Below are 111205 nucleotides of genomic sequence, written 5' to 3'. Positions count from 1 at the left end.
CCGTTCACGGGGAGCGCACGCTCACCGAACTCGATTACGTCCGCCTCAGCAAATTCGCGGCCGCCCCTCTTCCCGCGGCCCTGGTCGATCTGCTCGACACGGCCGACATCCTTCCCTCGCGGGAAATGCCCTCGGACATCGTCACGATGTACACGCAGGTGGAAATCGAAGACCTGCCCGGCGGGCAGCGACAAAAGATCGTGATCTGCTATCCCGCCGACGCGGAACCGACCACGGGGTTCATTTCGGTGCTGTCGCCCGTCGGCATCGGCCTGCTCGGCCAGAAGACAGGCGCGGTCGCGCGCTGGAAGACGCCCGACGGCGGGGAACACAGCGCGCGCGTGATCGCCGTGCTGTTCCAGCCGGAAGCCAGCGGCGACTACACGACCTGAAAGTGCGCCGGTTCAGGCCGGCCGCGCCGGCCGTTCACGCAGTCAGTGCTGCATGACGCCGACAACGCCGCGGCCCCGGTCCTTCGCACTGTCGATGGTCGCGCTGACGGCGCTCGTGTTGACCGCCAGCGCCACCAGCACCGCGCCGACGAACGACGGGTCGGCATTGCCGCTGTAGCCCGACGCCCCGGCAATGGCCAGGGCCTGCGCGACCTGCTGCGTCGTCAGCTCGACGGCGGCTTCTCCCACGACATTCCTCTTCTTTGTGGCCATCTGAAAACTCCTGCGAATGGAGTTCGGACTGTAACCATGCCCCAACAAGCGTCACAAATGTTCCTGACTGTGTGACTTTCGACACTGGCCGCCGCGTCGGGCGGCCCGTATCGTCGCGCGGGCGCGGCGCCCGCCCCTGCGCGGGCGCCACATCGTTTTCATTTGACGGACAGGGACATGCCTTTTTCCAAACTCTCTCTCGCCAGCGCACTCGTGGGCCTGCTGGCGCTTTCCGGTTGCCAGACCATGGACATGCAGATGGGCGCCCCGGCGGCCAAGACCACGGCCACGGGCAGCGCCGCCGGCGGCGCCACCTCGGGCGAGAGCAGCCAGCTCGAGCGCTGCGAATCGCCGCTCGGCACGGTCTCGCTGATCGAGAACGTCAATGCCGGCTGGTACACGATCCTCACCGGTGAATACCGCCTGCCGCCCACGGCCAACCTGCTGCGCCTGCTGGTGCAGCAGTCGAACTGCTTCGTGGTGGTGGAGCGCGGCGCGGCCGGCATGAACGCCATGACGCGCGAGCGCGCGCTGATGCAATCGGGCGAGATGCGCGGCGGCAGCAACTTCGGCCGTGGCCAGATGGTGGCCTCCGACTACGGCCTGTCGCCCGAGATCGTGTTCAGCAACAACGACGCCGGCGGCATCGGCGGCGCGCTCGGTGGCCTCGTGGGCGGCGGCCGTGGCCGCGCCATCGCGGCCGTAGGCGCCAGCCTGCAGACCAAGGAAGCCAGCGCGCTGCTGACGCTCATCGACAACCGCTCGGGCGTGCAGGTGGCTGCTGCCGAAGGCAGTGCCTCCAAGACCGACTTCGCAGGCTTCGGCGGACTTGGTGGCCGCGGCGGTGCCGGCGGCATCGGCGGCTACACCAACACCGCGCAGGGCAAGGTGATCGCCGCGGCCTTCATGGACGCCTTCAACCAGATGGTCCGTTCGCTGCGCAACTACAAGGCGCAGACGGTGCGCGGCCAGGGCCTGGGCGGCGGCGGCCGGCTGGGCGTAGACGGCGGCGCTGCCCCGTCGCAAACCTCGGCGCCGGGCGCCGCCCGCCCGCGCCGCAAGTAAGCGCAGCCGTCCATCGTCTTCGATGTGACCCGGGCCGAATGCCGGTCGGGTTCACAATTCATCCCTCTGGAGGTGAAACACGATGGATGGTTTGGAAGAGTCGGCGGAAGCAGCCAAGGGCAAGCTTGTTTATCCCTTTGCGGAACTTCCGCCACGCGGCAAGTCGATCGAGGTCGCCGACGGGGTCCACTGGATCCGCATGCCGCTGCCCTACTCGCTCGACCACATCAACCTGTGGGCGCTGGACGACGGCGACGGGTGGGCCGTGGTCGACACCGGCGTGCGCACCGAGGAAACGGTGGCGGTCTGGCGCGAGCTGTTCGCCAATTCGCCGGACACGCGCGGCCTCACCCGCGTCTTCGTGACGCACATGCACCCCGACCACGTCGGCATGGCCGGCTGGCTCACGCGCAAGTTCGGCGTGCGGCTGTGGATGACCCGCTCCGAATACCTGATGTGCCGCGTGATGGTGTCCGACACCGGCCGCGAGGCACCCGACGATGCCATCGCCTTCTACCGCCGCGCCGGCTGGGGTGAGGCGGCCATCGAGACCTACCGCACGCGCTTCGGCAATTTCGGCAAGCACATCCATCCGCTGCCCGACAGCTTCCGGCGCCTGCGCGACGGCGAGGTGCTGCGCATCGGCGCGCACGACTGGCGCGTCGTCACCGGCAACGGCCACTCGCCCGAGCATGCGTGCCTGTACTGCCCCGACCTGAAGGTGCTGATCTCGGGCGACCAGATCCTGCCGCGCATCTCGTCCAACGTGTCGGTATCGCCCGTCGAACCCGACGCCGACCCGATGGCCGACTGGCTGGCGTCGCTCGCCAAGCTCAAGCGCGAAGTGCCCGACGACGTGCTGGTGCTGCCGTCGCACAACGAGTGCTTCCGCGGCCTGCATGCGCGCATCGACCGGCTGCAGCACGGGCAGGAGCGCTCGCTCGACCGCTTGCGCAATGCATTGAAGACGCCGAAGCGCGCCGTCGATGTGTTCACGAGTTTGTTCGCGCGCAGCATCGCCGAGTCCGACGTGCAACTGCTCGGCATGGCGACCGGTGAAAGCCTGGCCTGCCTCAACTACCTGCGGCACCGCGGCGAGATCGCGTGCGACATCGCCGACGACGGGGTGGCCTGGTACCGGCTGACCTCCGCCGCCTGAGCGCCGCTCAGACCTCGAGCACGACCTTGCCGATGTGCCCGGCGCGCTCGAGGTAGCGATGGGCCTGCACCACGTCGTCGAGCGCGAAGCTCCGGTCGATGCGCACATGCAGCGAGCCATCGGCAAGGCCCGCATCGATGAAAGCCAGCGCGCGACCCAATGCGCCTTCGTCGCGCGGCAACCCCATGGTGGCGGCCCCCGTGTGCTCCAGCACCTTGTAGACGTGGAAGCGCCAGCTCTTGCGGAACTGCGCAATCACTGGAAACCTGAATTCGGCGCCACCCGACAAGCCATACAGCACATACCAGCCGCCTTGCGCGACCACGTCGCCGAGCCGCTCGACCTGCGCGCCACCCACGCCGTCGTACACCAAGTCGACACCGCGGCCCTCGGTGAGGGTCAACACACGCTCAACCACGTCTTCATCGTCCGTCACGACCACATGCGTCGCGCCCGCTTCCCGCAGCGCGTCGCGCTTGGCGGCCGTGCGCGTGACCGCGATGGCGACGATGCCCGCCACGCGCGCCATCTGCAGCGCCGCGATGCCGGTGCCCGATGACGCCCCGGTGACCAGCATCACCTGGCCGCGCTGCAGCCGTGCGATCTCGAACATCGGGAAGTAGCCCGTGAGGTAGGCCATGTAGGCGCCCGCAGCCTGCGCGGCCGACAGGTTGGCGGGATACCGCACCACGTGCGCGGCCGGAAAGAGAATGCGGTCGCCGTAGGTCGGATACAGCCCCTGGCTCGCTCCCGGCAACACCGCGACCCTGTCGCCCACGCCCAGCCCTTCGACGCCCTCGCCCACCGCGTCGATGACGCCAGCGGCTTCGTTGCCCAGCCCTGCCGGCAACGTCGCGTCTTCGATGTACAGCTTCTCGCGCCACAGCGCGTCGGCCCGGTTCAGGCCGATGGCCTGCACCGCGATGCGCACTTCGCCAATGCCCGGCGCGGGCACTGCGACCTCTTCGAGCTTCAGCACCTCGGCACCGCCGAATGCGTGGAAACGAACCATCCTGCTCATGACAACTCTCCTTCTTTTCTTGAATGACCGATGGCTTCAATCTAGAGGCCGCGGCGTCATCAAGGAAATCGATTCGCGGGATAGTCGCTATGCGCACCATCGATAACGCCCCGACCCCGATGAAACCCATCGAACTCAACCGCATCGACCTGAACCTGCTCACCGTGCTGGCCGCGCTCATGCGCGAGCGCCACGTCAGCCGCGCTGCCGAGCGGCTGAACCTCGGCCAGCCCGCGGTGAGCCATGCGCTGGCGCGACTGCGCGAGCTCACGGGCGATCCGCTGCTGGTGCGCCAGGGCCGCGTGATGGAACCCACCGCACGGGCGCTCGCCCTGATGCAGGGCCTGGGCCCCGCGCTCGCGCAGATCGAGGCCACGTTCCGCGCGCAGGCCGACTTCGAACCGGCGCGCGCCGCGCCGGTGTTCCGCATCGGCCTGACCGACGACCTGCAGATCGCGATGCTGCCCCGCCTGCTGCGCGCCCTGAGCACCGAAGTGCCCGGCGCCAAGCTGGTGACGCTCACCGTCTGCTACCGCAACGCCATGCGCACCCTCGACCAGGGCCGTGTCAGCGCGGTGATGTCCTTCCTGAAAGACCTGCCCGCCGATGCGAAGGTGCGCAAGGTCCGCACCGCGCGCTTTGCCGTGCTCCGCGCCGACACCGCGCCCGGCAGGCTGACGCTCGACGACTACTGCCGCCGGCGCCACCTGCTCGTGACCTATGCCGGCGACCTGTGCGGCACCGTCGACGACACGCTGGGCGAACTCGGACGCCAGCGCGACGTGCTCTTCTCGGTGCCGCAGTTCGGCAGCCTGCCCGCCGTGCTCGCCGGCACCGACCTGCTGGCCACGGTGCCCGAACACGTGGCGCTGGCGCTGTCGGCGCAAAGCGGCCTGCGCTGCGAGCCCCTGCCCTTCGACAGCCCGAGCTACCAGTTGCGGATGGCCTGGCGCGCGGTGACCGACAAGGACCCGGCGCAGGTGTGGCTGCGCAAGGCCATGCTGCGGGCCGCCAACGATTAGGATGCAGATCCACTTCCCTGGAGGACCCCGCATGCCGAGCACCGAGACCCACTTCGAACTGACCGCCAACGACGGCCATCCGGTGGAGGCCCACCGCTGGCAGGGCACCGCGCCGCGCGCCATCGTGCAACTGGCGCATGGCATGGGCGAGCATTCGCTGCGCTACCGGCCACTGGCCGACGCGCTCACGCAGGCGGGCTACGTCGTCTACGCGAACGAGCACCGCGGCCACGGCCCGGGCGCCGCCGCGCGCGACGAACTCGGCGAGTTCGGCCCGCGCGGATTCGCCGGTCTCGTGGACGACATGGCGCTGCTCAGCCGCCACGCACGCGCCGAGCACCCCGGGCTGCCGCTGGTCCTCGTCGGCCACAGCATGGGCTCGTTCGCCACGCAGTACTACCTGGTGCGGCACAGCGAACTGCTGTCGGGTGCGGTGCTGTCGGGCACCACGGCGCTCGACCTGTTGGGCGGTGCGCTGCAAAGCGGCTTCCGACTCGAAGACATGAACGCCGCGCTGCCCGACGTGCGCACGCCCTTCGACTGGCTCAGCCGCGATCCGGCCCAGGTCGATGCCTACATCGCCGACCCGCTGTGCGGCTTCACCGTGTCGGCCGAAGGCATGGGCTCCATGTTCGCGAACCTGAACGAACTCACGCCCGCCGCGATGCAGACGCGCATCCGGCCCGAGCTGCCGCTGTACCTGTTCACCGGCGACCAGGACCCGGTCAGCAACAAGGCCGAGTGGTTCTATCCGCTGGTGCAGCGCTACCGCGAGGCCGGCCTGCGCGACGTGTCGTGCCATGTGTTCGGCGGTGCACGTCACGAGACGCTCAACGAGACCAACCGCGACGAAGTCGTGGCCGTGCTGCTGGCCTGGCTGGCGCGCATCGTGCGATGAAACTCCTCGCCTTCGACGAGAGCCTGGACCAGCGCCACATCCTGCCTTACGACCCGGCGTACGCCGAGGTGTTCGCGCAGGTGCAGGGTTACGTGCAGGCGCAGCTCGAAGGCGTGGAACTCGTGCACATCGGGAGCACGGCCATCGTCGGTTTGCGGGGCAAGCCGATGGTCGACATCGCGGCAGTCACGCGGCGCGAGAACCTGCGCAGGGCCCAGGCGGAATTCGAAGCCCTCGGGTTTCACCGCCGCCCCGTGTGGGTCGACACGGACGAGAAGCCCTACGTCTGCGCGTCCGTGCTGCACGACGGGCGCAGGTTCAACCTCAACCTGCACATCTGCCATCGCGGCGACCCGGTGCATGCCGACTCGCTGGCGTTCATGGAAGTGCTCGACCGGCGCCCCGACCTGCGCAGGAAGTACGAAGAAGCCAAGGACCGCGCCCACGCCATCGACCCGGCCAACCCGCAGGTCTACAACCAGGAAAAAGAGGCGGTGATCCGGGAGATACAGGCCCAGGTCGGGCAGGCGTAGCTTTAGAGGCTCGCCAGTATTCCGGTCGACGTGGCCTCGGCGGCCAGCTTCCCATCGGGGTTGTAGAGCGCCGCTTCGAGGAACGCCACGCGCTTGCCGCGGCGGATCACACGCCCCTCGACCCGGCCTTCGCCGGGGCCGACCTTCTCGTAGAAGCTCACCTTGATCTCCAGGCTGAAGACCGTCTGCGCCTGCTCGGTGTCGTGCATGACCGCATGGGCCATGGCGGCGTCGAGCCAGGCGGTGATGAAGCCGCCCTGGGCGATCGTGCCGTTCGTGTGGCAGTACTCGCGCCGCACGGTGAAGGCAGCCTTCAGCGTCTTGCGCTCGGCGTCCCAGCCGGTCACGTGGAAGTTGCCCATCGATTCGGACAGCGCCTGGCCCGAGCGGATGCGGGCTTCGAGTTCGTCGTTCATTGGTTTCGTTCGCAGCAGGTGAAGCAACGGGCATTCTCAGCCGAAAGCGTGGGGCCATCGGTCATCTCAGAGATAGCGCACCTCCGCCGGCACCTCGAACCAGTTGTTGTGGCGACCGTCCATGTAGCGCACCGGCGCGGTGGACAGCTCTTCGAGCGTCGCGTCGTCCAGGCAGGCGACGTTCACGCTGACGTACGCCCCGCCGATCTCCGGCACGTTGCCGCGCCCGAAGGACTTGACGCCGCAATGGCGGCAGAACAGGTGCTCGGCGCTGAACGAGCCGAACTGGTAGCTCGACAGGTCTTCTTCGCCCGACAGCAGCGTGAAGTCGGCCGGCTTGACGATGGCGCCCCAGCCGCGCGACTTCATGCAGATCGAGCAGTTGCACTTGCCGGTGCCCGCGGCGAGGTCTATGAGCGCCTGGAAGCGCACCTTGCCGCAGTGGCAGCTGCCGTGATAGGTCTTCTTCATGGTCGGTGTCCGTGGAAACGAGTGGAGGAACCCCAAGGCTACGACCCATTGCGGACAGATTCTGTCCTCGATCGCAGGCATGATGCGGCCCATGCTGTCCGCTTCCGCCCGCCTGCTTCGCCTGCTCGCGCTGTTCCAGGCCCAGCGCGCCTGGACCGGCGGCGCCCTGGCCGAGCGCCTGGAGATCACCGAGCGCACGCTGCGCCGCGACGTCGACCGGCTGCGCAGCCTTGGCTACACGGTCGACTCCACCTCGGGCGTGGCCGGCGGCTACCGGCTGGGCGCGGGCAGCGCCCTGCCGCCGCTGCTGCTGGAAGACGAAGAAGCCATTGCGGTGGCGCTGGCGCTCGGCCATGCCGGCACGGGCGAAGGCGACATCGGCAACGCCTCGATGCGCGCCCTTGCCAAGCTCGACCAGCTGATGCCGCCGCGCCTGCAGCGCCGCCTGGGCAGCGTGCGCGCCTCGGTGGTGCCGGTGATGCGCAGCAAGTCGGGCGTGCGCGTGAAGGCGGTATCGATGTTCGCCGAGGCCTGCACCGAGCGGCGCGCCCTGCGCTTCGGCTACCAGGACCACCACGACACGGTCACGCTGCGCACCGTGGAGCCGCACCGCGTGGTGCAGACCGGCCAGCGCTGGTACCTGCTGGCCTGGGACACGGCGCGCCAGGACTGGCGCACCTTCCGCCTCGACCGCATCGTCGACGCCGAACCGACGGGCACGCGCTTCACCGCGCGCCGCCTGCCGCTGGGCGACGTCGAGGCCTACATGGAACACGCGCTCAAGGTTTCGCCCTACCTGCACCACGCGCGCGTGATCGTGCATGCCCCGCTCGCGGCGCTGGAACCGCACCTGGGCTGGGTGGGCGGCGTGCCCGAAACCCTCGATGCGGGCCGCACGCGCGTCGTGACCGGCGCCAGTTCGCTCGATGCGCTGGCCGTGTGGCTGGGCTGCCTGGGCCACGCCATCGAGATCGAGTCGCCTCCCGAACTGGTGCAGCACGTGGCGCAGGTCGCCGTACGGCTGGACACCATCGCGCGCCGGCAGGGTACCCCCATCCCCCGTCTATAGGATGGGCTCGCCCGATACCGGTCGATAGGCTTGCGGCACCTGCAACCTCCGAACGGAAACGGATCTGCCCATGCGCCTCGGCCCCGGTCTCGCCTGCGGAAGCCCGCCATGCCCCTGACCGCCACCCAGGTCGCCGTGGTCGAGGACGACAGCGGCATGCGCGAGCGCATCGCCCGCGTGATCGGCGCAGACCCGGCGCTGGCGCTGGCCTTCAGCGCCTCGAACGCGGTCGACATCCTGAACTGGCTTACGGACAACCCGGTCGATGTGCTGCTGGTCGACCTCGGCCTGCCCGACCACCCCGGCCTGCAGGTGATCCGCCAGTGCCGCCGCATGCAGCCGGCCTGCGCAGTGATGGTGCTGACGATCTTCGGCGACGAGACCCACATGGTGCAGGCCTTCGAGGCCGGCGCGCGCGGCTACCTGCTCAAGGACGGCACTGAGGCCGACCTGGCGGCGCACCTGCGCCACCTGGGCACCGGTGGCTCCCCGCTGCCGCCGGGCATCGCGCGGCAGTTGCTGCGCCGCTGGCAGGCCTCCGACGGCGCACCCGGGCACCTCTCGTCGCGCGAGGCCGAAGTGCTCGACCGGGTCTCTCGTGGTTTCACCTATGCCGAAATCGGCGCACAGATGGGAGTCTCCGCATCGACGGTTCAAACCCATATCAGAAACATCTACGGCAAGCTGGATGCGCCCCCACCTTCGGAAGCCGTGTTGGCGACCCGTCCTCCAGGCCGGCTTTCCTAGCCGCGTGAACCGCACCGCCTTTTTCCTTTCCCCCCTGCGGGCCGTGCTGCTGCTACTGCTGCTGTGGCTGGCTCTCGCAGTGCCCTTCGCCCAAGCCGCCAACCCGCCGGGCACCACCGACGTGGACTGGGCCGAAGCCAGCCTCGAACCCGACGGCCTGCCGCTGCAGGTGCGCCAGGTGGCACTGCCCTTTCGCTGGGACCACGAGTTTCCGGGGCGTGGCGGCAAGGCCAGCTACCGCATCGCACTGCCCCCGGACGCCGCCCGCGCGGGCGACGCCCAGGCGCTGCTGATGTCGGGCCTGGGCAACCAGGCCGCCGTGTGGTTCAACGGCGCGCTGGTCGCCAACTACGGCGTACTCGGCGACCCGGCCTACGACGCCGGCAAGGGCAACCTGCTGATCCCGCTGGCCGCCGCCCTGCGGCGCGGCGACGGCCAGCCGCAGGAGCTGCTCATCCAGGCCACCATCCAGCGCCAGCGCGGCGGCGGGCTGGCCAGCGTGCTCTACGGCCCCGAAGCCTCCCTGGCCCCGCTGCACCGCTCGCAGCAGAACTGGCGCAACACCTCGGCCATCGTCTACGCCGTGAGCCTGCTGCTGATGGGCGGCCTGGCCGCCGGGCTGTGGCTGCGCCAGCGCGATGCGCTCTACGGCTGCTTTGCGCTGGCCGCGCTCTCGGGCGTGGCGCGCAACCTCGACCGCGTGCTGACCGAAGGGCCCGTGCCCTGGCCGCTGTGGGGCGCGGTGGTGGCGGTCTGCTATGCCTGCCACATCGGGCTGATCGCGCGCTTCGTGCTGCTGGTGCTCGACCGCAACCCGCCCTGGCTGGTGCGCTCCATCTACGGCGCGCTGGCGCTGTCGGTGGTGCTGGCCTGCGCCTCCTTCGCCTTCGCGCTGCCGGCGCTGTGGACCACGGGGCTGGCGATCCTGCAGGTCACGAGCACCATCTGCCTGCCCTACGTGGTGCACGGCGCGCTGGTGGCGCGGCGGCGCATCGCGGGCGTGCTGATGGCGGCGGGCACGCTGGCCATCCTGGCGGGCGCGCACGACCTGCTGCTGGTGCGCATGGGCCTGTTCGGCGGCGCCTACTACACGCTCACCTCGCACGCGATCTTCTTCTTCGTGATGATCCTGGCCGGCCTGGTGGTGGAGCGCTACAGCCGCACCGTGGCCGACTACCGCTCGCTCAACGCCAACCTCGCCGCGCGCGTGGCCGAGCGCGAAGAGCAGCTGCGCGGCGCCTTCGAAACCGTGCGCAAGCAGCAGGAAGAACAGGCCGTGCTGCTGGAGCGCCAGCGGATCATGCGAGAGATCCACGATGGCGTCGGCTCACAGCTCGTGGGCCTGCTCAACGTGGTGAACCAGCCCGCGCCCGACCGCGACGTGGTCGAGGAGCACGTGAAGCTGGCACTCGACGAGATGCGCATGGCCGTCGATTCGCTGCAGCCCATGCACGACGACCTGACGACCGTGCTCGCCACGCTGCGCTACCGCCTGCAGCCCCGGCTGGACGCCGCCGGCATCGAGCTGGTGTGGGACGTGGCGCTCATCCCCACGCTCGCGCCCTTTGCAGCGCAGGCCGCGCTGCAGCTGCAGCGCATCCTGCTGGAGGCCTTCACCAACGTGCTGAAGCATGCGGGCGCCACGCGCATCGTGATGCATGTGGGCTGGCACGGCGAGCAGACGCCGCCGCTGGTGCGCATCGTGCTCACCGACAACGGCCGCGGGTTGCCGGCGAACGAACGCCCCGGTGGCCACGGCCTCGCGAACATGCGTTCGCGGGCGCAGGCCATCGGGGCACGGCTGCAGATCGAGCGGGCCGACGCGCAGGCCGGCGGCACGCGCGTGTCGCTCGACTGGCCCTGCGCGCTGCCTTGAACCCGGCCGGGCCGGTCAGCCCAGTCGCACCGGCACGAAGATCTTGTCCTCGCCGCGCTGGATCAACAGCGCCACCGACTTGTCGGCCTTGGCCACCGCCTGGCGCACCTGCTCCAGGCTCTTGGCCGGCGTGCCGTTGATGGCCAGCAGCACGTCGCCGGCCTGCACCCCGGCCATCGCCGACGGGCCGGCCACGTCCTCGATCAGCAGGCCACCGTCGACCGAGGCCGCGCGCTGTTCCTGCGGCTGCAGCGGGCGCAGCGCCAGGCCGAGCTTGCCCTGCCCTGCGGTGTTGTCGGCCTTGGCGACCTGCGCCGGCTTGTCGCTGGCATCGCCGAGCTTGGCCTGCAGCTCCTGGCGCTCGCCCTGGCGCCACACCTCGAGCGTGACCTTCTTGCCCGGCGCCTGCTGGCCGATGACCGCCGGCAGGTCGCCCGACGACACGATGGCCTGGCCGTCGACCTTGCGGATCACGTCGCCCGCCTTCAGGCCTGCATGGTCGCCGGGGCCACCCTTCTCGATGTTCGAGACGAGCGCGCCTTCGGGCTTGTCGAGCTTGAATGAATCGGCGAAGGCCTGGTTCACCTCCTGCACCGCCACGCCCAGGCGCGCATGCGTGGCTTTGCCGGTGGCGACGATCTGGTCCTTCACCTGCACGGCCACGTCGATCGGGATGGCGAACGACACGCCCTGGTAGCCGCCGCTGCGGCTGTAGATCTGCGAGTTGATGCCGACCACCTCGCCGCGCGCATTGAGCAGCGGCCCGCCCGAGTTGCCGGGGTTCACGGCCACGTCGGTCTGGATGAAGGGCACGTAGCTGTCGTCGGGCAGCGAGCGGCCCTTGGCGCTCACCACGCCGGCCGTCACGGTGTTCTCGAAGCCGAAGGGCGAACCGATGGCCAGCACCCATTCGCCGACCTTCAGGTCCTTGGTGTTGCCCAGCGCGAGCACGGGCAGGTTCTTGGCGTCGATCTTGAGCACCGCGATGTCGGTCTTGGCATCGGCGCCCAGCACCTTGGCGCGGTACTCGCGGCGGTCGGTCAGCTTGACGGTGACTTCCTTCGCGTCCTTCACGACGTGGGCATTGGTCATGATGATTCCGCTCGGGTCCACGATGAAGCCCGAGCCCTGCGAGCGCACCGGCACGGCGCGCTGCTGTTGTTGGCCGCGCGGTCCCATCTGGCCCTGGAAGTGACGGAAGAACTGGAACATCGGATCGTCGGGGTCGATGCCCTGCAGCTGCGCCATGGTGTCGTCGTCCGGGGCCTTCTCGGTGCCGGTCACGCTGATGTTGACCACGGCCGGGCCGTCGCGCGAGGTGATGGTCGAGAAGTCGGGCAAGGTGACCATCGCGGCCGGCGCGGCCACGGCGGCGGTGGTGGCCGGGGCGTTCACGGCGCGGGCGCTGGTGTAGGCCCCGGCGCCGACGGCACCGATCACGCCGGCGCTGGCCAGCGCGATCACGAGGGCACGGGGGGAAGTCAAGGCGGTTTTCATTCTTCGATTCCTTTCAATCCTGCGCCGAAGCGCAAACACGATGAAGGGAATGTCGCGGCCTTGACTTAGGCGTCGCTTAAACGGAATCCACTTTCTCTGGGGCAGCGAACGTCACTCGCACGCACAGCCCGCCGAGGCTCGCGGACTTATCCAGCGCCACGGTAGCACCGTGCAGATCGGCGATCGATTTCACGATGGCCAGCCCCAGCCCGCTGCCCGGCGCCTGCGGCTCGCCCGAGCGGTAGAAGCGGTCGAGCACGCGCGCGCGCTCGGCCTCGGGCAAGCCGGGGCCGCTGTCCTCCACGCGCAGCTCCACCGCATCGGCGCGCTTCACGAGGCCGACGTCGACCCGCCCGCCTTCGGGCGTGTACTTCACGGCGTTGTCGATCAGGTTGCGCAGCAGCATGCGCAGCGCCTCGGGCTGGCCGCTCACGGTCGCGCCCGCGTCGGCCTGCGCCACACCGATGTCGATGCGGCGCGCCTGCGCGGCGGCCACCGCATCGGAGATCGCCAGACGCGCCACCTCGGCCAGGTCGACCGCTTCAGGCTTCGCGCCCGCGGCCACGCTGGCCTCGTGACGGGCCAGCGCCAGCATCTGCTCGACCAGGCGCGTGGCGCGGTCGATGCCGGCCGACAGCCGGCTCACGGCCAGCGTGCGCGCCGCGTCGTCGGGCGCGCGCTGCAGGCCCTGCACCTGCAGCTTGAGCGCGGCCAGCGGCGAACGCAGCTCGTGCGCGGCATCGGCCACGAAGTGCTTCTGCGCATCGAAGGCATGGCGCACGCGGCCGAACAGCAGGTTGAGCTCCTGCACCAGCGGGCGCACTTCTTCGGGCAGGTTCTCCTCGCTCACGGGCGAGAGGTCGTCGGCCTGCCGCGAGGCCACCTGCCGGCGCACGCGCGCCACGGGCGCCAGCGACAGGCTCACCACCCACCACACGACCAGCATCAGAAGCGGCGCCATCAGCGCCACGGGCACGATGGTGCGCAGCGCGAGCGAGCCCGCCATGTGGCGGCGCGCCGCCATGTCCTGCGCCACCTGGATCACCAGCCCGCGCGTCTGCATCGAGAACACACGGTAGGTCGTGCCGCGTGCGCGCACGTCGGCAAAGCCCAGCACCGCGAGCTGCGGCAGCGCAGCCTCTTCCGCCGACTCGAAGATGCGCACGCCGTCGACCGTCCACACCTGCACCACGAAATCGAAGTTCTGCTCCGCGCCGCCGAGCCCGCCCACGGCCGCGCTCGGCGGCAGGCCCGCACGCAGCGACAGCGCCATCTGCTGCATGTGGTAGTCGAAGATGTCGTCGGCCTCTTTCAGCACCGTGCGGTAGGCCACCAGCGCCTGCGCGCCGGCCGCGAGCACGATGGCCGCGAGCAGGAACACCAGCAGCCGAGCGCGCAGCGATCCGGTCCATCGCATCACGCGGCGCATCATGCCTTGGGCACCATGTAGCCGACGCCGCGGACATTCCTGATCAGCTCCGCGCCCAGCTTCTTGCGCAGGCCGTGCACGTAGACCTCGACCGCGTTGCTGCTGATCTCGTCCTTCCAGCCGTAGAGCTTTTCTTCGAGCTGGGCACGCGAGAGCACCATGCCCGGGCGGGCCAGCAGCGGTTCGAGCACGGCCCACTCGCGTGCCGAGAGCACCACCGGCTCGCCGTTCACCGCGACCTCGCGCGTGGCGGGGTTGATGCTCACGCCCATGTGCTCGTAGACCGGCTCGGCGCGCCCCGATGCGCGCCGCAGCAAGGCGCGGATGCGGGCCAGCAGTTCGTCGAGGTCGTAGGGCTTGAGCACGTAGTCGTCGGCGCCGGCGTCGAGGCCTTCGATGCGCTGCTGCACCGAGTCGCGCGCGGTGGCGATCAGCACCGGCATGCGCTGCTTGCGCGCACGCAGGGCGCGCAGCACTTCCAGGCCGTCGCGGCGCGGCACGCCCAGGTCGAGCAGCACGAGGTCGTACTGCTGGGTGCGCAATGCGGATTCGGCGGCATCGCCGTCCTTCACCCAATCGACGGCGTACTGCTCGGCCCGCAACAGGTCGAGCACGGCCTCGCCGATCATCACGTCGTCTTCGAGAAGCAGGAGTCGCATGGTGGTGTCCGTTTCGGGGGTTCGAGGCCGTGCCGGCGCCGAAAGTTCAGCGCGCCTCAATTCACAGGAGAGAACGCACCTCGCGCGCCGCTTCGAACAGCAGCGGCAGCATCTCGCGCTGCAAGGTCTCTTCCTGGTAGCGCGTGCCCGACAGCACCACGTTGAGCGCGGCCACCGTGTGGCCCTGCATGTCGCGCAGCGGCACCGCCAGCGCCTGCACGCCGAGTTCGTGCTCCTCGCTGGCGAAGCAGTAGTCGTCCTTGCGCACCTGCGCGATGCGCTGGCGCAGCGCGCGCGCCTGGGTGAGGGTGTGCGGCGTGAGCCGCGCCAGGTGCCGGCCCTTGAGCCACTGCGTGAGCTGCGTGGCGGCCATGGCGGCCAGCAGCACGCGCCCGGTCGAGGTGGCATGGGCCGGCAGGCGCGCCCCCAGGTGCAGGCCGTAGGCCAGCACGCGCGTCGGCGTGCCGTAGCTGCCGCTGCGCGCGACGATGACCACCTCCTCGCCGTCGAGCACCACGGCCGAGAACGACTCGCCCGTCTGCGCCGCGAGCCGGTTCAGCGTGGGCTGCAGCGCGCGCGGCAGGCGCGACGAGGCCAGGTAGCTGCCCGAGAAGCGCAGCACCTTCGGCGCCATCCAGAAGTAGCTGCCGTCGGTTTCCAGGTAGCCCAGGTGGGCCAGCGTGAGCAGGTGGCGCCGGGCGGCGGCGCGCGTGAGGCCGGCGCGCTCGGCCGCCAGCGTGGCGTTCAGGCGCTGGCGCTCGGTGTCGAAGCTTTCGAGCACCGCCATCCCCTTGGCGATGCCCTCGATGAAGTCGGCGCGGGCGATGGTCATTCGTCGTCGGGAGTTCGTCGTGGATCGGTCGGCTGAAGAAGTGTTGCGCGATGATCGCGCACGCGTTCGCATGATCGCACAGAGCCTCGCCGGCCGCCGCCCCAACCGGCCGGCCGCGCCCTACGCTTGCCAAAACCCTTTCGGAGACACGAACATGCGCACCCAGGTCGCCATCATCGGCGCAGGCCCCGCCGGCCTTCTGCTCGGCCAGCTGCTGCACAAGGCAGGCATCGACAACGTCATCGTGGAGCGCCAGAGCGGCGACTACGTGCTGGGCCGCATCCGCGCCGGCGTGCTCGAACAGGTCACGATGGACCTGCTGGCGCGCGCAGGCGTCGACGTTCGCGCCAAGGCCGAGGGCCTGCCGCACGACGGCATCGAGCTGCTGTTCAAGGGCGCGCGCCACCGCATCGACATGCACGGCCTCACGGGCGGCAAGCAGGTCACGGTGTACGGCCAGACCGAGGTGACGCGCGACCTGATGGAAGCGCGCACGGCCGAAGGCCTCACGACGATCTACAGCGCAGCCAACGTCAGCCTGCACGACTTCGATTCGGCCAAGCCGCGCGTTCGCTACGAAAAAGACGGCCAGACGCACGAGATCGAGTGCGACTTCATCGCCGGCTGCGACGGCTACCACGGCGTGAGCCGCGCCAGCGTGCCGGCCGACGCGATCCAGACCTACGAGAAGGTCTACCCCTTCGGCTGGCTCGGCGTGCTGGCCGACGTGCCGCCGGTGTCGCACGAACTCATCTACGCCAACACCGAACGCGGCTTTGCGCTGTGCAGCATGCGCAGCGCCACGCGCTCGCGCTACTACGTGCAGGTGCCGACCGAAGAGAAAGTGGAGAACTGGAGCGACGAGGCCTTCTGGAACGAGCTGCGCGCGCGCTTGGACCCCGAGGCACGCGAACGTCTGGTGACGGGCCCGTCGCTCGAAAAGAGCATTGCGCCGCTGCGCAGCTTCGTGGCCGAGCCGATGCGCTTCGGCTCGCTGTTCCTGGCCGGCGACGCCGCGCACATCGTGCCGCCGACCGGCGCCAAGGGGCTCAACCTTGCGACGGCCGACGTGGGGTACCTCTCGCGCGCGCTGGAGATCTTCTACAACGAGAAATCGGCCTCGGCGCTGGACCGTTATTCCGACCTGTGCCTGCGCCGGGTCTGGAAGGCCGAGCGCTTCTCGTGGTGGTTCACCTCGCTGATGCATCGCTTTCCCGAGACAGGCGCCTTCGGCCAGAAGATCCAGGAAGCCGAACTCGACTACCTTGTGCATTCGCGCGCGGCGTCCACCGCGCTGGCGGAAAACTACGTGGGGCTGCCGCTCGAAGACTTCTGAGCGGCGGGCGACGACAGCACCTCGTCGACCCAGCGCTGGTCTTCGTCGTAGATCCAGCATTCGCTGAGCCTGCCGTCCTTCACGGCATAGCGCAGCTGGCGCTCCAGTTCGACCGGGCGTCCCTGGTGCTCGAACTGCTCGACGGCGACGATCAGCCCGAAATGCTCGCCGGCCAGCACGTCGCGGATCGCGACCAGCCGGCGGTTCGTGCGCGCCTTCACCTGCTGGAGCACCGCGAGGCAGGCCGCCTTGCCCCGGTGCGTGCCCGCGAGCGGGCTGCGGCCGAAGTAGTGAAAGACGACCTCGTCGTGGTAGCAGTCGACGATGGCCTTGAGGTCGTTGGCGGCCCAGGTCTGCGCGTAGCGCTGCACGACCGCCAGGATCTCGCTCGCAGCAGGGGTCATCGGCGTGCTCATCGTTCGTTGGCTTTCTCCAGCGTCTTTTTCATGGCCGCGCCGCCCTGGGCCATCATGGGTTCGATGTACGCCGCGAGCCCGTCGGGCAGCACGTCGGTGATCCAGACGAAGCGCGACCGGCCTTCGCCCTGCGCGAACACCTGGGCCGATGCGTGGTGGTGCGTGGCCTTGCCGTCGGTCACGGTGTAGGCCAGCCGGCGGTTCTCGTCGTCGAGGGCCACGAGCAGCTCGCGCGCTACGAGGCCGTTGGCAAAGTGGACGATGCGGGCACCCTGCCCGTCGAGTTCGCAGCCGGTGAGAAAACCCGGCGCGAGGCGCGTGTGCACGGCGCCGAAGTCGCGCAGCGCGTCCCACACCTGCGCGGCATCGGCCTCGACGATGAATTCCTTGTAGACGGTGGCCATGGGGTCGGTGCCTTTCGTGTCAGGGACAGACGGCCTCGACGTTGTTGCCGTCGGGGTCGATGAGGAAGGCCGCGTAGTAGGTCGGGCTGTAGTCGGCGCGCGGCCCCGCGCCGCCGTTGTCGGTGCCACCGGCCTTCAGGCCGGCCTTGTGGAAGGCGGCGACGGCGGTGTGGTCGGGCGCGCGGAACGCGATGTGCGTGCCCGGGCCCTTGGCGCCTTTCGCGGCGTAGAGCCACAGCGCCGGTTCGCCGGCCGGGCCGATGCCGGCATAGCTGTCGTCGTGGGAGCCCAGCACGTGGCCGAGCGGCGCGAGCGCGGCTTCGTAGAAGCGCCGGCTCGCGGCGAGGTCTTTGACTTTCAGTCCGATGTGGTCGTACATGGCGATGACTTCCTGCTTGAAGGGTGGATCAAGCGGTCATCGTGAAGCAGCGCGGCCAGGCGGTCTTGGAAAATCTTGCGGTCGCCCTTGGCGGCGAGCCGGAAACCGCGCGGCGACACGCCGGCCGCGCGGTGGAAGGTGCGCACGAAGTTGCTCAGGTCGGCAAAACCGGCTTCGAGGGCGACGTCGGTCACGGCAAGGTCGCCGTCCGCCAGCAGCCGCGCCGCGCGGCGCAGCCGGGAGCGCACGAGGTACTGGTGCGGCGTGACGCCCAGCACCTGGGAGAACAGGCGCAGGAAATGAAAGGCGCTCAGGCCCGCCTGGGCGGCCGCGTCTTCCAGGCCGATCTCGCCTGCGGCGTGGGCCTCGATCCAGGTCGCGGCTTCGACCGCGCGGCGACGGTCGCGCGGCGTGGCCGACGGCGGCGCTGCCGGCTTGCCACGCCCTTTCACCACGTCGAGGAAACGGCTGGCGAAGCCCATGCCCAGCTCGTCCAGGCCCACGTCGCTGCCGCCTTCGACCGCGACCTGCGCGAGTTCGCCCAGCACCATGAGTTCGGGCAGCGGCGGCAATGCTGAGGCATGCCAGCTGCGCCGGTCGGCGCCGATCAGGTCGACGAAGCCCGGCGAGAAGTGGAACGACAGGCACTCGTCGCCACAGGCGAAGTGCTCGTGGGTGCAGACGTAGTCGTCGCCCGGCGCGCCGACCAGCACCGCGCCGGCCACCAGCTCGTAGTCGCGGCCGAGCGCGCGGCAGCCGAAGCTGCCCTTGCGCACGTACGAGACCGAGTGCGTCTCGTGCATCTCGGTGAACGGCGCCGCGCCGACGCCCGCGTCGCAGCGGTAGGTCGAGACGCGGATCGCGTCGGTCTGCAGTTCGGTGGTGACGCGCATGATGACTTTCGTCGCCCTTCGATCACCGGCCGGCGGCGCTCAGTCGATCGTCTGCATGGCCTGCCAGACCCGGGACGGGCTCAGCGGCATGTGCAGGCGGGGCGCGCGGGCCCCGAGGCCGTTGCGTGCGAAGGCGTCGGCCACCGCGTTGACGATGGCCGGCGTGGCGCCGATGGTGCCCAGCTCGCCCACGCCCTTCACGCCCAGCGGGTTGTTCTTGCAGGGCGTCGATTCGTCCATTTCCATCTGGAACATGGTGTCGACGATGTCGGCGCGCGGCGCGGCGTAGTCCATGAGGCTGCCGGTGACGGGCTGGCCGGTTTCGCTGTCGTACACCACCTGCTCGTACAGCGCCTGGCCGATGCCCTGCACCGCGCCGCCTTCGAGCTGGCCGCGCACGATCATCGGGTTGACCACGCGGCCCACGTCGTTGACCGAGCTGTAGGCCACGACGCTGATCTCGCCGGTGGGCGGGTCGAGTTCGATCTCGCAGATGTGGCAGCCGTTGGGCCAGCTCGGGCCGGCCACGGTGCTGGTGGAGTCGACGAAGATCTCGCGCCCCGGCTGCTTGGCGGCCAGGGTGAACAGGTCGAGCTCGAGGTCGGTGCCGGCCACGATGAAGGTGCCGCGGCTGTAGACGATGTCGTCGATGGAGGCCTCGAACTCCTGCGCCGCGAGTTCGCGCGCCTTGTCGATGGTGCGCTCGGCGCCGATGCGCACGGCCGAGCCGCCGGTGAAGAGCGAACGCGAGCCGGCGCTGCCGAAGCCGTCGCCGCGGTCGGTGTCGCCGAGCACGACGCGCACCTTCTCGATGGGCACGCCGAAGGCATCGACGGCCAGCTGCGCGAGCGAGGTCGCAATGCCCTGCCCCATGGCGTTGACGGCCGAGAACACCTCGATCACGCCATCGGCCTGCACCGAGACGGTGACGCGCTCTTCGAACACGTTGCCGCCGGTCCATTCGAGAAAGGTGGCAATGCCCAGGCCGCGTTGCTTGCCACGCGCCGCCGACTCGGCCGCGCGGGCCTCGAAGCCCTGCCAGTCGGCCAGCTGCAGCGCCTGGTCCATCACCGACTCGAACTGGCCGGTGTCGTAGGTCTGCGCCATCGGGTTCTTGTAGGGCATCTGCTCGGGGCGGATGAAGTTGCGCCGGCGCAGCGCGATGCGGTCGATGCCGGTCTGGCGCGCGGCCTCGTCCATCAGGCGCTCGATGGTGAAGATGGCCTCGGGCCGGCCCGCGCCGCGGTAGGCGCCGGTGGGCGCGGTGTTGGTGAGCACCGCCTTGAAATGGAAGTCGATGGTCTGGATGTCGTAGACGCTGGTCTGCACCCAGGGGCCGATCAGCAGCTGGATCGCGACGCCGGTGCCGGTGGCGTAGGCACCCACGTTGGCGAGCGTCTTGATGCGCAGGGCCAGGATCTTGCCGTCGGCGTCGAGCGCCATTTCGGCGCGCGCCTCGATGTCGCGGCCGTGCGCGCTCGAGAGGAACTCTTCGCTGCGGTCGGCCACCCACTTCACGGGCCGGCCCACCTGTAGCGCGGCGTAGGCCACCGCGATGTCCTCGGGGTAGGCGCCGGTCTTCATGCCGAAACCGCCGCCGACGTCGCCCACGACCACGCGCACTTTTTCCTTGGCCAGGCCGATGGCCGCGCAGACGGAATCGCGCACGCCGGACGGCATCTGGGTGCTCATGCGGATCGTGAGGCGGTCGGTCTTGCTGTCGTGCGTGGCGAGCACGGCGCGCGGCTCGATGGTGAGCGCGACCACGCGCTGGTTGTTCACGTCGAGCGCGATCACGTGGGCGGCGCGCTCGAACGCGGCGGTGGCGGCTTCGCTGCTGCCGTGGCGCATCTCGGCGGCGATGTTGCCCGTGGCCTCTTCGCACAGGAGCGGCGCGCCTTCGGCGGTTGCGCCCGGCAGGTCGACCACCATCGGCAGCTCTTCGTAGTCGACCATGACGGCTTCGGCCGCATCGCGCGCCTGCTGCACGGTGTCGGCAATGACGGCCGCCACCGGTTCGCCGACGAAGCGCGCGCGCTCGTGCGCCAGGGCGCGGCGCGGCGGGCTGGCGCTGTCGCTGCCGTCCGCGCGCTTGAAGCCGGCGGCGCCGGGCATCGGCTTGACGCCGGCCTCGGCCAGGTCGGCCCCGGTGATCACGCGCAGCACGCCGGGCATGCCGACGGCCGCGGACGTGTCGATGGACACGATGCGCGCATGCGGATAGGGGGAGCGGAGAAAAACGAGATGCGCCTGCTCGGCGAGCGTGACGTCGTCGGTGTAACGGCCGGCGCCTGCGAGCAGGCTTTCGTCCTCGAGGCGGCGCACCGCCTGGCCGCTGCCGAAGCGCGTGGGGTTGGGTTCAGTGGTCAACGTGGTCCTCTTGTGCTGATCCCCGGCGCCCTGCACATGCCTGCCGGATCCGCTGTGGTACTGCGAAAGCAAGCTGTGCACTATAGGTTTTTCGACGGGTCTTGTGGGGTTGTCTCGCGTGCCATCGGCGGTGGCACCAGGGCCGCAGCCTTGTGGACTGTTCCCGTGTGAGCGGGATTTTCCCTCAACTGGCTTGCGTTTTCGAGAAGCCGTGTATACCTGCATCCATGCGACAACTGCCTTGGCTCGAACCCGGAGACACACTGCCCGACCCCGCATCGGCATGGGACGAAAGAGACCCCGTGCCCGGCCTGCTGGCGGCCGGCGGATCGCTCGATGTCGATACTTTGATGCAGGCCTACGGCCGATGCGTTTTCCCCTGGTTCAGCGACGACCAGCCCATCCTGTGGTGGAGCCCCGACCCGCGCATGGTGCTGCGGGTGAACGACTTCCGGCTGCATCGCTCGCTGCGCAAGACCCTGAGCCGCTTTGCCGCGACGCCCGGCTGCGAGCTGCGCATCGATCACGATTTTGGAACGGTGATCCAGGCGTGTTCGCAGTCGGCGCGGGCCGGCCAGTCGGGCACCTGGATCGTGCCGGACATGGTCAAGGCCTATACGCAATTGCACCGCGCGGGGCACGCACACAGCGTCGAAACCTGGATCGACGGCGAGCTGGCGGGCGGGCTCTACTGCGTGGCGCTGGGCCGGGCCGTGTTCGGCGAGTCGATGTTCACGCGCCGCCCCGACGCCTCGAAGATCGCGCTGGCCAGCCTGGTCGCGCTGTGCCGCCGCGCCGGCGTCGAAATGATCGACTGCCAGCAGAACACCGCGCACCTGGCCAGCCTCGGCGCCCGTGAAATGCCGCGCGCGCGCTTCGTCGCGCACGTGGCCCAGGCTCGAAAACAGGAGGGCCCGCAGTGGCAATTCGACCCCGTATACTGGTCTGAACTCCTTTCCGAGCGACCTCCTCTTTCGACGTGACGTGACGTGACGCACCTCAAGGATCTTCCGCTTCACACGCTGCAGTTCTACGCGACGGCGCCCTATCCCTGCAGCTACCTGCCGGATCGCCAGGCCCGCTCGCAGGTGGCCACGCCCAGCCACCTGATCCACAACGACGCGTACTCCGACCTGGTGCTCAGCGGCTTCCGGCGCAGTGGCATGTTCACCTACCGGCCGTATTGCGACGGCTGCCGCGCCTGCATCCCGCTGCGCGTGCTGGCGCACAGCTTCCAGCCGAACCGCAGCCAGCGCCGCACCGCCAAACAGCACGCCAACCTGCAGGCGCGCGTGCTCAAGCTGTGCTTCGTGCCCGAGCACTACCAGCTCTACCTGCGCTACCAGACCGGCCGCCATTCGGGCGGCGGCATGGACCACGACAGCATCGACCAGTACACGCAGTTCCTGCTGCAAAGCCGCGTCAACTCGCGGCTGGTCGAGTTCCGCGAAACCCTGCCCGACGGCAGCCCGGGCGCGCTGAAGATGGTGTCGATCCTCGATGTGCTGAGCGACGGCATCTCCGCCGTCTACACCTTCTACGAGCCCGAGGACGGCGCCGGCTACGGCACCTACAGCGTGCTGTGGCAGATCGAGCAGGCCCGCAAGCTGGGGCTGCCGCACGTCTACCTGGGCTACTGGATCGAGCGCAGCCCCAAGATGCACTACAAGGCCCGCTTTTCCCCGCACGAAGTGTTGGTGGACGGCCACTGGCAGGCACCGAGCGATTTCACAAGGTAAAATGGCGCACGGTCATCACCGCATTGCGCCATGAGAAAAAACCTATCCGACGTTCCCGCCACTCCCGTCATCCAGGTCATCGAGCGCATGTTCTCGCTGATCGATGTCCTGGCCTCGCGCGAAGAAGCGATCTCGCTGAAGGAAATCAGCGAAAAGACGGGGCTGCACCCGTCGACCACGCACCGCATCCTCAATGACCTCGCGGTCGGTCGTTTCGTCGACCGACCGGAGGCCGGCAGCTATCGCCTCGGCATGCGCCTGCTGGAGCTGGGCAACCTGGTCAAGGGCCGCCTGAACGTGCGCGACGCGGCCTTGGGCCCGATGCGCGAGCTGCACAAGCTCACGCAGCAGCCGGTCAACCTCAGCATGCGCCAGGGCGACGAGATCGTGTACATCGAGCGCGCCTACAGCGAGCGTTCGGGCATGCAGGTGGTGCGTGCCATCGGTGGCCGTGCCGCCCTGCACCTGACCTCGACCGGCAAGCTGTTCCTGGCCGCCGACGACCCGCAGCGCGTGCGCAGCTACGCCACGCGCACCGGCCTGGCCGGCCATACCCGCAACAGCATCACCCAGCTGCCCGCGCTCGAGCGCGAGCTGTCGAAGGCGCGCCAGTACGGCATTGCCCGAGACAACGAAGAACTGGAGCTGGGCGTGCGCTGCATGGCCGCCGGCATCTACGACGACCAGGGCAAGCTGGTGGCGGGCCTGTCGATCTCGGCCCCGGCGGATCGCCTCGACGAAGGCTGGCTGCCCAAGCTGCAGGCGACCGCCAACGAGATCTCGGGCGCGCTGGGCTTCAAGGACGGCATGGCCGCAACGCCTGCGTCGGGTGCGAACGTGACAACGGGCGCCTGAGCGCCCGTTTGCCTTCGACTCTTTTCCTCTCCATCCCGGCGAGTTAGCCGGTTGCCCCTCCACGAGGGCTGCAGGCAGGCCGCTAAACGGCCTCCCTGCTCGATCAATCTCAGCCGGCGACCTGGAAGCCGCGCGGTCCCGACACAGCGTGCGTGGCCTCGACCCAGCGGCGAACCCGCTCGGCGTCGGCGATGCGGCTGAACTTGCCGGCCGAATCCAGGAACACCATGATCAGCTTGCGCCCGGCCACCTTGGCCTGCATCACGAGGCACTGGCCGGCTTCGGAGATGTAACCCGTCTTCTGCAGGCCGATGTCCCATTCCGGGCTCTTCACGAGGCGGTTGGTGGTGTTGAACTGCAGCACGCGGTTGCCCACCTCGACCTGGTATTCCGGCGACGTGGACAGCGAACGCACCGTGGCGTCGGAATAGGCCGCATTGACCAGCAGCGCCAGGTCTTGCGCGCTCGACTGGTTGCGGCTGGACAGGCCCGTGGGCTCCACGTAGCGCGTGTCCTTCATGCCGAGCATGCGGGCCTTGGCATTCATGATGCTCACGAAGGTCGTGAGGCCGCCCGGGTAGGTACGGCCCAGTGCGTGCGCCGCGCGGTTTTCGCTGGACATCAGCGCCAGGTGCAGCAGCTCGCCGCGCGACAGCGTGGTGCCGACGGTCAGGCGCGAACGGCTGCCCTTTTCGGTGTCGACGTCGTCCTGTGTGATAGTGATGAGCTCGTCGTTCGGCAGATGGGCCTCGCTGATCAGCAGGCCGGTCATGAGCTTGGTGAGCGAAGCGATCGGCAGCACGGCGTGATCGTTCTTGCTGAACAGTACTTCGTGGGTGTCCTGGTCGATCACCAGAGCGACGCTCGACTTCAGGTCGAGCGCGTCGTCGGTGCTGTGCAGGCCGGCCATCTGGCCGAAGGACTGGCGGGCGGGCGTTTCGACGCGCACCACCGAGCGGCGCTGCACGGCGACGACGGTCTTGCCGTTCTTCTTGTGGATAGTGGCCACGACATTGCGACCGCCGCGCACGACCTTGTCGGCCTGCTCGGCGCGACCGCCGCGTGCCACCTTGGAAGCGGACGCATTGCGCTGCTTGGCCTCGGCGGGTGCCTTCGCCTTCTTGGCGACGGCGGACTTGGCGGCAGCGGGTTTTTCCTTCTTCGCGGCCTGGGCGCCAGGCAGCAAAAACGCCGAGGCGCACAGCGCCACGGCGAGGAACTTGAAGGCGGGTAGGAACCGCTGGATGGAAACTCGACGTAGACGGGTTTCAGGCATCAATAAATCTCCAGCGGCAACAAACGAGGACCGCAGTGTATCGAAATCAAAAAAGGCACGCAATATCAGTTACTTGCATCCCCTTCTTCATTCGAATACCAAGGAACGCCTCAAAACCTAACCTTGTGCCGCCACTCTCTCAGCTTGGCTCTGTAACTTGTTGAGCGCACTCAAATAAGCCTTTGCCGAAGCGACCACGATGTCAGGGTCTGCACCCACACCGTTGACCACCCGCCCTGCGTTTTGTAACCGGACTGTAACTTCTCCCTGGCTTTCCGTCGAGCCACTGATGGCGTTGACAGAGTAAAGAACCATCTCCGCACCGCTCTTGACGTGGGCCTCGATCGCCTTGAGGGACGCATCGACCGGCCCGTTGCCATCGGATTCGCTGGTGACTTCCTTGCCCTGGATCGTGAACACGATCTTGGCCTGGGGCCGCTCGCCGGTTTCGCTGTGCTGGGAGAGAGAGACAAAGGCGAACTGTTCACCAACGTTTGACAACTCTTCCGCGCTGACCAGCGCCAGGATGTCTTCGTCGAAAATTTCGGACTTGCGGTCGGCCAGTTCCTTGAAGCGCGAGAACGCGGCGTTGACCTCGGTTTCGCTCTCCATCGTCACGCCCAGGTCCTGCAGGCGCTGCTTGAAGGCGTTGCGACCGCTCAGCTTGCCCAGCACGATCTTGTTGGCGCTCCAGCCCACGTCTTCGGCCCGCATGATCTCGTAGGTATCGCGTGCCTTGAGGACGCCGTCCTGGTGGATGCCCGAGGCGTGCGCGAACGCGTTGGCGCCCACCACGGCCTTGTTGGGCTGCACCACGAAGCCGGTGGTCTGGCTGACCATGCGGCTCGCGGCCACGATGTGCTGGGTGTCGATGTTCAGGTCGAGCCCGAAGTAGTCCCTGCGCGTCTTCACGGCCATGACCACCTCTTCGAGCGAGCAGTTGCCCGCGCGCTCGCCCAGGCCGTTGATCGTGCACTCGACCTGGCGCGCGCCGCCGATCTTCACACCGGCCAGCGAGTTCGCCACGGCCATGCCCAGGTCGTTGTGGCAATGCACCGACCAGATCGCCTTGTCGCTGTTGGGAATGCGCTCGCGCAGCATCTTGATGAAGTTGCCGTACAGCTCGGGAATGGCGTAGCCGACGGTGTCGGGCACGTTGATGGTGGTGGCGCCCTCGTTGATCACGGTTTCGAGCACGCGGCACAGGAAGTCCGGGTCGCTGCGGTAGCCGTCTTCGGGGCTGAATTCCACGTCGGCGATCTGGTTTCGCGCAAAGCGCACGGCCAGCTTGGCCTGCTCATGCACCTCGTCGGGCGACATGCGCAGCTTCTTCTCCATGTGCAACGGCGAGGTCGCGATGAAGGTGTGGATGCGTCCGCGCGCCGCGCCCTTCAGGGCTTCGGCCGCACGCGCGATGTCGCGGTCGTTGGCGCGCGAGAGGCCGCACACCGTCGAGTCCTTGATCGCGTTGGCGATGGCCTTCACGGCCTCGAAGTCGCCGTTCGAGCTGGCCGGAAAGCCCGCTTCGATGACGTCGACTTTCAGTCGCTCCAGCAGCTTGGCGATGCGCAGCTTCTCGTCGCGTGTCATCGAGGCGCCGGGCGACTGCTCGCCGTCGCGCAAGGTGGTGTCGAAAATAATGAGTTGGTCGGTCATCGTGGATCTCCTTGGTTCGTTCCCACCTTGCGCGTGCGGCTGGTGCCGGTGCGTCAGGCGACTTCAGCCACCGATTGTGCGCTGCGCGCGCCCCGGCCTCTGGCCCGTTGTACCCCCGACACGATCGCCTTCAGCGAGGCCGAGATCACGTTCGCATCGATACCGACGCCGAACAGGGTCTGCGACTCGTCGACGCGCAGTTCGAGGTAGGCCACCGACTTGGCATCGGCGCCCGCACCGATGGCGTGCTGGTGGTAGTCCATGACGCGCACCGTGTGGCCGGTGGCCTGGCTCAGTGCCTGCGTGAAGGCGTCGATCGGGCCGTTGCCGCGGCCTTCGATGGCGCGCGTTTCACCGTCCCAAGGCAGGTCGCCGCGCAGCACCACCGTGGCCTCGGCGCCCTCGCCTTCTTCCTGGATCACGCGATGCTGCAAGGCCTTGGCGGTCTCGATGCCGTATTCGTTCACGAAGATCTGCCAGAGGTCGGCGGCGGTGAGTTCCTTGCCGCCCACGTCCATCACGCGCTGCACGACCTGCATGAATTCCATCTGCAGGCGGCGCGGCATCTCGAGGCCGTACTCGCTCTCGAGCAGGTAGGCCATGCCGCCCTTGCCCGACTGGCTGTTCACGCGGATCACGGCTTCGTAGCTGCGGCCCACGTCCTTCGGGTCGATGGGGAGGTACGGGATGTCCCAGATGTCGCCGTCCTTGCGCGCGGCGAACGCCTTCTTGATCGCGTCCTGGTGCGAGCCCGAGAACGAGGTATAGACGAGGTCGCCTACATACGGATGGCGCGGATGTACGGGAATCTGGTTGCAGTGCTCGACCGTGGCACGGATCTCGTCGATGTTCGAGAAGTCGAGTTCGGGCGAGACGCCCTGCGTGTAGAGGTTGAGCGCGACGTTCACGAGGTCGAGGTTGCCGGTGCGCTCGCCGTTGCCGAAGAGGCAGCCTTCGATGCGCTCGGCGCCCGCCATCAAGGCCAGTTCACCGGCCGCCGTGCCGGTGCCGCGGTCGTTGTGCGGGTGCACGCACAGCACAATCGAATCGCGACGCTCGAGGTTGCGGTGCATCCACTCGATCATGTCAGCGAAGATGTTCGGCGTGGAATGCTCGACCGTGGTGGGCAGGTTGACGATGCACTTGCGTTCAGGCGTGGGCGCCCAGACCGCGGTGACCGCATCGACCACGCGCTTGGAGAAGACCACGTCGGTGCCCGAGAACATTTCGGGCGAGTACTGGAAGGTCCACTTCGTGTTCGGCTGCTTTGCGGCGAAGTCGTTGAACATGCGGGCATGGCTGCTCGCGAGTTCGACGATCTGGTCTTCGTCCATGCCGAGCACCACGCGGCGCATCACGGGCGCGACGGCGTTGTAGAGGTGAACGATGGCACGCGGCGCGCCCTGCAGCGCTTCGAAGGTGCGTTCAATGAGGTGGTCGCGCGCCTGCGTGAGCACCTGGATCGTCACGTCGTCGGGAATGCGGTCTTCCTCGATGAGCTTGCGCACGAAGTCGAATTCGACCTGCGACGCCGAGGGAAAGCCGACTTCGATTTCCTTGAAGCCGATGGCCACGAGGGTTTCGAACATGCGCATCTTGCGCGCGATGTCCATGGGTTCGACCAAGGCCTGGTTGCCATCGCGCAGGTCCGTCGACAGCCAGATCGGGGCCTTGGTCAGCACGGCATCGGGCCAGGTGCGGTCCTTGAGACCGATCGGGGCGAATGCGCGGTATTTGGCTTGAGGTTGCTTGAGCATGTCGATTTCTCTGTGATGGTTGGAACTCAACCAGCAACCCCAAAAGACAAACGGCCCGTTGCTGGTGCGAACGGGCCGTGATGAAGGATTAGCGCGTGCGCTACCGTCTCCGCCCGTGAGGGAGGGCTAGTAGGGCCAGCAGCGAAAACTTGGTCATGAGGGTTGCGAATGTAGCACAGCCTTCGCGGGCCTGTGAAGGCCCGGGACTTCAGTTGTGCAGCCCCCGCTCGTCGGGCTCTTCGGTCGAGGTGCTGATCACGCTCACCGGCTGGCCCTTGGCTTTGCGCCATGCGTACACCACGTAGCCGCTCAGGCCATAGGCCACGAAGAGGCTGAACAGCACCGTCGGCGGATGGATGTTGATGACCGCGATGCCCAGCGCGATCAGCACGATCACGACGAAGGGCACGCTCTTCTTCATCTGGACGTCCTTGAAGCTGTAGAACGGCGCATTGGTGACCATCGAGAGTCCGGCATAGAGCGTGAACGCGAAAGTGATCCACGTGATCTGCGTCCACGAGAGATACAGCACTTCGCCGCCGCGCTTGCCCCACTCGGTCATGAGCCAGATGAAGCCGGCCACGAGCGCCGCCGCCGCTGGCGACGGCAGGCCCTGGAACCAGCGCTTGTCGACCACGCCGGTGTTGACGTTGAAGCGCGCAAGCCGCAGTGCCGCGCAAGCGCAGTACACGAAGGCGGCAATCCAGCCCCAACGTCCCAGCCCCTTGAGCGACCACTCGTACGCGATGAGCGCGGGCGCGGCGCCGAACGACACCATGTCGGACAGCGAGTCCATCTGCTCGCCGAACGCGCTTTGCGTGTTGGTCATGCGCGCGACGCGGCCATCGAGGCTGTCGAGGATCATCGCGGCGAACACGCCGAGCGCCGCGAGGTCGAAGCGCGCGTTCATGGCCATCACGACCGAGTAGAAGCCGCCGAACAACGCCGCCAGCGTGAACAGGTTCGGCAGGATGTAGATGCCCTTGCGACGCTTGCGCGGCTGCACATCGTCGGGGAGCGTGTCGTCATGCATTGAAATGGCCTCCGTCCCTCGTGGGAACTGCCCGATCAGCTATCCATTCGATAGCGTCTTGGTCTGTGAATCGCATGCTTCGCAGTGTAGTTCAGGGGACCTGTGCGCTCCCCTTCAAACAAAAGGGCCACCGCGACGGGTGGCCCTCCGAAACAGGGTGCCGAAGCACCCTGTTGGCTCTTGCCTCTGAAGATCAGTTCCGGGTCTGGTCGACCAGCTTGTTCTTCTTGATCCAGGGCATCATCGCGCGCAGCTTTTCGCCGACGACTTCGATCTGATGCTCGGCGTTCAGGCGACGGCGGCTGATCAGCACCGGCTGGCCGGCAGCAGCTTCGAGCACGAAGCTCTTGGCGTATTCGCCGGTCTGGATGTCCTGCAGGACCTTCTTCATGGCCTTCTTGGTCTCGTCGGTCACGATGCGCGGGCCCGTGACGTACTCGCCGTATTCGGCGTTGTTCGAGATCGAGTAGTTCATGTTGGCGATGCCGCCTTCATAGATCAGGTCGACGATCAGCTTCAGCTCGTGCAGGCATTCGAAGTACGCCATTTCAGGCGCGTAGCCGGCTTCCACCAGCGTTTCGAAACCAGCCTTGATCAGCTCGACCGTGCCGCCGCACAGAACCGCTTGTTCGCCGAACAGGTCGGTCTCGGTTTCTTCGCGGAAGTTGGTCTCGATGATGCCGGCCTTGCCGCCGCCATTGGCGGTGGCGTAGCTCAGCGCGAGGTCACGCGCCTTGCCGCTCTTGTCCTGGTGCACCGCGATCAGGTGCGGCACGCCGCCACCTTGCGTGTACGTGCCGCGCACGGTGTGGCCCGGGGCCTTGGGAGCCACCATCCACACGTCGAGGTCGGCGCGCGGCTGCACGAAGCCGTAGTGCACGTTGAAGCCGTGCGCGAAGACGAGCGAAGCGCCTTCCTTGATGTTCGGGGCCACGTCGTTCTTGTAGACGGCGGCGATCTGCTCGTCGGGCAGCAGGATCATGACGACGTCGGCCGACTTCACGGCGTCAGCGACTTCAGCGACCTGCAGGCCGGCCTTGCCGACCTTGTCCCACGAAGCACCGCCCTTGCGCAGGCCGACCACGACCTTGACGCCGCTGTCGTTCAGGTTCTGCGCGTGCGCATGACCTTGCGAGCCGTAACCGATGATGGCAACCGTCTTGCCCTTGATGAGGCTCAGGTCCGCGTCCTTGTCGTAATAAACCTTCATGATGTTCTCCAGATAGATATGCGAGTTGCAGTGTGTTGTTGTGCCGTTCGTCCTGAGCCTGTCGAAGGGCTCAATGCAGTCCCCGCTTGCGCGGAGGCTTCGACAAGCTCAGCCCGAACGGGCAACGACTGAGCTCCGAATCATGGTGTCAGACCCGCAGGATGCGTTCGCCGCGTCCGATGCCGCTGGCGCCGGTGCGAACCGTCTCCAGAATGGCACTGCGGTCGATCGCTTCGAGAAAAGCGTCGTTCTTGCCGTGATCGCCGGTGAGCTCGATGGTGTAGCTCTTGTCGGTCACGTCGATGATGCGACCGCGGAAGATTTCCGCCATGCGCATCATTTCCTCGCGTTCCTTGCCCACCGCACGCACCTTCACCATCATGAGCTCGCGCTCGGTGTAGGCACCTTCGGTCAGGTCGACCACCTTCACGACCTCGATGAGGCGATTCAGGTGCTTGGTGATCTGCTCGATCACGTCGTCCGAGCCGGTGGTGACGATGGTCATGCGCGAGAGGCTTGCGTCCTCGGTCGGCGCCACGGTCAGCGATTCGATGTTGTAGCCACGGGCCGAAAAGAGGCCCACCACGCGGGAAAGAGCACCCGGCTCGTTTTCCAGCAGCACTGCAATGATGTGTTTCATGTTGGCGTGACTCCTCTTTTCGCCTACGCGGAAGCTTTCGCTTTCGCCGCCCTCCTCCGTGCACGGTAATGCGCGGGCTCGGCGGGCAATAGATTCGTCAGTAAAAAGTTGAACGAACGAACGTTCCGGATCAGAGATCTTCGGAACCCAGCAGCATCTCGGTGATGCCCATGCCGGCCTTGACCATCGGGAACACGTTCTCGGTGGGGTCGGTACGGAAATCCATGAACACCGTGCGGTCCTTGAGCTTGCGCGCCTCACGCAGCGCTGGCTCCACGTCTTGTGGACGCTCGATCAGCATGCCGACGTGGCCATAGGCCTCAGCGAGCTTCACGAAGTTGGGCAGCGCGTCCATGTAGCTGTGGCTGTAGCGGCCGGAGTATTCGATCTCCTGCCACTGGCGCACCATGCCCAGGTAGCGGTTGTTGAGCGAGCAGATCTTGATCGGCGTGTTGTACTGCAGGCAGGTGGAGAGCTCCTGGATGCACATCTGCACCGAGCCTTCGCCGGTGATGGTGAACACTTCCGAGTCGGGCTTGGCGAGCTTGATGCCCATGGCGTAGGGGATGCCCACACCCATGGTGCCCAGGCCACCCGAATTGATCCAGCGGCGCGGCTCGTCGAAGCGGTAGTACTGGGCAGCCCACATCTGGTGCTGGCCGACGTCCGACGTGATGTACGTATCGGCGTCCTTGGTCATGTTCCAGAGCGTTTCGACCACGAACTGCGGCTTGATCACGTCCTTGTTGTCGCGGTCGTACTTGAGGCAGTCGCGCGAGCGCCAGCTTTCGATGGTCTTCCACCAGTCGGCCAGCGCGCCAGCGTCGGGCTTGGCGGTGCTCTCGCGGATCATCGAGATGAGCTCGGTGAGCACGTCCTTCACGTCGCCGACGATCGGAATGTCGACCTTCACGCGCTTGGAGATGCTCGACGGGTCGATGTCGACGTGGATGATCTTGCGTTCGTTCTGCGCAAAGTGCTTCGGGTTGCCGATCACGCGGTCGTCGAAGCGCGCGCCCACGGCCAGCAGCACGTCGCAGTTCTGCATCGCGTTGTTGGCTTCGATGGTGCCGTGCATGCCCAGCATGCCCAGGAACTTGCGGTCGCTCGCCGGATAGGCGCCCAGGCCCATCAGCGTGTTCGTGACCGGGTAGCCCAGCATGTCGACCAGCGTGCGCAGCTCGTTCGTGGCATTGCCCAGGAGCACGCCGCCGCCGGTGTAGATGTAGGGACGCTTGGCCGCCAGCAGCAGTTGCAGCGCCTTGCGGATCTGCCCGCCGTGGCCCTTGCGCACCGGGTTGTACGAGCGCATCTCGACCTTGTCGGGATAGCCGCTGTACGGGACCTTCTTGAAGGAGACGTCCTTCGGCACGTCCACCACCACGGGGCCAGGACGGCCGCTGCGTGCGATGTGGAAGGCCTTCTTCATCGTCATGGCCAGATCCTTCGGATCCTTGACGAGGAAGTTGTGCTTGACGATGGGGCGCGTGATGCCGACCGTGTCGCATTCCTGGAAGGCGTCGAGGCCGATGGCGGCCGTCGGCACTTGGCCGGAAATGATCACCATCGGGATCGAGTCCATGTACGCCGTCGCGATGCCGGTGACCGCATTGGTCAGGCCGGGACCCGAGGTGACCAGTGCCACACCGACTTCGCCAGTGGCGCGCGCATAGCCGTCGGCTGCGTGCACGGCGGCCTGCTCGTGGCGCACCAGCACGTGCTGGATGGTGTCCTGCTTGTAGAACGCGTCGTAGATGTAGAGAACCGCGCCGCCGGGATAGCCCCAGACGTACTGAACGCCTTCGGCCTGCAGTGCCTTGATCAGCACTTCAGCGCCCATGAGTTCTTGCGTTGTGTTGCCGGCGCCAGAGGACGCGGCTGCTGCGGAAGCGAGTTCCGCCTTCGAGATTTCCATGATCAACCTTTGTGTTTTTTCGGGAACGAAAAACCTTGGGTGCCCCTTGCCAGCCCTTGTGGGGCCGCGCCAGGACTTGAGGCCAAAGCCATGAGCGGACTGATGTTCCGCCGGACCGTGACCCGTTTGCCTTTTGACTTGCAAGGCGGATTATGACACTACCGGCGCGTTCAGACTCGCTTCAGGTGCCCTGTCTTGGCACAAAGGCATAATCCGCGGCATAAAAACATGAGCGTTCGCCAAACATCCTCCCCACGCGGCGCGTCCCGCCGCCCCCTCTCATTTGGCTACTGAACACGAACTCTCCGACTTCCTGAAAAGCGTCGAACGACGGGCCTTCAAGCGCTCGGTCTATCACGTGCGGGACGAAGAAGCGGCCCTGGACATCGTGCAGGACAGCATGATGAAGCTGGCGCAGCACTACGGCGACAAGCCTGTCGAGGAACTGCCGATGCTGTTCCAGCGCATCCTGTCGAATTGCACGCTCGACTGGTTCCGCCGCCAGAAGACCCGCCGCGCCCTTTTCTCCAACCTCAGCGACTTCGAACCGGCCGATAACGGCGAGGATTTCGACCTGCTGGAGAACTTTGTCTCGCCCACCGACTCCAGAGAATCGGAGAGCGCCGAAGACACCACCCGCCGCAGCCAGGTCTTTCACGAAATCGAAGAACAGATCGCGGCTTTGCCCGGCCGTCAACGCGAGGCTTTCCTGATGCGTTACTGGGAGGAAATGGACGTCGCAGAGACGGCCGCCGCGATGGGCTGCTCCGAGGGCAGCGTCAAAACCCATTGTTCGCGAGCCGTCCACGCTCTGAGCAAGGCGCTCAAAGCCAAGGGAATATCGCTATGAATACCAAGGTTCCAACCTCTCAATCCAACGCTGCAGAAGATCGCTTCGGCCAACGGCTGGCGGCCCGACTGTCGGACGGCAATCGAGCGTTGCCGCACGACATCAGCGAACGCCTGCGCGTGGCTCGCTCGCAGGCCGTGGCTGCGCGCAAGCTGGCCCCGCAGCTGCGCACGGCGCCCGTCGCGGTCCAGTCGGGCCACACGGTCACGCTGGGCGGCAGTTGGTGGACCCGCATCGGTTCCGTAGTGCCCTTGATCGCCCTGGTGGCCGGCCTGATCACCATCAGCGTGATGCAGGACGACGACCGCGCCAGCGAACTCGCCGAGGTCGACTCGGCCCTGCTGACGGGCGACCTGCCGCCCGCCGCCTACACCGATCCCGGCTTCGCCCAATTCCTGAAGTCCGACAGCGCCTCCGACTGAACACCTTGCCCGACCGAATGCGACGCCGCTCCGTTTCCCGTGCGAAAGCCCTGCTTCCGTTGCGCCCGCTCCCGGCGGGCGCCGTCGTTTGGGCGGGTGCGCTGGCAGCCGCCGTCTTCGGCCTGACACTGGCCGATGCTCAGACGCTGCCCGAAGCCACCAAGCCCGCCACGCACGCCGCAGGCACCAATGGCGCAGCAAGCCCCAAGGGCGTCGCCACCACGACCAGGCCCCTCTGGAGCGACCTGAGCACCGAGCAGCAATACGCCCTGAAGCCGCTGGCCTTGCACTGGAACACGCTGAACGTCGGTCAAAAGCGCAAATGGCTGGCCCTGTCGCGCAACTACACGAACATGCCCGCCGACGACCAGGTCACGCTGCACAGCCGCATGATCGAGTGGGCGGCACTGAGCAACCAGCAGCGCACCCAGGCCCGCCTGAACTTCGCCGAGGTCAAGCGGGTTCCCGCCGACGAGCGCAGGCTCAAGTGGGAGCAGTACCAGGCGCTGAGCGAAGAAGAAAAGCGCAAGCTCGCCGAGCGCGCACCGCCCAAGCCGCGCGGCGCCGCCGTGCCGGTGCGCCCGGTTTCATCGCAAAAACTCGTGCCCGTGCCGGCCGTCACGCCGCCCGGACAGCACACGCCCCGCATCGTGCCGGCCACGCTCCCCACGCCCGTGCCGCCGCCGGCGGCCGTCGTGGTGAGTTCGCCGGCAACGTCGCCCGCAGCAACGGAACGCGCGCCCGCACCGACCAGCACCGTCGTCGCCCCGGCCGCCTCCACGCCGAACGGCGTCACGCCTCCCCCGGTGCCCGCCGAAGCGCAGGTGCCGGCGCCGTCCTCCGCTCCCTGACAAGATGTCGATGGTTTCCAGTTCTCCCGAGACCTCGGGTCCCGGCCAGTCGGCCTCGCCCCTTCCCACCGCAGCCGGCCACGGCGTCTCGCCGGCCGTGCCCGGCCTCTGGCGTCGCATGGCCTGCTGGCTTTATGAAGGCATGCTGCTGTTCGCGGTCGTGTTCGTGTCCGGCTGGCTGTTCAGCACGCTGGGCCAGATGCGCGACGCCATGGACGAGCGGCGGCACCTGCTGCAGGCCTTTCTCTTCGTGGTGTTCGGCGTCTACTTCGTGTGGTTCTGGGCCAAGGGCCAGACGCTGGCCATGAAGACCTGGAACATCCGCATCGTCGACCGCCAGGGCCAGCCCGTCAGCCAGGGCCGTGCGCTGGCGCGCTACCTGCTGAGCTGGGTGTGGTTCCTGCCGCCGCTGGCCGCCATCGCCCCGTTCAAGCTGTCCGGCGGCGAATCGACCGTCCTGATCTTCGGCTGGGTTGCCGTCTGGGCGCTGCTGGCCCGTTTTCACCCCGAGCGCCAGTTCTGGCACGACGCCTGGGCCGGTACGCGGCTCATCACCTCCAAACCGATGAGCCGCCAATGAGTGCCTTGCCCGACCCCGCCGTGAACCCGCAAAAGGCCCGCAAGGGCCTCGAGCGCGTCTGGCATGCCACGCTGATCTCGCTGTACGGCCTGCGTGCCGGCTGGACCGAGCCGGCGTTCCGCCAGGAGGCCATCCTGTCGATGATCATGATCCCGGCCGCCTTCTGGCTGGGGCGTAGCTGGGTGGAGGTGGCGCTGCTCGCCGGCAGCGCCGTCCTCGTGATGATCGTCGAGCTGCTCAACACGGCGGTGGAAGCCGCCATCGACCGCATCGGCCCCGAGTGGCACGACCTCTCCAAGCGCGCGAAGGACATGGGCAGCGCCGCCGTCCTGCTGTCGCTCACGCTGTGCGGCGGCATCTGGGCCGCAGCCCTGTGGCAACGCTTCATGTCATGAGCGGGTCTGCCGCCTGCGGCATGATCGCAGGATGACTCCAGAATTTTCGATTTGCGTGTATTGCGGCTCGCGCCCCGGCGAGCGCCCCGAGTTTTCCCAGGCCGCCCAGGCCGTGGGCCAATGGATCGGCCAGAACGGCGGCCAGCTGGTCTACGGCGGTGGCCGCACCGGCCTGATGGGCACGGTGGCCGAGGCCACCCGCCAGGCCGGCGGGCGCGTCGTCGGCATCATTCCCAAGGCTCTGGTCGACAAGGAACTGGCCAACCCCCTGTGCGACGAGCTGCACGTCGTCGACACCATGCACGAGCGCAAGGCCATGATGGGCGAGCGCGCCGACGCCTTCCTCGCGATGGCGGGCGGCATCGGCACCTTTGAAGAACTGTTCGAGATCTGGACCTGGCGCCAGCTCGGCTACCACGACAAGCCGACCGGCATCCTCAACACCGCCGGCTACTACGACGGCCTGCTGAGCTTCCTGGCGCACAGCGTGCGCGAGGGTTTCATGGGCGAATGGCAGATGGACCTGGTCCGCACCGGCACCGACGTGCCCGAACTGCTGACAGCACTGCGCGCCGAAGTCCCCCTGCACCCCCGCGACGACAAGCTGTCAGAAAACCTCTGACCGGAACGGGCCCCTGCCCCATTCCAGCGAACACCGAGGAACCGGCTTCGCCGGGCCTCTGGTGTTGCCCCCGGTAGGGGGTTGGCGAAGCGACACGAAGTGCGCGCAGCCTGGGGGCGAGCTTTTAAACTGCGTTTTCGTTTTCTTCGCCGGTGCGGATGCGCACGATGCGCTCCACCTCGGTCACGAAGATCTTGCCGTCGCCGATCTTGCCGGTGCGCGCCGAGCTCACGATGGCCTCGATGCAGCGCTCCACGTCGCTCTCGTTGACGACGACTTCGACCTTCATCTTGGGCAGGAAGTCGACCACGTACTCGGCGCCGCGGTACAGCTCGGTGTGGCCCTTCTGGCGGCCGAAGCCCTTGACCTCGGTCACCGTGAGGCCGGTGACACCCACCTCGGCGAGGGCTTCGCGCACGTCCTCGAGCTTGAAGGGTTTGACGATGGCGGTGATCTGCTTCATGGTTTTTGTGCTCCGGCGGTTTCGTTGAACTTGCTGGTGATAGGGTAACGCCAATCCTTGCCGAAGCTTCGGTGGGTGACCCGGATGCCTACGGGCGCCTGGCGCCGCTTGTATTCGTTGATCCTGATGAGCCGCGCAACCCGCTCGACCACCGCGCGGTCGTAGCCCGCGGCAATGATCTCGTCGATGCCTTCATCGTCCTGCATGTAGCGTGCCAGGATGCCGTCCAGTACGTCGTAGGGCGGCAGGCTGTCCTGGTCGGTCTGGTCCGGGCGCAGCTCGGCGCTCGGGGGGCGCGTGATGATGCGTTCGGGAATCGGCGCCGCCCCGGTGCCGTACGGGTCGTGGGCATTGCGCCAGCGCGCCAGCGCGAACACCGTGGTCTTGAGCAGGTCCTTGATGACCGCGAAGCCGCCCGCCATGTCGCCGTAGAGCGTGCAGTAGCCGGTGGCCATCTCGCTCTTGTTGCCGGTGGTCAGCACGATGGCGCCGAACTTGTTCGACAGCCCCATGAGCAGCGTGCCGCGGATGCGGGCCTGGATGTTCTCCTCGGCCGTGTCTTCCGGCCGGCCCGCGAACTCCCCGGCCAGTGCGGCCTTGAAGGACTCGAAGGTGTGCTTGATCGAAATTTCGTCATAGCGCACGCCCAACCGGCCGGCCATGTCGCGCGCATCGATCCAGCTGATGTCGGCCGTGTAGGGCGACGGCATCATCACCGCGCGGACCTTGTCCTTGCCCAGCGCGTCGACCGCGATCGCGAGCACCAGTGCCGAGTCGATGCCGCCCGACAGCCCCAGGATCGCGCCCGGAAAACCGTTCTTGCCGATGTAGTCGCGCACGCCGAGCACCAGCGCGTCCCACAGCTGCGCCTCGGCGTCGCGTGGCGCGGCAATGGCCGACGGGTCGGCCACGACGGCGACACCGCCCTGCGCCCCGCGCGCGAGCTCCATGAAGACCAGCCGCTCGCGAAAGCTCTCGGCCTGGGCAGCCAGCGCGCCATCGGCCTGCAGCGCGAACGAGGCGCCGTCGAACACCACCTCGTCCTGCCCGCCCACCAGGTGCGCGTAGACCAGCGGCAGGCCCACGGCGCGTGCGCGGTCGGCCATGCGCGCCACGCGCTCGCCTTCCTTGCCCACGTGGTACGGCGAGGCGTTGATCACCGCCAGCACCTCGGCGCCGCCGGCGCGCGCCAGCTCGGCCGGCGCGTCGAACCAGGCGTCCTCGCAGATCAGCAGGCCGACCGACACGCCGCCCGCCTCGAACACGCAGGTGCCCTGCCCCGGCGTGAAGTAGCGGCGCTCGTCGAACACCTGGTAGTTCGGCAGTTCGCGCTTGGCGTAGGTCTCGAGGATGCGGCCTTCCTTGAGGACGCTGGCCGCGTTGTGGCGCAGCTGCACGGCCACGGATCGGCTGCGCAGGCTGCCGCCGCTGGGATGCCCCACCACCACAACCATGTCTTTGAGGTCGGCCAGCGCGGCGGCGATGCCTTTCACGGCATCATCACAGGCTTCGGTGAAGGCGGGACGGAGGAACAGGTCCTCCGCCGCATAGCCGGCAATCGAGAGTTCGGGTGTCAGCAGAAGGCGCGCGCCTTGCGCGTAGGCCTCGCGTGCGGCGCCGACGATCTTCTGCGCATTGCCGACGAGGTCGCCCACCACAAAATTGAGTTGCGCGATGGCGAGCTTGAGCGTCATACAGAAGGAAGAAAAAGGCTTGAACGATTATGTCATTCGGGTTCTGGCGTCGCCGTCGGACATCGACCCGCAAGCCTGGAACGCCCTGCTCGCCGCACAGCCCGAGCCCTCGCCCTTCATGCGCCACGAATACCTCGCGGCGATGCACGACAGCGGCAGCGCCTCGCCCGAGCGCGGATGGACGCCGCAGTTCGTCACGCTGTGGCGCGGTGACATGCTCGAAGCCGCCTGCGCGCTTTACCTCAAGGACCATTCCTACGGCGAGTACGTGTTCGACTGGGCCTGGGCCAACGCCTACGAGCAGCACGGGCTCGCCTACTACCCGAAGGCGGTGGTGGCGGCGCCCTTCACGCCCGTGCCCGGCGCCCGGCTGCTGGCACGCGACGCGCAAAGCCGCACGCTGCTGGTGCAGGCGCTGGTGGCGGTCTGCAAGGAACAGGAACTTTCGTCTTTGCATCTGCTGTTCGGCGCCGACGCCGACATCGCCGCGTGCACCGAAGCCGGGCTGATGCGACGCCACACGGTGCAGTTTCATTGGACGAACACGCAGCCCAGCTACACAGACTTCGACGCCTTCCTGACCAGCCTCTCGCATGACAAACGCAAGAAGATCCGCCAGGAGCGCCGCAAGGTCGCCGAGGCCGGCGTCAGCTTCCGTTGGTCGCGCGGCACCGACATTGCCGCCGCCGACTGGGATTTCTTCTATCGCTGCTACGAGCGCACCTACCGCGAGCACGGCAACCCGCCCTACCTCACGCGCGATTTCTTCCAGCGCATGGCCGACACGCTGCCCGAGGCCTGGCTGCTGTTCGTGGCGGAGCGCGACGGGCGCCCCATCGCGACCAGCCTGATCGCGCTCTCTACCGACGAGGCCCAACCGCTGGTGGCCTATGGCCGCTACTGGGGCGCACTGGAGCGCGTCGATTGCCTGCATTTCGAGGCCTGCTACTACCAGCCGATCGCCTGGTGCATCGCGCACGGTGCGGCACGCTTCGAAGGCGGCGCGCAAGGCGAGCACAAGATGGCCCGCGCGCTGATGCCGGTGCGCACCACCAGCGCCCACTGGCTCGCGCACCCGTCGTTCGCGGACGCGGTCGAGCGCTTCCTCGAGCGCGAGGGCGCGGGCATCGAGAACTACCTGGACCACCTCGGCGAACGCAGCCCGTTCAAGGCGACCTGATCGGCGCAGGAGCACCGGGGGCTGCTATAAAGCCGCCCGGCACTCAAACAACCACACACAACACACAGGGAGCACCGATGCCATTCGTCGGACTGGGACTGCACATCCTCATCGCGCTGTACTTCGCCGTGCATGCCATGCGCCACGGCAAGCAGATGTACTGGCTCATCATCCTCTTCAGCTTTCCGCTGCTCGGCAGCATCGTGTACTTCGTGGTCGAGTACCTGCCGGCCTCGCGCATGCAGCGCACCGCGGGCAAGGTGGCGAACGCGGCCATCGGTTTCATCGATCCCGAGCGCGAATACCGCGCCGCCGCCGAGGCCTACGACCTCGCACCCACGGCGCAGAACAAGCTGCGCCTGGCCAAGGCAGCACTCGACCGCGGCCAGGCGGCCGACGCCGTCGGGCACTACCGCGACGCACTGAAAGGCCCCTTCGCTTCCGACCCCGAACTGCAGTTCGGCCTGGCCAGCGCCCTGGTCGCCGAAGGCAGCCCGGCCTCGGGCCGCGAGGCGCACTTGGCACTGCAGGCCCTGCGTGCCACGCGCGACGACTACCGCAAGGACGAGGTTGCCGTGCTGAACGCCCGCGCGCTCGCCGCCGAGGGCCGCACGCCGGAAGCGCGCGAAGCCTTCGAGACGGCGCTGAACACCTACAACACGGTGGAAACGCGCGCCCGTTACATCGCGTGGCTGGCGCAACAAGGCGACACCGCCGGTGCACGCCGTCAATGGGACGAACTGCAGCAGGCGGCGCGCCACTGGAACTCGCATGCGCGAGGCGTCAACCGCGAATGGATGCGGCTGGCCGGGGATGCGGTCCAGGGCTGACGGCCCGGAGCATCCAGGCCGTCTTTCAAGCGAAAGAAAAAATTACTTCTTGTACGCGGCGATGCCGTCAAGAACTTCCTTCTTGGCGGCTTCGATGCCTTCCCAGCCCAGCACCTTGACCCACTTGCCGGCTTCCAGGTCCTTGTAGTGCTCGAAGAAGTGGCTGATGGCCTTCAGGCGCATCGGGTTCACGTCGTCGACCGACTTCCAGTGGCTGTAGATCGGCAGCACCTTGTCGGTGGGCACGGCCAGCACCTTGCCGTCGACGCCGGCTTCGTCTTCCATCATCAGGATGCCCAGGGGGCGGCAGGGCACGACCACGCCCGGCAGCAGCGGGTACGGGGCGATCACCAGCACGTCGACCGGGTCGCCGTCGCCCGACAGGGTCTGCGGCACGTAGCCGTAGTTGGCGGGGTAGTACATGGCCGTCGTCATGAAGCGGTCCACGAAGATCGCGCCCGATTCCTTGTCGACTTCGTACTTGATCGGGTCGGCGTTCATCGGGATTTCGATCACGACATTGAAGGCGTCGGGGACGTTCTTGCCGGGGGAGACTTTGTCGAAGGACATGACGTTTTTCGAGTAGTTGAAAAGTATGAGACGGATGGGGACAAACCCGGAGTTTACTTTCCGTGTCACGGGCCGGTCGCACGCGTGTGTGTTTTTGCCTGTAAATTGCAACCGTTGGCCAATCGGCTCCGCACCTTCGGTGCAGCGAGCTTCGAGGAAGCAACGCGGCGGAGAACATGGTCCCGTACGCGTTGCGCGCAGGGCCCAGGCTGTCCGTCTCCACAAGTCACAACGAACGAATGGAGAAGCAAAGCATGAGCGGCAACACCCCCCTGATTCTTGCCATCGTCTGCGGCCTGGTGGCCGTAGGCTACGGTTTCTGGGCCCGAAGTTGGATTCTCGCCAAGGACCCGGGCAACGCCCGGATGCAGGAAATCGCCGCGGCCATCCAGGCCGGCGCCTCGGCCTACCTCGCCAAGCAGTACACCACCATCGCAGTGGTCGGCGCGGTGCTCGCGGTGCTCATCGCCCTCTTCCTCGACCTGACCACGGCCGTCGGCTTCGTGGTCGGCGCAGTGCTCTCGGGCGCCTGCGGCTTCATCGGCATGAACGTGTCGGTGCGCGCCAATGTGCGCACCGCGCAAGCTGCGACCAAGGGCATCGGCCCGGCGCTCGACGTGGCGTTTCGCGGCGGCGCCATCACCGGCATGCTGGTGGTGGGCCTGGGCCTGCTGGGCGTGACGGGCTTCTACTGGTTCCTGGCCGGCAGCGCGCCGAAGGCGGACCACAGCCTTGCCGCCATCCTCAATCCGCTGATCGGCTTTGCCTTCGGCTCCTCGCTGATCTCGATCTTCGCGCGCCTGGGCGGCGGCATCTTCACCAAGGGCGCTGACGTCGGCGCCGACCTGGTGGGCAAGGTCGAAGCCGGCATTCCTGAAGACGACCCGCGCAACCCGGCGGTGATCGCCGACAACGTGGGCGACAACGTCGGCGACTGCGCCGGCATGGCGGCCGACCTGTTCGAGACCTACGCGGTGACGCTGATCGCCACCATGGTGCTGGGCGCGCTGATGGTCACGGCGGCGCCGCTGGACGCGGTGCTGTACCCGCTCGCGCTGGGCGGCGTGTCGATCATCGCGTCGATCATCGGCTGCTTCTTCGTGAAGGCGTCGCCAGGCATGGTCAACGTGATGCCGGCGCTCTACAAGGGCCTGGCGGTGGCGGGCATCCTGTCGCTGATCGCGTTCTGGTTCGTCACGAGCTGGATCATTCCCGACAACGCCATTGCCGCCAGCGGCAGCCAGCTGAAGCTGTTCGGCGCCTGCTTCGTGGGCCTGGCGCTCACGGCCGCGCTGGTGTGGGTCACCGAGTACTACACGGGCACGCAGTACAAGCCCGTGCAGCACATCGCGCAAGCGTCGACCACCGGCCACGGCACCAACATCATCGCGGGCCTGGGCGTGTCGATGCGTTCGACGGCCTGGCCGGTGATCTTCGTGTGCATCGCGATCCTGGCCTCGTACTCGCTGGCCGGCCTGTACGGCATTGCAGTCGCTGCCACGTCGATGCTGAGCATGGCCGGCATCGTGGTGGCGCTGGACGCCTACGGCCCGATCACCGACAACGCCGGCGGCATCGCCGAGATGAGCGAGCTGCCCGACAGCGTGCGCGCCGTGACCGACCCACTCGACGCCGTCGGCAACACGACCAAGGCCGTGACCAAGGGCTACGCCATCGGCTCCGCCGGCCTCGCCTCGCTGGTGCTGTTCGCCGACTACACCCACAAGCTGGAAAGCTTCGGGCTGAACATCAGCTTCAACCTGAGCGACCCGATGGTGATCGTGGGCCTGTTCATCGGCGGCCTGATCCCCTACCTGTTCGGCGCGATGGCCATGGAGGCCGTGGGCCGCGCGGCCGGTGCGGTGGTGGAAGAAGTGCGCCGCCAGTTCCGCGAGATCCCCGGCATCATGGAAGGCACCGGCAAGCCCGAGTACGGCAAGGCCGTGGGCATGCTGACCGGCGCGGCCATCAAGGAAATGATGATCCCGTCGCTGCTGCCGGTGGTGGTGCCGATCCTGGTCGGCCTGCTGCTTGGACCGAAGGCGCTGGGCGGCCTGCTGATGGGCACCATCGTCACCGGCCTGTTCGTCGCCATCTCGATGTGCACGGGCGGCGGCGCGTGGGACAACGCCAAGAAGTACATCGAGGACGGCCACCACGGCGGCAAGGGCTCCGAGGCGCACAAGGCGGCCGTCACCGGCGACACCGTGGGCGACCCCTACAAGGACACGGCCGGCCCGGCGGTGAACCCGCTGATCAAGATCATCAACATCGTGGCGCTGCTGATCGTGCCGCTGGTGGTCAAGTTCCACGCCGGCGATGCGGCAGCGGCCGTGCCGACCAAGATCGAGACCCCGCCTGCAGCCACGGCCCCCGCCGCGATGGCGCCAGCGGCCACGCCGGCCGCCACCCTCGCCTCGGCGGCCGTCGGAGCCACCGAAGCCGCAGCGGTCAAGGTCGAGAACGGCATCGTGAAGTTCTACTTCGCGAGCGCCAGCGCCGAAGTCGCGCCCAACGCCAAGGAGGCGCTGTCCGATGTCATCAAGGCCGTGCAGAGCGGCAGCACCGTGCTGGTGAGCGGCTACCACGACGCCAGCGGCGACCCGGCCAAGAACGCCGAGCTGGCCAAGCAGCGCGCCATGGCCGTGCGCGACGCCATCAAGTCGGCGGGCGCGCCCGAAGACAAGATCGAACTCGCCAAGCCCGAGCAGTCGCAGGCCGACGGCCCGGCCTCGGAAGCGCGCCGCGTCGAAGTGAAAGTGAAGTCCTGACATGCCCACGCCCGCCCGGCTCGAAGCCTTCATTGCCGCCGTCGAAGGCGGCGCGCATGCCCAGGTCATCGAAGACTTCTATACCGAAGACGCCACCATGCGCGAGAACCAGGCCGAGCCGCGGCGCGGGCGCAGCACGCTGGTCGCGCAGGAAAGCGCCGTGCTCGCGCGCACCGAGTCGGTGGCATCGACCTGCGTGCGGCCGGTGCTGGTGAATGGCGACCACGTCGGCATCCACTGGATCTTCGAGTTCACGTTCAAGGGCGGCGGGCGCATGCGCATGGAAGAGATCGCCTGGCAGCGCTGGGACGGCGAGCGCATCGCCGAAGAACAGTTCTTCTACGACCCGGCGCAGCGCAAGCCGGGCTGAGGATGCCCCGCCTGGACCGCGCGATCCGGGCTGGTTTTATGCAACATTTTCGATGTAACATTGAAACTGTCACATGAACGCATCCACCGCCACGTCCGATTCCACCGCTTTGCAGGACCTCTCCATCGAGGCCCTGGCGGCGCGCACGGGCGTCACGGTCCGCAACATCCGCGCCTACACCACGGGCGGCCTGCTGCCGCCGCCGCGGCTGCAGGGCCGGCTCGGCCTGTACGGCCCCGACCACGTCCAACGCCTGGCGCTGATCCGCGAACTGCGCGAACAGGGCTTCGGCATCGAGGCGATCCGCCGCATCTTCACGCGCGCGCCGGCCGCCACCTGGCCCGACCTGCTGGCCGTGGCCCGCTCGGTGTCGGGCAGCCTGTTCGCCGAAGAAACGCCCGTGGTGGTGTCGGCCCAGGCGCTGGCCACCAAGTGGCAGGGCCAGATGACGCCCGCCCTGCTCGGCCGCGCCACCCGCGCCGGCCTCATGCGCGAACTGCCCGACGGCCAAGTGCAGGTGCTGAGCCCGGCGCTCGGCCAGGTCGCCGAGCAGCTGGCCGCGCTGGGCCTGCCGCTCGAAGCGGTCATCGGCATGCAGGAAACCATGGTCCGCACGCTGCGCACCGTGGCGCGGCGCTGGCTGCGCACGCTGGCCGACAGCCTGCTCTCCGGCGACACCCTCGATGCCGGCCGCGCCGCGCAGCTGCTCGAGAAAGCACGGCCGCTGGCCACCGGGGCGGTGCAGGCCGCCTTTCCCGTGATCCTGCAGCAGGAGCTCGACGCCCTGCTGCACAAGACCGCCTGATGCCGATGACACGACCTCGCCTCGCCCTTCTTCCGTCCCTGCTGCTGTTGCCGGCCTTCCTCGGCGGCGCGGCTTTCGCGCAGCAGCAGGCCCGCGGCGACACCTCCAGCACGCTGGCGCTGAGCTTCGACGCCGCGCGCCAGCGCATGGTCGAGCGCTCCGACAAGCTGGCCGCCGCGCGCATCGCCGTCGAGGCCAAGGAACTGCAGAGCGAAGGCGTCAAGCGCCTGGGCGGGCCGGTGGTCAGCATCTCGGGGCTGGCCTATGCGTACAACGCGAACCTGAACCTCGACCTCGATCCGCTCAACCAGAAGCTCGGCCAGATCGGCTCGTCGCTGCCGCCGTCGATCCAGAGCTTCGTCTCGCGCGTGCCGATTCCGCAGCTGCCCAACAGCTACACGCTGAACCGCCACGACACCGGCGCCAACGCCTCGGTGTCGGCCGTGTGGCCGCTCTACCTGGGCGGCGCGACCGACGCGGTGCGCGGCTTCGTCTCGGCGCAGGCGCGCGAAGCCCAGGCCGATGCCGAGCAGGCCGGCCACGAGGTCGACACGCTGCTGGTGCAGCGCTACTTCGGCGCCCAGCTCGCGCAGCGCGCCGCCACGCTGCGCCTGCAGGCCGAGCGCACCATCGCGCAACACGACGCGGCGGCGCAGAAGATGCTCGCGGCCGGTGTGATCTCGCGCGTCGAGCGGCTGCAGGCCAGCGCCGCGTATGAAGAAGCGCGCCGCAACGCCCGCAAGGCCGAGAACGACGCCGCGCTGGCGGGCGTGGCCCTGGCGCGCACGGTTCGCGCCGAGGGCAGCGTCACGCCGCAAACGCCGCTGTTCCTCATCAGCGCGCCGATCGAACCGCTCGGCCACTTCATCGATGCGGCGCTCACGCGGCATCCGGGCCTGGGCAAGGTCGCGGCCAAGAAGGCGCAGGCCGAGCAGCTGCACGAAGGCGAAGAGGCCCTGCGCCGCCCGCAGGTCATCGCCTTCGGCACGCGCGAGATCAAGAGCGGCAACGCCGACTGGGTGGCCGGCCTCGGCGTGCGCTGGACGCTGTACGACTCGGTCGACCGCAACGCGCTGTCGGCCGCCTCGCACAAGCAGGTCGAACAGGCCGAGCGCACCGACCTGCAGGCGCGCAGCGACATCTCGCTGCTGGTCGAACGCAACTGGCGCGCACTGGACAACGCGCGCCGCCAGTACCTCGAGATGAAGGTCTCGGTCGAGCTCGCACAGGAGGTGGTCAAGCTGCGCACCGCCGGGCTGCGCGAAGGCACCAGCACCACGCTCGACCTGATCGACGCCGAGACCAACCAGGCCAAGGTGCTGACCGAACGCGCGCAGGCCGCCAACGACTACGTGCAGGCGCTCGCGCAGCTGCTCGAGAGCGCGGGCCTGTCCGAGACTTTTTCCGACTACATCGCGCGCGCCGACGTGAAGGTGAACTGACCATGATGAGTGCCAAGACCCGCCGACTGATCGCCATCGCCGCCGCACTGCTCGTGCTGGTGCTGCTCGCCTGGGGCTTCTGGCGCGCCGCGCAGCCGGCGCCCGAGGTGTTCCAGGGCCAGATGGAAGCGCGCGAGACCGACGTGGCCGGCAAGGTCACGGCCCGCATCGCCGAAGTGGCCGTGAAGGAAGGCGACCGCATCCAGGCCGGCGCCCTGCTGGTGCGCATGGACAGCCCCGAGGTGCGCGCCAAGCTGGCGCAGGCCACCGCCGCCGAGCAGGCCGCGCAGGCCGTGGCCGACAAGGCGCAGAACGGCGCCCGCCCGCAAGAAATCGAAATGGCGCGCATGCAGTGGCAGCGCGCCGAGACCGCCGCGCAGCTCGCACAGACCTCGTTCCGCCGCGTCGACGGCCTGGCGCGCGACGGCCTCGTGGCCGACCAGAAACGCGACGAGGCCGAGGCCAACTGGAAGGCCTCGCGCGACGCCGCCGTGGCCGCCAAGGCGCAGTACGACATGGCGCGCACCGGCGCCCGCCCCGAAGACAAGGCCGCCGCCAGCGCGCAGGCACGGCAGGTGGCCGGCGTGGTCGCCGAAGTGGAAGCCGCCAAGGCCGAGACCGAGCTGCGCAGCCCGGTCGGCGGCGAAGTGGCCAAGGTGCTCGCCAAGGTCGGCGAGCTCTCGCCGCAGGGCGTGGCCGTGGTCACGGTGGTCGACCTGAACGACCAGTGGGTGGTGCTCAACGTGCGCGAAGACCGCCTGGCCCGCTTCGCGCTCGACAAGGAATTCGACGCCCGCCTGCCCGCCCTGCCCGAGGACCGGCGCACCGCCCGCTTCAAGGTCTACTACAGCGGCGTGCTGCCCGACTTCGCCACCTGGCGCGCCACGCGCGGCGGTGCCGGCTTCGACGTGCGCACCTTCGAGGTCCGCGCCCGGCCGCTCAAGCCGATCGAAGGCGCGCGCCCCGGCATGAGCGTTCTGGTCGACTGACGCCGCGCCCGCCATGAGCCTGCGCGGCTTTTCCACCGCCAGCGCCCGGCGCGAATTCGCGCTGCTGCGCACGCGCCCGTGGGACCTGGCCATGATCTCGTGGGTGCCGCTGCTCGCGGTGTTCCTGATCTGGTGGATCTTCTCGGCCGGCCTGCCCGAGCGCCTGCCGATCGGCGTGCTCGACCAGGACCACTCCGCCCTCTCGCGCCAGCTGGTGCGCTTCCTGGACGCCACGCCGGGCCTGCGCGTGGCGCAGCAGTACGCCGACGAAGGCGAGATGCAGCGCGCGCTCACCAGCGGCGCCGTCGATGCGGCGGTGCAGCTGCCGCGCGAGCTGAGCCGCGACGTCAAGCAGGGCCGCGTCGGGCAGGTCGTGCTGCTGCACAACGCGCAGCTGGGCACGCATTCGAGCCTGATCCAGCGCGACGTGCGCACGGCCGTCGCCACGGTGTCGGCCGGCGTCGAGCTCGCGGTGCGCAACAAGCGCGGCGAGTCGATGAAGGCCGCGCGCGTGAGCATGGACCCGGTCAAGGCCAGCATGGTGGCGCTGTTCAACACCTCCACCGACTACGAGCAGTTTCTCGGCGCCGCGCTCATTCCCGCGCTGCTGCACATCCTCGCGATGACGGCCGGCGCCTGGGCCGTGGGCCGCGAGCTGCGCGACCGCAGCCTGGGCGGCTGGCTCGGCGCCGCGCCGCGCTGGCCTGAGGCGCTGGCCGCGCTGGCTGGCAAGCTGATGTTGCCGTTCGCGAGCCTGTCGGCGGTGGGTCTGGCCGCCATGCTGTGGATCACGGCGGGCCGCGGCTGGCACCCCGTCGGCTCGGTGGGATGGACGCTGTTCGCGCTGATGGTGTTCCTGGCGCTGTCGATCGCGCTCGGCGCCTTCGTGGCCAGCCTCACGCGCTCGTTGCGCACCGCGCTGTCGGCCACCGGCTTCATCACCGCGCCGGCCTTTGCGTTCGGCGGCGTGGGCTTTCCGCTGGTCGCCATGCCGGTGCTCGCACAGCTGTGGGCCGGCTTGCTGCCCTACACGCACTACATCCGCGTGCAGATGGAGCAGCTGCAGATGGGCGCGCCCCTGGCCTACTCGGCCGCCACGCCGCTGTGGATGGTGGTAGGCACTGCCGTGCTGCTGGCCGTGTCGGCGACGCTGCTGGTGCGTGCGGCCGCGGCGCCCGAGACGTGGGGAGGCCGCTGATGACTACGCGCATCCAGGGCTTCGCCGCCGCCTGGCGCGACACCACTTTCGGCGTGCTGCGCGACAAGGGCGTGCTGCTGATCATGCTGCTCGCGCCCATCATCTACGGCTTCTTCTACCCGTGGCCCTACGGCACGCAGGCCGTCACTCGGGTGCCGGTGGCGGTGGTCGACCAGGACCACAGCGGGCTGTCGCGGCAGATCGCGCGCTTCGCGATGGCCAGCCCGCGGCTGGATGTGCGCATGGTCACGTCCGACGTGCACGAGGCACAGCAGGCGCTGTGGCGCGGCGAGATCGAGGGCTACGCCCTGCTGCCAAAGGACCTCAAGCGCAACGTGCTGCGCGGCACGCCGGCGGTGGTGAGCATCGAGGGCAACGGCGCCTACGCGCTGCTGAACAAGGCGGTGCTGTACGGCTTCTCCGAAGCGGTGGGCACGGTGTCGGCCGGTGTCGAGATCCGCAAGCTGCAGGCCGGCGGCCAAAGCGCGGTCCAGGCCGCGCGCAGCCGCAGCCCGCTCAACACGCAGCTGGTCGCTCTGTTCAACCCGACCGAGGGCTACGGCAGCTACGTGGTGCCGGCGGTGGCGCTGCTGATCCTGCAGCAGACGCTGCTGATGGGCGCCGCAATGCTGGCCGGCACCTGGGCCGAGGCTGGCCGGCTGCGTGCGGGCATGGGCGCGTGGCTGGGGCGGCTGGGCGCGCTGTCGGGCTTCGGCGTGCTGAGCGGCCTGTTCTATTTCGGCTGGGTGTTCTTCCTGCAGGACTACCCGCGCGGCGGCAATCCGTTCGCCGCGCTGGTGCTGCTGCTGTTCTACGTGCCGGCGATCTGCGTGCTCGGCCTACTGCTGGGCTGCTGGTTCCGCGACCGCGAGCGTGCGTTGCAGGTGCTGCTCTTCACTGCGCTGCCGATGGCCTTTCTCTCGGGCTTCTCGTGGCCTGTCGAGGCCCTGCCAGCGCCGCTGCAGGCGCTGCGCTGGCTGTTCCCCAGCACGGCGGGCATCCAGGCCTCGCTGCGACTCAACCAGATGGGGGCGCCGCTGCACGACGTGCTGCCGTACCTCGGGGCGCTGGCAGCGATGGTGGTGGCGGGACTGCTCGTGCTGTGGGCCGCGGCCACGCCGCGCCAGAACGAGCGCGACTAGCGTCGGCTGTCCGCCGCCACGGCGCGCACCAGCCGCGTGGCCGGTGCCACCAGCTCGCGCAGGTCGCCCACGCGGTCCTGCTCGATGGCCTGCAGCACCAGTTCGTTGATGCCGCCTACCACCGTCATCGCCATCTGGCTGCTCATGTGCGCCGCGGGCACCTCACCTGAATCGCTGCTGTTGATCGCCACCTGGATGAAGTTGGCGATCTCGCCGTTCACGCGCCGCCGCGCCGCCAGGCCCGGCAGGCCCAGCCCGAGGATCTCGACGAACAGCGTGCGCAGCAGCACCGGGTCCTGGGCGAGGTAGTCCATGTAGGCGGTCATCGCCTGCTCCACCTGCGTGTGCCAGGGCTGGGCCGGGTCGAAGGCCTCGCTCACGGCCTGCAGGCCGAGCCGGCTGGCCGTTTCGTACAGCGCGATCAGGCACTCGGTCTTGGTGCTGAAGTGCTCGTAGAACGTGCGCCGCGACACCGCCGCCTCGCGCACGATGTCGGCGATGGTGGTGTCGGCGTAACCCTTGGCCGCCACGGCATGCGCCATGCCCTGCAGCAGCCGCGCGTAGTGCTCGCTGGGCGCGCCTTCGGCGGCATCGGGCGTGGCGGTTTTGTCGATCGTGGCAGTCATGTGCGATTCATTTTCCTACGCCTTGGTACTTGACAGTACCAGTTCACAATTGCACCATGGCGGCACGCGGTACGGATCTGTACCAACCATTGTGCCCACGACCTCAGGAATTGCCCCCATGACCGAACTCGTAGTCCGCCGCCTGCTGATCGATCTGCAACCGCCCTTCTCGCGCGACTGGTGCGGCGGCGATGCCTTTTCGACGGCTTTCTTCAACGCCCTGTCGATGAGCTTCCCCTTCGGCGAGCAGTTCTTCATCGACGCCGTGCGCGACGCCATGGCCACGCTGCCGCCCGAGGTGCAGGAGCGCCACCGCGCCGACGTGCGCGGCTTCATCGGCCAGGAGGCGACGCACCGGCGCATCCATTCGCTGTTCAACGCGCACCTGGAGCAGCAAGGCCTGGTCGACCGCTGGACCGCGCGCGCCAGCCAACGCATGGAACTCATGGACGGCGCCGATCCGCGCCACGCGCTGGCCGTGACGGCCGCCACCGAGCACTTCACGGCCATGTTCGCCGAGTGGCTGCTGGCCCGCCCCGAGATCCTGGACGGCGCCGAGCCCCGACTGCGCACGATGTGGCTGTGGCACAGCGCCGAAGAGCTGGAACACAAGAGCGTGGCCTTCGACATCTACAAGGCCGCGGGCGGCTCCGACGAATGGCGCACGCGCTGGTTCCGCCGCGTGACGGTGATGTTCCTCGGCGACCTGATGCGCCAGACGGTCGACAACCTGCGGCATGAAAAGCAACTGTGGAAGTGGGCCACCTGGAAGAGCGCCGCGCGCATCCTGCTGGGCCGCGGCGGCCTGCTGCGGGGCAATCTCGCGGGCTGGCGCCAGTACCTGCGCAGCGACTTCCATCCCGACCAGCAGGACAGCAGCCTCTCGGCGCGCTGGCTGGCCGACAACGGCGCGCAGTTCACGCCCGTGGGCGCGCCTGCGGCAACGTCGGCCTGAGTTCGTCAGCCGGGGTCAGTAGATGCTGGCGCGGTGCGGGCTCAGCGCCCCCGCCTGCGTCGGCTGCCCGTCGGCGCGCATCGTGAGGTCGTGCAGCGTGTCGAAGTCCGACGGCGCATCGGGCACGCGCATCACCACCTCGAGTTCGTGCATGGAGGCCACCCAGCGGCCAGCCGGCGATTCGGCCGGTTCGTCGTTGGCGAACACGCCGTCGCGGATATAGAGCGTTTCGCCTTCTGGGCGCTCGCCGTGCAGCTCGATCAGGCGTGCGATCGAGAAGTTGTAGGTCACGAGTTTTTCGCGCGTGCGGCGGTCCTTGCCGCCGCAGTTGAACGAGCCCTCGGCCGCGATCACGATGCAGGAGCCGTCCACCCCGCCGTCGATGGCGATCTCGTTGCCCGAGCGCCAGATGGCGTTGGGCAGGCGCACGCGGACCTTGTCGATCACGAGGTCGCGTTGTTTGTTGAGAGCACCCAGCGGCGGCACCAGCGAGCGCAATTGACGCAGGCGCTCGGCGAAGTTGTCGTCCATGAGGAATTCGACATGGTGCGTGGCGCTGCCGGACGAGCGCTTGACGACCTGCATGACGACGTGACGTGGCTTGTTCACAGCTCAGGCCCTCCACGCAGAGAAAAATCCACGCCCGCTGCGGGGCACCGATCGCCTTCTTGCTGGATTTGAGTGGTCATCGGCTACAAATTAGAACTTTAGATTAAATGCAATTACTTGCATCATTTGTGTCCAACTGTATATCGATTGCGACCGGGATGGAAGGCAATCGACGACATGCCGATGAGGCCATGTCGCCAACGCGACGCGGCGCCGTGCTAGGCGCTCAGCTCGACGATGCTTCGGCCTCGAGGGCCTCGTCGAGCGCCTTGCACGAAGGCGCGCAGACGGTCTGCGACTTGCCCAGCACCTGACGCGTGCGCAGCTGCGAACGCACGCGGTGCTTGCCGCACATGAAGCAGGACATCGTGGCCCCGCTGAACGACGCCGAGGCGCGGAACGGCGAACCCGGCGCCTTCGATTTGTAGCGCAGCCCGTCCGCCACCACTGCCGTTTTCACTTCACCCTTGGCCATGCATCTTGTCCTTGTTCGATTCGTCACCGCGCATGGCGCGGGCAATGGCTTCCTTGGCAGCGCCTTCGGCGGCCAGGGAAACGTCCAGCGCCGAGCGGCAAAGGCCGGCGTGCTGGTAATTCATATTTTCGTAGACCTCGGAGGCGGCCGGATAGGCATCGAGCAACTGGCCCAGTTCGGCACCGGGCTCGACGTCTTCGAATTCATGCACCAGGTGCTCGACCACCGAGCGGTACTGCTCGGCGCCAACCGGCACGGCGCTGTGCTCAAGCCTCTCCAGCAGTTGAGCCAGCACGTGGGTCACCGCCAGATCGGTCTTGGGGGACGGATTTCGGGTCGTGTTCATGGTTTGCATGTGGGGACAGCATACCCCTATGCAAGGGGCGGGTCCCGCGGAAGTGTCTCTGCCGACATGGCTTCCTGCGCCGCGCGCATGCGCTGGAGCAGGCTGTGAAGCATTTCGGTCGACAGGCCGTGGATCACCAGCCGGTGCCCGGCCCGCAAAGTCGACAGTGGCACCAGCGGATGCTTGTTGTTGACCAGGATCAGGTGCTCCGGCGCGTTCAGGATCGTCGCCGCGTAGATGCCGATGGTTTCGTCCAGTTGCAAGGAGTTGGCGGCGCGCCAGAAATCGTTGTCGGTCAGCATCAGCTGGTACAGCGGCGTGAACAGCTCGATGGCGCTTTGCAGGTCGAGAAAATTGAGCTTGCCCTGGGGCATGTCTTCCAGCCGCAGCGCCGGCGGCTGGATCATCGAGAAATCGACCTGCTCGGCCTTGCACAGCGCCAGCCCCTTGTCGCGCAATGCAGTGTTCAGCCGGATCACGAAGTTGAACAAATTCAGGTCATGCTTCAGGAACATCTCGTCCTTCAACGCGTCGATGTCGGCCGGCTCCAGCGGCGACGTGCCCACGGGCGCGGGCGAGTTGCGACCGATGAAGGCCAGCACCTGCGAGCCCAGGTGAAAGTGCCGCAGGATCAGCCAGTTGGCCTCGGGCGACACGAAGCGCTTGAGCCCCCACGCCAGAAAGCGGTGCAGCAGCATCGAGTGCGACCAGTTGCGCGGCACGAACACCTTCACGATCTGGATCAGGATGATCGTCAGCCGCGCGATCGGCCGCAGGAACGGCAGCAGGTACTGGCGCGAGGCCGAGCTCGAATCGGCCAGCCACGCCGCCTTCACGTCGTCGGGCAGCGGCGTGCTCTGGTCGAGGTACAGCGCCAGCCAGGGGCTGGGGTCGCGCTCGTCGTGCGCCTGCGTCAGGAAATCAGGTGTTCGATCCATGGGGCATTCGTTCGGTGATGTGCTGGAACTGCATCAGGTACAGCGCGGCCGTGTGGCGCGCGGTGTCGGCAATCTGGCGGGCGGCGCGGGCTTGGCCTTCCACGGCCATCACCATCTCGACCGCGGCGAGCCAGCGGTTCAGGTGGTGCTCGTCGTTGTGGCCGTGGTATTCGAGGAAACGGAAGGCTTCGGGCGGCAGCTTCAGGCTGGCTTTCAGCAGCGGCAGCAGCGCCGGCACGATGCGCTGGCCCGTGCCTTCGATGATGTAGATCGCGCCCAGAAGGCCGATCGGGTCGCGCGTGGCGGCCAGCCCGTGCAGGTAGGCGTTGAGCGCCTCGCCGCCGGGGTTGCGGCGCAGTTCGTCGATCGACTCGACCGTGCCGCCGGCCTTGCGGTAGTCGCTGAAGAGGATGTTGAAGTCGTTCTGCTCCTCGCCCGCGTGCACGTCGATCAGCGACGACAGCATGCGGTACGGCTCGCTCAGCGAGGCGGCGCCTTCGCGCATCCACAGGCTGCCTTCGCGCACCTGCGGCACCCACTGTTCCATCCAGTTCAGGTAGTCGGGCACGGCGAAACGGCGCTCGCGAATCTGGCGGATCAGCGGCGTGCGCCACACGCGCGAGCGGTAGTCGTGCCAGATGGCGGCCAGCTCGGTCAGCAAGGCGCCCAGGCCCTCGGGCGCAGCGGCCGGGTCGTGCGGCGGCGCAATGACGAGGTCGTCGTCGGGCGCCACCGCCGCCGCAGCGCGGGACGCGATCACGACGGGCGCCGCATCGACGGCCTCGACCTCGAGCAGCATGTACGCCGCCATGAAGCGCCCCGACTCCGGCACGTAGCAGAAGATCTGCTCGCCCGGCTTCAGCGCCTTGGTGTGCAGAAACTCCGCCAGCATCACGAGGATCGATGCCGCGCCCGTGTTGCCGCGCCACGCGAGGTTGCTCCACCAGCGCTCGCGCGGAATCGCCAGGTCGGCCTTGGCCATCAGGTCTTCGACCACCGGGATGAATTTTTCGGATGAGTAGTGGCACAGGAAATGGTCGACCCGCTTCGGATCGACCCAGCCGTCGCGCACCAGGCCCGCGTACTCGTGGATGCCGATGTCGAACAGGTGCGGCAAGAGGCGGATGTCCTGGCGCAGCGACAGCGCGCCGGCCGCTTCGGCCTCGGCCCACGAGCCGAAATCGAGGTGACCGCGCGCGCGGTCTTCGGTCAGGCCCAGCTGCATGCACACCGGGTAGTCGCCCGAAAAGGCGCGCTGGTGCACCCACTTCAGCTTCAGACGCAGCCCCGGCTTGCCGGCCAGCGCGGGCGCGCCGTCGGACAGCAGCAGCGCGCCCGCGCCATCGGACAGCATCCAGCGCAGGAAGTGCGAGTCGAAGTCGGTCTCGTAGCCGCGCGCGGCAAAGCGCGAGCGCTTGAACAGGCGCGACGGCATTTCGCTGGCCACCGCCAGCGCCGAGCGGTGTGCGCCCAGCTCGATGCCCTGCGCCGCCGTCTGGATCGCCGACACGCCGGCCGCGCAGATGCCGTGCACCGAATGCGTTTCCATCGGCTGCGCCGCCAGTTCGCCCTGGATCATGTTGGCGAAGCCGGGCATCAGCGTGTCGCCGCCCGAGGAGCCGCTGGCCAGCAGCGACACGCGCGACAGCTCGGCGCCGCCACGCTGCAGGCAGTCGCGGATCGCACCGGCCGCCAGCTGCGCGTTGGTGTGGCGTGTCACGCCTTCTTCGTCGATCGCGTAGTGCCGCGTGAGGATGCCGTTCTCGGCCAGGATGCGGCGCTTGATGCGCTCCGACATGCGGTTGAGCGGCGCGATATACGCGTCCATGCGGTCGTTGGGAACAGGCTCGCCGGGCATGAAATAGCCGGCGCTTTCGAGGTACACGCGTTGGAATGAAACGGGCATGGGTTCAGGCAATAGGTGAATCGGGAGGCATCAGCGAGCGGCTGCGAAAACGCGGCCACACGGTCCCCAGCACGAAGATGCGCACCATGTACGGCACCAGCCCGCCCTCGTTGAGCGCGGGTGCCACCTGCGCGCGGTAGCGCGTGTGATGCAGGTGCGTGAGCTCGGACCAGTGGGCATGCGGGTTCTCGTGGTGTGCGGTGTGCAGGCCGATGTTGAACAGCAAGGGGTTCACCAGCCCCTCGAAATTGCGCGCGTAGTTCAGCTGGCTACCGCGGGTATCGCCGGATGCCTCCTTGCGCGGCGTCCTGCGGCCGTCGGCGTGCGCGTGCTGCAGGTAGTTGGTGGCCAGCAGCCAGTGCAGGCCGTGCAGTTGCGGCACGATCACGAAGATCAATGCCTTGCGCCAGTCGATCGCCAGCAGCACGCTCCAGCTGGCCAGCCACAGCGCGTACTGCGCCATGCAGTAACGCCAGGCGCCTCGGTGGTGCTGGTGCAGGCGCGCGAGCCAACCGAAGAACACCGGCATCAGCACCCACACGGCCTGGAACGGGTGCAGCAGATAGCCCCACAGGTGGTTGGTGTCGCCGCCGAAGCGGTAGGTGCGCGCCACGTCCTTCGGCCCGTGGCGGTGGCGGTGGTGGTTGGCCACGTGCGCGGGCCAGAAGACGAAGGTCGGATGGCCCTGCAGCAGCGTGATCCAGAAGTCGGTGAGCCGGTTCATGCGTCGACCGCGCCACATGCGCAGGTGCACGTGGTTGTGGTGGATCACGCCGATGCCGAGCGTGAGGAACAGCATCAGCGCATACAGCACCACCTGGAAGCCGTGCACCCACTGCCACGCCGCCAGCGCGGGCAAGGCGACGAGGTACGCCAGGCTTTGCCAGTCGCGCCAGTGGCGCAGCCGCGGCAGCCGATGGCGCGCGTCAGGCCGTCGTGGCGCCATGCTTCTTTCGAAACGCCTGGAACAGCGGCTCGGCCGCGTCGGCCGCGATGCGCGTGCGGAACAGCCGGTCCATGAAGGTGAATTGAAAGCCGTAGTTGCCGTTGTGCACGGCATGGTGCAGGTGGTGCCGGCGGCTCGCGGCGAACCAGTGGCTGTACGACACGCCGGGCACGAAGTCGTAGTTCGAATGCCCGACGCAGTTGAAGAACAGGCTGAACACCGGCACCGACGCCAGCGACCAGAAGCTGAAGTCGTGCAGCACCATCGGCAGCAGGATCACGTTGCCGAGCATCAGCGCCTCGATCGGGTGAAAGCTGTAGGTGGCCCACGGCGTGGTCACGAACGAACGGTGGTGGGGCCCGTGGAAGCGGCGCAGCCAGCGCGTGTGCAGCAGCCTGTGGTTGAGCCAGAAATGCACGTCGTTCCACACCGCGAGCACGAGGATCTCGACGCCGATGCGGCGCCAGCCCGCGTCGGGCTCGAGTCGCGCCCAGCCCAGCTGCAGCAGCCCCCAAGGAAACACCATGCCCAGTCCGAAGATCAACACCGAGATGCCCGACTGTGTGAGTTCACGCCGCAACTGGCCGGGCTGCAAGGGCCGAGGGTCGAGCGCGCGCCCGATGCCCAGCGCCGGCAGCACGCGCTTCGTGAGCAGCCAGGTGAGCGCGCCGAAACCCAGGTAGATGCCGCCGAAGAACAGCAGGCCCCACAGCATGACCTGCGGAGCCGAAAGAGAAGTGAAGGTCTGCGCCATCCCCCGAGGCTACAACAGCATCTCGGGCACCAGCGGGGAGATCAGGGTGTTGTACAGGCGCTGGAAGAAACCCGACTCGGGTTCCGAGGTGAGGATCATCTCTTTCTCGCCGTCGTTCGTGAGCCATTCGAGCGTGCCGCCCTCCTTCGACAGCCGCAGCCGGTAGGAGTTCTGCAGCTTGCTCACGTGGATGATGCGCAGCATCTCGCGCGCCAGTTGCGGGTTGTCGACCACCACGCCCATCTCGGTGTTCTGGCTGGCCGAGCGCGGGTCGAGGTTCATCGAGCCGATGAAGATGCGCGTCTTGTCGATGGCGGCGGTCTTGGCGTGCAGCCGGCCCAGCGAGTTGCCGAAGCTGCCGAAGCGCATGCTCGCGGTGGTGCGTTGCGGGCTCAGCTCGTACAGGTCGGCGCCGCCTTTCAGCAGGCGCTCACGGTAGCGCGCGTAGCCGGTGTGCACCAGCGGCTCGTCGTTGGCGGCCAGCGAATTGGTCAGCAGCGTGAGCTTGACCTTGCGTTTGGCCAGGTCCTCGAAGGCCGCCATGCCGCGCTCGCCGGGCACGAGGTAGGGCGAGGTCAGGTCGACCTCGGTCTTGGCGTCGAGCAGCAGCGCCCAGACCTTCATGGTCACGCTGGTGGCGATGGCGTCTTCGGCCGTCAGGGTCGTGGGCTTGGAGGGCGGGTCGGCGATGGCGCGGGCCTCGCCCCACAGCAGGCCCATGCGGCCGCCGTCGAGCTCTTCGGCGATGGGGCCGTAGCCGAGGATGTCCGAGGGCGGCAGCACGACCTTCGGCGGCGGGCCCGACATGCCGATCTCGGCGTCGAAGGTGGCGGCGCCCGCCTCCGCGCGCACGATCTCGGCGATGGGCCAGACCTGGTCGCTGTTCCAGTAGGCGTCGAAGATGCTCTCGAGTTGCGGCACCACCTTGCCGACCACCAGCGCATCCATGTCGATGAAGTTCTGCGCCTCGCTCAGCACGAAATACTCGTCGGCGATGTTGCGCCCGCCCACCACCGCCATCGCGCCGTCGGCAATGAAGAGCTTGTTGTGCATGCGGTGGTTGAGCCGGTGGATGTCGAAGATCGACACCACGAAGCGCGAGAGAAACCCGTCGCGCGCGCAGCAGAACGGGTTGAACAGGCGCACCGACACATTCGGCGTTTCGGACAGCGCCAGCAACAGCTGCTGGCTCTTCACCGTGTACAGGTCGTCCACCAGCACCCGCACCTTCACGCCACGTGCCGCCGCCTCGCGCAGCGTGCGCAGCAGCAGCCGGCCGGTGGCGTCGTTCTCGAGCTGGTAGTACTGCACCACCAGCGAGTGCTCGGCGCGCTGCGCGAGCTGGATGCGCGCGTCGAGCGAGTACACGCCCAGCGGCATCAGCCGGAAGCCCGAATGCTCGCCGGGCGGCGTGGAGGCCGCGGCGATCTTCGCGAGCGCGGTGCCCGGGTCGGCCGCGGCGGCGTGTTCGGCCGGGCGTTCGCGCGCCGGCGGCAGCGAGCCGCACGCGCCGAGCAATGCCAGCAGCACGCCGGCCAGCGCCGTGCGCAAGAAAGACCGGGCCCAGGCATTCATGATCGGATTCCTCTTGTCGTTGTGGTTGCCATTGCCCTGATGTACGCCGCCACGCCCGCCGCGGTTTCAGCGAGGACCCATTTCGCAAGGCACCGTCCTAGAATTCGGTTCACTTCGCTTCGGAGTTACATCATGGCCCGATCGCTCCTTTTGCGCACCGCTTTGTGGGCCGCGGCCCTCGCCGCCGGGGTACCCACTGCCCACGCCGCACTCGACATCGGCGATCCCGCGCCCAAGTTCACGGCCACGGCCGCGCTCGGCGGCAAGACCTTCCGCTACTCGCTGGCCGAGGCGCTGGCCAAGGGGCCGGTGGTGTTGTACTTCTTTCCAGCGGCCGACTCCAACGACTGCTCCATCGAGGCCCATGCCTTCGCCGAGGCGGTCGACCAGTTCGCCGCGCTCGGGGCCACGGTGATCGGCGTCTCGGCCGATGACATCGACACGCTGTCCAAGTTCTCGGTCAAGTCATGCCAGAGCCGCTTCCCGGTGGCCTCCGACCAGGGCAAGACCGTGATCCAGGGCTTCGACGCGCTGATGCAGACCCGGCCCGACTTCGCCAACCGACTGTCGTACGTGATCGCGACCGACGGCAAGGTCGCCTACTACTACCAGAACCTCAACCCCGACAAGCACGTCGAGCGCATGCTGAACGCCGTGCGCGCGCTGCCCAAAGCCACCGCGGCGAAGTAAGGCGGGCCGGCCGGGGCGCCACGCGCGGGGCGGGCTTCGCGCAAAATCTCGCCCCATGCAGCTCAACTACATCGCCAACGCGGACGTTCCCTCCGCCTCCGGCCGCACCCTCCCCGTCATCGACCCGTCGGACGGCCAGCCTTTCGACGAGATCCAGCGCAGCAACGCCGCCGACATCGACGCCGCCGTGCGCGCCGCGCGCGACTGCTTCGAGGGCGTGTGGCACAAGGTCAGCGCCGCCGACCGCGGCCGCCTGCTCTTCAAGCTCTCGCAGAAGATCGCCGAGCACGTCGACGAGCTCGCGCTCATCGAGCAGCGCGACTGCGGCAAGCCCGTCAAGCAGGCCCGCGCCGACGCCGTGGCGCTGGTGCGCTACTTCGAGTTCTATGCCGGCGCCTGCGACAAGCTGCACGGCGAGACCATTCCCTACCAGGACGGCTACAGCGTCTTCACCTGGCGCGAGCCGCACGGCGTCACGGGCCACATCATTCCGTGGAACTACCCGATGCAGATCTTCGGGCGCAGCGTGGGCGGCGCCCTGGCGGCCGGCAACGTGTGCGTGGTCAAGCCGGCCGAAGACGCCTGCCTGTCGCTGATCCGCGTGGCGCAACTGGCGGCCGAGGTCGGCTTTCCGGCCGGCGCGCTCAACATCGTGACCGGTTACGGCCATGAAGTGGGCGACGCGCTCGCGCGCCACGAAGGCATCGACCACATCAGCTTCACGGGCAGCCCGAAGATCGGCACGCTGATCCAGCAGGTGGCGGCCGAACGGCGCTGCCCCGTCACGCTCGAGCTGGGCGGCAAGAGCCCGCAGATCGTGTTCGCCGACGCCGACCTGGACGCGGTGATTCCCGTGGTGATCAACGCCATCGTGCAGAACGCCGGCCAGACCTGCTCGGCGGGTTCGCGCGTGCTGATCCAGCGCGACATCTACGAGCCCCTGCTCGAGCGCCTGGGCCATGCCTTCGAAGCCCTGCGCGTGGGCCCCGCGGCGATGGACCTCGACGTCGGTCCGCTGATCCGCCAGACGCAGCAGCAGCGCGTGTGGGACTTCTTGAGCGACGCGCAGCACGCCGGCATCCCGATGGTGGCGCAGGGCGTGGTGGTCGAGGAAGCGCCCGAGACCGGCTTCTACCAGGCCCCGACCCTGCTGCGCGACGTGCCCGTGGGCCATCGCCTGGCGCAGGAAGAAGTGTTCGGCCCCGTGCTCGCTGCGATGCAGTTCGCCGACGAGGACGAAGCCGTGGCGCTCGCCAACGCCACCCAGTTCGGCCTCGTGGCCGGCGTCTGGACGGCCGATGGCGCGCGCCAGTTCCGCATGGCCCGGCGCGTGAAGAGCGGCCAGGTGTTCATCAACAACTACGGCGCGGGCGGCGGCGTCGAACTGCCGTTCGGCGGCGTGAAGTCGTCGGGCTACGGTCGCGAGAAGGGCTTCGAGGCCCTGTACGGCTTCACGACCCTGAAGACCATCGCCGTCAAGCACGGCTGAGGCTGACGACGCCGCGCCCGGGCGTCAGCCCAGCGCGGTGTCCAGCAGCATCATCAGCACGAAGCCGATCATCAGCCCGCTGGTCGCGTAGGCCTCGTGCCCCTTGCGGTGCGATTCGGGAATGATCTCGTGGCTGATCACGAACAGCATCGCGCCTGCCGCGAAGCCCAGCCCCCAGGGCAGCAGCATCGCCGAATGTCCCACCACCGCCGCGCCGAGCACGGCACCGAGTGGTTCGACCAAGCCCGAGGCCATGCCGATCAGCACCGCGAACAGGCGGCTGTAACCCGCCGCCAGCAGCGCCACGGCCACCACCAGCCCCTCGGGCACGTCCTGGATCGCGATGCCGGTGGCGAGCGCGTCGGCGCGCACGCCGTTGTTGGCCGCGTAGCCGACGCCGATGGCCAGGCCCTCGGGCACGTTGTGCAGCGCGATCGCGAACACGAAGAGCCAGGTGCGGCGCAGCTGCCGCCCGCTCTGCCCTTCGCGGCCCTTGATGAAATGCTCGTGCGGCAGCACGCGGTCCATGGTCATGAGCACCAGGCCGCCCAGCAGGATGGCCGTGCCGATCACGCCGCCGGCCGCCCAGTCGCCGCCGCCGAAGACGCCCGTCGACTTGGCGGCATCCAGCCCGGGAATGATCAGCGAGAAGGCGCAGGCCGCGAGCATCACGCCGGCGCCGAAGCCGAACAGCGTGTCCTGCAGCTTGTCGGGCAGCTTCTGCGAGAACAGCACCGGCAGCGTGCCCAGCGCGGTCGCCAGCGCCGCCACCGAACCGCCGCGCAGCGCGTTCCACACCAGCGGGTCGGCGCGCACGAAGGACCAGAACTGCGACGCCAGCGCCAGCGCGCCGGCCGCGACGATGGCAAAGCCGATCCATTCGCGCAACGGGCGCGGCGACCTCGGCGGCGGCGCCGTGGCCACCGTGCCCTGCGGCGTGTCGTTCATGGGCGGGCTCCTCTTCGGTTCATCAGCCGCCGGTCGCGGCGGCATGGCGGCGGGCCACTTCGGCCCAGTTCACCACGTTGTAGAAGGCCGCGATGTACTCGGGGCGGCGGTTCTGGTACTTCAGGTAGTAGGCGTGCTCCCACACGTCCAGGCCCAGGACCGGGGTCTTGCCCGAGCCGACGCCGCGCATCAGCGGGCTGTCCTGGTTGCCGCTGCTTTCCACGGCGAGCTTGCCGTCGGCACCGACGACCAGCCAGGCCCAGCCGCTGCCGAAGCGCGTGAGCGCGGCCTTAGTGAAGGCGTCCTTGAAGGCGTCGAAGCCGCCCAGGTCGGCGTCGATGGCCTTTGCGAGCGAGTCCGCAGGCGCCCCGCCGCCGCCCTCGCCCACGGGGGCCATCACGGTCCAGAACAGGCTGTGGTTGGCGTGGCCGCCGCCGTTGTTGCGCACGGGGGCGCGCAGCGCCTCGGGCAGTTCCTCGACGCCGGCGACGAGGGCTTCGACCGGCGTGTCCGCATGCGGCGTGTCTTTCAACGCCGCATTCAGGTTGTTCACGTAGGTCTGGTGGTGCTTGCCGTGGTGGATCTCCATCGTCTGCGCGTCGATGTGGGGTTCGAGCGCGTCGAAGGCATAGGGCAAGGCTGGCAGGGTGTACGGCACGGTTGGGAAGCTCCTTGTTGGAAGAGAGCCCTTTGCGTGGTGCTTGTGCTGCGTACTCAGGCGTTCAAATGATAGTAATTCTCATTGTCTGCTGAAGCGCGCCGCGATAAGTGCGCTCAGATCGGTGCGATAAGTCTGCCCTGATCCGGTTACGCCCGCTGCAAAGGAATTGCCGGGAAGGAAAGACAGGCGTCCACCGAACGATGAGCCCGCGGCAACGGCGTCATCGAAGTCGCTGGCGCGCAACCCGATGCCGGCGAACTGGGACCCCGAGTCCGGTCCTCCCCACGTCTTCTAGTGGCAATTGGCGCGGCTCAAAGGTGTCCCAGCGGCCCGGCTTCGATCTCGCCCGCCTCGCGCAGCAAGCCCTCATAGAGGCCGCCCAGTGCCCCCATGATCAGCCCTCCATGGAATGGCCAGATGGTGCCCAGGGCGTCGTTTGCAGCTTGAAGCAAGTTCTGAATCTTGGCCAGAGGGATGACGACTTCGTCCTTCATGTGCACCTTGAGGGCCTCGTCACCGCCACCATCCGGCGTGTACCAGTCGTAGGAGTACCTCGACCAAGTGTGCTTCATCTCCACCGCAAGGATCTCCGCCACCACCGAGCGGACAGCGTCAGGAACGATGCCGACCTGCAAGGCCTTGGTCATCGCCTCCAGATCGGCAAGCAACTCGCCAAGGCCGTGCCAACCTTCCGCTCGTTTCGCTTGGTTTTTGCTGGGGAAACGGGGGCGCGGGCGGCCGAGCTTCTCCCGATACTTCTGAACGTCGATCCCGAGTTGCAGCGGGGCCTTGATCAGCAGTTCGGCCGAGTGACGCTGGAGAAAGAAGATCGGCAGGCCGTGGTGGTCCAACGTCTTCTTCTCCCGAGCGGCGGTCAACAGGGTATTGGCCGCGAGCAGGTAGGCCTGGCCATAGTTCGGCGCCCGAAATCCGCCGAGCCTTGCGATACCCGCAGCCAGATCCTTTTCGGTTTGCTCGGCCGATTTCCCCCAGAACAAGACTCCAGCAGGTTCGCTGGCACCGGTGAAGTACAGGTCGTCGGGAAACTTCGCCATGGCGCTCCTTAAAAAAGGCCTGCGGGCTCGGCCTCACGATCCCAACTGTAGATGATCAGTTCCTGGCGCTCCGCCCGGTTGGCACCTCCGCCCACGGTGTAGTCGATGGCCAGGCTCTCCATCCCGAAGCCCTCGAAGCACCGCCGAATATCCGGGTGGTCGTTGAGGCTGATGATGGCCTTGCCCTTGATCTGGCGCAGCTTGGTGGCCATCAGCTCGTACTGGCTCCACTCGAAGGGCACGCCGTAGCCCTCGGTCTGCCAGTACGGCGGGTCCATGTAGAAGAGCGTGTGCGGCCGGTCGTAGCGGTCCAGGCAGGTGGCCCAGTCGAGCTGCTCGATGTAGGCGCTGGCCAGGCGCAAGTGAGCCGCGCTGAGGTTCTCCTCGATGCGCAGCAGGTTGATCGCTGGCGCGGTGGTGGCCGTGCCCCAGGTCTGTCCCTGGACGCGGCCACCGAAGGCCTGCTGCTGCAGGTAGAAGAAACGCGCGGCCCGCTGCACGTCGGTCAGCACCTCGGGCGGTGTGACCTACGGTTTCTTCGGCCCGGGGCTGGTGAAGCAGGCCTACAACGCGGCCAACCTGGCGGACGGCGATCCGACCAACGCCGAGTTCTCGCAGCGCCTGGCCAAGCTGCCGCTGGCCTACCAGCCCGGCACGACCTGGGACTACAGCTACTCCACCGACATCCTGGGCCGCGTGGTCGAGGTGGTGTCGGGCCAGTCGCTGTACCAGTTCGAAAAGGCGCGCCTGTTCGACCCGCTGGGCATGAAGGACACCACGTACTACGTGCCCGAGCCCGCGCGCCAGCCGCGCATCGCCGAGCCGCTGCCGAGCGACCGCAGCTTCGGCGTGGGTGCCGACCTGAACGACCCGCGCATCGCGCGCAAGCTCGAATCGGGCGGCGGCGGGCTGGTGTCGACCGCGTCCGACTACGCGCGCTTCCTGCAGATGCTGCTCAACGGCGGCACGCTCGACGGCACGCGCTACCTCGGCCCGCGCACGCTGGCGCTGATGACGAGCGACCATTCGAACGCTGGCGCCGGCATCGTGCCCGGCCCGCTGTACCTGCCGGGCCCGGGCTACGGCTTCGGCCTGGGCTTCGCGGTGCGCCGCAACGATGGCGAGGCGCCCTACCCGTCCGGCGGCGGCGAGTACAACTGGGGCGGCGCGGGGGGCACCTACATGTGGGTCGATCCGAAGAACGAGCTGTTCGTGGTGCTGATGCTGCAATCGCCCAAGTACCGCACCCACTACCGAAGCCTCGCGCGCAACATGGTCTATGCGGCAGTGCTGAAGTAGCCCGCATGGCGCGCGGTCGCGGGCCATGGCGCAAAATCGGCATCGCCCCATGAAGAACAGCAGCAGCAGTACCGTCATTCCGATCGCTCAGGCCGGCCACGCCATCGTGGCCGCGCCGGCCATCGCCGTGCCCGCCACCGGCCTGCTGGCCGACCGGCTGGGCCGCCCGCTGACCGACCTGCGCATCAGCGTGACCGACCGCTGCAACTTCCGCTGCAGCTACTGCATGCCCAAGGACGTGTTCGACAAGGACTATCAGTACCTGCCGCACAGCGCCCTGCTGAGCTTCGAGGAAATCACGCGCCTGGCGCGCCTGTTCGCCTCGCACGGCGTGCGCAAGATCCGCCTGACCGGCGGCGAGCCGCTGCTGCGCAAGCACATCGAGGGCCTCATCGCGCAACTGGCCGAGCTGCGCACGCCCGACGGCGATGCGCTCGAGCTCACGCTGACCACCAACGGCTCGCTGCTGAAACGCAAGGCCGCCGCGCTGAAGGCCGCCGGCCTGCAGCGCGTGACGGTGAGCCTGGACAGCCTGGACGACACCGTGTTCCGCCACATGAACGACGTCGACTTTCCGGTGGCCGACGTGCTGGCCGGCATCGACGCCGCCCTGGCCGCGGGCCTGGGCCCGATCAAGGTCAACATGGTGGTCAAGCGCGGCACCAACGAGCAAGAGATCTTGCCGATGGCGCGCTACTTCCGCGAGCATCACGGCGGCAAGGTCGTGCTGCGCTTCATCGAGTACATGGACGTGGGCGCCACCAACGGCTGGCGCATGGACGAAGTGCTGCCCTCGGCCGAGGTCATCGCCCGCATCGCGGCCGAGTTTCCGCTCGTGCCGCTCGAAGCCACCACGCCCGGCGAGACCGCCCAGCGCTGGGCCTATGCCGACGGCGGCGGCGAGATCGGCGTGATCAGCAGCGTGACCCAGGCCTTCTGCCACGACTGCAGCCGCGCGCGCCTGTCGACCGAGGGCAAGCTGTACTTGTGCCTGTTCGCAAGCCAGGGCCACGACCTGCGACCGATGCTGCGCGACGGCGCGAGCGACGGCGACATTGCCTCCGCCATCGGCCACATCTGGCAGGGCCGCGCCGACCGCTACTCCGAGCTGCGCGCGCTGCGCGGCCCCGACGACAGCGCCCCCGACGCGGCAGCGCCCCGGCGCGTCGAGATGAGCTACATCGGCGGATGAGGCCGCCAGCCATGGGTACCGCACCGGCCATCGCAGCGGCCGACATCACAGGCCTCGTGCTCGCCGGCGGGCGCGGCACCCGCATGGGCGGGGTCGACAAGGGCCTGCAGATGCTCCAGGGGGAAGTGCTCGCTGCGCACGCCGTGCGGCGGCTGCGCCCGCAGGTCGGCCGCGTGCTGATCAATGCCAACCGGAACTTCGCCGCCTACGAAGCGCTGGGCGTGCCGGTGTTCGCCGACAGCGTGCCCGACCACCCCGGTCCGCTGGCCGGCATGCTGAGCGGGCTCGAACACTGCCCCACGCCCTGGCTGCTCACCGTGCCCTGCGACACGCCACGCTTTCCGCCCGACCTGGCGGCGCGACTGGCCGAAGCCCTGGCCGCCGAGGGCGCCCACGCGCGCATCGCCATGGCCGCCGCGCCTGAAACCGAGGCCGACGGCCGCACGGTGCTGCACCGTCAGCCGGTGTTCTGCCTGCTGCACATCGAACTGCGCGACAGCCTGCGCCGCTTTGTCGAGGAAGGCGGCCGCAAGGTCGGCGCCTGGACCGCGCAGCACAACGCCCTGACCGTTCCCTTCGACCGCCCCGGCGACGCGCCCGACGCCTTCTTCAACGCGAACACGCTGGCCGACCTGCAGACGCTCGAACAGCCATGAGCCGCATCGCCGCCATTGCCGCCGACCTCGCGGACTACGACGCGGGCGACCTCGACGTCGACACCGTCGCCGCCTTTCTCGCGCGCCTCGTCGCGCCGCTGGCCGTGGCCGACGCCGAAGAGGTCGCGCTGCGCGACGCGCTCGGCCGTGTGCTGGCCGACGACCTTGTCTCGCCCGTGAGCGTGCCGCCGCACGACAACTCGGCCATGGACGGCTACGCCTTCGACGGCGCACTGCTGCCGGCCGATGCGCCCATCGACCATTCGCTCACGCTGCGCGTGGCGGGCACGGCGCTGGCCGGCTCGGCCTGGCGCGGCACGCTCGGGCCGCACGACGCGGTGCGCATCATGACCGGCGCGATGATGCCGGCGGGCCTGGACACCGTGATCCCGCAAGAGTTCTGCAAGGTCGACGGCGACCAGGTCTGCTTTCCGGCCCGCGTGCTGCGGCGCGGCGACAACCGCCGCCTCGCGGGCGAAGACCTGATGCAGGACCAGCCGGCGCTGCGGCGCGGCGAGCGCCTGTCGCCGGCCGCGCTCGGCATGGTCGCCAGCCTCGGCCTGGCGCGCGTGACCGTGCGGCGCCGGCTGCGCGTGGCGTACTTCTCGACCGGCGACGAAATCCTCTGCCTGGGCGACACGCCGCGCGAAGGCGCCGTGTACGACAGCAACCGCTACACGCTGTTCGGGCTGCTCACGCGGCTGGGCTGCGAGGTGATCGACCTCGGCCTGGTGCACGACGACCCCGCCACGCTCGCGGCCACGCTGCAGCGCGCGGCGCACGAGGCCGATGCCATCGTCACCAGCGGTGGCGTGAGCGCAGGCGCGGCCGACCACACGCGCGACGTGATGCAGCAACTGGGCGACATGGCCTTCTGGCGGGTCGCGATGCGGCCCGGACGGCCGCTGGCGGTGGGGCTGATTCCGCGTCCGCGCGAGGCCACGGCCACGTCGGCCGTGCTGTTCGGCCTGCCGGGCAATCCGGTGGCGGCGATGGTTGCCTTCCTGGCCTTCGTGCGGCCGGCGCTGCTGCGGCTGATGGGCTGCCACGACGCGGCCTGCGCCCCGCCGCCGCTGCTGCGCGCGCGCAGCGCCGGGCCCATCCGCAAGAAACCGGGGCGCACCGAGTACCAGCGCGGAGTTGTCCGTCAGGTGCCGGGGTCGTTGCCAGAAGTGCGGGTGGCGGCGCACCAGGGATCGGGTGTGCTGAGCTCGATGCTCGAGGCCAACGGGCTCGTGGTGCTGCCCCACGACCAGGGCCATGTCGACGCCGGGCAGGAAGTCGACGTGATGGTCTTCGACGGGCTGATCTAGCCCCTGGCCCAGCCGCCGAGGGTCAGATCCGGCCCAGGGCCTTGTCCACGCCCTTGTTGGCCAGCATGTCGGCCCGCTCGTTGCCCGGGTCGCCCGAGTGGCCCTTCACCCAGCGCCACTCGATCTGGTGACCGCCTTCGGCCACCAGCTTGTCGAGCCGCTGCCAGAGCTCGACGTTCTTCACGGGCTGCTTGGTCGAGGTGAGCCAGCCCTTGGCCTTCCAGCCGCGAATCCACTCGGTGATGCCCATGCGCACGTACTGGCTGTCGAGGTACAGCAGCACCTTGCAGGGCCGCTTGAGCGCGGCCAGGCCTTCGATCACGGCCGTGAGTTCCATGCGGTTGTTGGTGGTGTTGAGTTCACCGCCGAACAGTTCCTTCTCGGTGGGGCCCGACTTGAGCCACGCGCCCCAGCCGCCCGGTCCCGGGTTGCCCTTGCACGCGCCATCGGTGTAGATCACGACTTCGTTCAAACTGACTGTTCCTTTTTTCTCTAGCGTCATGCGGGCGATGCCGCCCGCGTCCATGGATTCGTTCGTTCACTGCTTGCTGCGGTGCACCTTGCCCGCGATGGGCACCGGCGCCGTCGCCCGCGCACCGCTGCGGCGCCAGTCGGTGCTCAGCAGGCGCATGCCGCGCACGCGCTTCACCGCCACCAGGAAATAGGCGGCGCCGAAGATCGGCCACCAACGCTCGCCGGCAGCGTCCATCCAGCGCGAGCGCTCCAGCCAGGCTTCGCTGCGCACCGCCGGCCGGTAGATGCCGAAACGGCCCGATTCCACCTCGAAGCTCAAGAGCCGCAACCAGTCGCGCATGCGCCAGTAGCCGATGAACTCGCCGGCCTCGGGCAGGAAGGTCTCGCCCAGGCCCAGCCGGCGGTACAGGTGCCCGCGGCGCTGCCGCAGGCCCCACAGGCTGGTCGGGTTCAGGCCGCAGATCACCACCCGGCCCTCGGGCACCAGCACCCGCTCGACCTCGCGCAGCGTGGCGTGCGGATCGGGACTGAGTTCCAAAGCGTGCGGCAGCACCACGAGATCGAGGCTGTTGGCCGCGAACGGCAAGGCGGCGAAGTCGGTCACCAGCGTGGCCTTGCCGGCCCGCACCGGGTCGGTCAGGGCCAGCCAGCGGTGCGGCATGCGGTTGGTGCGCAGCCCGTTGACCTCGGCCGCGCCGAGCTGCAAGGCGTGGTAACCAAAAACATCGGCCACCGCCTCGTCGAACTGGGCCTGTTCCCAGGCCAGGAGGTAGCGACCGGGGGGGGTCGCGAACCAATCCTGCAAACCTATAATTTGACCGCTCATGACCCTTGTTCCGCTGCCCGCTTTTGCTGACAACTACATCTGGATGCTGCACGACGGGCACCACGCCATCGTGGTGGACCCGGGCGATGCCCAACCGGTGTTCGATGCGTTGGCGCACCACAAGCTGCAGCTGGCCGCGATTCTAGTCACGCACCACCACCCCGATCACACGGGCGGCGTGGCCGCGTTGCATGCGGCCACGGGCGCGAAGGTGTGGGGCCCGGCGCGCGAGCGCATCCCCGAGCCCTTCACGCCGCTGGTGCAGGGCGACATCGCGCAGGCCCTGGGCCTGCGCTTCGAGGTCATCGACGTGCCGGGCCACACGGCCGGGCACATCGCGTACTTTCTGCCGGCCTCGGCCGCGCAGGCCCCCGTGCTGTTCTGCGGCGACACCCTCTTCTCCGGCGGCTGCGGTCGCCTGTTCGAGGGCACGCCTGCGCAGATGCTCGCCTCGCTCGACGCGCTGGCCGCGCTGCCCGGCGACACGCGTGTGTGCTGTGCGCACGAATACACACTTGCTAACCTGAAGTTCGCCCGCGCCGTGGAACCCGGCAACGACGAACTCACTCACTACAACGCGCATTGCGAAAGCCTGCGCGCACAGGGGCAGCCCACGCTGCCCTCGCAACTGGCGATCGAACGCCGGATCAACCCCTTTCTTCGCAGCCGCGAAGCCACCGTCTTTCGAGCAGTGCGGGCCCATGCCGAGCTTTCCGCGGATGCCGCCGAAGCCGAGGTGTTCGCCGCGCTGCGCCAATGGAAAAACGACTTCCGATGAAATTTATCGTTGCCACCTGCCTCGCAGGCTCCCTGGTACTCGCGGGCTGCGCGAGCACGGACAACAGTGCTTCTTCCTCCCCCACCGCCAAGGCCGGCACCGCTGCCGGCGGCACCGGCGCCCGCCCCTCGGGCAGCGCCACGCCCATCTATCCGCGCGACGCCAACCTCAGCCCGCTGACCAGCGGCCAGGCGCGTTCGCAGAGCGTGGTCACGCTGGCCCCGCCGGCCGACATGTGGGACCGCATCCGCCGCGGCTTCAAGATGCCCAACCTCGAGAGCGACCTGGTGCGCGACCGCGAGCAGTGGTACGCCAGCCGGCCCGACTACATCCAGCGCATGACCGAGCGCTCGAACAAGTACATCTTCCACATCGTCGAGGAGCTCGAGCGCCGCAACATGCCGACCGAGCTGGCGCTGCTGCCGTACATCGAGAGCGCCTTCAATCCGCAGGCCGTGTCGAGCGCGCGCGCCGCCGGCATGTGGCAGTTCATGCCCGCCACCGGCACCGACTTCGACCTGAAGCAGAACATCTTCCGCGACGACCGCCGCGACGTCGTGGCCTCCACCCGCGCCGCGCTCGACTACCTGCAGAAGCTCTACGGCATGTTCGGCGACTGGCAGCTCGCACTGGCCGCCTACAACTGGGGTGAAGGCAGCGTGGGACGCGCCATCGCCAAGAACCAGCGCCTGGGCCTGCCCACCACCTACAGCGACCTGTCGATGCCGGCCGAGACCCGGCTCTACGTGCCCAAGCTGCAGGCCGTGAAGAACATCGTGGCCAACCCGCAGGCCTTCAACGCCGAGCTGCCGCTGATCGCCAACCACCCCTACTTCCAGACCGTGCCGCTCACGCGCGACCTCGACGTGGAACTGGCGGCCAAGTTGGCCGACGTGCGCATCGAAGACTTCCGCGCGCTCAACCCCGCCGCCCACAAGCCCGTGCTGATCGCGGCCGGCACCTCCGACATCCTGCTGCCCTGGGACAACGCGGCGGTCTTCAAGCGCAACTTCGACGCCTACTCGCAAGGCCAGTACGCCAGCTGGACCGCCTGGGTCGTGCCCAGCACCATGACGGTGGCCGACGCCGCCCAGCGCTCGGGCATGAGCGAGTCGGACCTGCGCGCGCTCAACAACGTGCCGCCGCGCATGCTGATCAAGGCCGGCTCCACGCTGATCGTGCCGCGCGGCGCGCGCGTGAAGGAAGACGTGGCGGCGGTCGTGGCCGACGGCGGCCACCTGAGCTTCCAGCCCGAGATCATCACGCGCCGCACCACCGTCAAGGCCGGCCGCTCGGACAACGTGGCGAGCATCGCGCGCCGCTACAACCTCAAGCCCGCGGCCGTGGCCGACTGGAACGACGTCAACACGAGCCACGCCTTCAAGCGCGGCTACAGCGTGGTCGTGTACCTGCCGGTGCGCGCCACGCCTGCGGCCCGTGTCGGCTCGGGCGCAGCACCCGCGCGCGGCCGTGGCGCCGTGGTGGCCACCTCCAAGCGCGGCGGTGTGCCGGCCAAGACCGCCGCACGCGGCAGCAGCAGCGCCAAGCAGGCGGTGGTGCGCCAGCCGCGCGGCGGCACGCCGTCCAAGCACAAGCGCTGAGCACCGTCGTCGGCAGCGGCAACGCCGCGCCGCTCAGGGGTGCAGCGTCTGCCCGGCCCCGGCCCGGCGGCGCACCACGGCCTCCAGCGCCGCCACGGCCACCATCACCAGCGTGGTCAACGAGCCCACCACCAGGATCGAGAGCTGTGAGGCGAACACCGCCAACACCGCGAGCAGCGCCAAGCCGTACAGGTGCGACTGCGGCATGAAGCCGCGCACCACGCGCTTGAACAGCGCATTGCCGAACAGGTAGATCGCCGGCCCACCCAACAGCGGTCCGAGGTGCTTCCATTGCGCATGGTGCGAACCCTCGCCGATCACGAGTTCGTCGGCCACGGCGCAGACGATGATGCCGGCCACCAGGATCACATGCGTGTAGTGGAACTTGGCGCCGATGCCGCCCGGGTCCTTGGCGTGCTCGATGACGTGCGTCGCTTCCTTGGCGCTGGTGTCGAAGTACATCCACCACATCGCGAGGCTGCCGGCGAAGCTCACGAGCAGCGCGAACAGGTCGACACCGTGCCATTCGGTGTGGTGGCCGAAGGCGATGCCGGTGGCCAGCACCGATTCGCCCAGCGCCACGATCACGAACAGCTGGCAGCGCTCGGCCAGGTGGCCGCCGTCAATGGTCCAGTCGGCGGTGGTCGACCGCCCGAGGCCCGGAAAGCGCAGGCCAATCATCGGCGCCACGTACTCGCACGAGACAGCAGCCATCCACAGCAACAGACGCACCGTGCCTTGCTGCGCCAGGCCGCCCGCGATCCAGAACACCGCGGCCACGCAGTTCCAGGCCAGCAGGCGCCGGAAGTTGGGCGCCAGCGCATGGTCGCGCCCCACCGCCACCAGCATGCCGAAGGTGCGCCCGACCTGGATGCCCGCGAAACACAGCGCGAACACCAGCCCGCGCTCGCCGAAGGCGCCCGGCAATGCCGACGCCATCACCATCGCCAGCAGCATGACGCCGAACAGCATGGCCCGTATGCGCAGCGTGCCCGGGTTGAACCAGTTGGTCGTCCACGCCGTGTACTGCCAGCCGAGCCACACCGCAAACCACATCACCAGCGTCTGCAAGGCGCCGAGCAGCGTGAGGTGGTCCAGCAGGTAGTGGGACAGCTGCGTGACGGAAAAGGCATAGACCAGGTCGAAGAACAGCTCTTCGTTCGACACCCTTGCGGCTTCGCCGCGCGAGCGCAAGGTACTCCCGCGCTGGTTCCCGTGGTTGTGGTTCAAGATTCACTCCCAGATGTTGTTGTCGCCCCCCACGGGCGCTCTGGCGCGATCATCGCACTGGCGGCCTACAACTTCTCGGTCTCGCCGCTCCTGGGTTGCCACTTCATCAGGCGCTTCTCGATCAGCCCCACGAGCCCGTCGAGTGCCAGCGCGAAGGCCGTGAGCACCACGATGCCCGCGAAGACCGTGTTCACGTCGAAGGTGCCCTCGGCCTGCAGGATCAGGTAGCCCACGCCGCGCGCCGAGCCCAGGTACTCCCCCACCACCGCGCCGACGAAAGCCAGGCCCACGGAGGTGTGCAGGCTGGAGAACACCCAGCTCGTGGCGCTGGGCAGGTACACCGTGCGCAGCAGCTGCCGCTGGTTGGCGCCCAGCATCTTCGCGTTGGCCAGCACCACCGGACTCACTTCGCGCACGCCCTGGTAGACGTTGAAGAACACGATGAAGAACACCAGCGTGACGGCCAGCGCCACCTTGCTCCAGATGCCCAGGCCGAACCACAGCGCGAAGATCGGCGCGAGGATCACGCGCGGCATCGAATTCGCGGCCTTGATGTAGGGGTCGAGGATCAGGCTCGCCGTGGGCGCCAGCGCCAGCCACAGGCCGCAGCCCAGCCCGAGCGCCGTACCGATGCCGAAGGCCAGCACCGTTTCGAGCAGCGTCGTGCCCAGGTGGCGGTAGATGTCGGCGTTGCCCTTCAGGCCTTCGGGAAACACCAGGTTCGGCGGCACCTCGAAGGGCAGGAACCAGCTCCAGATGCGCCCCGCCACCACGATCGGCTGGCCGAGGAAGAACGCGATCTGGTCGTTGCGCGAGGCCACATGCCAGGTCACGAGGATCACGGCCAGCAGCATCAGCTGCCAGAAGCGCGCATGGCGTGCATCGAGGCGCGGCATCATGCGGCCTTCCTCAGTTGCTGCGCGTAGCCCTTGAGCACCTCGTCGCGCAGCACCTCCCAGATCTGCCGATGCAACTCCACGAAGCGCGGCTGCGTGCGCACCTCGGCCACGTCGCGCGGACGCGGCAGGTCGATCACGAACTCGCCGATCGGCCGCGTCGCCGGGCCGGCCGACAGCACCACCACGCGGTCGCTCATCGCAATCGCCTCGTCGAGGTCGTGCGTGATGAAGAGCACGGCCTTCTTCTTCGCGCTCCAGAGTTCGAGCACTTCGTTTTCCATCAGCTGCCGCGTCTGCACGTCGAGCGCGCTGAAGGGCTCGTCCATGAGGATGATGTCGGGGTCGAGCACCAGCGTCTGCGCCAGCGCCACGCGCTTGCGCATGCCGCCCGAGAGCTGGTGCGGGTAGCGATCGCCGAAGCCCGAAAGGCCCACGCGCGAGAGCCAGGCCTCGGCCTGCGCGTGCGCCTCGGCATCGGGCACGCCGCGGTACTGCAGCCCCACCTTCACGTTGTCGATGGCGCTGCGCCATGGCATCAGCGCCTCGGTCTGGAACATGTAGCCCGCGCGCTTGTTCACGCCCGTGAGCGCCCGGCCGAAGACCTTCACCCCGCCCGACGATGGTTCGAGCAACCCTGCGCCCACGTTCAGCAGCGTCGACTTGCCGCAGCCCGTGGGCCCGACCACCGAGACGAACTCGCCCGCACCGATGCGCAGCGTGGTGTCGTCCACCGCCGTGTAGCGCTGGCCCGGGTCGTCCTTCGAATGGAAGGTGCAGCGGATGGAAAGGAGTTCGAGTGCGTAGTCGGACATGGCGCTCCGGAAGAAAAAACCCGGCCGAAGCCGGGTTGCTGAACGTTCGCAATCAGGCTTTGAACCTGTCTTTCGCACGCTTTGCAAAATCGTTGGTGTAGGTCCTGGCGAGGTCGATCTTGTCGGCCTTGACCGAGGTGTCGAAGCTCGCGATGGCGTTGAGCGCCGTCTTCGGTCCTTCGGCCGGCACGAGGCCGTCGGTGGCGATGGACTCACGCACCTTGTCGAACGACGCGAGGTACAGCGCGCGGTCGCCCAGCAGATACGTCTCGGGCACGGTCTTGATGATGTCGCCCGGCCCCGCCGTCTGCAGCCACTTGAGGCCGCGCACGATCGCGTTCGCCAGCGCCTGGCAGGTGTTGGGGTGCTTCTGGATGAAGTCGATCGGCGCGTACAGGCAGGCCGCGGGCATCGGCCCGCCGAACACCTGCTCGGTGCCCTTGAGCGTGCGCGTGTCGCTGATGATCTTCACGTCGCCCTTCTGCTCGAGCATCGTCATCACCGGGTCGGTGTTGCTGATGGCGTCGATCTGGCCCGAGCGCATCGCGGTGAGCGCACCGGCCGCCACGCCCACGCCGATGAAGCTCACGTCGCTGGCCTTGAGACCACCGCGCGAGAGCACGAGGTTGGCCACCATGTTGGTCGACGAGCCCGGCGCCGAGACGCCGATCTTCTTGCCCTTGAGGTCCTGGATGCCGGTGTAGCCCGCCATGTTCTTCGTCGACACGCCCACCGCGATCTGCGGTGCGCGGCCCTGCAGCACGAAGGCCTGGAAGAACTGGTTCTTGGCCTGCAGGTTGATCGTGTGTTCGTACGCACCCGAACAGACATCGGCCGAGCCGCCCACCACCGCTTGCAATGCACGCGCGCCGCCGGCGAAGTCGGAGATTTCCACTTCGAGGCCTTCGGCCTTGAAGTAGCCCAGCTGCTCGGAGATGGTGAGCGGGAGGTAGTAGAACGCCGCCTTGCCGCCCACCGCGATCGAGACCTTGGTTTTCTCCAGCTTGGCCTGCTGCGCAAAGACCCGCGGCAATGCAATCGCTGCGGCAGCGATGGCGGAAGCGGAGATGAGGGTTCTGCGATGAAGCATGGCGCGGTCCTGCGGGGCTCTGTGATTCTTGTGAACTGAATCGAGCTTAGGCGTGCGCCGTGTGGGCCTGCATCGGGGTCATCCCGTGCGGGTTTCCACGTAAGCACGAAGGCCTCCTGGAGAAGCCTTCGCCAAGGCGCTATCGCGCCAGAAAAAGTATCGCGATATTGACCAGGAACGCGAGTGCCCAGACCGCACTGCGCGCGCTCGGCGCGCCGCGGATGTAGAGCGCGAGATAGATCACGCGCAGCACCACGTAGGCCACCGCGAGCATGTCGAGCCGCGCCTGCGCCACGCCGAGCTGGTGCGCGATGACCACCGCGCCGATGAAGAACGGCAGGCCTTCGAAGCTGTTGGCCTGCGCACTGTTGGCGCGTGCGCGCCAGCCGCTTTGCTTGGCGGCCCAGTCGCGCGGATGCATGTTGTCGCGCACGCCGAAGCTGCCCGCCTTCGCGATCCATGCCGCGAGGTACGGCAGGCCGCAGGCGATGAACACGCACCAGTAGGCGACGGTGAGCAGAGAGAAGGTCATGGTGACGACAACAAAAGGGAAGAACGAACGCGGCCTTGAACAGGCCGCGCGTCAGCGGCGATCGACCAGCGCGTGCGCGATGGTGCCGAGGTCGACGTACTCGAGCTCGCTGCCGGCCGGCACGCCGCGCGCGAGACGCGTCACGGTGAGCCCATGCTGCTTGAGCGCCTCGCCGATCACGTGCGCCGTGGCCTCGCCTTCGGCGGTGAAGTTGGTTGCGAGGATGACCTCGCTCACCGTGCCGTCGCGTGCGCGGTCGAACAGCTTCTGCAGGCCGATGTCCTTCGGCCCGATGCCGTCGAGCGGACTGAGCTTGCCCATGAGCACGAAGTAGTAGCCGCGAAAGGCGCCCGTGCGTTCGAGCGCGGCCTGGTCGGCTGGCGTCTCGACCACGCACAGCTTGGTGCCGTCGCGTCGAGAGTCCATGCAGACATGGCAGATCGGTGCTTCGGTGAAGGTGTTGCACAGCTCGCAGTGCCGCACCTGGCCTGCCGCCTGCTGCAACGCGCGCGCGAGCAACTGCGCGCCCTCGCGGTCGTGCTGCAGCAGGTGGAAGGCCATGCGCGAGGCCGACTTGACGCCGACACCGGGCAACCGGCGCAGCGCATCGACCAGCGCATCGAGCGAACTGGCGTCTGCCATGCGTCGCTTAGAACGGCAGCTTCATGCCGGGCGGGAGACCGGGCATGCCGGCCGTCAGCTTGCCCATCTTCTGCTCGCTGGTTTCCTCGGCCTTGCGCACGGCGGCGTTGAAGGCGGCAGCCACGAGGTCTTCGAGCATGTCCTTGTCGTCGGCCAGCAGGCTGGGGTCGATGGTGATGCGCTTGACGTCGTGCTTGCAGGTCATGACGACCTTGACGAGACCGGCGCCCGACTCGCCTTCGACCTCGATGTGCGCCAGTTCTTCCTGGGCCTTCTTGAGGTTGTCCTGCATTGCCTGCGCCTGCTTCATGAGGCCGGCCAGTTGTCCTTTGTTGAACATCGTTGGTCCTGTCTGTGATGGGTTGGTGATGGAAAGAATACGGGTCGAAAAATGCGGCGACTGCGGCGCCGGCTTCAGAGGGGCTTCAGCGATCCGGGCACGATCTTCGCATCGAAGTCGCGCATCAGCATCTGCACCTCGGGGTCGCTGCGGATGGCTTCCTCGGCCACCCGCTGGCGCTCGTCGGCGGCCTGCTTGTTGCGGCGCGCCGGGCTGTCGACCACGCCGCCGATCTCGATGGCCAGCCTCACATTGTGGCCGAGGCCCTGCAGCGCCGCCGTGAGCTTCTCGCGGCTGGACGGCTGGTTGAGGGTTTCACGCTCGATGCGCAGCATCCACTGGTCGGTGTCGCGCGCCACCAGCTGCGACTGCAGCGCCAGTTCGCGCGCCAGTGCCGCCACGCTTTCGGCGGTGACGAGCTGCATGACCGTGGCATGCCAGAAGTCGCCCTCTTCGCTCGGCGGAATCGGGGTGTAGGTGCTGCGCTGTTCTTCTTCGCGCGGCACGTCGCGCTGGCCGGGCGGCGGCTGCACGCGGATCGGCACGCCGACGACATGGGCTGCGGCGGCGTCGGACGCCTCTTGCGGCGCAGGCCGGGGCATGGGCTGGCGCTGCGGGGCATCGACCACCGCGAGCCGCTGGCCGGCCGGCGCGGGTTGTGCGGGCGGTTGCGAAGGCGCGGCAGCCGGTGCCGGATCGGGCACCGAAGGCCGGGAAACCGGGGCGGCTTCGCGCGCGGGAGCCCGCGGCGCGGCGCCACCGGCGTCATTCAGAGTTTTTTTTTCCGTGGAGGCCGTCGAGGCGGCCGCATGGGAGGGCTTGAAGGCCAGCAGCCGCAACAGCACCATGGTCAGCGCCGCGTACTCGTCGGGCGCAAGGCCCAGCTCGCCGCGCCCGTGCAGGCACAGGCTGTACAGCAGCTGCGTCTCGTCGGCGGGCATCAGTGACGCCAGGCGCGCCGTGTCGGCTGCGTCGGGGTCGGTGGCCGCGTCGGCCGATTCGGCGCGCGAGGGCACGGCCTGCAGCACGGCCATGGCCTGCAGCACCGCCGTCATTTCTTCGAGCGTGGACGCGGCGGACATGCCGTCGCGGCGCAGCGCCTCGGAGGTGTCGACCACGGTCTTGCCGTCGCCTTGTGCCAGCGCTTCGATGAGGCGGAACACATGGCCGCGATCGACGCTGCCGAGCATCTGGCGCACGCCAGTCTCGAGCAGCTCGCCGTTGCCGAAGGCGATGGCCTGGTCGGTGAGCGAGAGCGCGTCGCGCATCGAACCGCGTGCGGCGCGCGCCAGCAGGCGCAGCGCCTGCGGCTCGGCCGGCACCTGCTCGGTCTGCAGCACGCTCGTGAGGTGTTCGAGCACCGTCTCGGGCGCCATCGGCCGCAGGTTGAACTGCAGGCAGCGCGACAGCACCGTCACAGGCACCTTCTGCGGATCGGTCGTGGCCAGCACGAACTTGAGGTACTCGGGCGGCTCCTCGAGCGTCTTGAGCATCGCGTTGAACGCGGTGTTCGTGAGCATGTGCACTTCGTCGATCATGAAGACCTTGAAGCGCCCCTGCACCGGCTTGTAGACCGCCTGTTCGAGCAGCGACTGCACTTCGTCCACGCCGCGGTTGGAGGCCGCGTCGAGCTCGGTGTAGTCGACGAAGCGGCCCGAATCGATGTCGCGGCAAGCCTGGCACACGCCGCAGGGCGTGGCCGTGATGCCGCCCTGCCCGTCCGGGCCCTGGCAGTTGAGCGACTTGGCCAGGATGCGCGACACCGTGGTCTTGCCCACGCCCCGCGTCCCGGTGAACAGATAGGCGTGGTGCAGGCGCTGCGTCGTCAGCGCGTTTTCCAGCGCCTGGACCACATGCCCCTGACCGACCATCTCACCGAAGGTTTTCGGACGGAACTTGCGAGCGAGCACGAGATAAGACATTGCGGGCATTCTAAAAGGCGCGGCGGGGGTCACTTCACGCTTGTTTCCCGTCCCCCTCGAAATGATTCACGCCCCGGCGAAGGGGGCAAATTCACGCGGTTAGAATGCAGGCTGACGGGCCTCCCTGCATGGTGAAGTGGCCAACCGGGTCAGGTGGGGAACCAAGCAGCCCTAACTGCGTAGTCAGTGCCAGGGGTAAGGCTCGTCAACCTAACATCCAGAAGCCGTGAGTTCCTTTGCAGAGAACTTACGCGCTGTGTCCAGGCGTTACCGACCCCGGACACCTCAAATTCCCAGAACTTCGCGCAGCCTGCCATGAACATGGACATCCGGCCCGCCCGCATCAGCGATCTCGACGCGTTGGTGCGCCTCGACACCGTGACCGCGCACGATGCGCGCCGCGCGGCGCAGATCAAAGGCTGGATCGAAGATCGCTTCTGCCACGTGATCGAGATGGATGGCGACATCGCCGCCTACGGCGTGCTGCACCACCACTTCTTCGACTGCGGCTTCATCGAGATGCTCATGGTCGGCGAAAGGTTTCGCCGCAGGCGGCTCAGCCTGCGACTCATCGATCACTTCCAGTCGATCTGCGAACGCCCCAAGCTCTTCACCTCCACGAACCGCTCCAACACGGCGATGCACGCGCTGCTGAAAGAAGCCGGGTTCAGGGAGAGCGGCCACATCGAGAACCTCGATGCGGACGACCTCGAGCAGGTGTTCTTCTGGCCGTGCGCGCGCTCGCGTTAACGGAACTGCCTTGAAGGCTTCTCCGCAGGACAAGCGCAAGAGCCTCTCGTCCTGCAGCAGCGTCAGATCACCGCCGCGTCCGCGGCCTCCTTGCCCGATGCGGGCTTGAGGTACGCGGTCACACATGCCTGAAGTCGATCGGCGAAGTCGAACAAGTCATCGACGCCTTCAAGCGAGACCTTCTCCTCGTTCTTGCTTTCGTCAAAGAGTCCAACAACCAGCTTGCTTTCGTTGTTAAACCGAAGGCGGCAGATTGGTTTGCGGTTGTTGTCGTCAAAGAGAATTGCGCAATAACTTGCTGCATCCCGGATGTTCACGCGATTCGGCTTCACCACGGGACGCAAGATTGCACGGATGATTTGAAAAGCCTCGAGCTCAACCGGTGACGGTACAAAAGACTCATCCTCCGCCTGAGGAGAGTCCACCAATGCAGCTTCAGGAACCAGCACAGGCTCCGGGGTCATCGCCCCCTTGAGCCGCTCGTTGATCTTGTCGCCCACAAGTTGCTGGAAGGCCTGCCTTGTGATCAGCGTGAATTGATCCTTGACCGCACTTTTGAAGTGCTTTCCAGCCAGAAATTCGGCCGACACCAGGCGCACGAACTCCTCAGGAGGGTTGACCATCCAATCGGTCAGGGTGTTTTGAATCGCCCGCGTGTACTTCAAGTGGTTGGCTGTCGTCAGGATGTTCTCGAGGTCGAAGGCCGACTTCGCAAACTTCTTCAACTCTTCCACGTCTTGGTCGCGGAAATCCAGCATGTTGAATTCGAAAAATGGCTTCTCATCCATCTTGTTGGGCTTCTCCAGGTCCGTGAAGAACCGATAGACAAGGCCATTGGTCAGTACGCCGAAACGGGCTTCGGTCACGTGGAAGTACCGAAACAGCTGACTCGCATGATTGATGTGAAGGTCACCGCCGCTCTTCTTGCATTCGAACAACATGATCGGCTTGCCATCTTTCAGGATCGCATAGTCGACCTTTTCGCCCTTTTTCGTACCCACGTCAGCAATGAGCTCAGGGGTCACTTCCAAGGGATCAAACACGTTGTATCCAAGGAGCTGAATGAATGGCATGACCATCGCATTCTTGGTTGCCTCCTCGGTTTGCAAGATATCTTTCGCGGCGGTTACTCGCGATGCAAGGGCCCTGATCTGATCGATGAAATCCAATTCCGTCTCCTCGTTGTAGTAGATGCCGATATTCGGTTACCGATTCTGAGCATCGAATCTCCTCCCGGCAAGGTTCAGATACAACAAATACAGCACAGATATTGACGAACAACAAAAGAACCAGACGCCGCCCCGCTGGACAGTCAGCCCCGGTCATGCTTCGATTTCTTGCCTCAACGAGAAATAGCTTCTAACGAAAAGCCGTTCTTCGATCTCTGGGCGTGCCTTCGAGGGGTCGCACAAAGTGAATATCGCCTCGATCAAGGCGAGCGGCAGCACGCACGAAGATCGTCAAGGCCAACGCTTGGGGTTTGCCTGGCGATCGAATACCTCAAAGACTCAGTCGCGTGATCGCACCGCGCGCTGCAGCCGCGCCGCTGGCCATCGCCGCCGTGAGCAGGTAGCCGCCGGTCGGCGCTTCCCAGTCAAGCATCTCCCCCGCCGCGAACACGCTAGGAAGTGCCGTCGCCATCAGGGCCGGATCGAGCGCGTCGAAGCGCACGCCGCCCGCCGTGCTGATCGCCTCGTCGACCGGCCGCGTCGCGACCAGCTTCAGCGGCACCGCCTTGATGGTGGTCGCCAGCTGCGCCGGGTCCTGCATCGCTTCCTTGCTCATCGCCTCGTGCAGCACGCCCGCCTTGATGCCTTCGATGCCCAGCCGACTCTTGAGGTGGCTGCTCAGCGAGCGAGCGCCGCGCGGATGCTTCACCGCGGCGAGCACCTGTTCGGCGCTGCGGTCGGGCAGCAGGTCGAGCAGCAGCGTCGCACTGCCGTGAGCGGCGATCTCGTCACGCAGCAGCGCCGACGCCGCATAGACCAGGCTGCCTTCGATGCCGGTGGCCGTGGCGACGAACTCTCCCTTGCGCGCGAAGTGTCGCCCCTGACTGTCGGTGAAGGCGATCGCGACCGACTTGAAGGGCTGCCCCGCGAAGCGGCTTGAAAAATGCTCGCTCCAGCCTGCGCCGTCGAAGCCGCAATTGGCCGGCAGCAGCGGCGCCACCGCCACGCCCTGCGCTTGCAGCCACGGTGCCCACGCCCCGTCGGAGCCCAGGCGCGCCCAGCTCGCGCCGCCCAGGGCCAGCACCACGGCGTCGGCCTTGGCGGTGACCTCGCCCGCCGGCGTCGCGAAGCGCAGCGCGTTCGCATCGAAGGCCCCCTCGCCCACCCAGCGATGCCGCATGTGGAACTGCACGCCCGCGGCGCGCAAACGATGCAGCCAGGCGCGCAGCAAGGGCGCGGCCTTCATGTCGGTCGGGAACACGCGGCCCGAGGTGCCGACGAAGGTCTCGATGCCCAGCCCGGCCGCCCACTCGCGCGCCTGCTGCGGACCGAATTTGGCGAGCAGCGGCTCGAGCTGCGCGCGGCGCTCGCCGAAGCGGGTCACGAACACGTCGAAGGGCTCGGAGTGCGTGAGGTTGAGGCCGCCGCGGCCGGCCAGCAAGAACTTGCGGCCCACCGAGGGCATCGCGTCGTACACGTGCACCTGCGCGCCGGACGCGCTCAGCACTTCGGCCGCCATCAGGCCGGCAGGTCCGCCGCCGATGACGGCGACGGTAGAAGAAACAGTCATTCGAGATTCACCAGTTCGCCCTGCCCGGTCAGGAACGCGGCGCGCACCGTGGCACCGGGGTAGGCATGTTGCACGGCAGCGCGGTAGCGCTGCATCTGTGCGATCAGGGCCGCGTCCCGTTCGGGGCGCGCGGCCGATTTGTAGTCGAGGATCCACCATGCGCCGGTGGCGCGCTCGCGCACCAGCCGGTCGATGCGCAAGGTATCGCCCTCGTGGACCAGCGTGACTTCATTGCCATGCCAGTCGATGCTGCGATCGTCCCACACCCAGGCCCCGGCGCCCGCGCGGATGCGCTGGGCCAGCGCCGCGGCGCCGCGTGCCTGCTGCGGATCGAGCATGAATTCGCGCGCGGCCGCCCGCACATGGGCCGGCGGCAGCGCCTCGCCGGGCACCGCCCATTCGAGCAGCCGGTGCATGGCCTGGCCGAACGCGGCGGCGCGCGCGTCGACCGTGGCGTCTTGTGCTTTTTTCTTTTCGGGCGGCACACCGGCTGCAGCCACGAGCGGCGCGGGCAGGCGCTTCATCGCGAAGGTGCCCACCCCGGTCTCGCCGGCGGCGGAGGCTTCGACCAGCGGCTCGTCGGCCTCGGTCGGCTCGCACAGCGGCTCCAGCCGCGCCCACCAGCTGCCCTCGTTGGCGCGCGACGGTTTCACCGACGACAGCACCAGCCGCTCGCGGGCCCGCGTGGTCGCTACGTAGAGGCCGTTGAGTTCTTCGCGATGGCGCGCGTGCTGCTCTTCTTCGAGCAGTGCGGCGGCGCAGGCCGGCGGCGTTTTCTCGCTGGCCAGGAACACGAAGCGCGTCGGCGCGCTGTCGCTGCCCTTCCATTCGACCAGCACGCCCATGGTCTGGGCGCGCGGCGGCGGCGCGTCGCAGTCGAGCATCAGCACGGTGTCGGCTTCGAGGCCCTTGGCGCCGTGCACGGTCAGCAGCTGCACCGCTTCGGGCGCGGCCACGGTGGGTGCGCGCACGCCGCCCGCGCGCAGGGCCCGCACCAGGGCATAAGGCGTCGCGAAGCGCGCACCGTCGATGTCGAGCGAGGCGGCAACCAGCCCGCGCAGGTTGGCCAGCGCGCTCTGGCGCAAGGCCGCCGGCACGGCGGCGCCGAACTTCGCGAGCACGTCGCCGTCGTGAAAGATCGCATCCAGCGCGTCGTGCGGCGGCATCGCCATCAGCCAGCGCTGCCAACGGCGCAGCTGCACGCCCGCCTCGGTCAGCACGGTCGGCAGGCCTTCGCCCTTCTGGATCAGCGAGAACCAGCTGGCCACCGGTGTCTCGCGCTGGCAGCGTGCCAACTGCACCAGCGTGTCGTCGTCGATGCCGAACAACGGCGACTTGAGCGCGCGCGCCAGCGACAGGTCGTGCGCGGGCGACACCAGCGCGTCGAGCAACGCGACCACGTCCTGCACTTCGGGTGCGTCGTTCAGGTCGTTCTTCTCGGGCTGCTGCACGGGGATGTGGCGGCGGCGCAGTGCGTCCTGCATGGCCGACAAGCGGCTGCGGCGGCGCGCCAGCACCATGATCTGGCGCGGCGGCGTGCCGTCGGCGATGCGTTGTGCGACCCAGCGCGCGGCCTGCTCGCATTCCTTCTGCAGCAGCTGTTCTTCGGGCAGCACGCGCGGCGTGACGAGGCTGTCGCGCCAGTGCAGCATGCCGTCGTCGGCCGGCGCGGCGGCCACGGCGGTGTCGAGCGCGTCGCGGTCGATGGCGGGCAGCTTCAGCAGCTCGCCGTCGTCGCCGCGCTCGGTGGTGTGGGCGCGGTAGCCGTCGAACTCGCCGGCCGCCTGCGCGGCCAGCATCGCGCTGTTGACGAGGCCCACCACGGCACGCGCGTTGCGGTGCGTGTGGTCGCAGTTGAGCAGCTCGCCGCCCAGCCCTTCGCGCACGAACTTCTTGGCAGCGATGAACACCTGCGGCTCGGCGCGGCGGAAGCGGTAGATGCTCTGCTTGGGGTCGCCCACGATGAACACGCGCGGCGCACTGCCGCCCGCGCCGGTGTAGGCGCTGAGCCAGCCGTAGAGCGCCTGCCACTGCAGCGGGTTGGTGTCCTGGAACTCGTCGATCAGCAGGTGCGCGACGCGCGCGTCGAGCCGCTCCTGCACCCAGCCCGACAGCGCCGACTGGCCCAAGAGCAGCTGCGCCGCCTGTTCGACGTCGTTCATGTCGACCCAGCCGTGGGCGCGCTTGACCTCGTCGAAGGCGGTGATCAGCAGGCGCGTGAGCCGCGTCATGCGCTGCTGGTAGAGCCAGGCCGCGTGCTGAGCCTGCGCGGCGCACAGCAGCTGCAGCTCGGTCTCGGCTTCTTGGGCGGCGGGGAATTTCTGCAGGTTCCTGGTGAGCCGGTCTTCGCTTGCGACGAAGAAGGTCTTGCGCAGCACGGCGAGCGCGTCGGCCAGCGCCTCGGGTGCGGGCTCGCCGGTGCCGAACACGTCGATGATGGCTTCGGCCGCCTTCTGCGGTGTCTTGTTGGCCTCGCGGCCGAGGGCGGCGGCGCGGTCGAGCCAGCGGCGGCGCACGGCCTCGCCGCGCAGCGCGTCGGTCGGCAGCTCCAGCCCCTGCAGGGCCGGGTACAGCACGTCGAACGGCGTCACGGCATCCTGGGGATCGGACAGCGAGAACTCGACCCGCTTCGACAGCGCCTCGCCCAGCGCCTTCGCGGTCTGCGAGCGGCCGTGGGTGGCGACGACGGCGTAGTAGTCGGCCAGCGCGCGCGCATCGCCGGTCACGGCTTCGAAGAACGGACGCCATGTGTGGTTGCGCGCCTCGGCATCGTCTTCGAGCAGCTCGTAGTTCGCGGGCAGCCCCAGTTCGCGCAGCACGGCGAGCGGCGCATTGCGCAGCAGGCCCGCGAACCACGCGTGGAAGGTGCGGAACTGCACCGGACGCCCGCCTTCGAGCAGGCGCCGGTAGAGTCCCTGCAGCCGCGGCACGGCCGCCTGCGCGGCCTCCGGAGTCATGCCGCGCATCACGAGTTCACGTTGCGACGCGGCCGGATCGAGCTCGGCGAACAGCGCGAGCCACTGATCGAGCCGCTCGCGCATTTCGCCGGCGGCCTTCTTGGTGAAGGTGATGGCCAGGATCTCGTGCGGCTCGCAGGCTGAATCGCCTTCTTCGAGCAGCGCGCGCACGATGCGCGACACCAGCATCCAGGTCTTGCCGGCGCCCGCGCAGGCTTCGACCGCGACCGAGCGCCGCGGATCGCAGGCGACGGTGTAGAAGGCCTCGCGCGCGACGTGCCGGCCGTTGTGTTCGTAGGCAGCACCGTTCATGGCGTGACCTCCCAGAAATCCTTGCGGCACAGGCCGCGTGCGGCGCAGAAATCGCAGACGCTGCCCTCGCCCAGCGGCGGCAGCGGCGCGCCCTGCGCGATGCGCGCGAAGTCGTCGATGATGCCGGCCACCAGCGCATCGCGCGCCTCGACCACGGCGGGCTGCTCGACGGTCTGCGTGCCGGACGACTTCTCGCCCACGTTGACGTAGGCCGCACGCAAGGTGTCGTCGGCCACCAGCGCGGCATAGAAGGCGAGCTGCGTGTCCTCGGTCGGATCTTTCACGCGCTCCTTGGTAACGGAGGCGGTCTCGGTCTTGTAGTCGATCACGAAGGGCTGGCCGTCGGCCGTGCGGTCGACGCGGTCGAGCCGGCCGACCAGCCGCAGGGTGCCCAGGGGCTGCTCTTTCCAAGGCTCGGCCTCGACAAAGACCGCCCCGTCGGCTTCATGTTTCGCGAGCCAGTCGAGATACCCGTCACGCACCGCCGGCCACGCTGCGGCGAACGGCAGGAACTCGGCGTCGGAGTAGCCGAGCGTCTGCGTCACATCGCGCGCGGTGTCGGCCAGCAGTGTGGCGCGCGCCTGCGCATCACTGATCGGTGCGTCGCGCAGGGTCTCGTGGAACTGGCCGAGCACCGCGTGCAGCCAGTTGCCGAAGTCGCGCTTGTCGACCTCGGCATCGAGCTCGTCGGCGGTGCGCAGGCCCAGCTGGCGCAGCGCGAAGAAGCGATAGGGGCAACGCCGCAGGTCTTCGTAGACGCTGGTCGACACATTCGTGAGCGGCAGCAGCGCGCCTGAAGGCGTGGGCCGCAGGGTCGGCGTGACGGCGACGTCGCGCGGCGTGCGCGGATCGACGCCCGGCTGCAGCGCGTGGGCGAGCTGCAGGGCCTGCACCAGCGGGCTCGGCCGCACCGGTTCGCCGCTGGCGTCGGAATGGCGCCAGACCAGGTCGCAGTTCGGGTTGCGCGTGGCCATGGCCCAGGCCGCGCGCTGCGCGGTCTCCAGCACCTCGCGGGAGGCCAGTCCCAGGTCGAGGCGCTGCGCCGCGTTCCAGTTGCCCGGCGGTTCGGGCGACGCGGGCATGCGGCGGTCGTCGCAACCGGGAATGACGACGGCGCCGAAGACGCGGCCCAGCAGCTGGTACATCGGCAACACGGAGACCTTGGGCGCCTCGTCGCCGGCGGGCGGCACGAAGCTGGCGTCTTCGAGCACGTCGCGCGCCCAGGCCGTGAACTCGGCCAGGCTATGCCGCCCGCCGGGGAACTCGTCTTCTTCGCCATGCGCGTCGGCATCGAGCCAGAGGGCGGCGATCACCTTGGCGCCCGCGAAGTCGGCGGTGAGCGCGTCCCACTGCTCGCCGGCCGTCAACAGTTCGCGCAGCGCGCGGTGCCACTCGGCCAGGGAGCGCGCGCGCGCCATCGGGGCGCGGCGGGTTTCGATGGTGGCTGTGAAGGCGCGCAGGCCTTCGTCCTGCGGTTTTTCGCTGCGCGCGATCAATGCGCACCAGGCCTGCCAGTCGCGCACGCCTTCGCGTCGCAGGCGCATTTCGAGCGACTGCACGGCGAACACATCGACCTCGGCGCCGCTCTTGAGCCATTCGAGGACCTGGTCGGTGGCGGCGTCGTGCGCGCAGGCGCGCAAGGCACTCATCAGCGTGGCAGCAGCGCGCGTGGTGGACAGCTTCCAGCCGGTTTCGTCGTGCGTGACGATGCCCTGGGTGCTCAGCTGCGCACTGATGCGGCGGGTGAGCGCGCGGTCGGTGGCGACGAGCGCGACCGGCGCGCGACCCTCGGCCAGGTGCTGCAGCACGCAGGCGGCGGCCAGTTGGGCCTCGTCCTCGGGATCGAGCGCCACGTGCGCGTGGGCCGCAGACAGGGGTGCATCGGCGGGCACGAGCGGAATGCGGATCGCGCGGTCGCCCCACAGCACGCACAGGGCCTGCGTGAGCGGATCGGTCTGGAAGCCTTCGAGCACGATCAGCGCATCGACCTGCGTACGCGCCGCGTCGCGCAGCAGCACGTCGGTCGCGTAGCCCGAGTTCGCGGCCCAGGCCACGGCGACGCGGATCAGCGCGCTCTCGATGCGGAACCACTCCGACTCGCTGCCGGCATCGGCCACCTTGGCTGCGCCCTGTGCCCAGTCGCTGCCGCGCACGTCAGGCGCCACGGCGGATGCCAGCGGCGCCAGCTGGTAGGCCAGCTCGACCACGCGCCCCGCGAGCGCGAAGCGTTCGGCCTGGAAGCCCGACTGCGCGAGCAGGCCCTGGGCCGTGACCAGGTCGCGCGCCATGTCGAAGGCGATGTCGTAGCCGGACGGCAGGAAGCCACCCGCGCTGCGCGCCCAGTTGTGCGTGGTCTCGAAGCGCGGCACGAAGCCCGGGCTGCCGCAGCGCGCCCACATGCCGCGCGCGACCGCCATCAGTTGCGCATACGGCACCAGCACCACGGTGCGCGCCGCATGCAGCTGGCGCTCGTCGAGCGCGCGCACGATCCGCGCGACGACGCCGTCGGCGGGATCGCACCACAGGGCCTGGACGGGGTGGCCTTCGTTCATGTTCTATCGAGGGGGTTGAGGGGGTCGGCGGCAGGGCCGCAAAGGGCTTTGGCTATCGCCGCCATAGCCGGGCCGCATGGCACGTCGCCCCTTGGTTTCTGTCACAATGACCCGCACTTTAGCTGCACCGAAACTCTCTCTGCGCACAAGGACACATCACATGGCCAGCGAACTGATCAAACACATCTCCGATTCTTCCTTCGAGGCCGACGTGCTCAAGTCCAGCCAGCCGGTTCTGGTCGACTACTGGGCCGAATGGTGCGGTCCCTGCAAGATGATCGCCCCCATCCTGGACGAAGTCTCGGCCACCTACGAAGGCAAGCTGCAGATCGCCAAGCTCAACGTCGACGAGAACCGCGACATCCCCGCCAAGTTCGGCATCCGCGGCATCCCTACGCTGATGCTGTTCAAGGACGGCCAGCTGGCCGCCACCAAGGTCGGCGCCATGAGCAAGGCGCAACTCACGGCCTTCATCGACCAGCAACTCGCCTGATGCATTTCTTCCGGCCAGCGCGCAATGCGTTGGCCGGGGCGATTTTCCTGTCATAATCGCCCTCAGTTCACCGGGCCTTTCATCAGGCAACCGGTTCGAGTTCCCCGGTTCGTGAGGCAGTTCTTGCCCCACATCAAACCTCCCCCCGTTCCCGATTCGATTACCCCTCCAGGGGTCGTTCCATGCACTTAAACGAACTCAAGGCACTCCACGTGTCTGAAGTCTTCAAGCAGGCTGAGGCGCTTGAGATCGAAAACATCGGCCGTATGCGCAAGCAAGAGCTGATGTTCGCGATCATCAAGAAGCGCGCCAAGGCCGGCGAACAGGTCTTCGCCGACGGTGTGCTCGAAATCCTGCCCGACGGCTTCGGCTTCCTGCGCAGCCCGGACACCAGCTTCACGGCCAGCACCGACGACATCTACATCTCGCCCAGCCAGGTGCGGCGCTTCAACCTGCACACCGGCGACATGATCGAAGGCGAAGTGCGCACGCCCAAGGACGGCGAGCGCTACTTCGCACTGACCAAGCTGGACAAGGTCAACGACGGCGCACCCGAAGCCAACAAGCACAAGGTGATGTTCGAGAACCTGACGCCGCTGTTCCCCAAGGAACAGATGAAGCTGGAACGCGAAGGCGTCAAGGGCGAAGAGAACCTCACCGGCCGCATCATCGACATCATCGCCCCCATCGGCAAAGGCCAGCGCGCCCTGCTCGTGGCACCGCCCAAGAGCGGCAAGACGGTGATGATGCAGCACATCGCTCACGCGATCAGCGCCAACTACCCCGACGTGCACATGATGGTGCTGCTCGTGGATGAGCGCCCTGAAGAAGTGACCGAAATGCAGCGCACGGTGAAAGGAGAAGTCATTGCCTCGACCTTCGACGAGCCCGCAGCGCGCCACGTGCACGTCGCCGAAATGGTGATCGAGCGCGCCAAGCGCCTGGTCGAACTCAAGAAGGACGTGGTGATCCTGCTGGACTCGATCACCCGTCTGGCCCGCGCCTACAACAACGTCGTGCCCTCGTCGGGCAAGGTGCTGACCGGCGGTGTCGACTCCAACGCACTGCAACGCCCCAAGCGCTTCCTGGGCGCCGCGCGCAACGTGGAAGAAGGCGGCTCGCTGACCATCATCGGCACCGCGCTGATCGACACCGGCAGCCGCATGGACGAAGTGATCTTCGAAGAGTTCAAGGGCACCGGCAACTCCGAAATCCACCTGGACCGCCGCCTGTACGAAAAGCGCGTGTTCCCGTCGATCCAGCTCAACCGCAGCGGCACGCGCCGCGAAGAACTGCTGCTGGCCCCCGAGATCCTGCAGAAGACCCGCATCCTGCGTCAGCTCATGTACAACATGGACGAGATCGAGTCGATGGAGCTGATGCTCAAGAACATGAAGGCGACCAAGACCAATGTCGAGTTCTTCGACATGATGCGTCGCGGCGGCTGAGCTTCAGGCTCTCCCGCAAAAGCGCGTTGGCCCTCACGGGTCAACGCGCTTTTTTCATGGGCGCTCGATGCGGATGGCTCGGCCTTCGGCGGCGCTCTGACGGCCGATGTCGAGCAGTTCCATCAACGCGACGGCCTGCTCAGGCGGCACGGGATTCGGCCCCTTGCCCAGGATCGCATCGCGGATCGCCGCGTAGTAGTCGGCATAGTTACCGGCCTGCGTCGGCACCGCGTGAAAATGCGGCGCGCCGTCGCCACCGATCAGCGTGAGTTCGCCATCGATCGGATCGGCACCCCACCCTTCGGCCGGCGGTCGCTGACCAGCGCGCAGCGCGTCTTCCTGCGGGTCGACGCCGTGCTTGACGTAGCTGCCGCGCGTGCCGTGCACGATGTAGCGCGGCGCCGCATGGGCCGCTAGCGTCGTGGCGTGCAGCACCACGCGCAGGGGCGCATGGGGGCCGCCTTCGTAGCGCAGCACGGCATGGAAATAGTCTTCGACCAGCGCGCCATCGCGCAAAACGGCCGTGTCGAGCTGCAGCGCGTCAGGCCGACCAAAAAGCTGCACGGCCTGATCGACCAGATGCGCGCCCAGGTCCACCCACAGGCCCGAACCCGGCACCGGCTGCTCTCGCCAGCGCTCACGAACCTGGGGCCTGAAGCGATCGAAATGCGATTCCAGGTACACCGGACGCCCCAGGTCGCCAGATGCCAGGACCTGCTGGAGCGTCAGGAAGTCGGCGTCGAAACGCCGGTTCTGGTAGACCGAGAGCACGCGATTGTTGCGCCTTGACAACAATTCGAGCTCCCGCGCTTCGGCCACATCGAGCGTGAAGGGCTTGTCGACCACCACGTGCTTGCCGGCCTCCAGGGCCGCCTTGGCGACCGGATGGTGCTGGGCATTGGGCGTCGCCACCACCACGAGGTCGATGTCCGCCCGGGCGACCAGCGCCGCCACGTCGGGCACCACGGCCACGCCGGGCCAGTCGGCATGCACCTTGTGCGGCTGCGAGCTCGCCACGGCCGCCAGTTCGAGCCCCGGAACGGCCGAAAGCACTGGGGCATGGAAGGTCTGGCCGGCAAAACCGTAGCCGACGAGGCCGGCGCGAAGGGGTGTGGAAGTCATGGGAGGGCCCGGTTTGCTCGCGATGGGGGCAGTATGCGATAATCATGGGCTCCGCGAAAAGTGCGGCTGGGCACGTCGCCCGGCTTCCTTGGCCTTCACGTCAAAGGCCTCAGGGCGGCGCGCCAGATTGCTGGCACGCTGGTGGCTCTCGCATCGACCGCGCATTGATTCCAACAGCGCAAAAGGAAACACCATGGCAAAAGAAGGCATCCACCCGAATTACCGCGAAGTTCTGTTCGTCGACATGTCGAACGGCTTCAAGTTCGTGACCCGTTCGTGCGCGAACACCAAGGAAATGGGCAAGACCGACGACGGCCGCGAGCTGCCCCTGTTCAAGCTCGACACCACGAGCGAATCGCACCCCTTCTACACCGGCACGCAAAAGTCGGTGGACAACATGGGCGGTCGCGTCGAGAAGTTCCGCAACCGCTTCGGCAAGACCGCTGCCAAGTAATCAGGCACGCGCTCTGGCGTCGAGGGCAGCCCGGTTTACCGCGCTGCCCTTTTTCTTTCCAATCACCCCTTCGCCTCTTCCGCCTCGCCCTTGAACCAGCCGACCCCCGCGATCGTTGCCCAGAATGCCGTACGCCGGCTGCCGCGCGTCGCGTTGCTGCTGTTGTGTGCGGCCTACCTGCTGCCGGGCCTGCTCGGCCGGGGCCCCTGGAAGAGCGCCGACATCACGGCCTTCGGCTACATGGCCGAGCTGGCCCGCAGCACCGAGGGCATCGCCCGCTGGTTCGATCCGCTGCTGCTGGGCATGCGCCCCGAGACCCCCGCGCTGATCCCCTACTGGATCGGCGCCTGGGCGATCCAGCTGGCCCCGTCGTGGGTCAACCCCGACCTGGCCGTGCGCTTCGTGTTCGCGCTGATGCTGTGGGGCACCTTCACCGCGACCTGGTACGCCGTCTACTACCTGGCCCGCACGCCGCGCGCCCAGCCCGTGGCCTTTGCCTTCGGCGGCGAGGCGCGTCCCACCGACTACGCCCGCGCCATCGCCGACGGCGGCCTGCTGGCGCTGATCGCCTCGCTGGGCCTGGCGCAGCTGGGGCATGAGACCACGCCCGCGCTGGCGCAGCTGTACTTCGCCTCGCACCTGTTCTACGGCGTGGCCGCACTGCCCTACCGCCGCGTCGGCCCGGTGATCGCGCTCGTGGTCGGTACGCTCGGCGTGACGCTGAGCGGTGGCCCGACGGTCGGCCTCGCACTGGCGATCGGCAGTGCGGTGTACATGGTCTACGAACGCCGCCAGCGCGCCGCCCGACAAGCAGAAGGTCGCAGCGACGACGAAAGCCCCGGCTTCACCCTGCCCGCCCTGCTGACGATGATCGGCATCACCGTGCTGGCCGCCGCGCTGGTCTTCGGCCTGGGCCTGGCGCAATGGAAGATCACGCTAGGCCATTCGCTGCTGTCCGACGTGCGCAGCCAGGCCAAGCTGCTGCTGTGGTTCACCTGGCCGGTCTGGCCGCTCGCGCTCTGGACGCTCTGGCGCTGGCGCCGCCAGTGGCTCGAGCGCCACGTCGCGCTGCCGCTGTGGTTCGCGCTGGTGCCGCTGGCCGCCACCTGGACCACCGACTTCTCCGACCGCTCCCTGCTGCTGGCCCTGCCCGCCTTCGCCACGCTGGCGGCCTTTGCGCTGCCGACGTTCCGGCGCAGTGCAGCGGCACTGATCGACTGGTTCAACGTGCTGTTCTTCAGCGGCCTGGCCGTGCTGGGCTGGATGTACTGGATCGCCATGCTGACCGGCGCGCCGCGCAAGCCGGCCGCCAGCGTCGCACGGCTGGTGCCGGGCTTCGAGGCCGCGTTCTCGCCGGTCGCCTTCGTGCTCGCCCTGGCCGCCACGCTGGCCTGGTGCTGGCTGGTGCGCTGGCGCACCGGGCGCCATCGCGCGGCGCTGTGGAAGACGCTGGTGCTGCCGGCCGGCGGCACCGCCCTGTGCTGGATGCTGCTGATGACGCTCTGGCTGCCGCCCATCGACTACGCGCGCAGCTACGTCCCGCAGGTGCGCGCCGTGACGGAGCGCATCGGCCATCCGCGCTGCGTCGCCGAGCTGGCACTGAGCCGCCCGCACATCGCGGCGCTGCGCCACCACGGCAACCTCAACCTGCAGCCGCTGCTGCTGGGCAACGACTGCCCGTGGCTGCTCGTGAGCCCCGACACCATCGAGCGCCTGCACACCATCATCCCGATGGACCAATGGCGCTTCAGCGGCACCCTGCGCCGCCCCAGCAGCCCCGCGGACGACCTGCTGCTCTACGAAAAGATCGTGCGCTGACCCGTGAGCAGCAGCACCGACCGCACACAGAAGAACACCACCAGCGAACGGGGACTCATCGCGCGGCACGCCGGCACGGTGCTGATCGGCCAGCTGGCCGTGATGGCCTTCGGCGTGGCCGACACCATCATCGCGGGCCGCTATTCCGAAGGCGCGCTGGCTGCGCTCTCGGTGGGCGCCGCGATCTTCGTCAGCGTGTATGTCTCGCTGATGGGCGTGCTGCAGGCGCTGCTGCCGGTGTGGGCCGAACTGCACGGCGCCAACCGGGGCAGCGAGATCGGCCGCTCGGTGCGCCAGTCGCTCTACCTCGCGGCCATCGCCGTCGTGGTCGGCATGACCGTGCTGCTGCTGCCCGGCGCGGCGCTGCGCTGGACCCAGGTGCCCGCCGACATGCGCGGCGAGGTCGAAGCCTACCTCGCGGTGCTGGCCTTCGCGCTGGCGCCCGCCCTGCTCTTTCGCCTCTTCAGCACGCTGAACCAGAGCCTGGGCAAGCCCAAGCTCGTGACCTGGCTGCAGCTGGCCTCGCTGCTCGTGAAACTGCCGCTGTCGGTCTGGTTCACTTTCGGTGGCGCTGGCCTGCCGGCGATGGGGCTGGTGGGTTGCGCCTGGGCCACGCTGTGCGTCAACTGGGCCATGCTGGGCTGCGCGGTCTGGCTGCTGCGCCACGGCGCGTTCTACCGCGGCTACCAGCTGTGGGAGCGCATCGAGGCGCCCGACTGGCGCCAGATCCGTCTCTTCGCGCGGCTGGGCGTGCCCGGCGGCCTCGCGGTGCTGGTGGAAGTGACATCGTTCACGCTGATGGCGCTCTTCATCGCGCGCCTGGGCACCGCCGCGGCGGCCGCGCACCAGATCGCGTCGAACCTGCTGGCCGTGGCCTACATGACGCCGCTGTCGCTCGCCATCGCGACCAGTGCGCGCGTGAGCTTCTGGCTCGGCGCCGGCGACGCCGCCCGGGCGCGCCATGCCTGCCGGCTGGGCTTCGAACTCACGGCCCTGTTTGCCCTGCTCTATGCCGGCGCCATGGCCGCGTTTCGCACGCAACTCGCCAACGTGTATTCCGACAACCCCGCCGTGATCGCGATGGCCTCGGCGCTGCTGGTCACGGTGGCGCTGTATCACATCGCGGATGCGTTCCAGACGCTGTGCGTCTTCGTGCTGCGCTGCTACCGCGTGACGCTGGCGCCGCTGGTCATCTACTGCGCGATGCTCTGGGGCATGGGTCTGGGCGGCAGCTACCTGCTGGCCTACCGCGGCCTGGGGCCGTGGCCGGCCATGCAGTCGCCGCTGGCGTTCTGGCTCATGAGCGCCGCGGCACTGGCGCTCACCGCGCTGTTGTTCGTGGCGCTGCTGCGCTGGACGATGAAGGCGCGGGCCCGCTGAGGGCCACGCGGCCTGCTTACTTGACCATCACGCGCGCTTCGCGCACGCGCGTCGCCGGGAACAGCAGTGCGAAGCGACTGCCCTTGCCCACCGTGCTTTCGATGCGCAGTTCGGTGCCGTGACGTTGCGCAATGTGCTTCACGATCGCCAACCCGAGCCCGGTGCCACCGGTCTCGCGCGAGCGGCTGCGGTCGATGCGATAGAAGCGCTCGGTGAGGCGCGGAATGTGCTCGGCGGCAATGCCCGGGCCCGTGTCGCGCACGGCATATTCACCGCGCCCGTCGGGCAGCACCCGCCAGGTCACGACCACCTCGCCGCCGCCCGGCGTGTAGCGGATGGCATTGCTCACGAGGTTCGACATCGCACTTTGCAACTCGGTCGGCGCGCCCGACAGCTCGGATTCGGCCTCCGACGTGAACGTGAGCCGGTGCCCCTGCGTCGTGAGCCGGCCCGACAGGCCGCGCCCCTCGTCCTCGCACTGCGCCAGCAGCGCGCGCATGCGCACCCACTGATTGCCCGACGGCGCCGCACTGCCTTCCAGCCGCGACAGCGTCAGCAGGTCGTTCACCAGCGTTTCCATGCGGTGGGACTGCTGCCCCATCAGCGACAGATAGCGCGTGCGCTCGTCGGCATCCAGCGGCAGGTTCTGCAGCGTCTCGACAAAGCCCGCCAGCACCGTGAGCGGCGTGCGGATCTCGTGCGACACGTTGGCCACGAAGTCGCGCCGCATCGCCTCGGCCTGCTCCAGCGCCGTGATGTCGCGCGTGAGCAGCATGCGCCGGTTGCCGGCGTAGGGATGCACCTGCACCGACAGCCGCACCGGGTGGCCGCGATGTTGTGCATGCACGAGGCCGGGCGCGTCGATGACGACATCGCGGCTGTAGTTCCACGACGCGAGGTAGGCCACGAACGCCGGATCGCGCACGAGGTTCGCCAGGTGCTGCAGCAGGTCGCGCTCGGCATCGATGCCGAACTGCCCCGCCGCCGTCTGGTTGCACCACTCGATGCGGCCCTGCTCGTCGAGCAGCACCACGCCGTTGGGCGAGGCCTGGATCGCGGCCAGGAATTCCTGCAGCCGGTCTTCGGCCTGCCGGGTCTGTTGTTCACGCTCGCGCAGCAGCTTGCGGATGCGCTCCGAGAGCTCGCCCCACACGCCCGGACCGCGCGACGGCAGCCCGGCCGCGTCGTTGCGCAGCACGCGCAGCAAGCGTTCGGCGCGCCAGGCATCGAAGCCCAGCCAGAGCACCGCGCCCAGCCAGGCGCCCAGCCAGCCGAACTTCCAGCCGAAAAGGCCGACAGCGCCCGCCGCAATTACGAGGGACGCTATTAAAAACGTAGCGATACGAAAAGGCATGGCGGGCGATTATCCGCGCCCGCCGCCGAGGCTCACGGCGGCGCTCACACCGTGACTTGGGCCGTCAGCCGGTAACCTGCTCCGCGAACGGTTTCCACCATCGGCGCAGCCGCACCCAGCGACTCGCGCAGGCGCTTGACGTGCACGTCGACCGTGCGTTCCTCGATGTAGACGTGATCGCCCCACACCTTGTCGAGCAGCTGTGCGCGGCTGTGCACGCGCTCGGCGTGCTGCATCAGGTAGGCCAGCAGCTTGAACTCCGTCGGGCCGACCTTCAGTGCCCCGCCCTGCCACGTGACGCGGTGGGTGGAGGTGTCGAGGGCCAGTTCGCCGATCTCGACGCGCTCTGTCACCACCTCGGGCGCACGGCGGCGCAGCACGGCGCGGATGCGCGCCAGCATTTCCTGGGTGGAGAACGGCTTGGTGATGTAGTCGTCGGCACCGGCATCGAGGCCGGCGACCTTGTCGGGCTCGTCGCCGCGCGCCGTGAGCATCAGGATCGGGATGGCCTTGGTGCGCGGGTCTTTGCGCCATTGGCGCGCGAGCTGCAGGCCGCTCTGGCCCGGCAGCATCCAGTCGAGCAGGATCAGGTCCGGCAGGAAGGCGTCGATTTCACGCTGGGCAGCGGCACCGTCTTCGGACCAGATCGGCTCGAAGCCGTTGTGGCGCAGGTTGACGGCGATCAGCTCGGCGATCGAGGATTCGTCTTCGACGATCAGGACTCTTGGTTTCTTCATGCGTTATGGGGAGTCTGTGCGGCGACGGTCGTCACTGCAATGCCGACTCGATTTCCTCCATCGAAGTGTGCCGCACATCGGCGCCCTTGACGATGTAGATGATGAACTCGGCGATGTTCTTGGCGTGGTCGCCGATGCGTTCGATGGCCTTGGCCAGGAACAGCAGGTCCAGGCTGGCGGAGATGGTGCGCGGGTCTTCCATCATGTAGGTGACCAGCTTGCGCACGAAGCCGTCGAACTCCTTGTCGATGAGGTCGTCGTCTTTCAGGATCGACAGCGCGGCGGCCGTGTCCAGGCGCGCGAAGGCGTCCAGCGCGGTGCGCAGCAGGTTCGAAGCCAGGTCGGCGGCAATGCGCAGCTCGGTGGTGGGCAGCTGGCGGGCCGATCCGCTTTCGATGATCGACTTGACCATGCGTGCGATCTTGTTGGCCTCGTCGCCCACGCGCTCCAGGTTGGCGGTGGTCTTGCTGATGGCGATCAAGAGGCGCAGGTCGCGCGCCGTGGGCTGACGACGGGCGATGATCGACGACAGCTCGCGGTCGATCTCGATCTCCATCGCGTTGACGCGGTTCTCGGTTTCCATCACGCGGTCGGCGGCTTCGGAGTCGAACTGCAGCAGGGCGTACACGGCCTGGTGGATCTGCGACTCGACCATGCCGCCGAGCTCCATCACGCGCGACGAGACGCCATTGAGTTCGCTGTCGAACTGGCTGGAAAGGTGTTTCTCGGTCATGGTGTTTTCCTTTGACTTCAACTCAACCGAAGCGGCCGGTGATGTAGTCCTCGGTCTCCTTGCGCTGCGGCTTGAAGAACATCTGTTCGGTGGCACCGAACTCGATCAGGTCGCCGAGGTACATGTAGGCGGTGTAGTCGCTGCAGCGGGCAGCTTGCTGCATGTTGTGGGTCACGATGACCACGGTGTACTCGTTTTTCAGCTCGGCGATCAACTCTTCGATCTTCGCGGTCGAAATCGGGTCGAGGGCGGAGCAGGGTTCGTCGAGCAGCAGCACTTCAGGCTTGATCGCGATGCCGCGTGCGATGCACAGGCGCTGCTGCTGGCCGCCGGAGAGGCCCGAGCCGCTTTGCTGCAGCTTGTCGCGCACTTCGGTCCACAGGGCGGCCTTCTTCAGGGCCCACTCGACGCGGTCGTCCATCTCGCTGGCCGAGAGGCTCTCGAACAGCTTCACGCCGAAGGCGATGTTGTCGTAGATCGACATCGGGAACGGCGTGGGCTTCTGGAACACCATGCCGACCTTGGCGCGGATCAGTGCCACGTCCTGCTTGGACGTGAGCAGGTTCTCGCCGTCCAGCGCAATGGTGCCTTCGGCGCGCTGCTCGGGGTACAGCTCGAACATGCGGTTGAAGGTGCGCAGCAGGGTCGACTTGCCGCAGCCCGACGGGCCGATGAAGGCCGTGACCTTGTTCTCGGGGATCTCGAGGTTGATGCCCTTGAGCGCGTGGAACTTGCCGTAGTAGAAGTTCAGGTCCTTGACCGAGATCTTCGAGCGCGACGGTTGTTGTTGTGCGACGGTGTTTGGCATGTTGGCGCCTTCTTGATTTAGTGTTTGTTGCGCGTCAGCACGCGCGCCAGGATGTTGAGGGCAAGCACGGCGACGGTGATCAGGAACACGCCGGCCCAGGCCAGTTGTTGCCAGTTCTCGTACGGGCTCATGGCGAACTTGAAGATCGTGACCGGCAGGCTGGCCATCGGCTGGCTCACGTCGGCGGTCCAGAACTGGTTGTTCAGCGCGGTGAAGAGCAGCGGCGCGGTTTCGCCGGCGATGCGGGCCACAGCCAGCAGCACGCCCGTGACCACACCGGCGCGCGCGGCGCGCAGCGTGATGCTCAGAATGACCTTCCACTTCGGCGTGCCCAGGGCGTAGGCCGCTTCACGCAGGCCCGGCGGCACCAGCTGCAGCATGTTCTCGGTGGTGCGGATCACCACCGGAATCACGATGAGCGCCAGCGACAGTGCGCCGGCCAGGCCCGAGAAGGTCTTGAAGTAGGCCACCACCACGGCATAGACGAACAGGCCGATCACGATCGACGGCGCCGACAGCAGGATGTCGTTGACGAAGCGCGTGATCGAGGCCAGCAGGCCCTTGGGGTTGTACTCGGCCAGGTAGATGCCGGCCATGATGCCGATGGGCGTGCCCACGAAGGTCGCCAGCATCACCATCACGAACGAGCCGAAGATGGCGTTGGCGATGCCGCCCGCCTCGTTCGGCGGCGGCGTCATCTCGGTGAAGGTGGCGAGCGCCAGGCCGCCGATGCCCTGGCGCAGCGTTTCCCACAGGATCCACACGAGCCAGAACACGCCGAACGCCATCGCGGCGAGCGACAGCGTGAGCGCGATCTTGTTGACGCGGTTGCGCGCGGCGAACCTCGCCTGGCGCGTTTCGGCCAAAGTCTTGGCGTTGATCAGGTTTTGCGCAGTACTCACGACTTGGTTCCTTCGCTCTTCTTCATCTGGGCCAGCAGCATCTTCGAGAGCGACAGCACGACGAAGGTGATGAAGAACAGCACGAGGCCGAGGTACATCAGCGCGGCCTGGTGCAGGCCCGCGCCGGCTTCGGCGAATTCATTGGCCAGTGCGGAGGTGATGCTGTTGGCAGCCTCGAACACCGACAGGGAGTTGAGCTGGTTCATGTTGCCGATCACGAAGGTGACGGCCATGGTCTCGCCCAGTGCACGGCCCAGGCCGAGCATGATGCCGCCGATCACGCCGGCCTTGGTGTAAGGCAGCACGACCTTGGAGACGACTTCCCAGGTGGTGGAGCCCAGGCCGTAGGCCGACTCCTTGAGCAGCGCGGGCGTCACTTCGAACACGTCGCGCATCACCGAGGCGATGAACGGAATGATCATGATCGCCAGGATGATGCCGGCCGACAGAATGCCGATGCCCACGGGCGGGCCGGACACCAGGGCGCCGAGGTACGGCACGCCGGCCAGCAGCTTCTGCAGCGGCTGCTGTACCCAGGTCGAAAGAATGGGGCCAAAGACCAGCAGGCCCCACATGCCGTACACGATGGACGGCACGGCAGCCAGCAGTTCAATGGCGGTGCCCAGCGGGCGCTTGAGCCAGTTGGGCGAGAGTTCGGTCAGGAACAGCGCGATGCCGAAGCTCACCGGCACGGCGATCAGCAGCGCGATGAACGAGGTGGCCAGCGTGCCGTAGATCATCACGAGGCCGCCGTACTCGTCCTTCACCGGGTCCCACACGCTGCTCGTGAGGAAGCCGAGGCCGTACTTCGAAATGGCGGGCCAGGCGCCGACGATCAGCGACAGCAGGATGCCGATCAGCATCGCGAGCGTCAGCAGCGCGGCGCCCTTGGCGGCCCAGCCGAAGATGCGGTCGGCCATGGGGCCGGAACGGGGCGCCTTCACGGGCGGCGGAGGAGCGGCAGAGGTGCGCGCGCGCTCGGCCGCAAGGTCGAGGGAGGCGGCAGCAGGGAGGGTGGATGACACGGGTCGCTCCGGCAAAGACGAAAGCGGCGCGTCCTGGAGCGAAGAGTTGCTCATGGGCGCGCCGTCTGGAGGGTGGATGAAGGGTTGCTTCTTCGCTTACTTGAACGCGACCGGCTTGCCCGATGCGTCCTTCACTTCACCCCATGCCTTGGCGATGGTGGCCTTCACGGCGTCGGGCATCGGCACGTAGTCGAGCTCGTCGGCCGTCTTGTCGCCGCCCTTGTAGGCCCAGTCGAAGAACTTCAGCACGGTGGTGGCGCTGGCGGGCTTGTCCTGCACCTTGTGCATCAGGATGAAGGTGGCGCCGGTGATGGGCCACGAATCCTTGCCGGCCTGGTTGGTCAGCACCTGGTAGAAGCTCTTGTTCCAGTCGGCACCGGCGGCGGCGGCCTTGAAGGCGCTGTCGTCAGGCGACACGAACGTGCCCGCTGCGTTCTGCAGTTGGGCGTAGGTCATCTTGTTCTGCTTCACGTAGGCGTACTCGACGTAGCCGATCGAGTTGGGCAGGCGGTTCACGAAAGCAGCGACGCCTTCGTTGCCCTTGCCGCCCGCACCGGTGGGCCAGTTCACGGCCGTGCCTTCGCCGACCTTACTCTTCCACTCGGCGTTGACCTTGCTCAGGTAGTTGGTGAACAGGAAGCTGGTGCCCGAACCGTCGGCGCGGCGAACCGGGGCGATGGCAGCGTCAGGCAGGGCCAGCGAAGCGTTCAGTGCCTTGATGGCGGGGTCGTTCCACTTGGTGATCTTGCCCAGGTAGATGTCGCCCAGCACCTGGCCGTTGAGCTTCAGTTCGCCCGGCTTGATGCCGGGGATGTTGACCACGGGGATCACACCGCCGATGACGGTGGGGAACTGCATCAGGCCCTTGGCTTGCAGTTCGTCGTCCTTCAGGGGAGCGTCCGAAGCGCCGAAATCGACCGTCTTGGCTTCGATCTGCTTCAGGCCGGCACCCGAGCCGACCGACTGGTAGTTGATCTTGACGCCGGTGGCCTTGTTGAAATCGGAGGCCCACTTGGCGTACAGCGGTGCGGGGAAGCTGGCGCCGGCGCCGGTCACGTCTTGTGCGAAGGCGGAAATGGAGAACAGCGCGGTCACGAGGCCGGCGGTTGCAAATTTGAACGTCGTTTTCATAAAGCTTCCTTGAGAAGTAAGAAGTAGTCCCTTTGGGGGCTCGAACGGACTCTAAAAAGCTTTTGTGACATCGATGTGACACCCCTTCTGTCGAGGGAAAATGCCGCTGCGCCACCCATGCCGTGTGTGACGCTGTCACACAACCGTCATTCGTCCCGCCTAACCTCCAGCCCTCGCCGTGACGCGATCCAGGGAGGCGGCGCCTGCTGTCACGGCGCTACGATCAGAGAACCGCCCTCTTCACTACAACATGCAAAACGGCACCCGCCTCGCAGCGGTCGATCTCGGCTCGAACAGCTTCAGGCTGGAAATCGGCCAGGTCGACCACGGACAGATCCACCGCACCGAGTACCTCAAGGAAACCGTGCGCCAGGGCAACGGCCTGGACAGCGCACGCAACCTCACGACCGAAGCCATGCAGCGCGGCTGGGACGCCCTCGCCCGCTTCGGCGAGCGGCTGGCCGGCTTCAAGCGCTCGCAGGTGCGCGCCGTGGCCACCCAGACCCTGCGCGAAGCGCGCAACCGCGAAGAATTCCTGTTGCGTGCGCGCACCATCCTGGGCTTCGGCATCGACGTGATCCCTGGCCGGGAAGAAGCCCGCCTGATCTACCAGGGCGTGGCACACCACCTGCCGCACACCGACGCGTCCGACCAGGAACGCCGGCTCGTCATCGACATCGGCGGGCGCTCCACTGAAATGATCATCGGCCACGCCCTCGAGGCCGAGCGCATGGAGTCGTACCGCGTGGGCAGCGTCGCCTGGTCCATGAAGCATTTCGGCGAGGGCCAGTTCACCGCCCCCGCCTTCCGCGCTGCCGAAGTGGCGGCCAAGGCCGTGCTGGACGACGCGCTCTCCAGCTACACCCGCGACCAATGGGACGTGGCCTATGGCGCCTCCGGCACCATCGGTGCGGTGGGCGACGTGCTCGCGGCGGCCGGCGGCGAAGCCGGCCTTGTCACGCGCGAGGGCCTCGACTGGCTGCTCGACCGCCTGCTCAAGGCCGGCAGCATCGACAAGCTGCGCATCGACGGCATGCGCGAAGACCGCAAGGCCGTGATCGGCGGCGGCCTGAGCGTGCTGCGCGCGGTGTTCGACCTGCTCGACATCCAGGAAATGAAGGTCGCCCAGGGCGCCCTGCGCCACGGCGTGCTGTACGAATTGCTCGAACGCGACGAGAGCGTGGCCGACATGCGCAGCGCCACGGTGGCGCGGCTCGCCACCCGCTTCGCGGTCGATCCGGCCCAGGCCAAGCGCGTGAGCGACACCGCTGCCGCGCTGTTCGTGCAGCTGGCCCCCGCCGCGCGCGGCGGCAGCACCTCGAGCCGCGCCGGGCGCGCGCTGCGCAAGCTCGGCTGGGCCGCGCAGCTGCACGAGATCGGCGCGCTGGTCTCGCACAGCGACTATCACAAGCACGGCGCCTACATCCTCGACAACACCGACGCCCCGGGCTTTGCAGTGAACGAACTGCACGCCCTCGGCCAGCTGGTGCTGGGCCAGCGCGGCAAGCTGCGCAAGCTCGAAGCCTCGCTGGACGACGAGACCTTCGTGATGCAGCTGCTGGCGCTGCGCCTGGCGGTGATCCTGTGCCACGCGCGCCGCGACCCCGAGCCGCAGGCGCTGAACCTCGCGGCACTCGGTGCCAGGGCCTTCACGATCGCCTGCGCACCCGACTGGGCCGAGATGTACCCGCAGTCGGCGCACCTCCTGCGCGAGGAAGTGCTGGCCTGGCAAAAGACCGGGAACTGGCGCGTGGAACTCAGCGGCGCCTGAGCCGCTTCACTTCGTGTCGATGCCGGCCGTCTGCGTGACTGCCGCAGCGCTGGCCTTGCGCGGCTCGTCTTCCCCGAACAGGCTGACATAGGCCGGCTGCACGATCTGGTCAAGCCCGCGCTTCAACCCTTCGCGAGCGCCTGCGGTGTCCTTGAGCAGGCCGTCGTACAGGAGATAGGTCGGCTCGCTCAGGTCGGCGACCTGCAACGTCTGGCCCACGACGGACTGCTTCTCGTCCCTCAGCAACTGCTCCACCCAGACGTACGGCTTGAAGCTCGATGTCGCATCGGCCGCGCCATAGGACGTCGTGATCCGCAAGATCAATGTGCTGTAGCCGGGCGTCGGCTGGAGTTCCTGCACCTGCATCTGCGCGTGCTCTCCGGTCGCGCGGAAGAAAGGCGTCAGCTTCACCTCGCGGCCACTGTCCCGCAGGCGCGCCGCCAGTCGCTCTGCGAACTGCCTGTTGAGCCCCATGGTCACACCGCTGTTCTTCACTGCGGCCGTGAACTCCTTGCTGCGCTGGTCGGTCCGGGCGGCCATCGTCAGCCGGCTGTTGGTATCGACGGAGATGGCCACCAGCGCAGCGACGGGTCCCAGAAACCCTGCGAAGCCCGTCAGCCCCGACCCGCCGCCATCCGTGACGATCAGTTGGTCTTCCTGGTTGTAGATGAGCTCGATCTTCTCGATCGAACGGGCGACATCGTGGCGGGTCGGCGGCACAGGCGCGGCGGTGTTCGTCGCGCACCCCGACAGCAGGGCTGCGGCAACCAGCAGAAAAATCAGCGCCTTCAACCGCACGTCCGCGTCTGCACGCAGCATGTTCACGAAGCTTCCTGGCAGTGTGTTGAGCGGTTTCATGCGTCTTCCCCAGTGATGTGGTCGACCGGCACCGCTTCTTTCCCGCATCGGCGTCAAAAGCACGCTGCCGTGGAATCACACTGTAGAAATTGCGCCGCGCGCGCGCATGAGTGCTTCGCCCCTTTTTCCGGGAGACAAGCGCCCTGCCGCCTCTGCCCGCGACCGTGACAAAGCGCCTGTCCGCAAGCGTCAGGCAGGGTGTCCGCGGGGAAGGACGGCAGCTAGAGAAGCTCGGGCGCCTGCACCGTCACCACGACGGTCTGCACATCGCCGTCGCGCTCGCGGGTGCGGATCCACCACAGCGAGCCCTTGCGCACCGGGCAGCTGTCCTGCTTCAGGCCGAGCAGCAGCGAGATCGCCTGCCCCAGCGAAGGCTGGTGGCCGATCACCAGCACCACCGACTTGCCGTTGGGCCAGCCCGTGGCGGCCAGCAGCGCGTCGGGGGTGGTGTCGGGCGACAGCTCCGAGCGCACCTTGTACTTGCGACCCAGCGCCAGGGCGGTCTGCTCGCAGCGGCGCGCCGGGCTGCACACGATGCGTGTGCCGTCGGGCAGTTGCCGATCCAGCCAGGAGGCCATGCGCTTGGCCTGTTTTTCGCCGCGCGGCGTGAGCGAGCGCTGCATGTCGTCACATCCTTCGGTCCAGTCCTCGGCTTCGGCGTGACGCCAGAAGATCAAGTCCATGCTCATCGTCTTTCGAACTTCTTCTTCAACTTCAATTGGAGGACGCATCACGGTGGTTTCCTCGTGATGCATAGCGGCCCATCAAGGCGGCCTGGGCGCCATGCGCTTCGATCGCGGGGGACGCGCCCGCCTCGCCGGAGTGCGTGTCGTGGTCGACACGTCGGTAGACACCGTCGCCGCCCAGGTCCCAGGCGTCGCGCCCATCGTGCAGGTAAGCCACCAGGCACTCGTCGATGAGGCGCTGGCGCAGGGTGGGATCGGTCACGGGCCAGGCCAGTTCGATGCGCCGCATCATGTTGCGATTCATCCAGTCGGCGCTCGACAGGTAGAGCGACTCGTCCTCGCCATGGCGGAAATAGAACACCCGCGAATGCTCGAGGAAACGCCCGATCACCGAGCGCACGCGCACGTTGTCGGTGAGCCCCGGCACCTGCGCCGGCAGCGTGCAGGCGCCGCGCACGATGAGATCGATCTTCACGCCCTTCTGCCCCGCGCGAATGAGCGCGCCGATGATGGCCTCGTCGGTCAGCGCATTCATCTTGGCAACGATGCGCGTCGGCTCGCCGCTGGCAGCGGCCTGCCCCAGCGCATCGATGCGCGCGACCAGGTTCTTGTGCAGGTCGAAGGGCGCGAGCCACATGCGGTTGAGCTTGGGCAGGCGGCTCTGGCTGGCCAGGTGGACGAACACGGCTTCCATGTCGGCCGTGAGCGCGGGGTCGGCCGTGAGGTGGCTGATGTCGGTGTACAGCCGCGCCGTGCGCGGGTTGTAGTTGCCCGTGGACAGGTGGCCGTAGCGGCGCAGCTGCTTGCCCTCGCGACGCGTCACCAGCAGCATCTTGGCGTGGGTCTTCAGGCCCACCACGCCGTACACCACCTGCGCGCCGATCGACTCGAGCATCTCGGCCCAGTTGATGTTCGCTTCTTCGTCGAAACGCGCCTTCAGTTCGACCACCACCGTGACCTCTTTGCCGCGGCGCACGGCTTCACGCAGCAGGTCCATCAGCTCCGAGTCGGCGCCGGTGCGGTAGATGGTCTGCTTGATGGCGAGCACCTGCGGGTCGAGCACCGCATCGCGCAGGAAGGCCAGCACGCCGTCGAAGCTCTCGAAGGGCTGGTGGATCAGCACGTCGCCACGCTGCAGCCGGTCGAAGAACGACTGCGCAGGCGACAGCGTGACGGGGAACGACGCCGCATACGGCGGAAAGCGCAGCTGCGGCTCGCCGATCAGGTCGATGAACTGCGTCAGCCGGGCCAGGTTCACCGGGCCGTGCACGCGGTACAGCGCCTGCGGCGGCAGGTTGAACTGCGCCAGCAGGAAGCTCGCGAGCGATTCGGCGCAGCTGGCCGACACCTCGAGCCGCACAGCCTGGCCGTAGTGGCGGTGCTGCAGGCCCTGGCGCAGCGCGGTGCGCAGGTTCTTGACATCTTCCTCGTCGACCGCGAGGTCGGAATGGCGCGTCACGCGGAACTGCGAGAAGTCGCCCACCTCGCGGCCCGGGAACATGCTCGACAGGTGCGCACGCACCACGCTCGACAGCGCCACGAACAGCGTCTTGCCGTCCGACACCTTGGCCGGCATCTTGATGAGGCGCGGCAGCACGCGCGGCAGCTTGACGATCTGGATCGGGTTCTCGCGGCCGAAGGCATCCTTGCCGCCCAGGCGCACGATGAAGTTCAGCGACTTGTTCGCCACCTGCGGGAACGGGTGCGCCGGGTCGAGCCCCACGGGGATCAGCAGCGGGCGCACTTCGCGCTCGAAATACTCGCTGACCCACTTGCGCTGGGCCGGGTTGCGTTCGCCGTGCGACACGATGTGGATGCCGTGCGTGGCAAACGCCGGCATCAGCTCGTCGTTGTACAGCGCGTACTGGCGCGCCACCAGCGCATGGGCGGCCTCGGCCAGCCGCTCGAAGGATTCGACGGTGTAGGTGCCCTTGTTGTCACCGGCGCTGCCGGCGATCAGGTGCGGCGCGGCGCGGACTTCGAAGAACTCGTCGAGGTTCGACGACACGATGCACAGATAGCGCAGCCGCTCGATCAGCGGCACCTCGGGGCGGCGCGCCCAGTCGAGCACGCGTTCGTTGAACGAGAGGATGCTGTGGTCGCGGTCCAGCAACGCGAACGGAGGCGCCTCACCAGCGCGCGACGGGTCAGCGGAGAGGGAAGGCATGGGCACTGATTCTGGAGCAAGCGGCACGGGAGAACACGTCGGCTGAAATATGACAGTGTCAACGTCGTCCGTGACAGTTCCATGACATTCGCGTGACGCACCCTGCCCCGCAGAGAGCGAACCTGACACATTCGGCGACAGCGAAGCAGCGTGCGGCCCGGCGTTGGGCCGGATGGCCGCCGGCTTCATGCGCCGAGAAAGTGCTTGCGGTAGCGCGCCGGCAGGTCGTCGATGCGCATCAGCATCGGCAGGTCGGCGGTATTGAAGTCCGGGTCCCAGGCCGGTGCGCCGAGCACCTTGGCGCCCAGGCGCAGGTAACCCTTGATGAGCGCAGGCGGTTCCACGTCGAGCGCGCTGTCGAGCCGCTCGACCGGCAGCGGCAGGCGCGGCTGCACCTGGTATTGAATCGGCGCGAGGTGGCTGGCCGAGAGCTGGCGCCAGATGCTGGCCGCCGCGTCGCCGCTGGTCACGCCGTTGTGCGACATCGGGATGCTCGCGCAGCCGATCATGGTGTCGAGCTTGTTGCGGTGCATGAAGCCGGCCAGCGCGCCCCACAGCGCGAGGATCACGCCGCCCTGGCGGTGCTCGGCATGCACGCAGCTGCGGCCCAGCTCGACCATGCGCTCGCGCAGGTCGCGCAGGCGGGTCAGGTCGAATTCGGTGTCGCTGTAGGTGCTGCCGACGCGGCGGGCCTGCGCGGGGGTCAGCACGCGGTAGGTGCCGATGACCTGGCCGGTGAGTTCGTCGCGCACCAGCAGGTGTTCGCAGAAGTCGTCGAACAGGTCGATATCGTGGCCGGCCAGCGGCGTGCTCAGGCGCGCGCCCATCTCGCCGACGAACACATCGTGACGCAGGCGTTGCGCGGCGCGCACGTCATCCAGATGACGCGCCCAGCTCACCGTGATGCCCGGCTTGGCTTCGGCGGCCGGCGGCACGATGACGGCCAGGGGCGCCTCGGGGACCGACGTGCGGGTGGCCAGTGCGGCGACGGTAGCGGCGGCAGCAGCAACGGCGGGGGTTCCGGCAGCGGGTGCGGGCCACAAGGCTGCGCGCAGTCCGAGCTGCGAGAGCGGAAACGTCGGGTTCGGCAGTTCTTTCATGGGAAATCCCTTTCTGCTGACCGAGTCTGGACACGCGCAATGAAACCGGCATGTCAGCGGCGTGGCAGACACATGACGTTGTTACATCGCGCGTCAGCGTCGCTTTGGCGCCGCTTCGGCGTCTAATGCGGGGCATTCGCGACACGGAGTTCGACCCCATGGCCACCGACGCACCAGGCGCCAACAGCCGCCTGCACCAGACTTTCCCCGTCCTCAGTGACGCCGAGATGGCACGCATCGCCAGCTTCGGCAGCGTGCAGCGCTTTGCGCGCGGCGAGCGGCTGTTCACCGCCGGCGAGACCGGCGCCGGCATGTTCGTGCTGCTCAAGGGCGTGGTCGCCGTCACGCAGCGCGACGGCCTCGGCCATGTGGTGCCGATCGCACGCCAGGGGCCGGGCGAATTCCTCGCCGAGGTCGGCCAGCTGAGCGGGCGCCCTGCCCTGGTCGACGGGCATGCCGACGAAGAAGTCGAGGCGCTGGTCGTGCCGCCGGACCGCCTGCGCGCGCTGCTGGTGGCCGAGGCCGACCTGGGCGAGCGCATCACCCGCGCGCTGATCCTGCGGCGCGTGGCGCTGATCGAATCCGGTGCGGCGGGGCCGGTGCTGATCGGGCGGCCCGATTCGCCCGAAATGGCGCGGCTGGAGAACTTCCTGCGCCGCAACGGCCATCCTTATCACCTGGTCGATGCAGCGGCCGACGCCGATGCCGCCGCACTGCTCGCCCAATATGGCCCCGACCAGCTGCTGGCCGTGTGCCCCGACGGCTCGGTGCTGGTCAACCCGAGCGACGAAGGCCTGGCGCGCTGCCTCGGCATGGTCGACACCGCGGCGCGCGACGAGCTGTACGACGTGGCCGTGGTCGGCGCCGGGCCGGCGGGCCTTGCGACCGCGGTGTATGCCGCCTCCGAAGGGCTGCGCGTGATCGTGCTCGACTGCCGCGCCTTCGGCGGCCAGGCCGGCGCCAGCGCGCGCATCGAGAACTACCTGGGCTTTCCGACCGGCATCTCCGGGCAGGCCCTGGCGGGTCGCGCGTTCGTGCAGGCGCAGAAGTTCGGCGTCGAGATGCTGATCCCGGCGCAGGTGGCGGCGCTCGACTGCTCGCGCGAGAACGCGCTGGGCAGCCTGGCGCTCAAACTCACCGACGGCCGCACGATCAGCGCGCGCACGGTCGTCATCGCGAGCGGCGCGCGCTACCGCCGCCCCGGCGTGCCACGCCTGGCCGAATTCGAAGGCCGCGGCATCTGGTACTGGGCCTCGGCCATCGAAGCCAAGATCTGCGCGCAGCAAGAGGTCGCGCTGGTGGGCGGCGGCAACTCGGCCGGCCAGGCGGCGGTGTTCCTGTCGCGCCACGCCGCCAAGGTCAACGTGCTGGTGCGCGGGCCGTCGCTGGCGGCCAGCATGTCGCGCTACCTCATCGACCGCATCGAGGCCACGCCCAACATCTCGCTGCAGCCGCACACCGAGCTCGTGCGGCTGCACGGCGCGCCCGAAGAAGGCCTGACCGGCGCCACATGGCGCTGCCACACCTCGGGCCAGGAGCACGACTGCCCGGCGCGCAACATCTTCCTGTTCGTCGGCGCCGAGCCCGAGACCTCATGGCTCGAAGGCTGCGGCGTGTCGGTCGACAAGCACGGCTTCGTGCTGACCGGCGCGGCCGCGAGCAGCGGCTTTCCCGCGCGCCCGGCCACGGCGCTCGAGTCCAGCGTGCCGGGCGTGTTCGCCGTGGGCGACGTGCGATCGGGCTCGGTCAAGCGCGTGGGCGGTGCGATCGGCGAAGGCGCCGCGGTGGTGGCGCTCATTCACCAGCACCTGTCATCGACCTCGGCCGTGGCTTGAATCTTTCTTCTTGTCCTGAGACACCCATGCCCATCCAAGCCTGCGAACACGTTCCCGCCAACATTGCGCAACCGCACACGCC

At 68.0% G+C, this 111205-nt stretch carries 107 protein-coding genes, 1 other RNA gene and 1 pseudogene (2 of these 109 running past the window's edge); 47 read left to right on the top strand and 62 right to left on the bottom strand.

Going from position 1 to position 111205, the window contains the following annotated elements; genetic code table 11:
* Positions 1-392, top strand: the 3' portion of a protein-coding gene (locus tag AC3WQM_RS02725; RefSeq protein ID WP_489061440.1) for a GreA/GreB family elongation factor. 10 nt of this gene lie to the left of the window's left edge; only the last 392 of its 402 coding nucleotides appear in the window; its start codon lies beyond the left edge, outside the window; its stop codon occupies positions 390-392.
* A 42-nt stretch (positions 393-434) separates the two neighbouring features.
* Here the strand turns inward: AC3WQM_RS02725 and AC3WQM_RS02720 are convergent, their stop codons facing one another.
* Positions 435-665 carry a hypothetical protein gene (locus AC3WQM_RS02720; RefSeq protein WP_489061441.1) on the bottom strand — a complete coding sequence of 77 codons (231 nt, stop codon included), beginning with the start codon at positions 663-665 and terminating at the stop codon, positions 435-437.
* 177 nt (positions 666-842) lie between these two features.
* Between AC3WQM_RS02720 and AC3WQM_RS02715 the strand changes: the two genes are divergently transcribed.
* Both AC3WQM_RS02715 and AC3WQM_RS02710 read left to right on the top strand, forming a co-directional pair.
* Positions 843-1730, top strand: coding sequence for a CsgG/HfaB family protein (locus tag AC3WQM_RS02715; RefSeq protein ID WP_489061443.1), 888 nt, complete (start codon positions 843-845; stop codon positions 1728-1730).
* Between the two features lie 82 nt (positions 1731-1812).
* Complete coding sequence (locus AC3WQM_RS02710) at positions 1813-2889, top strand: MBL fold metallo-hydrolase (protein WP_492676848.1); 1077 nt, start codon at positions 1813-1815, stop codon at positions 2887-2889.
* A gap of 7 nt (positions 2890-2896) precedes the next feature.
* Here the strand turns inward: AC3WQM_RS02710 and AC3WQM_RS02705 are convergent, their stop codons facing one another.
* On the bottom strand, positions 2897-3910 hold the full coding sequence (locus tag AC3WQM_RS02705; RefSeq protein WP_492676847.1) for a zinc-dependent alcohol dehydrogenase family protein: 1014 nt from the start codon (positions 3908-3910) through the stop codon (positions 2897-2899).
* A gap of 119 nt (positions 3911-4029) precedes the next feature.
* On the opposite strand from AC3WQM_RS02705, the gene AC3WQM_RS02700 reads away from it, so the two are divergent.
* Genes AC3WQM_RS02700 through AC3WQM_RS02690 form a run of 3 tightly spaced genes read left to right on the top strand, consistent with a single transcriptional unit; the run spans position 4030 to position 6363 of the window.
* Positions 4030-4932: a LysR family transcriptional regulator gene (locus AC3WQM_RS02700; RefSeq protein ID WP_492676846.1), complete on the top strand. Its 903-nt coding sequence runs from the start codon at positions 4030-4032 to the stop codon at positions 4930-4932.
* 31 nt (positions 4933-4963) lie between these two features.
* On the top strand, positions 4964-5830 hold the full coding sequence (locus AC3WQM_RS02695) for an alpha/beta fold hydrolase (protein WP_492676845.1): 867 nt from the start codon (positions 4964-4966) through the stop codon (positions 5828-5830).
* On the top strand, positions 5827-6363 hold the full coding sequence (locus AC3WQM_RS02690; RefSeq protein ID WP_492676844.1) for a GrpB family protein: 537 nt from the start codon (positions 5827-5829) through the stop codon (positions 6361-6363). Before AC3WQM_RS02695 ends, AC3WQM_RS02690 begins: the two co-directional genes overlap by 4 nt.
* A gap of 2 nt (positions 6364-6365) precedes the next feature.
* Here AC3WQM_RS02690 and AC3WQM_RS02685 read toward each other — a convergent pair whose 3' ends face one another.
* A complete protein-coding gene (locus AC3WQM_RS02685) occupies positions 6366-6779 on the bottom strand; it encodes a PaaI family thioesterase (protein WP_492676843.1) in 414 nt (137 codons plus the stop codon).
* A 66-nt stretch (positions 6780-6845) separates the two neighbouring features.
* A complete protein-coding gene (locus tag AC3WQM_RS02680; protein WP_307588603.1) occupies positions 6846-7250 on the bottom strand; it encodes a GFA family protein in 405 nt (134 codons plus the stop codon).
* Between the two features lie 91 nt (positions 7251-7341).
* On the opposite strand from AC3WQM_RS02680, the gene AC3WQM_RS02675 reads away from it, so the two are divergent.
* From AC3WQM_RS02675 to AC3WQM_RS02665, 3 genes are all read left to right on the top strand, one after another.
* Positions 7342-8319: a helix-turn-helix transcriptional regulator gene (locus tag AC3WQM_RS02675; protein WP_492676842.1), complete on the top strand. Its 978-nt coding sequence runs from the start codon at positions 7342-7344 to the stop codon at positions 8317-8319.
* 108 nt (positions 8320-8427) lie between these two features.
* On the top strand, positions 8428-9066 hold the full coding sequence (locus AC3WQM_RS02670) for a response regulator (RefSeq protein WP_082818203.1): 639 nt from the start codon (positions 8428-8430) through the stop codon (positions 9064-9066).
* Positions 9067-9109: 43 nt separating this feature from the next.
* A complete protein-coding gene (locus tag AC3WQM_RS02665; protein WP_492676841.1) occupies positions 9110-10942 on the top strand; it encodes a sensor histidine kinase in 1833 nt (610 codons plus the stop codon).
* Positions 10943-10957: 15 nt separating this feature from the next.
* On the opposite strand, the gene AC3WQM_RS02660 is transcribed toward AC3WQM_RS02665, so the two are convergent.
* The 4 genes from AC3WQM_RS02660 to AC3WQM_RS02645 all read right to left on the bottom strand — a co-directional run bounded on the left by AC3WQM_RS02660 (position 10958) and on the right by AC3WQM_RS02645 (position 15359).
* Positions 10958-12439, bottom strand: a complete 1482-nt coding sequence (locus AC3WQM_RS02660; protein WP_489061459.1) for a DegQ family serine endoprotease — start codon at positions 12437-12439, stop codon at positions 10958-10960.
* A 76-nt stretch (positions 12440-12515) separates the two neighbouring features.
* Positions 12516-13856 (bottom strand): ATP-binding protein, encoded by a 1341-nt coding sequence (locus AC3WQM_RS02655; protein ID WP_492676840.1) that lies wholly within the window; start codon positions 13854-13856, stop codon positions 12516-12518.
* Between the two features lie 11 nt (positions 13857-13867).
* Positions 13868-14527: a response regulator gene (locus tag AC3WQM_RS02650; RefSeq protein WP_062478105.1), complete on the bottom strand. Its 660-nt coding sequence runs from the start codon at positions 14525-14527 to the stop codon at positions 13868-13870.
* A gap of 61 nt (positions 14528-14588) precedes the next feature.
* On the bottom strand, positions 14589-15359 hold the full coding sequence (locus tag AC3WQM_RS02645) for an IclR family transcriptional regulator domain-containing protein (RefSeq protein ID WP_139704142.1): 771 nt from the start codon (positions 15357-15359) through the stop codon (positions 14589-14591).
* Positions 15360-15513: 154 nt separating this feature from the next.
* Here AC3WQM_RS02645 and pobA point away from each other — a divergent pair, with 154 nt between their 5' ends.
* Entirely contained in the window at positions 15514-16695 is a 1182-nt protein-coding gene (gene pobA, locus AC3WQM_RS02640) for a 4-hydroxybenzoate 3-monooxygenase (protein WP_307692987.1), read from the top strand.
* Here the strand turns inward: pobA and AC3WQM_RS02635 are convergent.
* From AC3WQM_RS02635 to AC3WQM_RS02615, 5 genes are read right to left on the bottom strand one after another with little or no spacing between them, the layout of a single operon-like run.
* The gene (locus tag AC3WQM_RS02635) at positions 16665-17099 is read right to left on the bottom strand and encodes a nuclear transport factor 2 family protein (protein WP_492676839.1); all 435 of its coding nucleotides are present in this window, start codon (positions 17097-17099) and stop codon (positions 16665-16667) included. The genes pobA and AC3WQM_RS02635 overlap by 31 nt on opposite strands.
* An 8-nt stretch (positions 17100-17107) precedes the next feature.
* A complete protein-coding gene (locus AC3WQM_RS02630) occupies positions 17108-17515 on the bottom strand; it encodes an SRPBCC family protein (protein ID WP_492676838.1) in 408 nt (135 codons plus the stop codon).
* Positions 17516-17534: 19 nt separating this feature from the next.
* The gene (locus AC3WQM_RS02625) at positions 17535-17894 is read right to left on the bottom strand and encodes a VOC family protein (protein ID WP_492676837.1); all 360 of its coding nucleotides are present in this window, start codon (positions 17892-17894) and stop codon (positions 17535-17537) included.
* Positions 17873-18787 (bottom strand): helix-turn-helix domain-containing protein, encoded by a 915-nt coding sequence (locus tag AC3WQM_RS02620; protein ID WP_492676836.1) that lies wholly within the window; start codon positions 18785-18787, stop codon positions 17873-17875. Before AC3WQM_RS02620 ends, AC3WQM_RS02625 begins: the two co-directional genes overlap by 22 nt.
* Positions 18788-18826: 39 nt before the next feature.
* Entirely contained in the window at positions 18827-21157 is a 2331-nt protein-coding gene (locus AC3WQM_RS02615; protein ID WP_492676835.1) for a xanthine dehydrogenase family protein molybdopterin-binding subunit, read from the bottom strand.
* 227 nt (positions 21158-21384) lie between these two features.
* Between AC3WQM_RS02615 and aat the strand changes: the two genes are divergently transcribed.
* Genes aat through AC3WQM_RS02600 form a run of 3 tightly spaced genes read left to right on the top strand, consistent with a single transcriptional unit; the run spans position 21385 to position 23751 of the window.
* Positions 21385-22140, top strand: a complete 756-nt coding sequence (gene aat, locus AC3WQM_RS02610) for a leucyl/phenylalanyl-tRNA--protein transferase (protein ID WP_492676834.1) — start codon at positions 21385-21387, stop codon at positions 22138-22140.
* A 6-nt stretch (positions 22141-22146) separates the two neighbouring features.
* Complete coding sequence (locus AC3WQM_RS02605; protein ID WP_492676833.1) at positions 22147-22896, top strand: arginyltransferase; 750 nt, start codon at positions 22147-22149, stop codon at positions 22894-22896.
* 30 nt (positions 22897-22926) lie between these two features.
* A complete protein-coding gene (locus tag AC3WQM_RS02600) occupies positions 22927-23751 on the top strand; it encodes an IclR family transcriptional regulator (protein WP_070060913.1) in 825 nt (274 codons plus the stop codon).
* A 109-nt stretch (positions 23752-23860) separates the two neighbouring features.
* Here AC3WQM_RS02600 and AC3WQM_RS02595 read toward each other — a convergent pair whose 3' ends face one another.
* The 7 genes from AC3WQM_RS02595 to AC3WQM_RS02565 all read right to left on the bottom strand — a co-directional run bounded on the left by AC3WQM_RS02595 (position 23861) and on the right by AC3WQM_RS02565 (position 33238).
* Positions 23861-25027 carry a serine hydrolase gene (locus tag AC3WQM_RS02595; RefSeq protein ID WP_095950197.1) on the bottom strand — a complete coding sequence of 389 codons (1167 nt, stop codon included), beginning with the start codon at positions 25025-25027 and terminating at the stop codon, positions 23861-23863.
* Between the two features lie 117 nt (positions 25028-25144).
* Positions 25145-26683, bottom strand: a complete 1539-nt coding sequence (locus AC3WQM_RS02590; protein ID WP_489061475.1) for a 2-isopropylmalate synthase — start codon at positions 26681-26683, stop codon at positions 25145-25147.
* A gap of 53 nt (positions 26684-26736) precedes the next feature.
* Positions 26737-28440, bottom strand: a complete 1704-nt coding sequence (gene leuA, locus AC3WQM_RS02585; protein WP_492676832.1) for a 2-isopropylmalate synthase — start codon at positions 28438-28440, stop codon at positions 26737-26739.
* A 208-nt stretch (positions 28441-28648) separates the two neighbouring features.
* Positions 28649-29473, bottom strand: coding sequence for a CDP-diacylglycerol--serine O-phosphatidyltransferase (gene pssA, locus AC3WQM_RS02580; protein WP_056580207.1), 825 nt, complete (start codon positions 29471-29473; stop codon positions 28649-28651).
* 193 nt (positions 29474-29666) lie between these two features.
* Entirely contained in the window at positions 29667-30683 is a 1017-nt protein-coding gene (ilvC, locus tag AC3WQM_RS02575) for a ketol-acid reductoisomerase (protein WP_062478069.1), read from the bottom strand.
* A 148-nt stretch (positions 30684-30831) separates the two neighbouring features.
* Positions 30832-31323, bottom strand: coding sequence for an acetolactate synthase small subunit (ilvN, locus tag AC3WQM_RS02570; RefSeq protein ID WP_013540983.1), 492 nt, complete (start codon positions 31321-31323; stop codon positions 30832-30834).
* Between the two features lie 130 nt (positions 31324-31453).
* Complete coding sequence (locus AC3WQM_RS02565) at positions 31454-33238, bottom strand: acetolactate synthase 3 catalytic subunit (protein WP_492676831.1); 1785 nt, start codon at positions 33236-33238, stop codon at positions 31454-31456.
* Positions 33239-33521: 283 nt separating this feature from the next.
* Between AC3WQM_RS02565 and AC3WQM_RS02560 the strand changes: the two genes are divergently transcribed.
* The 6 genes from AC3WQM_RS02560 to AC3WQM_RS02535 are packed head-to-tail and all read left to right on the top strand — an operon-like array spanning position 33522 to position 36958.
* Positions 33522-34088 (top strand): RNA polymerase sigma factor, encoded by a 567-nt coding sequence (locus tag AC3WQM_RS02560; RefSeq protein ID WP_489061480.1) that lies wholly within the window; start codon positions 33522-33524, stop codon positions 34086-34088.
* Positions 34085-34510, top strand: a complete 426-nt coding sequence (locus AC3WQM_RS02555; RefSeq protein ID WP_492676830.1) for a DUF3619 family protein — start codon at positions 34085-34087, stop codon at positions 34508-34510. Before AC3WQM_RS02560 ends, AC3WQM_RS02555 begins: the two co-directional genes overlap by 4 nt.
* Positions 34511-34527: 17 nt before the next feature.
* Complete coding sequence (locus tag AC3WQM_RS02550) at positions 34528-35361, top strand: DUF3106 domain-containing protein (protein ID WP_492676829.1); 834 nt, start codon at positions 34528-34530, stop codon at positions 35359-35361.
* Positions 35362-35371: 10 nt separating this feature from the next.
* Positions 35372-35941 carry an RDD family protein gene (locus AC3WQM_RS02545; RefSeq protein ID WP_492676828.1) on the top strand — a complete coding sequence of 190 codons (570 nt, stop codon included), beginning with the start codon at positions 35372-35374 and terminating at the stop codon, positions 35939-35941.
* On the top strand, positions 35938-36336 hold the full coding sequence (locus tag AC3WQM_RS02540; RefSeq protein ID WP_492676827.1) for a diacylglycerol kinase: 399 nt from the start codon (positions 35938-35940) through the stop codon (positions 36334-36336). Before AC3WQM_RS02545 ends, AC3WQM_RS02540 begins: the two co-directional genes overlap by 4 nt.
* A gap of 31 nt (positions 36337-36367) precedes the next feature.
* Positions 36368-36958 (top strand): LOG family protein, encoded by a 591-nt coding sequence (locus tag AC3WQM_RS02535; protein ID WP_492676826.1) that lies wholly within the window; start codon positions 36368-36370, stop codon positions 36956-36958.
* A 124-nt stretch (positions 36959-37082) separates the two neighbouring features.
* On the opposite strand, the gene AC3WQM_RS02530 is transcribed toward AC3WQM_RS02535, so the two are convergent.
* Positions 37083-37421, bottom strand: a complete 339-nt coding sequence (locus tag AC3WQM_RS02530) for a P-II family nitrogen regulator (RefSeq protein WP_056580191.1) — start codon at positions 37419-37421, stop codon at positions 37083-37085.
* Positions 37418-39115, bottom strand: coding sequence for an NAD+ synthase (locus AC3WQM_RS02525; RefSeq protein ID WP_492676825.1), 1698 nt, complete (start codon positions 39113-39115; stop codon positions 37418-37420). The genes AC3WQM_RS02530 and AC3WQM_RS02525 overlap by 4 nt, the downstream gene beginning before the upstream one ends.
* Positions 39116-39134: 19 nt before the next feature.
* Between AC3WQM_RS02525 and AC3WQM_RS02520 the strand changes: the two genes are divergently transcribed.
* Together AC3WQM_RS02520 and AC3WQM_RS02515 are read left to right on the top strand one after the other, a co-directional pair.
* Positions 39135-40295, top strand: a complete 1161-nt coding sequence (locus AC3WQM_RS02520; protein WP_492676824.1) for a GNAT family N-acetyltransferase — start codon at positions 39135-39137, stop codon at positions 40293-40295.
* A gap of 77 nt (positions 40296-40372) precedes the next feature.
* Positions 40373-41125, top strand: coding sequence for a hypothetical protein (locus AC3WQM_RS02515; RefSeq protein WP_492676823.1), 753 nt, complete (start codon positions 40373-40375; stop codon positions 41123-41125).
* 42 nt (positions 41126-41167) lie between these two features.
* Here AC3WQM_RS02515 and ppa read toward each other — a convergent pair whose 3' ends face one another.
* Positions 41168-41695 carry an inorganic diphosphatase gene (gene ppa, locus AC3WQM_RS02510; RefSeq protein WP_492676822.1) on the bottom strand — a complete coding sequence of 176 codons (528 nt, stop codon included), beginning with the start codon at positions 41693-41695 and terminating at the stop codon, positions 41168-41170.
* A 254-nt stretch (positions 41696-41949) separates the two neighbouring features.
* Between ppa and AC3WQM_RS02505 the strand changes: the two genes are divergently transcribed.
* From AC3WQM_RS02505 to AC3WQM_RS02475, 7 genes are all read left to right on the top strand, one after another.
* Positions 41950-44466, top strand: coding sequence for a sodium-translocating pyrophosphatase (locus tag AC3WQM_RS02505; RefSeq protein WP_492676821.1), 2517 nt, complete (start codon positions 41950-41952; stop codon positions 44464-44466).
* A gap of 1 nt (position 44467) precedes the next feature.
* Positions 44468-44836, top strand: a complete 369-nt coding sequence (locus AC3WQM_RS02500; protein ID WP_062481424.1) for a nuclear transport factor 2 family protein — start codon at positions 44468-44470, stop codon at positions 44834-44836.
* Between the two features lie 73 nt (positions 44837-44909).
* Positions 44910-45641 (top strand): MerR family transcriptional regulator, encoded by a 732-nt coding sequence (locus tag AC3WQM_RS02495; RefSeq protein WP_492676820.1) that lies wholly within the window; start codon positions 44910-44912, stop codon positions 45639-45641.
* 5 nt (positions 45642-45646) lie between these two features.
* Complete coding sequence (locus AC3WQM_RS02490) at positions 45647-47083, top strand: TolC family protein (protein WP_492676819.1); 1437 nt, start codon at positions 45647-45649, stop codon at positions 47081-47083.
* Between the two features lie 2 nt (positions 47084-47085).
* Positions 47086-48072, top strand: a complete 987-nt coding sequence (locus AC3WQM_RS02485; protein WP_492676817.1) for an HlyD family secretion protein — start codon at positions 47086-47088, stop codon at positions 48070-48072.
* A 13-nt stretch (positions 48073-48085) separates the two neighbouring features.
* A complete protein-coding gene (locus AC3WQM_RS02480) occupies positions 48086-49270 on the top strand; it encodes an ABC transporter permease (protein ID WP_492676815.1) in 1185 nt (394 codons plus the stop codon).
* Positions 49270-50412 (top strand): ABC transporter permease, encoded by a 1143-nt coding sequence (locus tag AC3WQM_RS02475; protein ID WP_492676813.1) that lies wholly within the window; start codon positions 49270-49272, stop codon positions 50410-50412. The genes AC3WQM_RS02480 and AC3WQM_RS02475 overlap by 1 nt, the downstream gene beginning before the upstream one ends.
* Here AC3WQM_RS02475 and AC3WQM_RS02470 read toward each other — a convergent pair.
* A complete protein-coding gene (locus AC3WQM_RS02470; RefSeq protein WP_062473073.1) occupies positions 50409-51038 on the bottom strand; it encodes a TetR/AcrR family transcriptional regulator in 630 nt (209 codons plus the stop codon). The two genes, AC3WQM_RS02475 and AC3WQM_RS02470, sit on opposite strands and share 4 nt — an antisense overlap.
* A gap of 118 nt (positions 51039-51156) precedes the next feature.
* On the opposite strand from AC3WQM_RS02470, the gene AC3WQM_RS02465 reads away from it, so the two are divergent.
* Positions 51157-51993 (top strand): metal-dependent hydrolase, encoded by an 837-nt coding sequence (locus tag AC3WQM_RS02465; RefSeq protein ID WP_070060929.1) that lies wholly within the window; start codon positions 51157-51159, stop codon positions 51991-51993.
* Between the two features lie 15 nt (positions 51994-52008).
* On the opposite strand, the gene AC3WQM_RS02460 is transcribed toward AC3WQM_RS02465, so the two are convergent.
* From AC3WQM_RS02460 to AC3WQM_RS02425, 8 genes are all read right to left on the bottom strand, one after another.
* On the bottom strand, positions 52009-52602 hold the full coding sequence (locus AC3WQM_RS02460; protein WP_099789886.1) for a hypothetical protein: 594 nt from the start codon (positions 52600-52602) through the stop codon (positions 52009-52011).
* Positions 52603-52828: 226 nt separating this feature from the next.
* A complete protein-coding gene (locus AC3WQM_RS02455) occupies positions 52829-53077 on the bottom strand; it encodes a hypothetical protein (protein WP_056580179.1) in 249 nt (82 codons plus the stop codon).
* On the bottom strand, positions 53064-53432 hold the full coding sequence (locus AC3WQM_RS02450; protein ID WP_159276639.1) for a hypothetical protein: 369 nt from the start codon (positions 53430-53432) through the stop codon (positions 53064-53066). The genes AC3WQM_RS02455 and AC3WQM_RS02450 overlap by 14 nt, the downstream gene beginning before the upstream one ends.
* 17 nt (positions 53433-53449) lie before the next feature.
* Entirely contained in the window at positions 53450-54361 is a 912-nt protein-coding gene (locus AC3WQM_RS02445) for a DUF6999 family protein (RefSeq protein WP_492676812.1), read from the bottom strand.
* Positions 54345-56267 (bottom strand): iron-containing redox enzyme family protein, encoded by a 1923-nt coding sequence (locus AC3WQM_RS02440; RefSeq protein WP_492676810.1) that lies wholly within the window; start codon positions 56265-56267, stop codon positions 54345-54347. Before AC3WQM_RS02440 ends, AC3WQM_RS02445 begins: the two co-directional genes overlap by 17 nt.
* A gap of 4 nt (positions 56268-56271) precedes the next feature.
* Positions 56272-57213: a fatty acid desaturase family protein gene (locus tag AC3WQM_RS02435; protein WP_492676808.1), complete on the bottom strand. Its 942-nt coding sequence runs from the start codon at positions 57211-57213 to the stop codon at positions 56272-56274.
* Complete coding sequence (locus tag AC3WQM_RS02430; RefSeq protein WP_307693011.1) at positions 57194-57967, bottom strand: sterol desaturase family protein; 774 nt, start codon at positions 57965-57967, stop codon at positions 57194-57196. The genes AC3WQM_RS02435 and AC3WQM_RS02430 overlap by 20 nt, the downstream gene beginning before the upstream one ends.
* Positions 57968-57976: 9 nt before the next feature.
* Positions 57977-59542, bottom strand: coding sequence for a phospholipase D family protein (locus AC3WQM_RS02425; RefSeq protein ID WP_492676806.1), 1566 nt, complete (start codon positions 59540-59542; stop codon positions 57977-57979).
* 132 nt (positions 59543-59674) lie between these two features.
* Here AC3WQM_RS02425 and AC3WQM_RS02420 point away from each other — a divergent pair, with 132 nt between their 5' ends.
* Both AC3WQM_RS02420 and AC3WQM_RS02415 read left to right on the top strand, forming a co-directional pair.
* Positions 59675-60232, top strand: coding sequence for a peroxiredoxin (locus tag AC3WQM_RS02420; protein ID WP_492676805.1), 558 nt, complete (start codon positions 59675-59677; stop codon positions 60230-60232).
* A 55-nt stretch (positions 60233-60287) separates the two neighbouring features.
* Positions 60288-61721 (top strand): aldehyde dehydrogenase family protein, encoded by a 1434-nt coding sequence (locus AC3WQM_RS02415; RefSeq protein ID WP_492676803.1) that lies wholly within the window; start codon positions 60288-60290, stop codon positions 61719-61721.
* Between the two features lie 24 nt (positions 61722-61745).
* On the opposite strand, the gene AC3WQM_RS02410 is transcribed toward AC3WQM_RS02415, so the two are convergent.
* The 4 genes and pseudogenes from AC3WQM_RS02410 to AC3WQM_RS02395 all read right to left on the bottom strand — a co-directional run.
* Entirely contained in the window at positions 61746-62669 is a 924-nt protein-coding gene (locus tag AC3WQM_RS02410) for a ZIP family metal transporter (protein ID WP_492676802.1), read from the bottom strand.
* A 22-nt stretch (positions 62670-62691) separates the two neighbouring features.
* Complete coding sequence (locus tag AC3WQM_RS02405) at positions 62692-63327, bottom strand: superoxide dismutase (RefSeq protein WP_492676800.1); 636 nt, start codon at positions 63325-63327, stop codon at positions 62692-62694.
* 314 nt (positions 63328-63641) lie between these two features.
* Positions 63642-64385 carry a hypothetical protein gene (locus AC3WQM_RS02400; RefSeq protein WP_492676798.1) on the bottom strand — a complete coding sequence of 248 codons (744 nt, stop codon included), beginning with the start codon at positions 64383-64385 and terminating at the stop codon, positions 63642-63644.
* Between the two features lie 8 nt (positions 64386-64393).
* Positions 64394-64909: pseudogene (locus tag AC3WQM_RS02395) on the bottom strand (DNA adenine methylase); the annotation flags it as partial.
* On the opposite strand from AC3WQM_RS02395, the gene AC3WQM_RS02390 reads away from it, so the two are divergent.
* Genes AC3WQM_RS02390 through moeA form a run of 4 tightly spaced genes read left to right on the top strand, consistent with a single transcriptional unit; the run spans position 64908 to position 68845 of the window.
* Complete coding sequence (locus tag AC3WQM_RS02390; protein ID WP_492676797.1) at positions 64908-65684, top strand: serine hydrolase domain-containing protein; 777 nt, start codon at positions 64908-64910, stop codon at positions 65682-65684. The pseudogene AC3WQM_RS02395 and the gene AC3WQM_RS02390 sit on opposite strands and share 2 nt — an antisense overlap.
* 49 nt (positions 65685-65733) lie before the next feature.
* Positions 65734-66876 (top strand): GTP 3',8-cyclase MoaA, encoded by a 1143-nt coding sequence (gene moaA, locus AC3WQM_RS02385; RefSeq protein ID WP_492676795.1) that lies wholly within the window; start codon positions 65734-65736, stop codon positions 66874-66876.
* Between the two features lie 11 nt (positions 66877-66887).
* On the top strand, positions 66888-67532 hold the full coding sequence (gene mobA, locus AC3WQM_RS02380) for a molybdenum cofactor guanylyltransferase MobA (RefSeq protein ID WP_492676794.1): 645 nt from the start codon (positions 66888-66890) through the stop codon (positions 67530-67532).
* On the top strand, positions 67529-68845 hold the full coding sequence (moeA, locus tag AC3WQM_RS02375; RefSeq protein WP_492676792.1) for a molybdopterin molybdotransferase MoeA: 1317 nt from the start codon (positions 67529-67531) through the stop codon (positions 68843-68845). The genes mobA and moeA overlap by 4 nt, the downstream gene beginning before the upstream one ends.
* Before the next feature lie 22 nt (positions 68846-68867).
* Here the strand turns inward: moeA and rnhA are convergent, their stop codons facing one another.
* Positions 68868-69317: a ribonuclease HI gene (gene rnhA / locus AC3WQM_RS02370; protein WP_139704073.1), complete on the bottom strand. Its 450-nt coding sequence runs from the start codon at positions 69315-69317 to the stop codon at positions 68868-68870.
* A 66-nt stretch (positions 69318-69383) separates the two neighbouring features.
* Complete coding sequence (locus AC3WQM_RS02365) at positions 69384-70145, bottom strand: class I SAM-dependent methyltransferase (RefSeq protein ID WP_260684899.1); 762 nt, start codon at positions 70143-70145, stop codon at positions 69384-69386.
* Here AC3WQM_RS02365 and gloB point away from each other — a divergent pair.
* Together gloB and AC3WQM_RS02355 are read left to right on the top strand one after the other, a co-directional pair.
* Complete coding sequence (gene gloB, locus AC3WQM_RS02360) at positions 70144-70923, top strand: hydroxyacylglutathione hydrolase (RefSeq protein WP_492676791.1); 780 nt, start codon at positions 70144-70146, stop codon at positions 70921-70923. The genes AC3WQM_RS02365 and gloB overlap by 2 nt on opposite strands.
* Positions 70920-72524 (top strand): transglycosylase SLT domain-containing protein, encoded by a 1605-nt coding sequence (locus AC3WQM_RS02355; protein WP_492676790.1) that lies wholly within the window; start codon positions 70920-70922, stop codon positions 72522-72524. Before gloB ends, AC3WQM_RS02355 begins: the two co-directional genes overlap by 4 nt.
* A gap of 33 nt (positions 72525-72557) precedes the next feature.
* On the opposite strand, the gene AC3WQM_RS02350 is transcribed toward AC3WQM_RS02355, so the two are convergent.
* The 8 genes from AC3WQM_RS02350 to dnaX form a co-directional block, all read right to left on the bottom strand.
* A complete protein-coding gene (locus AC3WQM_RS02350; protein WP_492676789.1) occupies positions 72558-73754 on the bottom strand; it encodes a low temperature requirement protein A in 1197 nt (398 codons plus the stop codon).
* A gap of 65 nt (positions 73755-73819) precedes the next feature.
* Positions 73820-74653, bottom strand: a complete 834-nt coding sequence (locus AC3WQM_RS02345) for an ABC transporter permease (RefSeq protein ID WP_492676788.1) — start codon at positions 74651-74653, stop codon at positions 73820-73822.
* Positions 74650-75465, bottom strand: coding sequence for an ABC transporter ATP-binding protein (locus AC3WQM_RS02340; RefSeq protein WP_492676786.1), 816 nt, complete (start codon positions 75463-75465; stop codon positions 74650-74652). Before AC3WQM_RS02340 ends, AC3WQM_RS02345 begins: the two co-directional genes overlap by 4 nt.
* A gap of 52 nt (positions 75466-75517) precedes the next feature.
* The gene (locus AC3WQM_RS02335; protein ID WP_489061536.1) at positions 75518-76555 is read right to left on the bottom strand and encodes an ABC transporter substrate-binding protein; all 1038 of its coding nucleotides are present in this window, start codon (positions 76553-76555) and stop codon (positions 75518-75520) included.
* A 139-nt stretch (positions 76556-76694) separates the two neighbouring features.
* The gene (locus tag AC3WQM_RS02330) at positions 76695-77087 is read right to left on the bottom strand and encodes an MAPEG family protein (protein ID WP_070060948.1); all 393 of its coding nucleotides are present in this window, start codon (positions 77085-77087) and stop codon (positions 76695-76697) included.
* Between the two features lie 51 nt (positions 77088-77138).
* On the bottom strand, positions 77139-77729 hold the full coding sequence (gene recR / locus AC3WQM_RS02325; RefSeq protein ID WP_062473120.1) for a recombination mediator RecR: 591 nt from the start codon (positions 77727-77729) through the stop codon (positions 77139-77141).
* Between the two features lie 7 nt (positions 77730-77736).
* The gene (locus AC3WQM_RS02320) at positions 77737-78069 is read right to left on the bottom strand and encodes a YbaB/EbfC family nucleoid-associated protein (protein ID WP_007836669.1); all 333 of its coding nucleotides are present in this window, start codon (positions 78067-78069) and stop codon (positions 77737-77739) included.
* A gap of 74 nt (positions 78070-78143) precedes the next feature.
* Positions 78144-79991 (bottom strand): DNA polymerase III subunit gamma/tau, encoded by a 1848-nt coding sequence (gene dnaX, locus AC3WQM_RS02315; RefSeq protein ID WP_492676784.1) that lies wholly within the window; start codon positions 79989-79991, stop codon positions 78144-78146.
* Between the two features lie 113 nt (positions 79992-80104).
* On the opposite strand from dnaX, the gene ffs reads away from it, so the two are divergent.
* Positions 80105-80201: signal recognition particle sRNA small type (gene ffs, locus AC3WQM_RS02310), an RNA gene on the top strand.
* Positions 80202-80306: 105 nt separating this feature from the next.
* Positions 80307-80741 carry a GNAT family N-acetyltransferase gene (locus tag AC3WQM_RS02305; protein WP_492676783.1) on the top strand — a complete coding sequence of 145 codons (435 nt, stop codon included), beginning with the start codon at positions 80307-80309 and terminating at the stop codon, positions 80739-80741.
* Between the two features lie 62 nt (positions 80742-80803).
* Here the strand turns inward: AC3WQM_RS02305 and AC3WQM_RS02300 are convergent, their stop codons facing one another.
* The 4 genes from AC3WQM_RS02300 to AC3WQM_RS02285 form a co-directional block, all read right to left on the bottom strand.
* Positions 80804-81910 carry a type I restriction endonuclease gene (locus AC3WQM_RS02300; protein ID WP_492676782.1) on the bottom strand — a complete coding sequence of 369 codons (1107 nt, stop codon included), beginning with the start codon at positions 81908-81910 and terminating at the stop codon, positions 80804-80806.
* A 331-nt stretch (positions 81911-82241) separates the two neighbouring features.
* Positions 82242-83480 carry a TIGR03862 family flavoprotein gene (locus tag AC3WQM_RS02295; RefSeq protein ID WP_492676781.1) on the bottom strand — a complete coding sequence of 413 codons (1239 nt, stop codon included), beginning with the start codon at positions 83478-83480 and terminating at the stop codon, positions 82242-82244.
* The gene (locus AC3WQM_RS02290) at positions 83477-86749 is read right to left on the bottom strand and encodes a UvrD-helicase domain-containing protein (protein WP_492676779.1); all 3273 of its coding nucleotides are present in this window, start codon (positions 86747-86749) and stop codon (positions 83477-83479) included. Before AC3WQM_RS02290 ends, AC3WQM_RS02295 begins: the two co-directional genes overlap by 4 nt.
* Entirely contained in the window at positions 86746-89301 is a 2556-nt protein-coding gene (locus AC3WQM_RS02285; protein WP_492676777.1) for a PD-(D/E)XK nuclease family protein, read from the bottom strand. Before AC3WQM_RS02285 ends, AC3WQM_RS02290 begins: the two co-directional genes overlap by 4 nt.
* A gap of 160 nt (positions 89302-89461) precedes the next feature.
* On the opposite strand from AC3WQM_RS02285, the gene trxA reads away from it, so the two are divergent.
* Together trxA and rho are read left to right on the top strand one after the other, a co-directional pair.
* Complete coding sequence (gene trxA / locus AC3WQM_RS02280; protein WP_042578306.1) at positions 89462-89794, top strand: thioredoxin TrxA; 333 nt, start codon at positions 89462-89464, stop codon at positions 89792-89794.
* 182 nt (positions 89795-89976) lie between these two features.
* Positions 89977-91242 carry a transcription termination factor Rho gene (gene rho / locus AC3WQM_RS02275; protein WP_062473130.1) on the top strand — a complete coding sequence of 422 codons (1266 nt, stop codon included), beginning with the start codon at positions 89977-89979 and terminating at the stop codon, positions 91240-91242.
* A gap of 54 nt (positions 91243-91296) precedes the next feature.
* Here rho and AC3WQM_RS02270 read toward each other — a convergent pair whose 3' ends face one another.
* Positions 91297-92364, bottom strand: a complete 1068-nt coding sequence (locus tag AC3WQM_RS02270) for an oxidoreductase (RefSeq protein ID WP_492676776.1) — start codon at positions 92362-92364, stop codon at positions 91297-91299.
* Between the two features lie 193 nt (positions 92365-92557).
* Between AC3WQM_RS02270 and AC3WQM_RS02265 the strand changes: the two genes are divergently transcribed.
* The 3 genes from AC3WQM_RS02265 to AC3WQM_RS02255 all read left to right on the top strand — a co-directional run bounded on the left by AC3WQM_RS02265 (position 92558) and on the right by AC3WQM_RS02255 (position 96016).
* The gene (locus AC3WQM_RS02265) at positions 92558-92818 is read left to right on the top strand and encodes a type B 50S ribosomal protein L31 (RefSeq protein ID WP_056580149.1); all 261 of its coding nucleotides are present in this window, start codon (positions 92558-92560) and stop codon (positions 92816-92818) included.
* Positions 92819-92908: 90 nt separating this feature from the next.
* Positions 92909-94636 (top strand): hypothetical protein, encoded by a 1728-nt coding sequence (locus AC3WQM_RS02260; protein WP_492676774.1) that lies wholly within the window; start codon positions 92909-92911, stop codon positions 94634-94636.
* 3 nt (positions 94637-94639) lie between these two features.
* Positions 94640-96016 carry an MATE family efflux transporter gene (locus tag AC3WQM_RS02255; protein WP_492676773.1) on the top strand — a complete coding sequence of 459 codons (1377 nt, stop codon included), beginning with the start codon at positions 94640-94642 and terminating at the stop codon, positions 96014-96016.
* A gap of 16 nt (positions 96017-96032) precedes the next feature.
* Here the strand turns inward: AC3WQM_RS02255 and phoR are convergent, their stop codons facing one another.
* The 7 genes from phoR to pstS are packed head-to-tail and all read right to left on the bottom strand — an operon-like array spanning position 96033 to position 102706.
* On the bottom strand, positions 96033-97370 hold the full coding sequence (phoR, locus tag AC3WQM_RS02250; protein WP_492676772.1) for a phosphate regulon sensor histidine kinase PhoR: 1338 nt from the start codon (positions 97368-97370) through the stop codon (positions 96033-96035).
* A gap of 44 nt (positions 97371-97414) precedes the next feature.
* On the bottom strand, positions 97415-98107 hold the full coding sequence (phoB, locus tag AC3WQM_RS02245) for a phosphate regulon transcriptional regulator PhoB (protein WP_007836652.1): 693 nt from the start codon (positions 98105-98107) through the stop codon (positions 97415-97417).
* A 31-nt stretch (positions 98108-98138) separates the two neighbouring features.
* A complete protein-coding gene (gene phoU / locus AC3WQM_RS02240; protein ID WP_070060957.1) occupies positions 98139-98840 on the bottom strand; it encodes a phosphate signaling complex protein PhoU in 702 nt (233 codons plus the stop codon).
* Positions 98841-98862: 22 nt separating this feature from the next.
* Entirely contained in the window at positions 98863-99648 is a 786-nt protein-coding gene (pstB, locus tag AC3WQM_RS02235; RefSeq protein ID WP_492676770.1) for a phosphate ABC transporter ATP-binding protein PstB, read from the bottom strand.
* 17 nt (positions 99649-99665) lie between these two features.
* On the bottom strand, positions 99666-100550 hold the full coding sequence (pstA, locus tag AC3WQM_RS02230; RefSeq protein WP_083259149.1) for a phosphate ABC transporter permease PstA: 885 nt from the start codon (positions 100548-100550) through the stop codon (positions 99666-99668).
* The gene (pstC, locus tag AC3WQM_RS02225; RefSeq protein ID WP_139140218.1) at positions 100547-101629 is read right to left on the bottom strand and encodes a phosphate ABC transporter permease subunit PstC; all 1083 of its coding nucleotides are present in this window, start codon (positions 101627-101629) and stop codon (positions 100547-100549) included. The genes pstA and pstC overlap by 4 nt, the downstream gene beginning before the upstream one ends.
* Before the next feature lie 42 nt (positions 101630-101671).
* Complete coding sequence (pstS, locus tag AC3WQM_RS02220; RefSeq protein WP_062473144.1) at positions 101672-102706, bottom strand: phosphate ABC transporter substrate-binding protein PstS; 1035 nt, start codon at positions 102704-102706, stop codon at positions 101672-101674.
* A gap of 250 nt (positions 102707-102956) precedes the next feature.
* Here pstS and AC3WQM_RS02215 point away from each other — a divergent pair, with 250 nt between their 5' ends.
* Positions 102957-104477 (top strand): Ppx/GppA phosphatase family protein, encoded by a 1521-nt coding sequence (locus AC3WQM_RS02215; protein ID WP_095745557.1) that lies wholly within the window; start codon positions 102957-102959, stop codon positions 104475-104477.
* Positions 104478-104483: 6 nt separating this feature from the next.
* Here the strand turns inward: AC3WQM_RS02215 and AC3WQM_RS02210 are convergent, their stop codons facing one another.
* From AC3WQM_RS02210 to AC3WQM_RS02195, 4 genes are all read right to left on the bottom strand, one after another.
* Positions 104484-105335: a hypothetical protein gene (locus AC3WQM_RS02210; RefSeq protein ID WP_489056606.1), complete on the bottom strand. Its 852-nt coding sequence runs from the start codon at positions 105333-105335 to the stop codon at positions 104484-104486.
* Between the two features lie 221 nt (positions 105336-105556).
* Positions 105557-106018 carry a SixA phosphatase family protein gene (locus tag AC3WQM_RS02205; RefSeq protein WP_369632787.1) on the bottom strand — a complete coding sequence of 154 codons (462 nt, stop codon included), beginning with the start codon at positions 106016-106018 and terminating at the stop codon, positions 105557-105559.
* Between the two features lie 31 nt (positions 106019-106049).
* Positions 106050-108377 carry a polyphosphate kinase 1 gene (ppk1, locus tag AC3WQM_RS02200; RefSeq protein WP_492676769.1) on the bottom strand — a complete coding sequence of 776 codons (2328 nt, stop codon included), beginning with the start codon at positions 108375-108377 and terminating at the stop codon, positions 106050-106052.
* Entirely contained in the window at positions 108374-109288 is a 915-nt protein-coding gene (locus AC3WQM_RS02195; protein WP_369629093.1) for a GNAT family N-acetyltransferase, read from the bottom strand. The genes ppk1 and AC3WQM_RS02195 overlap by 4 nt, the downstream gene beginning before the upstream one ends.
* A 158-nt stretch (positions 109289-109446) precedes the next feature.
* On the opposite strand from AC3WQM_RS02195, the gene AC3WQM_RS02190 reads away from it, so the two are divergent.
* Positions 109447-111123, top strand: coding sequence for an FAD-dependent oxidoreductase (locus AC3WQM_RS02190; RefSeq protein ID WP_492676767.1), 1677 nt, complete (start codon positions 109447-109449; stop codon positions 111121-111123).
* A gap of 26 nt (positions 111124-111149) precedes the next feature.
* On the top strand, positions 111150-111205 hold the start of the coding sequence (locus AC3WQM_RS02185; RefSeq protein ID WP_492676766.1) for a UBP-type zinc finger domain-containing protein. The gene runs 208 nt beyond the window's last position; 56 of the gene's 264 nt are visible here — the first part of the coding sequence; its start codon is at positions 111150-111152; the stop codon falls past the right edge of the window.

This window comes from Variovorax sp. FW301-JW7, from assembly GCF_058788795.1.
Note: the sequence above shows the minus strand (reverse complement) of the source record. Positions and strands in the feature narration are given on the sequence as shown.

Coding starts and splice junctions, on each gene's coding strand:
- AC3WQM_RS02685 (WP_492676843.1), bottom strand. CDS start 6,779: ATGAACGACGAACTCGAAGCCCGCATCCGCTCGGGCCAGGCGCTGTCC.
- AC3WQM_RS02565 (WP_492676831.1), bottom strand. CDS start 33,238: ATGGAAATCTCGAAGGCGGAACTCGCTTCCGCAGCAGCCGCGTCCTCT.
- rho (WP_062473130.1), top strand. CDS start 89,977: ATGCACTTAAACGAACTCAAGGCACTCCACGTGTCTGAAGTCTTCAAG.
- AC3WQM_RS02285 (WP_492676777.1), bottom strand. CDS start 89,301: ATGAACGAAGGCCACCCCGTCCAGGCCCTGTGGTGCGATCCCGCCGAC.
- AC3WQM_RS02670 (WP_082818203.1), top strand. CDS start 8,428: ATGCCCCTGACCGCCACCCAGGTCGCCGTGGTCGAGGACGACAGCGGC.
- AC3WQM_RS02270 (WP_492676776.1), bottom strand. CDS start 92,364: ATGACTTCCACACCCCTTCGCGCCGGCCTCGTCGGCTACGGTTTTGCC.
- AC3WQM_RS02435 (WP_492676808.1), bottom strand. CDS start 57,213: ATGGCGCCACGACGGCCTGACGCGCGCCATCGGCTGCCGCGGCTGCGC.
- AC3WQM_RS02415 (WP_492676803.1), top strand. CDS start 60,288: ATGCAGCTCAACTACATCGCCAACGCGGACGTTCCCTCCGCCTCCGGC.
- mobA (WP_492676794.1), top strand. CDS start 66,888: ATGGGTACCGCACCGGCCATCGCAGCGGCCGACATCACAGGCCTCGTG.
- AC3WQM_RS02320 (WP_007836669.1), bottom strand. CDS start 78,069: ATGTTCAACAAAGGACAACTGGCCGGCCTCATGAAGCAGGCGCAGGCA.
- AC3WQM_RS02445 (WP_492676812.1), bottom strand. CDS start 54,361: ATGGATCGAACACCTGATTTCCTGACGCAGGCGCACGACGAGCGCGAC.
- trxA (WP_042578306.1), top strand. CDS start 89,462: ATGGCCAGCGAACTGATCAAACACATCTCCGATTCTTCCTTCGAGGCC.
- AC3WQM_RS02495 (WP_492676820.1), top strand. CDS start 44,910: ATGAACGCATCCACCGCCACGTCCGATTCCACCGCTTTGCAGGACCTC.
- AC3WQM_RS02410 (WP_492676802.1), bottom strand. CDS start 62,669: ATGAACGACACGCCGCAGGGCACGGTGGCCACGGCGCCGCCGCCGAGG.
- moaA (WP_492676795.1), top strand. CDS start 65,734: ATGAAGAACAGCAGCAGCAGTACCGTCATTCCGATCGCTCAGGCCGGC.
- AC3WQM_RS02450 (WP_159276639.1), bottom strand. CDS start 53,432: ATGCAAACCATGAACACGACCCGAAATCCGTCCCCCAAGACCGATCTG.
- AC3WQM_RS02205 (WP_369632787.1), bottom strand. CDS start 106,018: ATGGACTTGATCTTCTGGCGTCACGCCGAAGCCGAGGACTGGACCGAA.
- AC3WQM_RS02480 (WP_492676815.1), top strand. CDS start 48,086: ATGAGCCTGCGCGGCTTTTCCACCGCCAGCGCCCGGCGCGAATTCGCG.
- AC3WQM_RS02490 (WP_492676819.1), top strand. CDS start 45,647: ATGACACGACCTCGCCTCGCCCTTCTTCCGTCCCTGCTGCTGTTGCCG.
- AC3WQM_RS02505 (WP_492676821.1), top strand. CDS start 41,950: ATGAGCGGCAACACCCCCCTGATTCTTGCCATCGTCTGCGGCCTGGTG.
- AC3WQM_RS02600 (WP_070060913.1), top strand. CDS start 22,927: ATGAGAAAAAACCTATCCGACGTTCCCGCCACTCCCGTCATCCAGGTC.
- AC3WQM_RS02690 (WP_492676844.1), top strand. CDS start 5,827: ATGAAACTCCTCGCCTTCGACGAGAGCCTGGACCAGCGCCACATCCTG.
- AC3WQM_RS02625 (WP_492676837.1), bottom strand. CDS start 17,894: ATGTACGACCACATCGGACTGAAAGTCAAAGACCTCGCCGCGAGCCGG.
- pobA (WP_307692987.1), top strand. CDS start 15,514: ATGCGCACCCAGGTCGCCATCATCGGCGCAGGCCCCGCCGGCCTTCTG.
- AC3WQM_RS02210 (WP_489056606.1), bottom strand. CDS start 105,335: ATGAAACCGCTCAACACACTGCCAGGAAGCTTCGTGAACATGCTGCGT.
- AC3WQM_RS02345 (WP_492676788.1), bottom strand. CDS start 74,653: ATGATGCCGCGCCTCGATGCACGCCATGCGCGCTTCTGGCAGCTGATG.
- AC3WQM_RS02195 (WP_369629093.1), bottom strand. CDS start 109,288: ATGAAAGAACTGCCGAACCCGACGTTTCCGCTCTCGCAGCTCGGACTG.
- AC3WQM_RS02265 (WP_056580149.1), top strand. CDS start 92,558: ATGGCAAAAGAAGGCATCCACCCGAATTACCGCGAAGTTCTGTTCGTC.
- AC3WQM_RS02190 (WP_492676767.1), top strand. CDS start 109,447: ATGGCCACCGACGCACCAGGCGCCAACAGCCGCCTGCACCAGACTTTC.
- AC3WQM_RS02655 (WP_492676840.1), bottom strand. CDS start 13,856: ATGCGATGGACCGGATCGCTGCGCGCTCGGCTGCTGGTGTTCCTGCTC.
- phoU (WP_070060957.1), bottom strand. CDS start 98,840: ATGACCGAGAAACACCTTTCCAGCCAGTTCGACAGCGAACTCAATGGC.
- AC3WQM_RS02635 (WP_492676839.1), bottom strand. CDS start 17,099: ATGACCCCTGCTGCGAGCGAGATCCTGGCGGTCGTGCAGCGCTACGCG.
- AC3WQM_RS02545 (WP_492676828.1), top strand. CDS start 35,372: ATGGTTTCCAGTTCTCCCGAGACCTCGGGTCCCGGCCAGTCGGCCTCG.
- ppa (WP_492676822.1), bottom strand. CDS start 41,695: ATGTCCTTCGACAAAGTCTCCCCCGGCAAGAACGTCCCCGACGCCTTC.
- AC3WQM_RS02630 (WP_492676838.1), bottom strand. CDS start 17,515: ATGGCCACCGTCTACAAGGAATTCATCGTCGAGGCCGATGCCGCGCAG.
- dnaX (WP_492676784.1), bottom strand. CDS start 79,991: ATGTCTTATCTCGTGCTCGCTCGCAAGTTCCGTCCGAAAACCTTCGGT.
- pssA (WP_056580207.1), bottom strand. CDS start 29,473: ATGCATGACGACACGCTCCCCGACGATGTGCAGCCGCGCAAGCGTCGC.
- AC3WQM_RS02455 (WP_056580179.1), bottom strand. CDS start 53,077: ATGGCCAAGGGTGAAGTGAAAACGGCAGTGGTGGCGGACGGGCTGCGC.
- AC3WQM_RS02540 (WP_492676827.1), top strand. CDS start 35,938: ATGAGTGCCTTGCCCGACCCCGCCGTGAACCCGCAAAAGGCCCGCAAG.
- gloB (WP_492676791.1), top strand. CDS start 70,144: ATGACCCTTGTTCCGCTGCCCGCTTTTGCTGACAACTACATCTGGATG.
- AC3WQM_RS02440 (WP_492676810.1), bottom strand. CDS start 56,267: ATGCCCGTTTCATTCCAACGCGTGTACCTCGAAAGCGCCGGCTATTTC.
- pstS (WP_062473144.1), bottom strand. CDS start 102,706: ATGAAAACGACGTTCAAATTTGCAACCGCCGGCCTCGTGACCGCGCTG.
- AC3WQM_RS02715 (WP_489061443.1), top strand. CDS start 843: ATGCCTTTTTCCAAACTCTCTCTCGCCAGCGCACTCGTGGGCCTGCTG.
- recR (WP_062473120.1), bottom strand. CDS start 77,729: ATGGCAGACGCCAGTTCGCTCGATGCGCTGGTCGATGCGCTGCGCCGG.
- AC3WQM_RS02590 (WP_489061475.1), bottom strand. CDS start 26,683: ATGACCGACCAACTCATTATTTTCGACACCACCTTGCGCGACGGCGAG.
- AC3WQM_RS02485 (WP_492676817.1), top strand. CDS start 47,086: ATGATGAGTGCCAAGACCCGCCGACTGATCGCCATCGCCGCCGCACTG.
- phoR (WP_492676772.1), bottom strand. CDS start 97,370: ATGCCTTTTCGTATCGCTACGTTTTTAATAGCGTCCCTCGTAATTGCG.
- pstB (WP_492676770.1), bottom strand. CDS start 99,648: ATGCCAAACACCGTCGCACAACAACAACCGTCGCGCTCGAAGATCTCG.
- AC3WQM_RS02340 (WP_492676786.1), bottom strand. CDS start 75,465: ATGTCCGACTACGCACTCGAACTCCTTTCCATCCGCTGCACCTTCCAT.
- AC3WQM_RS02695 (WP_492676845.1), top strand. CDS start 4,964: ATGCCGAGCACCGAGACCCACTTCGAACTGACCGCCAACGACGGCCAT.
- AC3WQM_RS02620 (WP_492676836.1), bottom strand. CDS start 18,787: ATGCGCGTCACCACCGAACTGCAGACCGACGCGATCCGCGTCTCGACC.
- AC3WQM_RS02550 (WP_492676829.1), top strand. CDS start 34,528: ATGCGACGCCGCTCCGTTTCCCGTGCGAAAGCCCTGCTTCCGTTGCGC.
- ilvN (WP_013540983.1), bottom strand. CDS start 31,323: ATGAAACACATCATTGCAGTGCTGCTGGAAAACGAGCCGGGTGCTCTT.
- pstC (WP_139140218.1), bottom strand. CDS start 101,629: ATGAGCAACTCTTCGCTCCAGGACGCGCCGCTTTCGTCTTTGCCGGAG.
- AC3WQM_RS02420 (WP_492676805.1), top strand. CDS start 59,675: ATGGCCCGATCGCTCCTTTTGCGCACCGCTTTGTGGGCCGCGGCCCTC.
- aat (WP_492676834.1), top strand. CDS start 21,385: ATGCGACAACTGCCTTGGCTCGAACCCGGAGACACACTGCCCGACCCC.
- AC3WQM_RS02595 (WP_095950197.1), bottom strand. CDS start 25,027: ATGCCTGAAACCCGTCTACGTCGAGTTTCCATCCAGCGGTTCCTACCC.
- AC3WQM_RS02705 (WP_492676847.1), bottom strand. CDS start 3,910: ATGAGCAGGATGGTTCGTTTCCACGCATTCGGCGGTGCCGAGGTGCTG.
- AC3WQM_RS02330 (WP_070060948.1), bottom strand. CDS start 77,087: ATGACCTTCTCTCTGCTCACCGTCGCCTACTGGTGCGTGTTCATCGCC.
- AC3WQM_RS02215 (WP_095745557.1), top strand. CDS start 102,957: ATGCAAAACGGCACCCGCCTCGCAGCGGTCGATCTCGGCTCGAACAGC.
- AC3WQM_RS02675 (WP_492676842.1), top strand. CDS start 7,342: ATGCTGTCCGCTTCCGCCCGCCTGCTTCGCCTGCTCGCGCTGTTCCAG.
- moeA (WP_492676792.1), top strand. CDS start 67,529: ATGAGCCGCATCGCCGCCATTGCCGCCGACCTCGCGGACTACGACGCG.
- AC3WQM_RS02535 (WP_492676826.1), top strand. CDS start 36,368: ATGACTCCAGAATTTTCGATTTGCGTGTATTGCGGCTCGCGCCCCGGC.
- AC3WQM_RS02335 (WP_489061536.1), bottom strand. CDS start 76,555: ATGCTTCATCGCAGAACCCTCATCTCCGCTTCCGCCATCGCTGCCGCA.
- AC3WQM_RS02295 (WP_492676781.1), bottom strand. CDS start 83,480: ATGACTGTTTCTTCTACCGTCGCCGTCATCGGCGGCGGACCTGCCGGC.
- AC3WQM_RS02425 (WP_492676806.1), bottom strand. CDS start 59,542: ATGAATGCCTGGGCCCGGTCTTTCTTGCGCACGGCGCTGGCCGGCGTG.
- ilvC (WP_062478069.1), bottom strand. CDS start 30,683: ATGAAGGTTTATTACGACAAGGACGCGGACCTGAGCCTCATCAAGGGC.
- AC3WQM_RS02305 (WP_492676783.1), top strand. CDS start 80,307: ATGAACATGGACATCCGGCCCGCCCGCATCAGCGATCTCGACGCGTTG.
- AC3WQM_RS02355 (WP_492676790.1), top strand. CDS start 70,920: ATGAAATTTATCGTTGCCACCTGCCTCGCAGGCTCCCTGGTACTCGCG.
- AC3WQM_RS02710 (WP_492676848.1), top strand. CDS start 1,813: ATGGATGGTTTGGAAGAGTCGGCGGAAGCAGCCAAGGGCAAGCTTGTT.
- AC3WQM_RS02400 (WP_492676798.1), bottom strand. CDS start 64,385: ATGGCGAAGTTTCCCGACGACCTGTACTTCACCGGTGCCAGCGAACCT.
- leuA (WP_492676832.1), bottom strand. CDS start 28,440: ATGCTCAAGCAACCTCAAGCCAAATACCGCGCATTCGCCCCGATCGGT.
- AC3WQM_RS02525 (WP_492676825.1), bottom strand. CDS start 39,115: ATGACGCTCAAGCTCGCCATCGCGCAACTCAATTTTGTGGTGGGCGAC.
- AC3WQM_RS02555 (WP_492676830.1), top strand. CDS start 34,085: ATGAATACCAAGGTTCCAACCTCTCAATCCAACGCTGCAGAAGATCGC.
- AC3WQM_RS02290 (WP_492676779.1), bottom strand. CDS start 86,749: ATGAACGGTGCTGCCTACGAACACAACGGCCGGCACGTCGCGCGCGAG.
- AC3WQM_RS02645 (WP_139704142.1), bottom strand. CDS start 15,359: ATGACCATCGCCCGCGCCGACTTCATCGAGGGCATCGCCAAGGGGATG.
- phoB (WP_007836652.1), bottom strand. CDS start 98,107: ATGAAGAAACCAAGAGTCCTGATCGTCGAAGACGAATCCTCGATCGCC.
- AC3WQM_RS02430 (WP_307693011.1), bottom strand. CDS start 57,967: ATGGCGCAGACCTTCACTTCTCTTTCGGCTCCGCAGGTCATGCTGTGG.
- AC3WQM_RS02465 (WP_070060929.1), top strand. CDS start 51,157: ATGACCGAACTCGTAGTCCGCCGCCTGCTGATCGATCTGCAACCGCCC.
- ppk1 (WP_492676769.1), bottom strand. CDS start 108,377: ATGAAGCCGGCGGCCATCCGGCCCAACGCCGGGCCGCACGCTGCTTCG.
- AC3WQM_RS02470 (WP_062473073.1), bottom strand. CDS start 51,038: ATGACTGCCACGATCGACAAAACCGCCACGCCCGATGCCGCCGAAGGC.
- AC3WQM_RS02660 (WP_489061459.1), bottom strand. CDS start 12,439: ATGAAAACCGCCTTGACTTCCCCCCGTGCCCTCGTGATCGCGCTGGCC.
- AC3WQM_RS02475 (WP_492676813.1), top strand. CDS start 49,270: ATGACTACGCGCATCCAGGGCTTCGCCGCCGCCTGGCGCGACACCACT.
- AC3WQM_RS02500 (WP_062481424.1), top strand. CDS start 44,468: ATGCCCACGCCCGCCCGGCTCGAAGCCTTCATTGCCGCCGTCGAAGGC.
- AC3WQM_RS02530 (WP_056580191.1), bottom strand. CDS start 37,421: ATGAAGCAGATCACCGCCATCGTCAAACCCTTCAAGCTCGAGGACGTG.
- AC3WQM_RS02515 (WP_492676823.1), top strand. CDS start 40,373: ATGCCATTCGTCGGACTGGGACTGCACATCCTCATCGCGCTGTACTTC.
- AC3WQM_RS02680 (WP_307588603.1), bottom strand. CDS start 7,250: ATGAAGAAGACCTATCACGGCAGCTGCCACTGCGGCAAGGTGCGCTTC.
- AC3WQM_RS02365 (WP_260684899.1), bottom strand. CDS start 70,145: ATGAGCGGTCAAATTATAGGTTTGCAGGATTGGTTCGCGACCCCCCCC.
- AC3WQM_RS02720 (WP_489061441.1), bottom strand. CDS start 665: ATGGCCACAAAGAAGAGGAATGTCGTGGGAGAAGCCGCCGTCGAGCTG.
- AC3WQM_RS02650 (WP_062478105.1), bottom strand. CDS start 14,527: ATGCGACTCCTGCTTCTCGAAGACGACGTGATGATCGGCGAGGCCGTG.
- AC3WQM_RS02700 (WP_492676846.1), top strand. CDS start 4,030: ATGAAACCCATCGAACTCAACCGCATCGACCTGAACCTGCTCACCGTG.